The organism is Amycolatopsis sp. NPDC051903 (assembly GCF_044452505.1).
GTDB lineage: Bacteria > Actinomycetota > Actinomycetes > Mycobacteriales > Pseudonocardiaceae > Amycolatopsis.
On the sequence record NZ_JBITBT010000007.1, the window covers coordinates 142189 to 247663 of the forward strand.

Sequence of the window (105475 nt, forward strand, 5' to 3'; positions counted from 1 at the left end):
TCCTGGTCGAGTGCGCCGGCCAGCAGCTTCAACGTCGCCGGCGTCACGGCGGGCGGCACGTTGCCGTCGCGGTCCGTCGGCCCGCTGCCGGGGATGAGCAGCGCGGCCGGGAGCCGCCGGCCCGCGCGGTGGGCGGGCACGTGCAGCGTGCCGTACGCCGTGATGCCGTCCGAGACGAACTGCACGCCCCGGTCGGCCGCCGGCACCACCGCCGGCGCGGCGGCGGGAGCACTGGCGGCCAGCACGGCGGCGGTGAGGAACGCGGTCAAGTTCATGGGTTTGTTCTACAACTAATAGAACAGGTGGGCAAGTGCTGGCCGGCGCCGCGGGGCACATGGCCGAACGGCTTGCTCAAGAGAACCGAACTAGCGTCCGGCCTCTGGAACTGGCGTGCCGCACAGGGCCACGTCGCGATCGCGCACGCGCAGGGCGGGCCGCAGCGCCGAGCAGCCGACTGATGCCGCGCCAGCGACCGCAGTCGTTCAGCTCCGGTGCCGTCGGTGATCGGTTCCGCGAGCGGCGAGCGCTGGGTCCGCCCGGTTAGCGCGGCCTGGCCGCTGTGCCACCCGGCCGAAACGTCCCGCGCAGGTCGCAAATTCACGCCCAGTTCGGCGAAGTCACGAGAGCACGGACGATGTCACCGAACTGCGCGCCGGAGGGCTCCGCTCAGGCCGGAGTGCCGCGCAGCCAACTGATCTCGCGCCACTCACCAAGCGACTTCAGCGTCCACGCGCCAGGCGAGAGGGCCGTGAGCGGCGAACGGCTGCATCCGCTTGGGCAACCGGTTCCACGCCCGATGGACCACGGCCGGCGGGGCCTTCCGGGCAACGCCGGTCCTGCATCGAACCCCTGATCAGCGGCGTGAGAGGCTGGCCGCATGGCCAAGCCGACCCCGCTGCAAGTCCGGAACGCCCTCGCCGCCGTGCTCATGCTGGCGGGGTTCGTGTGGAACCTCGTGATCGGCGGGCCGTGGTGGCTGGGGGCGATCTTCGCGGTCGGCACCCTGCTGTCGTGCGCCTCGATCTACCTCAACCGGCCGGGCGCCAACTCCTAGGCGGTCGTCTCGGCGAACCTGGTGGTCACGGCCTCGCGGCCGCGTTTCGTCAGCTCGCCGTAGAGGCGCAGCCGGGCCATGCCGCCGTCGGGGTAGATGTCGAGCCTCGCCTCGGTGATCTGCGGCCCCTCCTCCAGCGCGAAGCGGTGCCGCGTGTCCGGTTGCAGCCGGGTGCGCGGCAGCAGCGGCTGCCAGTCACCGTCGTCGAGCCGGCCGGACACCGCCGCCCAGCCGGGCGAGTTGCCCTTGAGGTTGCTCGTGTCGAGCTCCGCGAACCGGACGATCCCGGCGCCGGCGAGGCGCACCGTCACCCAGTCGTTGCCGTCGTCGCGGCGGCGCGCGGTCTCCCAGCCCTCGGCCTGGTGCGCGGCGAGACCGGGCGAGAACAGGTTGTTCGGCGACGAGTAGAACATGTTGCTGCAACCCGTCACGACGCCGCCGTTGACCAGCGCGGCCAGGTCGAGCGAACGCGGGTCCAGCAGCCCGGGGTCCGGGACGGGCGAGCCGTGCACGCGCAAGCGGGCCACCCCGCCGTCGGGGTGCTGGGTGAGCCGCACGTGGGTGAACCGGCGCGGCGAGGAGACCTTGAAGAAGTTCTCGGCGTCGCCGACCGCCGGCTCGTGGTCCACGAGCACTTCCCAGTCCACTTCGGACAGTTCGGCCGCGCTCGGGTAACCGGGCACCGACACCGCTTCCACGGACACGAACGGCGGGTAATTGCCCTTGAAGAAGGCCGTATCCACCACGACGCCGGACACCACGCCGGCGGCGCCGAGGCGCAGCACGGCCTGGTCGTCACCCGGCTCGCGGTGCCGGCGCGTCTCCCACCCGTCGTAGACCTGCCCCTTCGGCCCGAACGTCTCCGCGCGGTGCGCCGGGCGCCAGGGGTTGACGAGGTTCTCCTTCTCCGCGAACAGCTCGTCGGTCGCCCACATCACCGTTCCGCCGAACGCACGGGAGGCGAGGTCCGGCTGGGCTGTCCACTCGGGACGGTCGTGCGACACGTGCTCCTCCATCTCTAGCAGGTCCCCCTCGTCAACAGCTCACCGCGCGGTTCCGCGCCGGTCACCGGTTCGCCGCGCAGCCAGGTACCGCGCACGACCCCGGCGAGCGGACGCTGGTCGTAGGCGCTCACCGGGTTGCGGTGCTTCAGCTTCGCGACGTCGACCACGAAGGCCTCATCGGGCGCGAAGACGGCGAAGTCCGCGTCGCAGCCCACCGCGAGCCGGCCCTTGCGGGTCATACCCACCTGCGCGGCCGGCCGTTCGGCCATCCACCGCACGACGTCGGCGAGCGTGAAGCCGCGCCGGCGCGCCTGCGTCCACACGGCGGGCAGGCCCAGCTGCAGACTCGCGATGCCGCCCCACGCGAGGCCGAAGTCGCCGGTGTCGAAGCGCTTGAGCTCCGGCGTGCACGGCGAGTGGTCGCTCACGATCGTGTCGATCACGCCGTCGGCGAGGCCCTGCCACAGCAGTTCGCGGTTCGCGGCCTCGCGGATGGGCGGGCAGCACTTGAACTGGGTGGCGCCGTCGAGGATCTCCTCCGCGACGAAGCTCAGGTAGTGCGGGCACGTTTCCACCGACAGCGCCACGCCTTCGCGGCGCGCGCTCGCGATGAGCGGCAGCGCGTCCGAAGAGGACAGGTGCAGCACGTGCGCGCGAACCCCGGTGCGCCGGGCGGATTCGATGACGTGCGTGATGGCCAGGTTCTCGGCGCCGCGCGGGCGGGAGCCGAGGAAGTCGGCGTACTTCTCACCGTGCGGGTCGGGTGCGGCGTCGATGGCCTCGGAGTCCTCGGCGTGCACGATCAGCTGCGCGTCGAACGTCGCCAGCTCGCGCATCGCGGTCTCGAGCCCTTCGGCGTCGAGCGGCGGGAACTCGTCGACGCCGGAGTGCAGCAGGAAGCACTTGAACCCGAAGACCCCGGCTTCGTGCAGCGGTCGCAGATCGGCGAGGTTGCCCGGGATCGCGCCGCCCCAGAAGCCGACGTCCACGTGGGTGCGTCCGGTCGCCGCTTTGCGCTTCACCTCGAGCGCGGCGACGTCGACCGTCGGCGGCAGGCTGTTGAGCGGCATGTCCACGATGGTCGTGACGCCACCGGCCGCGGCCGCGCGCGTGGCGGTTTCGAACCCCTCCCACTCGGCGCGACCGGGGTCGTTCACGTGGACGTGGGTGTCCACCAGCCCCGGCAGCAGCACCTCGTCGGCGGCGAGTTCGACGACGCGGTCGGCCGGCAGGTCGACGACCGATGGCTCCACGGCGACGATCCGGCCGCCGTCGACGCCCACCGTCGCCGGGCCGACCCCGGCCGCCGTCACCGCCCGGGCGGCGCGCACCACGAGATCCATCTGCGGGCACACTCCTCTCCCCACGAAAGCCGGCACAGCGCCGACCGCAGGTTGTTTCACAGTACGGAAAGTTCGTTTCGCGAACCGAGATTAACCACGCGGCTCTCGCCTCGTCAACGCCTCACCCTCCACGTTACGGTCACCGGGTGGAGCTAGAAGCCGAGTTCACGAGCGAACCGTTCCAGGGCGAGGGCGCCCCGCCGGAGCACGCCGTCCGCGCGCGCGACGCGGCTCGCGAAGCCGGGCTCGACACCGACTTCGGCCCGCTCGGCACGCTCGCCCGCGGTTCGGCCGACGACCTCGTGGCCGCGCTCCCCGCCATCGCGCGAGCGGCGCTCGAAGGCGGCGCCACGCGCGTGACGCTCCAGCTCCGGCGCACCGACGAACCCGCGCCGACCCCGCCCGTCGAGCTCAACAGCGCGCTGGCCCGGCTGATCGCCGACGTCGAGCGCGAGCTGGGCGCGAAACTCGGCGACCTCGACCGCCCCGCCAAGCAGCGGGCGGTGCGGCTCCTGCGCGAACGCGGGGCGTTCAGCCTGCGGAAATCGGTGTCCGCGGTGGCCGAGGCGCTGGGGGTCACGCGCTTCACCGTCTACAACTACCTCAACCGGGAACCCGACTGACCAGCGCTTTCAACAAAATGTTGACGGCCGGGCGAGGGCGCCGTACCGTCGGCAGGCACCAGCTCCCCCGCCGCGAGGAGATCCCGTGCCACTCGCACTCGCCGAGTTCAACTCCGCCGACGCCGCCGAGGTCCGGCCCGCGCTGACGGCGTGCCTGGCCGTGCCGCGCTGGGTCGACGCGCTGCTCGCCGGCCGCCCCTACGCCCACGTCGACGCGGTGCTCGCCGCATCCGAAGCGGCCACTCCCCTGCGCCGCGACGAGGTGCTCGCCGCCATCGCCGCCCACCCGCGGATCGGGGAAAAACCGAAGGGCACGGGCGTCGACGCGAGCTGGTCGAAGTCCGAACAGTCCGGTGTGGACAACGCGGCCGAGTTCGCCGCGGCCAACGCCGAGTACGAGCGGCGCTTCGGCCACGTGTTCCTCGTGTGCGCCGGTGGCCGCAGCGGCGCGGAGCTGCTGGCGAACCTGCGGTCACGGCTGGCCAACGACCCGGAGACCGAACTCGACGTGGCGGGCGCGGAACTGGCGAAGATCGCCGGGCTACGCCTGCGGAAAGCAGTGAGCGCATGAGCGAATCAGCCACCACGGCGCCCGTGGCGCCGAGCGCCGGCGAGGTGCGCGCATGAGCTTGGTGACCACCCACGTCCTCGACACGGCTGCGGGCAAACCCGCCGCCGGGATCGCGGTGCGGTTCGAGCGCGGGGACGGCACGCCGGTGGCCGAGGGCGTCACCGACGCCGACGGCCGCGTCCGGGACCTCGGCCCCGGCACGCTTGAGCCCGGCGTCTACCGGCTGGTCTTCGACACCGGCACCTACCTCGGGCCCGAAGCGTTCTTCCCCGACGTGACCATCACGTTCCGCATCACCGACGGCACCTCGCACCACCACGTGCCGGTGCTGCTGAGCCCGTTCGCCTACTCGACCTACCGGGGGAGCTGACGGTGGGAATCTCACTGGGCCCGAACCAGTACGGCAAGGCGGAGGTCCGCCTGGTCACCGTCCGCCGCGACGGGCCGGTGCACCACCTGCGCGACCTCACCGTGTCGACCGCGCTGCGCGGCGACCTCGAAGCCACGCACCTCACCGGCGACAACCACGCCGTGCTGGCCACCGACACGCAGAAGAACACCGTGTACGCGTTCGCCAAGCAGCAAGACGTCGGTGAGATCGAGGACTTCGCGCTGCGGCTGGGCCGGCACTTCGTGGCCACGCAGGAGAAGATCCACACCGCGCGCGTCACGATCGCCGAACACGCGTGGGACCGCATCCCCGTGGCCGGCTCGCCGCACGACCACGCGTTCAGCCGCTCCGGCGACGAGACCCGCACCACGACCGTGACGGTGCGCGAAGATCTCGTCCGCGTGGTGTCCGGTGTGGACGGTCTCGTGGTGCTGAAGTCCGGCGGTTCGGAGTTCCACGGCTTCCCGCGCGACGAGTACACGACCCTCGCCGAGACCGACGACCGGATCCTCGCCACCGCCCTCACGGCGCGCTGGCGCTACCAGGGCACCGGCATCGACTGGGCCAAGAGCCACCGGGAGATCAAGCGGACGATGCTCGAGACGTTCGCGACGAAACACAGCCTTTCGCTGCAGCAGACCCTGTACGCGATGGGTGAGGCCGTGCTGCTCGCGCAGCAGGAGGTCGCCGAGGTCCGGCTTTCCCTGCCGAACAAACACCACTTCCTCGTCGACCTCAGCCCGTTCGGCCTCGAGAACTCAGGCGAGGTGTTCTACGCGGCGGATCGCCCCTACGGCCTCATCGAAGGCACCGTGGTCCGCGACGACGCCGAAGAGCCCGGCCCGGCCTGGACCGACGCCGTGCTGTAACTCTGCGGTTGCCCATCCGGCCACAGCCACCGCGGAAACCGTTGCCACCCGTCGTGAAGTCCCGTTGGTGTCCACCTTCTTTCGGCCGGATCGGCAAGCCCCTCATCCCCCGATCGGGAGCTGCGCATGTCAGGCACGAGTACCACCGAAGATCCTCGTCACCCCGTCGATGCGCGGCCTCCCTGGCCGCAGCTGGCGCTCGGCGGCATCCAGCACGTGGCCGCGATGTACGCCGGGGTGGTCGCCCCGCCGCTCGTGATCGGCGCCGCCGTCGGCCTCTCCCCCGGGCAGCTGAGCCTGCTGATCAGCGCTTCGCTGTTCACCGCGGGGCTCGCCACGCTCCTGCAGACGCTGGGCGTGTGGCGCTTCGGCGCCCGGCTGCCCCTGGTCAACGGCGTCACCTTCGCCGCGGTGGCCCCGATCCTGTCCATCGCCCAGCAGCACGCCGGCAACGCGCTGGGTGTCGTTTACGGCGCGACGCTCGCCGGCGGCGTGTTCGTGGTGCTGTTCGCGCCGTTCTTCTCGAAGCTCACGCGCTTCTTCCCGCCAGTGGTGACGGGCACGGTGATCACGCTGATCGGCGTGTCCCTGCTGCCGGTGGCCGTGCAGTGGGTGTCGTCGCAGAAGCCGGCGGCGCGGCCGTCGGGCCTGCTGCTGGCGGGCGTCACGCTCGTCGCGGTGCTCGTGTTCACGCGGTTCCTGTCCGGGTTCTGGAGCCGGATCGCGCTGCTGCTGGGCCTCGTCACCGGCACGTTGCTCGCGTGGCCGCTGGGCGAAGTCGACACGTCGACACTGAAGCAGGCGCCGGTGTTCGGCATCGTCACGCCGTTCCACTTCGGGGCGCCGGTGTTCGACGTCGCCGCGATCGTGTCGATGCTCATCGTGATGCTCGTGGTGATGGCGGAGAGCACAGCGGACCTGCTGGCGCTGGGCGAGATCGTCGGACGCCCGACCACGAGCCGGACGCTGGCCGACGGCCTGCGCGCCGACGGGCTCGCGACGGCCGTCAGCACGATCTTCGGCGGCTTCGCGTGCACGGCGTTCGCGCAGAACATCGGGCTCGTCTCGCTCACGCGGATGGTCAGCCGGTACGTGGTCGCGGCCAGCGGCGTGGTGCTGGTGGTGCTCGGCGCGTTCCCGGTGACGGGCGGCGTCGTCGCGCTCGTGCCGCAGCCCGTGCTCGGCGGCGCCGGGCTGGTGCTGTTCGGCAGCGTCGCGGTGAGCGGCGTGCGGACGCTGGCGAAGGCGTCGTTCGACCACCCGGGCAACGTCGCGATCGTCGCCGCGTCGCTCGGCGTCGGGCTGATCCCGATCGCGGTGCCGGGTTTCTACTCGGGTTTCCCGGTGGCGCTGCAGGTGGTGCTGAACTCCGGCATCAGCGCGGGCTGCGTCACGGCCGTGGTGCTGAACCTGGTGTTCGGCGAACGGTTGATAGAACGCTCTACCGCGACGGAGCTAAGCTCGGTGCCGTGACAGGCACGAAGGACCGCATCCTGGCGGCGGGCGCGGAGCTCTTCCGCCGCGGTGGTTACACCGGTACGGGCGTGAAGCAGATCGTCGAGAAGGCCGGCGCGCCCTTCGGCTCGCTGTACCACTTCTTCCCCGGCGGCAAGGAGCAGCTCGGTGAAGAGGTCATCCGCACCTCGGGCATGGAGTACATCCAGCTGTTCGACCTCTTCATCGCGCCCGCGCCCGACGTCGTCAGCGGCATCGAGGCGTTCTTCGCGGCCGGGGTGACCACCCTGCTGGACACCGATTACGTCGAGGGCTGCCCCATCGCCACGGTGGCCCTCGAGGTGGCCACGACGAGCGAGCCGCTGCGCCAGGCGACGGCCGACGTGTTCACCGCCTGGATCGACGCGGCAACGGAGAAGTTCGGCGCGTTCGACCTGCCGCCGGAGCAGGCGCGGGTGCTGACGATCGCGCTCATCACGAGCCTGGAGGGTGCGTTCGTGCTGGCGCGGTCGATGCGTTCGCCGGAGCCGATGGCCGTGGCGGGCGCCGCGGTGGTCGACGTCGCCCGCCGGATTCTGGCCGAGCTCGGGCAGGACGGGAAGAAGCGCTAGCGGTAGTCCGGCGTCCAGCGGGCTTTCCTGACCGTCTCGGAAAGGTCGTCGTTCGCCGGCGCCACCCCGTCCCTGACGGCCTGTCCGGCGACGGCCGTGGCGATCCGGGTGGCGACCTCCGGCACGTCCTCCCAGGCCGGCAGCAGTGGTTCGGCCGGATCGGCCAGCGCGGGGGACGCGTCGCCGAGCGTTTTGGCGGCGACGCGCATCATCGCGTCGGTCACGCGGGTGGCGCGCGCGGCGGTGACGGCCAGGCCGATCGCCGGGAAGATGTACACGTTGTTGCACTGCGCGACGCGGCGCAGCCTCCCGTCGCGTTCGATGGGCGCGAACGGTGAGCCGGTGGCGACGAGGGCGCGGCCGTCGGTCCACTCGTCCAGCTCGTGCGGGTGCGCCTCCGCGCGGCTGGTGGGGTTGGACAGCGGGAAGATGATCGGCCGGTCGGTCTTGGCCGCGAGCTCCCGCACGATGCCCTCGGTGAACGCGCCGGCTGCCGTCGAAAGGCCCAGGAGCACGCCGACGTCGACGTGGTGGACGACGTCGGCCAGCTGCGTGCCGCTCCAGCCGTGGGCGCGCGCCGCCGGCTGAGCGAAGCGGCGCTGGCTCTCGGACAGGTCGCTGCGGTCGTCGGTGAGCAGGCCGTGGATGTCGACCACCCAGATGCGCTCGGCGGCCTCGGCGTCGGACAGGCCCTGCTCGACCATCTCCTGGCGGATCATCTCCAGCACGCCGATGCCCGCCGAGCCGGCGCCGAGCATCACCACGTTCGTCTGGGAGACCGGCCGTCCGGCCACCTTCGCCGCCCCGTGCAACGCCCCGAGCGCGACGGCCGCGGTGCCCTGGATGTCGTCGTTGAAGGTCAGCAGGCGATCGCGGTAGCGCGTGAGGATCGGCTCGGCGTGCGCGGTGGCGAAGTCCTCCCACTGCAGGAGGACCTCGGGCAGCTCCGCGTGCACGGCCGCGACGAAGTCGTCCACGAACGCGTAGTAGTCGTCGTCGCCGATGCGCCGGTGCCGCCATCCCAGGTACTGCGGATCCTCCAGCCGCTCGACGTTGTCGGTGCCCACGTCCAGCACGATCGGCAACGTGCGCGCCGGGTCGATCCCGCCGATCAGCGTGTACAGGGACAGCTTCCCGATGGGGATGCCCATGCCACCGATGCCCTGGTCACCCAGCCCGAGGATCCGCTGGCCGTCGGTGACCACGATGACGTCCACGTCGCGCCTCGGCCGGTTCCGCAGCACCTCACGCAGGTGCTCGCGGTCCGGGTAGGAGACGTACAGGCCGCGCGGGCGCCGGTAGATCTCGCTGAACCGCTGGCACGCCTCCCCGACGGTGGGCGTGTAGACGATCGGGAGCATCTCCTCGACGTGCTCGCTGAGAAGCCGGTAGAAGAGCGTTTCGTTGCGGTCCTGGAGCCCGCGGAGGAACACGTGCTTGTCCAGGTCCTCCCGCTGGCGCGACATCTCCCCGTAGGTGTGCGCGACCTGCTCCCCGATCGTCTTCTCCGCCAGCGGCAGCAACCCGAGCAGACCGAGTTCGCGCCGCTCGGCCCGGGTGAAGGCGGTGCCTTTGGTGGTGAGCGGGTTGAAAAGCCGGTCGTTTCCGCGTTCGGCCATGGTCTGCCCCCATCCGGGTCGGACGTCCGCCGCCCCGACTCAACCACGGTGTCCCGGCACCCGCCAGCTCGCCAGTCACCAACCGGCCACCACCGCGCACACGGCGCTCTCCGGATCGGCGCCAGCCACGGCCGCACCGAGCGCGGCCCGCAGAGCGGCCCCAGCCTGGGCGAACGCGGGAGCCGACGAGTACATCAGGTCGAACGCCGCCTGGTCGACCGTCAACGTGCCAGGTGGCAACGGAGGGCCGCCGGCCAAACCGGCGAGCGCGCCCGGCGCGAGATCGGCCGGAAGCCCGATGATGAGCGGCCGGGACACCAAAGCGCCCCGGAAGGTCGGCGCATCCCCGTGGTCCAGCGTGTCGAAACCGGAAACACCGACCTCGAACCGGGTCTCGGTCCCGTCGTCCGCCGTGAACCGGCCGCCGAGGAACGCGCGCGTGAGGTGGCCGCCGAGGCGGCGCAGCACCTCGACGTGCGCCCGGGCCCCGCCTGTTGCCGGCGGGCCCGCGGCGGTGGAAGAACGAGTCCAGCGGGCCACGGTGTGCGTCGCGACCGCCAAGCCATCGCCCAACGCGGCGGCGCCGTGGCGCGGGACATCGATGATCTTCACGTGCCCGTCAGGTGTTCGGGCCGGACCGGTACCCGGGCGAGGGCCAGGCCTGTGGCGGCGCGGATCGCGGCGACGATGGCGGGCGTGGACGAGATCGTCGGGGGTTCGCCGACGCCGCGGAGGCCGTACGGGGCGTGGGGATCGGGACGTTCCAGCACGTCGATGGACATCGGGGGCATGTCGAGGACCGTGGGGATGAGGTAGTCGGTGAAGGAGGGGTTGCGGACGCGGCCCTTTCCCACCTGGATCTCCTCCATCACGGCCAGGCCGAGGCCCTGCGCGGACCCGCCCTGGATCTGGCCGAGGACGGCCTGCGGGTTCAGGGCGCGCCCGACGTCCTGGGCGCAGTCCAGGGCCACGACCTTCACCAGGCCCAGCTCGACGTCCACGTCGACCACGGCGCGGTGGGCGGCGAAGCCGTACTGCACGTGGGCGGTGCCCTGACCCGAGTCGTCGAGGGGAAAGGTGGGGCGGTGGCGCCATTCGACCGTTTCGTCGAACGTGTCCGACGCCAGGACCGACACCAGGTCCGCGAGCACCACTCCGTCGGTCGCCACGAGTTTGCCGCCCACCACGCGGCTCGTGGGTGGCAGCCCGGCGTGCTCGACGAGCCGCGCGCGGACCGCGGCGCACGCGGCCTGCACGGAGCCCCCGGTCACGTAGCTCTGGCGCGAGGCCGACGTCGAACCGCCGTTGCCGATGGAGGTGTCCATGGGCAGCACGATCACCTGCTCGACCCCCAGCTCCGTGCGCACGATCTGCTGCATGATCGTCACGAGCCCCTGCCCGACCTCGCACGCCGCGGTGTGCACGGTGGCGGCGGGTTCGCCGCCGACGAGCTGCAGGCGCACGCGGGCCGTCGAGTAGTCGTCGAAGCCTTCGGAGAAGCAGATGTTCTTGATCCCCACGGCGTACCCGACACCGCGCACCACGCCTTCGCCGTGCGTGGTGTTGGACACGCCGCCCGGCAGGTGCCGCAGGTCGAACTCGCGGGCCGCGGGCAACGGCTTGGCGCGCAAGCGTTCCAGCAGCTCCGCGACGGGCGCGGCCGAGTCCACGACCTGCCCGGTCGGCATCACCGCGCCCTCGCTCATCGCGTTGCGGATCCGGAGCTCGACGGGGTCGAGCCCGCACGCCGCGGCCAGTTTGTCCATCTGCGACTCGTACCCGAACGCGGCTTGCACCGCGCCGAAACCGCGCATCGCGCCGCACGGCGGGTTGTTGGTGTAGGCGCCCCAGCAGTCGATGGCCACGCTGTCCACTGTGTACGGACCGACGCCGAGGGTCGCCGCGTTGGCCACCACCGCGCCGGTGGACGACGCGTACGCGCCGCCGTCGAGGAACAGCCGGGCGCGGACGTACACGAGCCGGCCGTCGGAAGTCGCGCCGTGCTCGTAGTACATCTTGGCCGGGTGGCGGTGCACGTGGCCGTAGAAGGATTCTTCGCGGTTGTAGACCATCTTCACCGGCTTGCCGGTGTGCAGCGCGAGAAGGCACGCGTGCACCTGCATCGACAGGTCCTCCCGCCCGCCGAACGCGCCGCCGACGCCCCCGAGCGTCAGCCGCACCTTCTCCAGGGGCAGGCCCAGCGCCGCGACGATCTGCTGCTGGTCCACGTGCAGCCACTGCGTCGCGACGTACAGGTCCACGCCGCCCTCGGTGTCCGGCACCGCGAGCCCCGACTCGGGGCCGAGGAAGGCCTGGTCCTGCATACCGACCTCGTAGACGCCCGTCACCACGACGTCGGCCGTAGCGTCCTGAGCGCCGCGCCGGATGCGCACGTGCCGCACGACGTTGCCGTCCGGGTGCAGCGCCGGGCCCGAACCGCGCACGGCCGCCTCGGAGCTGGTGACCGGCTCCAGCTCCTCGTAGGTGACCTTGATGCGCTTCATCGCGCGCCGCGCCGTCTCCGGGTGGTCCGCGGCGACGAGGGCGACCGGCTCGCCCTGGTACCGCACGACGTCGTCGGCGAGCACCGGCTGGTCGGCGTGCTCCAGCCCGTAGCGGTTGACACCGGGCACGTCCTCGTGCGTCAGCACGGCGTAGACCCCTGGCACCGCAAGGGCTTCGGCGATGTCGATGCTCGTGATCCGCGCGTACGGGTGCGGGCTGCGCAGCGTCGCGCCCCACAGCATGTCCTCGTGCCACAGGTCCGACGAGTACGCGAACTCGCCGCGGACCTTCACCGTGCCGTCCGGGCGCGGGGCGTCGGCGCCGACGCCGTTCGCGATGCCGGTGGCCTGCGTAGTCGTGGTGGTCATCGGTCCTCCCGCAGCCGCGCGCTCGCGGTGGCCAGGTCGCGGGCGATGACGGACTCGTCCTCTTCGCGCAGCACGCGGTTCTCGACGACCGTGCGGCCGCCGACGAGCAGCCGGGCCAACGGCGGCGTCGCGCCCAGCACCAGCGCGGCGACCGGGTCGGCGATGCCCGCGTGCGCGAGGCCCGTCAGGTCCCACACGGCGAGGTCACCGAGCTTGCCGATCTCCAGCGAGCCGAGCTCCCCGGCGCGACCGAGGCACTGGGCGCCGCCCATCGTGGCGAGCCACAGGGCTTCGCGGGTGGTCAGCGCGGTCGGGCCGCCACGCTGGCGCGCCTGCAGCAACGCCTGGTGCAGCTCCTCGCCCAGCCCGCCGGACTCGCTCGACGCGGCCCCGTCGACGCCGAGGCCCACGGGCGCGCCGGCGTCGAACAGGTCGCGCACCGGCGCGATGCCCGCGCCGAGCCGGCCGTTGGACGTCGGGCAGTGCGCCGAGCCCGTGCGGGTCGCGCCGAAGCGGCGGATCGCCTCGGGCGCGAGGTGGATCGTGTGCGCGAGCCAGACGTCGTCGGCGAGCCAGCCGAGTTTGTCCGCGTACTCGGCCGGGGTGCAGCCGACCTCGGCGAGGCACTGGCGTTCCTCGTCGAGCGTCTCGGCCAGGTGCGTGTGCAGGCGGACGCCCTTGCGCCGCGCCAGCTCGGCCGCGCCGGTCATGAGCCGTTCCGAAACGGAGAACGGCGAGCACGGGCCCACGGCGATCCGCAGGTGCGCGTCGGGCGACGAGTCGTGGAACCGGTCGATGGCGGCCTCGGTGCCGAGCAGGGCGTCTTCGGTGGTCTCGACGAGGTGGTCCGGTGGCAGCCCGCCGTCGGATTCGCCGCGGTCCATCGAGCCGCGCACGAGGTGCAGCCGCACGCCGATCCGCTGCCGCGCGGCGACGAGCGCCTCCACCTGGTCGCCGCCGTCGCGCGGGAAGACGTAGTGGTGGTCGGCCGCGGTCGTGCAGCCGGTGAGCGCCAGCCGCGCCAGTCCGGCGGTGCCGGCGGCGTGGGTGAGCTCCGCGTCGAGCCGGCCCCACACCGGGTAGAGCGCGACGAGCCACTGGAACAGCGTGTGGTCGGCGGCCATCCCGCGCGTGGCCCACTGGTAGAGGTGGTGGTGGGTGTTGACCAGACCGGGCGTGACGAGGCAGCCCGACGCGTCGACGTGCTCCTCGGCGTCGCCGGTGAACTCGCCCTCGCCGACCTCGGCGATGCGGCCGTTGTCCACGAGCACGTAGCCCGACGCGTACTCGGGCCCGGTCACGGTGGCGATGGCACCGCGCTCGACGACTGTCCTCACGCGACACCGCCCTTCGCCGCGGCGGCCGCGCGGACGGCGTCGAGGATCTTCTCGTACCCCGTGCAGCGGCACAGGTTCCCGGCCAGCGCCTCGCGGATCTCCTCGTCGCTGGGCTGCGCGACGCGGTTGAGCAGGTCGTGCGCCGCGACGACGAGCCCCGGTGTGCAGAAACCGCACTGCACGGCGCCGTGGTCCACGAAGGACTGCTGCACCGGGTCGAGCGTGCCTCCGTCGGCGAGGCCTTCGACGGTGCGCACCTCGCGGCCCTCGACCTGCCCGGCCGCGACGAGGCACGAGCACACCGGCACGCCCTCGAGGTACACGGTGCAGGAGCCGCATTCGCCCTGTTCACAAGCGTTCTTCGAGCCCGGCAGGCCGAGTCGCTCGCGCAGCACGTACAGCAGGCTCTCGCCCTCCCAGACGTCGTCGGCCTGGCGCGGTTCGCCGTTGACGGTCACGTTCACGCGCACGTGCGCTCACTCCCCCGGTGTTCGTCCCAGGCCCAGGTCAGCGTGCGCCGCGCGAGCACGGCCAGTGCGTGTCTGCGGTAGTCCGCGCTGCCGCGGACGTCGTCGATCGGTGCCGCGGCTGCCGCGACGAGCCCACCGAAGCGCCGCTTCAGCGAGTCGGCCAGCGGCGCGGGCTCGGCCCACGGCAGCTCGGTAGCGAGGAACTCCTCGGCTTCACGGGCCCGGCGCGGCGTCGGCGCGGCCGAGCCGACGGCGGCGCCCGCCGCCAGCCGGTCCGGGTGCAGGCTCAGGGCGAAGGAGCAGACGGCGATCACCATCGCGTTGCGCGTCCCGACCTTCGCGAACTGCTGCGGACCGGCGTTCGCCGGCAGGTGGACGGCGGTGATCAGCTCGTCGGGCTCCAGCGCGTGGCGCTTCACGCCGAGGTAGAACTCCTCCGCCGGCACCAGCCGGTTCCCCCGGACGGACGCGAGTTCCACGTCCGCACCGAGCGAAAGCAGCACCGGGTGCGTGTCGCCGGCGGGTGACGCGGCACCGAGGTTGCCGCCGACCGTGCCGCGGTTGCGGATCTGCGGCGAGCCGACGGTGCGCGAGGCCATCGCCAGCCCCGGCAACGTTTCACCCAGCTCGGTGATCACGCGGGAATAGGACACGGTCGCGCCGAGCCGGACGGTGCCGTCCGAAGTGGACCACCGCGCCAGCTCGGGGACCCCGGTGAGGTCGAGCAGCGCGGCCGGGCGCCGGTGGTCGAAGTTGAGCTCCACCATCACGTCGGTGCCACCGGCGATCGGGACCGCGTCGGGGCGTTCGGCCTTCACGGCCAGTGCCTCGGCGAGGCTCGCGGGTCGCAGGAAGTCCACGCTCGGGCTCCTCTTCTCGGGCGGATGCCCCAGTACACGCCGAACGCGCCCCGGTGGGCAACGGTGCCTCGCCATGAAAGCCGCGGCAGCGGAAGACCACCCGTTTGTGCTTTCCTACAAGCCTGATGACCACCGTGAAAACTCTGCTGGGCCTGCCCGGCCTGCGCCCGCACCCGAGCACGCGCGAGGAGCTGCTCGACCGTCCGGTCACGCGCATCTACGTGACCGAGCTGCCCGATCCCGGCCGCTACCTGACGGCGGGTGAGCTCGTGCTGTCCGGGCTGCTGTGGTGGCGCGCGCCGGGCGACGCGGAGGCGTTCGTGGCGGCGCTGGCCACGGGCGGGGCGGCCGCGCTGGCCGCTTCGGGCGCCGACGCCGGCGGGATCCCGGAGGACCTGGTCGACGCCTGCGCCCGGCACGGGGTCGCGTTGCTGGAAGTGCCGCCCGACCTGTCGTTCGCCGTGGTCACGGAGCGAGTGGTCCTCGCGCTGGCTGCGGCCGCGGACGGGGCGCGCAAACGCTTGCTCACCGCCGCCGCGGAGGACGCGCCGCTTTCCGAACTGCTGGCGCGGGCGGCCGGCGAGCTCGGCGCCGCGTGCTGGGTCGTCTCCGGGGTGCCGCGCGTCGTGGCCGGGACGGCGCCGCTGCCGGTGCCGGCCGCGGTGCCCGTGCGGCAGTTCGCCGCGGCCCGGGCCCGGCCGACGGCCGCGGGTGGGCTGACGGTGCTGCCGGTCGAGGGCCGCCACCCGGTGCCGTGGCTGCTCGCCGTGGACGGCCCGCTCAGCACGGCGCAGACGGAGCTGGCCGAAGAGCTGGCCGGGCTGGTGGGCCTGGCGCGCGCCCGGTCCCGGCCGGCCCCGGCACCGCTCGGCGGGGCCGTCCGCGCGGTCGCGCTGCGCACGCTCGACAGCGACGAAGCCGGCGACGTGCTGGCCGAACTCCTGGCCACCACGGAAAAACCGGTCACGCCGACGGCGAACCGGGACCCCTCGGTGGCGCTGGCCCTGGTCGCCGACGACGGTTCGTGGCCGGCCGGCTGGGCGGCCGACGCCGTGGCCGCGCTGTCCACAGTGGAGCCTTTGCTGCGGGCGACGCGGATCCTCGCCGGCGTCAGCGATGCCGTGCCCACGGCGGAGTCGCGCGGAGCGTTCGAGGTGGCGCGGCACGCGTTGTCGCTCGCCGCGGACCGGGACGGCGGTGTGGTGGTCGTGCCGGCCGCGGACGTGGGCGTGCACCAGCTGTTGCTCGCCGGGACGTCCACCGATCTGCGGGCCGCGTTGCGGCGACGGCTGCTCGGGCCGCTGCTCGACTACGACGCCGAGCAGCACTCGGATCTCGTGCACACCGTCCGCGTGTTCCTGGAGTGCTCCGGCTCGCCCACGCGCGCGGCGAAAGCGCTGCACATCCACGTGAACACGCTGCGCTACCGCATCGGGCGGGCCGCCGAGCTGCTGGGCGTGGACCTGGCGGACTTCGTGGCGCAGGTGGACGTGTACCTGGCGCTGGTCTCCGAGCCGTGACGCGCCGGGCGGGCCGCCCGGCGCGTCACGCGGTTCAGAGTGCCTTGGCGGCCCGGTCGGCGACCAGCTTGAGGAACCGGCCCGGGTCGGCCAGCTCGCCGCCCTCGGCCAGCAGGGCCATGCCGTGCAACAGCTCCGCGGTCTCGGCGAGCGAGGTGTCCGCCGGGTTCTTCGCGAACGCCTCGCGCAGGCCCGCGACGAGCGGGTGCTCCGGGTTGAGCTCCAGCACCCGCTTGATCTGCGGCAGCTCCTGGCCCATGGCGCGGTACATCTTCTCGAGCGTCGGCGTCATGTCGCCCGAATCGCCGACGATGCACGAGGGCGAGGTCGTCAGGCGCGAGGAGAGGCGGACCTCCTTGACGGTGTCCTCCAGCGTCGCCGACATCCACGTGAGCAGGTCGGCGTACTCGGACTTCTGCTCGTCGGTGGTCTCGTCGCCGAGGTCGACCTCACCCTTGGCCACGGACTGGAAGGTCTTGCCGTCGAAGCCGCTCACCGCGTCGACCCACATCTCGTCGACGGGGTCGGTCAGGATCAGGACCTCGTAACCCTTGGCGCGGAACGCTTCCAGGTGCGGCGAGTGCTCGATCGTGGTGCGCGATTCGCCGGTGAGGTAGTAGATGTGCTCCTGGCCGTCCTTCATGCGCTCGACGTACTCGCGCAGGCGGGTCGGCTTCTCGGCGTGGTTCGTGGACGCGAACGACGAGATCTCGAGGATCTGCTCGCGGTTCTCCGGGTCGTCGAGCAGGCCTTCCTTGACGGCGCGGCCGAATTCCCGCCAGAACGTGGCGTACTTGTCGGCGTCCATCGCCTTGATCGTGGCCAGGACCTTCTTCTCGAGACGGCGCCGGATGGCCCGGATCTGCCGGTCCTGCTGCAGGATCTCGCGCGACACGTTGAGCGAGAGGTCCTGCGCGTCGACGACACCCTTGATGAAGCGCAGGTAGTTCGGCATCAGCGCTTCGCAGTCGTCCATGATGAAGACGCGCTTGACGTACAGCTGCACGCCGCGCTTCGCGTCGCGCATGAACAGGTCCATCGGCGCGTGCGACGGGACGAACAGGAGCGCCTGGTACTCGAACGTGCCCTCCGCCTGCATGCGGACGGTTTCGAGCGCGTCGTTCCAGTCGTGGCTGAGGTGCTTGTAGAACTCCTGGTACTCCTCGTCGGAGACCTCGGAGGTGGGGCGGGCCCACAGCGCCTTCTGCGAGTTGACGGTCTCCTGCTCGCCGTCGGAGCCGGCCATGCGGACCGGCCAGGTGATGAAGTCGGAGTACTTCTTGACGATCTCGCGGACCTTCCACTCCGACGCGTAGTCGAAGAGGTTGTCCTCGTCGTCGGCCGGCTTGAGGTGCAGCGTGACGGCCGTGCCCTGCGGCGCGTCGGCCACCGGCTCGATCGTGTAAGTGCCCTCGCCCTCGGACTCCCAGCGCACGCCCTCGTCGGAGCCCGCCTTGCGCGTGGTCAGCGTGACCTTGTCGGCGACCATGAAGCTCGAGTAGAAGCCCACGCCGAACTGCCCGATGAGGTCCTGGCCCTCCTGGGATTCCTTCATCTTGCGCAGGAACTCGGCGGTCCCGGACTTCGCGATGGTGCCGATCAGGTTCACCACGTCGTCCCGGCTCATCCCGATGCCGTTGTCGGTGACCGTGATCGTGCGCGCGTCCTTGTCGATCGCGATCTCGACGTGGAGGTCGGAGGTGTCGGCTTCGAGGTCCTTGTCCCGGTAGGTCTCCAGGCGCAGCTTGTCGAGCGCGTCGGAGGCGTTGGAGACCAGCTCGCGCAGGAAGATGTCCTTGTTCGAGTAGATCGAGTGGATCATCAGCTGCAGTAGCTGGCGCGCCTCGGACTGGAACTCGAGCGTTTCGACCGGTGCCGCTTCTTGGGCCATGGTGTTGTGTTTCCTTCCCACCCCACACCAGAAAGACGGCGGCGAGTTTACCTGGGTGGAGTTGGGGTGTTGTGGGGCGTGGTGTGAGGGCGGTTCTGGGCGGGGGTGGGTGCGGTTGGTCTGTGGTGCTGATGCGGTCCTGCGCGGGGGCGTGTTGCGTGGCGTAGGCACCCCGAAGCTCGAGTGTGACTACGGCCGCTGACCCCGTGTCAAGGCGGGAAAGCGTGCCTTGACACGGGGTCGGCGGCCGTGTGGAAGCTTCGGATCGAGGTGCCGGGCAGGGGCTGGGCGCATCCTCAGTGGGGTGGTTGGGCGGCGGTTGCGTATGCGCGTGGTGCGACGCCGTTTGGGGTGCAGGGCAGGGGCTGGGCGCATCCTCAGTTGCATAATTCGGCGGCGGATTCGTATGCGTGGTGCGTCGCCGATCGGGATGCACGGCAGGGCTGGGTGCAGGACTTGCTGCGTAGTTTTGTTGCGCTGCGTAGGTGGACCTGCGTCGCCGGTCTAGGTGCTCGGTGGGGCTCCGCGATGGCGTGGGCGGGTCAGACCAGGCGGCGGGCGTAGCGGTCCAGGGTCGCCGGGTCGAAGGGGAGGTCGGAGGGTTCCAGGGCGCCGCAGTGGTAGCCGCCGAGGAGGTAGTGGGCGAGGGCTTCCGCGGTGGCCGGTTCGTCGAGGACGCCGGACGACGTGTGGGATGCGTAGTCGCGCAGGCGGGCGGCGGCGGTGGGGAAGCCTTCGCGGTAGAAGGCGTACGTGGCGGCGAAGCGGGTGGGCAGCTGGTGCGGGTGGAGGTCCCAGCCCTGGTAGAAGCCGTTCTCCAGGGAGCGCCGCACGAGGCGGAGGTGTTCGGCCCAGGCGCCGGGCAGGTCGTCGCCCACGGGGAGGCGGTTGGTGGAGCCGTCGGAGAGGCGGACGCCCGTGCCGGCGGCCGCGGCCTGCATGAGGTGCTTGGCGAAGTCGGCGGCGGGGTGGTCCATGCTCTGGTACGCCGCGCTGATGCCGAGGCCCGCGCTGTAGTCGTACGTGCCGTAGTGCAGGCCCGAGCACCGGCCCTGCGCGGCCTGGATGATGCGGGCGACCGCGACGGTGCCGTCGGCGGCCAGGATGGACTGCGCCGTCTCGATCTGGACCTCGAAGCGCAGCACGCCGTCGGCGAGGCCGTAGGCGACTTCCAGCTGCGCCAGCACGTCGGCCGCCACCGAGACCTGGTCGACGGCGGTCACCTTCGGCAGCGTCACCACGAAACCCGTGGGCAGCGGGCCGTTCTCCAGCAAGCCGGAGAGGAACAGGTCCAGCGTCCGAATCCCGCGGCGGCGCGTGGCGGCTTCGAAGCTCTTGAACCGGATCCCCACGAACGGGGTGCCGCCCGTGGTCGCCAGCACGCGGCCGGCGTCGAGCGCCGCCGCGTCTTCCTCGGCGTCGCCGGGATTGCCGTAGCCGTCTTCGAAGTCGATGCGCAGGTCTTCGATCGGCTCGGTCAGCAGTTTCGCGTGCACGCGCTCGGCGACGTCCGGGGAAAGGCCGAGCAGGTCGCCCCGCTCGACGAACACGCGCATGGCCTGCTTGCCCCAGTCGGCGACGAGGCGCGTGCGGTACTGGGACGCCGGCACGTACACGGTGTGCACGGGCCGGCGACCCGGCGGCTCACCGGGGTACGTCGCGGCGACGCGCGCGTCGGCCTCGGCGAGGCGCGCATCGGCGGCGGTGTAGACGTCCTCGGTGAGCCGGCCGTCGCCCATTACTTGATGTGCTCGTAGGCCGGGAGCGTGAGGAAGTCCGGGAACTCGTCGGCCAGCGCGACCTGCTCGAACAGCTCGGCGGCCAGCGCCAGCTGGTCTTCCTCGACCTCGGCCGACAACTCGGCGCGGACGTCGGCCAGCACCCCGCGCACGAGCTCCGCGGTCACCGTCTCGCCGTTGTCCAGCACAGTGCCGTTCTTGACCCACTGCCACACCTGCGACCGGGAGATCTCGGCCGTGGCCGCGTCTTCCATCAGGTTGTGGATCGCCGCCGCGCCATTGCCGCTCAGCCACGACGCGAGGTAGCGCAGGCCGACGTCGACCGCGGCGCGCAGGCCGGCCGCGGTGGCGCCGCCGGGGGTCGAGGCGACGTCGAGCAGCTGGTCGGCGGTCGCCGCGGGATCCCAGTCCTCGTCGCGCCTGCGCTCGAGCTGGTTCGGCTTGTCCCCGAGGACCTTGTCGAACTCCTCCTTGCACAGCGCGACCATGCCGGGGTGCGCGACCCAGGAACCGTCGAAGCCGTCGCCGGCCTCGCGCGCCTTGTCGGCGTGCACCTTCTCGAAGGCACCCTCGTTGACGGCGGGGTCCTTGCTCGGGATGAACGCCGCCATGCCGCCGATCGCGAACGCGCCGCGCTTGTGGCACGTACGCACCAGCAGCTCGGTGTACGCGCGCATGAACGGCGCCGTCATCGTCACCGAGTTGCGGTCCGGCAGCACGAACTTCTCACCCGCGTCGCGGAAGTACTTGATCACGCTGAACAGGTAGTCCCAGCGGCCCGCGTTGAGACCCGACGCGTGCTCACGCAGCTCGTAGAGGATCTCCTCCATCTCGAACGCGGCGGGAATCGTCTCGATCAGCACGGTCGCGCGGACGGTGCCGTGCTCGATGCCCAGCTCCTTCTCGGCGTGGGTGAACACGTCGTTCCACAGCCGCGCCTCGAGGTGGCTCTCCATCTTGGGCAGGTAGAAGTACGGGCCCTTGTCGCCGGCCAGCAGCGCGCGGACGTTGTGGAAGAAGTACAGGCCGAAGTCCACCAGCGCGCCGACGCCCTTGCGCCCGCCGAACGTGAGGTTGCGCTCGTCGAGGTGCCAGCCGCGCGGGCGGACCACGATGGTGGCGTGCTCGACGTCGTCCTTCAGCGCGTAGCTCTTGCCGCCGCTTTCCAGCGTGATGTCGCCGCGGACGGCGTCGCGCAAGTTGACCTGGCCGCCGACGACGTTGGTCCAGTGGGGCGTGTTGGCGTCCTCGAAGTCGGCGAGCCACACCTTGGCGCCGGAGTTGAGGGCGTTGATGGTCATCTTGCGGTCGGTGGGGCCGGTGATCTCCACGCGGCGGTCGCGCAGGGCCGGCGGCGCCTCGGCGACTTGCCACTCACCCTCGCGGATCTCCTTGGTCTCCGGCAGGAAGTCGAGCCGGCCGGTCGTGCGGGCCTCTTCGCGGCGTTTGCCGCGGGCCACGAGCAGCTCGTCCCGGCGCGCCGCGAAGGCGTCGTGGAGGCCCGCCAGGAAGGCGAGGGCTTCCGGCGTCAGGACCTCGTCGCCGCGGTCTACCGAGCCGCCGAGCACCTGGACTTCAGACATGCGAAACACCCCGAGTCGTTCTTTGGATAACGTCCCTACGGTTTTTACCTGACGGACTATAGTTTCTGCATGGCGGAAGCTCAAACGGGCCTGTGCAGGAGTTCTGTGAGGAGGACCACCGGTGGCGGCTGAGAAGAGCGGACGGGACGGCGGCGTCCAGTCCTTGCAGCGAGCGTTCGAGCTGCTGGAGCACCTCGCGGACACCGGCGGGGAGGCCAGCCTGTCGGAGCTCGCGACCCTGTCCGGCTTGCCGATGCCGACGATTCACCGGCTGATCCGCACGCTCGTGGACCTCGGGTACGTCCGGCAGAACACCAACCGCCGCTACGCGCTGGGCGCGCGACTGATCCGGCTCGGGGAGAACGCGAGCATGCAGTTCGGCGCGTGGGCGCGCCCGCTGCTCGTCGAGCTCGTCGAGGAGGTCGGCGAGACGGCCAACCTCGCCGTGCTGGAGCGCGACGAAGTCGTGTACGTGGCGCAGGTGCCGTCGAAGCACTCGATGCGCATGTTCACCGAGGTCGGCCGTCGGCTGCTGCCCCACGGCACCGGCGTCGGCAAGGCGATGCTCGCGCAGCTGCCGCCCGACGAGGTCGCCGGGCTGCTCGGGCGCACCGGCATGCCCGCCTACACCGAGCACACCTTCACCGACCCGGACGCGCTCGCGAGTGAGCTCGTGCGCATCTCGGAGCAGGGGTACGCGCTGGACGAGGCCGAGCAGGAGCTGGGCGTGCGCTGCATCGCCGTTGCGGTGCCCGGCATGCCGGTGCCCGCGGCGGTGTCGGTGTCCGGCCCGTCGGGGCGGCTGACCGCGGACGCGGTGGCGACCATCGCGCCCGTGGTGCAGAAGATCGCCGACCGGCTTTCGCACCAGCTGCCCGTCACCTGAGCTCGGTTTTCAGCAGGTCCATCAGCAGGCCGTCGTGGAAGGTGCCGTCGGCGCCGCGTTCGTACTGGCGCAGCACGCCGACGGGCCGGAAACCGAGCTTGGTGTACACGTGCACGGCGCGTTCGTTCGCGGCGGCGGGGTCGATGGTGAGCCGGTGGTGGCCGTGGGCGAACAGGTGCTGCGCGAGCACGCGGATCGCCTCCGGGCCGATGCCGCGGCCGTGGTGCGCCGGGTCGATCGCGATGTCGATGCCGGCGTGCCGGTACTGCGGTTCGAGTTCCTCGCAGCTCTGGATGAGCCCGACGGTTTCCCCGCCGATTTCGACGGCGTAGGCGGAAAACCCGGGCTCCTCGTCGAACAGCGAATCGGCTTCGTGGTCCGGCTCGCCCCACCAGCGGGCGACTTCGGGCGCGGACAGGATTTCGTGCACGCGCTGCGCGTCGGCCCTCGTGAGGGGGCGCAGGGTCACGCGCGGGCCTGAGATGATCATGACTGTCCTCTCGTCGTGTCCTGGTCGGGTTTCGACGAGAGCCCGGGGCGGAGCGCGCGAACGTCAAGCCATGGCAGGAGTGTGCGCCCGCGCGCGCCCGGGTGTCACTTCATTTGCCGCTGACGTGATCGTCGACCTGCACGGAGTAGCGGACGTCGCTGCCGTTGACGGTGGTGATGGTCGCCGCCCTCAGCCCCACGCCGGCCGCGGGATCAGTTCGAGCAGATCGCACCGCAGATCCAGCGCGGCGACGAGGGTGGCGGGGTCCCGGTGTTCGGTGACGCGGTCGAAGAAGTCGAGGTTGGCCCCGATCACCGTGAACCCGCGGAACGGACGCGGATCGGTCTTCAGGAAGTGGGTGACGGGCGGCACGAGCACCGCTCGCGCGAAACGGTCGTCGCCGGTGCGCACGTCGTAGCGCTCGTCGAACTCGGGATCGCCGACCCGCAGATCACCCCGCCCCACCGCATCGTTGACGCGACTCGCGAACTGCACCGCCGGGCTCACCTGCAGCGCCGGGCCCCAACCCGGGGTCCGCACCCACACCACCAGCTGTTCACCGCTCGGCCCGGAGTGGCGCACCTTGAACACCGCCGCGAGGAACGGGTGCCCCCGGTGCACCCCGCTCACGACTTCGTGCGCCTCCACCGCTTCGGGCGGTAAGTCGAACGGATCAGTCGGCGAGAGCAGCTCGTCGGCGATCGACCGCCGGATGCGCAGGTCGCCTTCGTTGTAGAAGCGGCAGTAGGAGTCGTTACGCTCCTCGTAGCGCCAGCCACGCCGCTGCGCCTCCTGCCGCAGGCGCGCCAGCACCCCGGCTTCGGCGCGTTCGACGTTTCGCTTGTTCCGCACCAGGAACCAGCCCACCGCGGCCGCGATCAGCGCCGTACCACCGATGACGATCACGAGGATGAGGGCGACGCTCACCGGGTCGGCTCCGCGTCGAAAACGGTGAAGTCGTCGAACCCGTCGAAGTCGAGCACGCGATGCAGCAACGCGGTATCACCCCAGCCGTTCCCGGTTCCGGGGCCAACCGTGGCAGAGATCAGCGGGCGTTATCGGCGGATTGCCCGATGATCACCCATCCGGGGTCAGCCGAGCAGGGCGTCGACGAAGGCGCCGGGTTCGAAGGGGGCCAGGTCGTCCGGGCCTTCGCCCAGGCCGACCAGCTTGACGGGCACGCCGAGTTCCTTCTGGACCTGGAAGACGATGCCGCCCTTGGCCGTGCCGTCGAGTTTCGTCAGGACGATGCCGGTGACGTCGATGACTTCGGCGAAGACGCGGGCCTGGGCGAGGCCGTTCTGGCCCGTGGTGGCGTCGAGCACGAGCAGCACCTCGTCGACCTTGGCCTGCTTTTCGACGACGCGCTTGACCTTGCCAAGCTCGTCCATCAGGCCCGTTTTGGTGTGCAGCCGGCCGGCGGTGTCGACGAGCACGGCGTCGGCGCCTTCGTCGATGCCGCGCTTGACCGCGTCGAACGCGACGGCCGCGGGGTCGGAGCCCTCCTTGCCGCGCACGACGGAGGCGCCGACGCGTTCGGCCCAGGTCTGGAGCTGGTCGGCGGCCGCGGCGCGGAACGTGTCGGCCGCGCCCAGCACGACGGTGGAGCCCTGCGAGACGAGCACGCGCGCGAGCTTGCCGGTGGTCGTGGTCTTGCCGGTGCCGTTGACGCCCGCGACGAGGACCACCGCGGGCTGCTTCTGGCCGTCCACGGAATGCGGCAGGGCGCGCACGGCGCGCACGCCGTCCGTGGACAGCGCGGCGGTCAGCACTTCGCGCAGCACGTCACGCGCATCCGCGGACGTGCGGACGGCGCGGCGCGTCAGCTCGTCGCGCAGGCGGTCGACGATCTGGGTCGTGGTGGCGGCACCGAGGTCGGCCACGAGCAGCGTGTCTTCCACGTCCTGCCAGGAGTCCTCGTCGAGGTCACCCGCGCCGAGCAGGCCGAGCAGGCTCTGGCCGAACATCGAGCGCGACTTGGACAGCCGGCCGCGCAGCCGCTCGAGCCGGCCGCTCGCGGGCTCGATCTCCTCGACGGGCACGACCGGTTCGATCGGCTCCACCGTGCCCTCGACGGGCGCCGCCGCGGGGCCTTCGGACACCTCGGGCTCGGGCAGCTTGACGTCGCGCATCGTCCGCTGGTCGGAATCGCGCGGCACGGCGGCGTCGTCGCCGACCGCGGGCTGGCCGTCGACCTCCGGGCGGTCCTCGACGGGGTGCTCCACCACTTCGTCGGGCGCAGGCGCCTCCTCGGCGGTACCCCCGGGCGCCAAGGTGATGCCGCCGGCCGCGGTGTACCCGCCGCCCTTCGGCTTCTCCTCGACCTTCCGGGTCTCCGGCAGGCTGATCCGGCGCCGACGTGCGATGAGCAGCCCGGACACCAGCACGGCGACCAGGACGACGACGGCGACGACAACGATCCAGAACCAGGTGCTCGACACGCCTCCATCCTGTCATCCGCTTCCGGGCTCCCCCGGACGCCCCACCACGCTGCAGCCTTCAGGCCAACGTCTCACCAGCCGAGTTCCGATTCGGCCAAGACTTCACCGCGTGGCTTGCGTCACCGCTTCACCCCCGCTAAACCACTCCGGATGACCACCCACGGCTTCCGCGTTCTCGGCCTGCTGTCCGGAACCTCGGTCGACGGCATCGACGTCGCCGTCGCCGAATTGCACGCCGAAGACGGCACCGTGGTGCTCACCCCGCTGGGCGAACTCGACGTGCCCTTCGCCGCCGACGTCCGCGAAGCCGTCCTCGATGCGCTGCCGCCGAACCCGAGCAGCGCCGAGCAGTTGACGGTCATCGACACCCGCGTCGGCCAGGCCTTCGCCGAAGCAGCGGCGCAGGGCATCGCCGCGTACGGGCCGGTCGACGTCATCGCTTCGCTCGGCCAGACCGTCTTCCACTGGGTCGAGGACGGTGTCGTGCGCGGCACGCTGCAACTCGGCCAGCCCGCGTGGATCGCCGAACGCACCGGCACCCCCGTCGTCGCCGACCTCCGCATCCGCGACGTCACCGCCGGCGGCCAGGGCGCGCCGCTCGCCAGCACGCTCGACGCGCTGTGGCTGCGCGGCCTCGCCGAGGAGAGCGGCCGGCCCGTCGCCGCGCTGAACCTGGGCGGCATCGCGAACATCACCGTCGTCGGCGACGGTGCCCTCCTCGCCTACGACACCGGTCCCGCCAACGCACTGCTCGACCTCGCCGCCGCACAGGCGACCGGTGGCGAGCAGCACGCCGACGTCGACGGGAAGCTCGCGCTGGCCGGCACCGTCCGCCGGGACCTGCTCGACCGCCTGCTCGCCGACCCGTACTTCGCCGCCGCACCACCGAAGTCCACGGGCAAGGAGCACTTCCACCGCGCCTACCTCGACGCAGCGCTCGCCGGCCTGCCGCCGCTGTCCCCCGAAGACCTCCTGGCCACTCTGACCGAATTGACGGCCACTACAGTCGCGGCGGAATGCCGTCGCCACGGCGTTGCCACCGTCGTGGGTTCGGGCGGTGGCATGCGCAACCCCGCCGTCGTGGCGGCACTGCGCGACAACCTGCCCGGCGTGGCGCTGCGCACGAGTGACGACCTCGGCCTGCCCAGCGCGGGCAAGGAGGCCTACCTCACGGCGTTGCTCGGCTGGCTGAGCTGGTGCGGCGTCCCGGCCACCGTGGCGTCCGCGACGGGTGCGCGCGGCCCGCGGCTGCTCGGCGCCCTGACGCCGGGCGCCGGGCCCCTGAACCTTCCGGCCCCGCTGGGGGGCACAGTGACCCGCTTGCGGGTCGCGGAAGTAGGTGCGAACAAGTAGGAGATCCCCATGAACCCAGTCGATCTGGTGATCGTCATCGTGTACCTGGTGGCGATGCCGGTCATCGGTGTGCTGGTCGGCCGCAGACAGAAGTCCGCGAACGACTACTTCGTCGGCGAACGCAGCATGCCGTGGTGGGCCGTCACGCTGTCGGTCGTGGCCACCGAGACCTCCACGCTCACGGTGATCTCGACGCCGGGGCTGGTCTTCGGCAGCGCGTTCCTGTTCCTCGAAGTGGCGTTCGGCTACATCGTCGGGCGCATCATCGCGGCGTTCGTGCTGCTCCCCCGCTACTTCCGCGGCAACTACGTGAGCGCGTACGAGTTCCTGGGACGCCGCTTCGGGCGCGGGCTGCAGGGCACCGCGTCGGTGACGTTCGTGGTCACGCGCCTGCTCGCCGAGGGCCTGCGGCTGTTCGCGGGGGCGATCCCGATCAAGGTGATCCTCGACCACTACGGCATCCACACCGCCTACTGGCACATCGTGGTGCTGCTCACCGCGCTCACGGTGATCTACGCGTTCGTCGGCGGCATCAAGTCCGTGATCTGGGTCGACGTGGTGCAGTGGTCGCTCTACGTCCTGGGCGCGATCGGCGCGGTCGTCTTCCTGTCGACGAAGCTGCCCGACGGCTGGACGTCGATCGCCGCGAGCCAGGGCCGCTTCAAGCTCACCGACTTCGCGTCGAACATCATCACCAGCCCGTACGCGTTCATCGGCGCCGTGGTCGGCGGCGCGTTCCTGTCGATGGCCTCGCACGGCGCGGACCAGCTGATCGTCGGGCGGCTGCTGTCCACGAAGAGCCTGCGCGACGGCCAGCGCGCGCTCATCGGCTCGTCGATCGTGGTGTTCGTGCAGTTCGCGCTGTTCCTGGTCGTCGGCGCGATGCTGTGGGTGTTCACCGGCGGCAAGACGGGCGCGACCGCCACCGCCGTCGCGGCCGGGAAGATGTCGCCGGACGACGTGTTCTCCAACTTCATCGTCAACGACCTGCCCGTCGGCCTCGCGGGCCTGCTCATCGCCGGCATCCTCGCGTCCACGATGGGCGCGCTGGCTTCGGCGCTCAACGCGCTGTCCACCTCGACCATCGCCGACCTCTACCAGCGGTTCACGCACCGGTCCGTCGAGGACTCGAAGCTGCTGCGCCACGGTCGCATGTGGACGCTGATCTGGGCCGTGGTGTTCGCGATCTTCGCGTCGCTGTTCACCAACTCGAAGGACCCCGTGATCCAGCAGGGGCTCGGGATCGTCGGCTACACCTACGGTGCACTGCTGGGAGCGTTCTTCCTGGGCCTGATCGTGAAGAAGGCCCGCCAGACCGACGCGATCATCGCGTTCGCGTGCTCGGTGGTGGTCATGGCGTTCCTGATCCTGTTCGTCAAGTTCGACAAGGCGACCACGGCGGTGCACATCCAGTTCGGCGCGGCGACGAAGACGCTCGTGCCGCTCGCGACGTACTGGTACACGTTCGTCGGCGTGGTGATCTCGCTGGTGGTCGGCGGTCTGCTGGCGCTGCGCCACACCACGGCGGACCCGCACGCCGCCGAGGTCGAACTGCCGAAGGAACCGAAGGAAGAAGTCTCCGCCTGAGCGGCGCACCAATTTCCCCGATCGGGTGAACCGCTTCGGGGCGGGGCTCGTGCACCAGACGAGCGCCCGCCCCGAGGTGGCGGGCCCGTGATCCAGGTGGGGACGATGAAGCGGATTTCTCTGGCGCTGGCGGCGGGTTCGATGATCCTGCTGGGGGGTGCCACGGCGTGCTCCTCGGCCGCCGCGGGTTCGGCCACCCCGGACGCGGTGGCGAAGGCGGCCGTCGGCGCGCAGACCGGCGCCCAGTCGGGAACGCAGCCGGGCACGCAGGACGGCACGCCCGAGGTCATCGCCGCGGCGGCGCAGGTCCAGGTGCCGCCGGGCGCCAAGCGCGTGGCCACCTTCCACGGCGAGGGCGTGCAGATCTACGGCTGCACCAACGGCGCGTGGACGCTGATCCAGCCCGCCGCCATCATGTCCGAGGGCGACAAGGCCGTGGCGCTGCACAGCAAGGGCCCGGTGTGGACGTCCACTGTGGACGGCAGCACCGTCGCCGCCACAGCGGTGCCGGGCAAGGCCGTGCAGCACGCCGACGCGATCCCGGAGCTGCTGCTCAAGGCCGACCAGACCACCGGCAAGGGTGTCTTCGGCGACGTCACGTACGTGCAGCGCCTGGCCACCAAGGGCGGCCTGGCACCCAAGGGCTCGTGCACCGCGGGCCAGCAGACTGCCACGCCGTACTCGGCCGAGTACGCGTTCTGGGCCGGCGGGAACTGAGGCACCGCGACGGAAGAGGGGCTCCCCGGGCAATCCGGGAAGCCCCTCTTCACACGTCCGGGCTCAGCTCGCCGGCACCGGCTCCTCTTCGGTGGCCCGCAGGCGCTGCGAGATCACCTTGGTGATGCCGTCGCCCTGCATGCTCACGCCGTAGAGCGCGTCGGCGATCTCCATGGTCGGCTTCTGGTGGGTGATGATGATCAGCTGCGAGGAGTCGCGAAGCTGCTCCAGCAGCCCGATCAGGCGGCGCATGTTGGTGTCGTCCAGCGCCGCCTCCACCTCGTCCATCACGTAGAAGGGTGAGGGGCGGGCGCGGAAGATGGCGACCAGCATGCCCACGGCCACCAGCGACTTCTCGCCACCGGACAGCAGCGAGAGCCGCTTGACCTTCTTGCCCGGCGGGCGCGCCTCGACGTCGACGCCGGTGGCGAGCAGGTCGTTGGGCTCGGTGAGGACCATCCGGCCCTCCCCGCCCGGGAACAGCACGCCGAACACGGTCTCGAACTCGCGAGCCACGTCGGCGTAGGCCGAGGCGAACACCTCGAGGATCTTCTCGTCGACCTGCCGGATCACGGCCTCGAGGTCCTTGCGCGTGTCCTTGAGGTCTTCGAGCTGGGTCGAGAGGAACTTGTAGCGCTCCTCCAGCGCCGCGAACTCCTCCAGCGCCAGCGGGTTCACCTTGCCCAGCAGCGACAGGTCCTTCTCGGCACGCCGGGCGCGGCGGGCCTGCGTGTCGCGGTCGTACGGCATCGGCGGCGGCGCCGTGACGTCCTCGCCGCGCTCCTTCGCCGCTTCGTACTCGGCCATCTCGCCGGCGCTCGGCGGCACCGGCACGTCCGGGCCGTACTCGCGGACGAGGTCCTCGAGGCCGATGCCGAAGTCCTCGGCGATCTTGCCCTCGAGGGTTTCCAGCCGCAGCCGCTGCTCGGCGCGCAGGACTTCGTCGCGGTGCACGGCGTCCGTGAGCTTCTCGAGCTCGCCGGACAGCTCGCGCACCTTGCCGCGCACCGCGGTGAGCGCGGTTTCGCGGGTCTGGCGCTGGGCTTGGGCCTCGTCGCGCTCGGCGGCCGCGCGCTGCACGGAGTGCTCGATGCGCTCCAGCGCGAACTCACCGGCGTTCACCACGGCGTTGGCGATCTCCGCACCGCGCTCCCGCGCCGCCCGGGCCTTGGCCGCGCGTTCACGGGCTTCCTGCTCCGCACGGGCCGCCCGGCGCAGCGAGTCGGCGCGCCCGGCGATGCTGCGCGCCCGCTCCTCGGCGGTGCGCTGCGCGAGCCGCGCCTCGACCTCCTCCTGGCGGACGCCGGTCAGCAGCTCCACGGCCTCGTCGCGCTCCGCCGTGTCGGGGTCGTCCTCCACCGGCTGCTCGGCGACGGCGGCGAGCCGCTCCTCCATCTCCGCCAGCTGCGCCAGCGCCTGTTCACGGCTCTGCTCGACCTTCGTGCGCTGCGCGGTGAGCCGCTCGACCTCCGCCTGCGCGGAGCGCGCGGCCTGCTGCAGCCGGTTCAGCCGCTCCGACGAACGCGCCTTGCGCACCTTCGCCTCACCGAGGGCGTCCTTGGCCTGGCCGACTTCCTCGCGCCGCGCCTGCTGTTCGGCGCGGGCTCCTTCCAGTTCGGCGGAGAAGCGCTCCAGGGCCCGTTCGGCCGTCCGCAGCCGTTCGGCCGCCTCTTCGACCGCGGCCTGGACCTCGATCACGCTCTCGCGCGCGGCGGACCCGCCGGCGACCCAGCGGGTACCGAAAACGTCGCCTTCGCGAGTAACCGCGCGGACGTCCGGGTGGCTCGCCACCAGCTGCCGGGCGGCGTCGAGGCCGTCGACCAGCGCCAGTTTGTCGAGCGCGTGCTCCACGGCGGGGCGCAGCTGCGCCGGTGCCGTCACGACCTCGCGGGCCCAGCGGGCGCCGTAGGGCAGCACCGGCCACGAGCTGGTGTCCACAGTGGACCCGGGGAACCCGTTCGCGCCGAGCAGGATCCCGGCGCGGCCGGAATCGGTGTCCTTCAAGTACTTCAGCGCGGTCAGCGCCTGCTCGCCGCCGGCCACGGCCACGGCGTCGGCCACCGGGCCGAGCGCGGCGGCCAGCGCCACCTCGTGCCCGGCCTCGACGGTGAGCAGCGCGGCGACCGAACCCAGCAGGCCCGGCAGCTCGTGCGACGCACCCAGCAGCGCGCCGGCGCCGTCCTTGCGCTTGAGGCCCATGGACAGCGCCTCGACCCGCGCCCGCTCCGACGCGATCTCCCGCTCGGCGGCGCGCTCGGCCTTGACGAGCTCCTCGACGCGCGCCTTGGCCGCGGTGTTGGCCTCGACCGCGCGGTCGTGGCGCTGCAGCAGCTCCGCGTCGTCGGACTCCTCGGCGCCGCCCTCGGCCTTGGCCTCTTCGAGCTCCTCCAGCGCGATCTCCGCGCGCTCGGCCGATTCCTGCAGCGACACGGAGATGCGGTCGATCTCCTCGGCCGTGGCGCCGGTCTTGCTGCGCAGCGCCTCGACCTGGCCGGTCAGCTTCGCCATGCCCTCGCGGCGGTCGGCGATGGCCCGCACGGCGGCCCAGTGCGCGCGTTCGGCGGCCTGCACGCGCTGTTCGAGCTCTTCGCGCCGCAGCACGGTCTCGGCCAGCAACTCGCGGGCCTCCATGACGGCTTCGTTGAGCTCCTCTTCGCGCTCGGCGACCTGCTCGGCCTCGGCCAGCAGCTCCTCCGGGTCACGGCCGCCCGTCGGGGCCGACACGTCGGCCGACAGGTGCCGCTGGCGCTCCACGGCCAGCCGCACGGTGCCGCGCAGCCGTTCGGCCAGCGCCGAGAGCTTGTACCAGGTCTCCTGCGCGGTCTGCAGCTTCGGCGCGTCCTCGGCCAGCGACGCCTCGAGCTCGGTCTCCTCCGCCGCCACGACCTCCAGCGCCTGCTCCACCTCGGCGCGGCGCTGGCGGGCGGTGCGCTCGTCGGCCTCCTCCTTGGCGATGGCCTCGCGCTGGGTGACCAGGTCGTCGGCGAGCAGGCGCAGGCGCGCGTCGCGCAGCTCGGACTGCACGGACTGCGCCTTGCGCGCGATCTCGGCCTGCTTGCCCAGCGGCTTGAGCTGGCGGCGCAGCTCGGTGGTGAGGTCGCCGAGGCGGTCGAGGTTGCCCTGCATGTTGTTGAGCTTGCGCAGGGTCTGTTCCTTGCGCTTGCGGTGCTTGAGGACGCCCGCGGCCTCCTCGATGAACGCGCGGCGCTCCTCGGGCTTCGACTCGAGGATCGCCGAGAGCTGCCCCTGCCCGACGATGACGTGCATCTCGCGGCCGATGCCGGAGTCCGACAGCAGCTCCTGCACGTCCATCAGACGGCAGCGGTCACCGTTGATCTCGTACTCGCTGGCGCCGTCGCGGAACATCCGGCGCGTGATGGAGACCTCGGTGTACTCGATGGGCAGCGCGCCGTCGGTGTTGTCGATGGTGAGCGTGACCTCGGCGCGGCCCAGTGGGGCGCGCCCCGCGGTGCCGGCGAAGATGACGTCCTCCATCTTGCCGCCGCGCAAGTCCTTCGCGCCCTGGGTGCCCATGACCCAGCGCAGGGCGTCGAGCACGTTGGACTTGCCCGAACCGTTCGGGCCGACCACGCACGTGATCCCGGGTTCGAACCGCAGCGTGGTGGCCGACGCGAAGGACTTGAAACCCTTCAGCGTCAAGCTTTTCAGGTGCACTTGGTGCTGACCCCTCCGGCCGCCGGTACTGGCTCTTCAATCGGCCAAGGCTACCTGGGCACCGGCCGTGACCGTGGGAGGCCGTCGCGTCCCGGCGCGCCTAGCACAGATCCACTCACCCCGGCAACCCCTCGTGTCCCAGTCATCACAGGAGCCACTCAGGTGGCCCAGTGCCGGCCCGGGGCCGCTCAGCGCTCCAGGAAGCCCGTCAGGCCGCCTTTGGCCGGGCTCCAGCGCTCGACGACGTGATCCACACTTCCGGGTGATTCTCCCGACCGCAGGGCGGCCAACAACCGCTCACAGTGGTCTCGACCACCCTCCGCTACCACCTCGACACGGCCGTCGGGCAAGTTGCGCGCGAAGCCGACCAGCCCGAGCTCCAGCGCGCGGCTCCGGGTCCACCAGCGGAAACCGACCCCCTGCACGCGCCCGTGCACCCACGCCGCCAACCGGATGTGTGTTTCTTCCTCACTCACGCGTCCATCCTGCCCCACGCCACCCGCTGCGGACAGTGACGGTACGAGGCCCGTACCTGCGCGAATGGGTCACTGGCGGTGATAACCTCCCCGCCGAGGTCCGCGTCCGGCACCTCGATCCCCCGCGCAGAACCCGGGGAGCCGGACCGAACCGCGACACGACTTCCGGGAACCGGTGATCGCCTGCGTCTCCCGGTGCCCGCGCAACCGCGTCCCCGACCAGCGTCGATCGGTCACCACCTCGATCGAGTCGAATTGCATGTGAGGAGCCTGCATGTCCCGTCCCGACGGGCCGGATCCGAGCGCACGCGTCTCCGTCGCTCCGCCCAAGGCCGCGAGCGGCATCATGAACCGGGCCGGCTACGCCATCCTCGGCGTGAGCGGCCTGGTCGTGGCCACGGCGTTCGCCGCGGTCGCCGAACTGGCGGGCCCGAGCACGGCCGCCGACTCCACCTCCGTCCCCGGCGGCGGCCAGGGCACCCTGCCGGGCAGCTCGCAGGTCGTGCCGGGCAACGCGGTGCCGGGCGCCCCGATGACCGTCTCGGGCCAGCCGACGCCCGGTGATGCCCCGTCGAGCTCGGCCACCCCGACGACGGTGGTCTCCACGGGCTCGGACGGGGTGCCGACGACGTCGGTGGTGGCGCCGCCGCCGAACAACCCGGGCCACAACCCGCCGCCGGGAGGGGGCAACACGGTGATGCCGACGACGACACCGCGGAGCGACCCGCCGCCGTCGACGACACCGACGAAGCCCACCTCGACGAAGCCGAGCGAACCGACGAGCCCGCCTTCGAGCCCGTCGGATCCGCCGAGCACCAGCACCAGCGGAGGCGGTGGCTCGAGCAGCAGCGGCGAGCCGCCGAGCACTCCGCCGACTCCGTCCTCTTCGGACGTTCGCACCACCGACCCCGCTGGTCCCACCAGCTGATCAGCACGACGAGGGCCGCCCCGACCGGGGCGGCCCTCGTCGCGTCTAGACCTCGAAGCGGTACCCCATGCCGGGTTCGGTCAGCAGGTGCCGCGGACGCGACGGCTCGGGTTCCAGCTTCCGCCGCAACTGCGCGAGGTACACGCGCAGGTAGTGCGACTCCGTCTCGTACGACGGGCCCCACACCTCGTGCAGCAACTGCTTCTGCGCCACCAGCCGGCCGCGGTTGCGCACGAGCAGCTCCAGCACACCCCACTCGGTTTTGGTCAGGTGCACCTCTTTGCCGTCGCGGCGGACCTTCTTCGCGGCCAGGTCGATCGTGAAGGAACCCGTGTCGACCACCGCTTCCGCGCCGTCGGCGCCGGCGACGGCCGAGCGCCGCACCGCGGCCCGCAGCCGGGCCAGCAGCTCGTCCATGCCGAAGGGCTTGGTCACGTAGTCGTCGGCGCCCGCGTCGAGGGCCTGGACCTTGTCGGCAGAGTCGCCGCGGGCGGACAGCACGATGATGGGCACCGTCGTCCAGCCGCGCAGGCCGGCGATGACCTCGGTGCCGTCGAGGTCGGGCAGGCCGAGGTCGAGCACGACCACGTCGGGCTTGGTCTCGGCGACGGCCTTGAGCGCGGCGGTGCCGTCGTGCGCGGTGATCACCTTGTACCCGCGGGCGTTGAGGTTGATCCGCAGTGCGCGCACGATCTGCGGCTCGTCGTCGACCACCAGCACAGTGGCCGCCTTGTCGGGACTCACGTTCCCACTCCCTCCTCGATGGCCCCGTCGATGGCCTCGTCGATCTTGAGGAGGTCCTTGTCCGGGTGCTGCCCGGTGTAGGCCGGCAGCGAGATCACGACGGTGAGGCCGCCTCCCGGCGTGTCCTCGGCCCGGATGGTGCCCCCCATCGCCTCGATGAAGCCCTTGGCGACCGACAGCCCGAGCCCGACGCCGGGCGTGGAGTCGCGGTCGCCGCCGAGCCGCTGGAACGGCGCGAACGCCGAGTCGGCGGTGCCCTTCTTCAGGCCCCGCCCGTGGTCCACGATACGCAGTTCCACGTGCTCCGAGTGCGCGCTCGCCCGCGCCGACACCTGGCCGCCGCCGTGGCGCAGCGCGTTGTCGAGCACGTTGGCGATCACGCGTTCCAGCAGGCCCGGGTCGGCCTGCACCGACGGCAGGCGCGCGTCCACGGCCACCTTGACGTCCTGGGAGTTGTCCACGTTGGACAGCGCGTGGGCCACCACCTCGTCGTAGCCCACGGGCCGCAAGTGCGGCGTCACGGCGCCGGTGGCCAGGCGCGAGGAGTCGAGCAGGTTGTCGATGAGCCCGGTGAGCCGGTCGGCCGAGAGCTCGATGGCCTCCAGCAGCTCCGCGGTGTCCTCATCGGACAGCGACAGGTCCGGCGCGCGCAGGCTGCCGATCGCGGCCTTGATCGACGTGAGCGGCGTCCGCAGGTCGTGGCCGACGGCCGAGAGCAGCGTGGTGCGCAGTTCCGTCGCCTCGGCCTTGCGCTCGGCGGCGGCCGCGGCGGCCGCCATCCGCTGCTGGCGCAGGGCGAGCAGCGCCTGTCCGGCCACGGCTTCGAGCACGCGCCGGTCGGCCGCGGGCAGCGTGCGCCCGCGCAGGGTGAGGTGGACGTCGGCGGTCACCGCGATGTCCACATCGGCCTCGTCCGGGTCGGCGCACGGGAACTGGCCGGCGAGCGCGACCTTCCGCCACTCGCCGTTCTTCTTCTCCAGCAACGTGACCGACGTCAGGCCGAAGTTCTCCCGCACCTTCTCCAGCAGCCGCTCGATCGGGTTCGGGTTCGTCAGCACCGTGCGCGCGTACGACGCCAGCAGCGCCGCTTCGGTCCGGGCCCGCGCGGCTTGCGTGGCCCGCCGCGCCGCCGCCGCGACGACCAGTGCCACCAGCACGGCGACCACGATCATCGCGACGAGCGTGACCACGTTCTGCGGGCTGTGCACGTTGAGCGTGTACAGCGGCGGGGTGAAGAAGAAGTTGAGCAGACCGGCACCGAACACCGCCGCGATCACCGCCGGGCCGAGCCCGCCCACGAGCGCGACGATCACCGTCGCGAGCACGTAGAGGATCACGTCGGTGGAGAACTCGACGGTGTCGCGCAGCAGCACGCCGAGCCCCGTCGCGAGGATCGGCAGCAGCAGGCTCAGCACCCAGCCGACCACCAGCCGCGAAGGCGCCAGCGGGCTCGCGCCCAGCCTGGCCCGCAGCCGTCCGCCGGCGTAGGAGTGCGTGACCATGTGCACGTCGATCGACCCGGACTGCTGGACCACGGCCGCGCCGATGCCTTCGTCGAACAGCCGCGCGACGCGTGAGCGCCGCGAAGTGCCGATCACGAGCTGCGTCGCGTTGACCCCGCGGGCGAAGTCCAGCAACGCGGTGGGCACGTCGTCGCCGACGACCGCGTGGAACGTCGCGCCGACCTCTTCGGCCAGCGTGCGGCTGCGCGCCATCGCGGTCGGGCCCAGGCCGGACAGGCCGTCGCCGCGCAGGATGTGCACGACCTGCAGCTCCGCACCCGCGCGCGTCGCGATGCGGCTCGCGCGCCGGATCAGCGTCTCGCTCTCCGGCCCGCCGGTGATGGCCACGACGACGCGTTCGCGCGCCTCCCAGGTGTCGGTGATCTTCTGCTCGGCGCGGTAGCGCTGCAGCGCGACGTCGACCTGGTCGGCGACCCACAGCAGCGCCAGCTCGCGCAGCGCGGTGAGGTTGCCGGGCCGGAAGTAGTTGCCGAGCGCGGCGTCGATGCGCTCGGCCGGGTAGACGTTGCCGTGCGCGAGCCGGCGCCGCAGCGCCTCCGGCGTGATGTCGACGAGCTCCAGCTGCTCGGCCCGGCGCACCACCTCGTCCGGCACGGTCTCCTGCTGCGTGACGCCCGTGATGCGCTCGACGACGTCGTTGAGGCTCTGCAGGTGCTGCACGTTGACCGTGGACAGCACGTCGATGCCCGCCTCGAGCAGCTCGTCGACGTCCTGCCAGCGCTTGTCGTGGCGCGCGCCGGGCACGTTGGTGTGCGCCAGCTCGTCGACCACGACGACCTCGGGCGCGCGCTTCAGGATGGCTTCGAGGTCCATCTCGGCGAACTCGTGCCCGCGGTGGGTGACCGTGCGCCGGGGCACGACCTCGAGGCCGTCCAGCAGATCGGCGGTCTTCTGCCGGCCGTGGGTCTCCACGAGGCCCACGACCACGTCGGTCCCGCGCTCCAGCCGTCGCCGGGCCTCGCCCAGCATCGCGAAGGTCTTGCCGACCCCCGGAGCCGCGCCGAGGTAGATCCGCAGTTCACCTCGACGCGGCTTCGGGGTCGTGCTCGGTGTGCTCACGCTGTCAGTGTGCTCCAGGCGCGGCCGAATGCACGGCCAAGTTGAGCGGCAGCACGTTCACCCCGGGGACACCGATCCCGGCGCCCGTGGTGTTCGCCTCGACGAGCTGGCGCACCTTGTCCTCCGACAGCCCCGTGTTGCGCGCGACCCGCGCGATCTGCAGGTCGGCGTAGGCGACGCTGATCGAGGGGTCGAGACCCGAACCGGAAGCGGTCACGGCGTCGGCCGGCACCTGGGCCGGGGACACGCCTTCCCGTTTCGCGATGAGGTCCTTGCGCTCGGTGATGGTCTTCACGAGGTCCTCGTTGAACGGACCCTTGTTCGACGCGCCCGAGGTCGACGGGTCACCAGGGCCGAGCGAATCCTTCGACCCGGCCGAGGGCCGGTTGTGGAACCACGGGTCGTGCGCGGGGTCGGCCGGTACCGGGTCGATGCCGATCAGGGACGACCCGACGGCCTGCCCGTTCTGCGTGACGACCGAGCCCTCGGCGTTGGACTGCAGGCCGGGGATCCGGGCGATCCCCCAGACTGCCAGCGGGTACACGACGCCGAGGATGATCGTCAGCGCGATCAGCACGCGCAGGCCCGCCCAGGACTGCTTGATGAAGGTGTTCATCAGATTCACCCGATTCCAGGGATGTGCCGCACGATCAGGTCGATGATCCAGATCCCGAGGAACGGGCTCACGATGCCACCGAGGCCGTAGATGAGCAGGTTCCGGCGCAGCAGCGCGGAAGCCGACGAGGGCTTGTAGCGCACGCCGCGCAGGGCGAGCGGGATCAGGAACACGATGATCAGCGCGTTGAAGATGACGGCCGAGAGGATGGCCGACTGCGGGGTCGCCAGGTGCATGATGTTCAGCGCGCCCAGCTGGGCGAAGATGGAGGTGAACATCGCGGGCAGGATGGCGAAGTACTTCGCGAGGTCGTTGGCGACGCTGAACGTGGTGAGCGCACCGCGCGTGATGAGCAGCTGCTTGCCGATCTCCACGATCTCGATGAGCTTCGTCGGGTCCGAGTCGAGGTCGACCATGTTGCCGGCCTCCTTCGCGGCCGACGTCCCCGTGTTCATCGCGACACCGACGTCCGACTGCGCCAGCGCGGGAGCGTCGTTCGTGCCGTCACCCGTCATCGCGACGAGCCGCCCGCCCTCCTGCTCCTTCTTGATGAGCGCCATCTTGTCCTCGGGCTTGGCCTCGGCGAGGTAGTCGTCGACGCCCGCGTCCTCGGCGATGGCCTTGGCGGTGAGCGGGTTGTCCCCCGTGATCATCACCGTCTTGATGCCCATCGAACGCAGTTCCTTGAAGCGTTCCTTCATGCCCGGCTTCACGACGTCGGAGAGCCGGATGACCCCGCGCACGAACGCACGCCCGCCTGCCGACTCCGCGACCACCAGCGGCGTGCCGCCCTGCTGGCTGATCTCGTCGACGATCCGCTCGGTCTCGTCGGGCATGTCGCCGCCGCGCTCGCGCACCCACGCGCGCACGGCCGAGGTGGCGCCCTTGCGGACCTCGCGGTCGCCGAGGTCGACACCGCTCATCCGGGTCTGCGCCGTGAAGGGCACGAACTCGGCGAGCTTCTCGTTCTCACCGGCCTTTTCGGGCAGCCCGTGGTTGTGGGCGATGAGCTCGATGATGCTGCGGCCTTCGGGGGTACGGTCGGCGAGACTGGACAACCGCGCCGCGCGGGCCAGGTCGTCCACAGTGGACCCGCCGACGGGGATCAGCTCGGTCGCCTTGCGGTTGCCGAAGGTGATCGTGCCCGTCTTGTCGAGCAGCAGCGTCGAAACGTCGCCCGCGGCTTCCACCGCGCGCCCGGACGTGGCGAGCACGTTGCGCTGCACCAGCCGGTCCATGCCCGCGATGCCGATGGCGCTCAGCAACGCGCCGATCGTGGTCGGGATGAGGCAGACCAGCAGCGCGGTCAGCACGATCACCGTCTGCTGCTTGCCCGAGTACCCGGCCATCGGCTGCAACGCCACCACGGCGAGCAGGAAGATGATCGTGAGCGTCGAGAGCAGGATCGTCAGCGCGATCTCGTTGGGCGTCTTCTGCCGGGAAGCGCCTTCCACCAACGCGATCATGCGGTCCACGAAGGACTCACCGGGTTTGGTGGTGATCTTCACGACGATCCGGTCCGACAGCACCGTGGTGCCCCCGGTCACGGCCGAGCGGTCGCCGCCGGACTCGCGGATGACCGGCGCCGACTCACCGGTGATGGCCGATTCGTCGACGGTCGCGATGCCTTCGACGACGTCGCCGTCGCCCGGGATGACCTGGCCGGCCTCGACGACCACCAGGTCGCCGACGCGCAGGTCGACACCGGGCACGCTCTCCTCGGAGCCGTCCTCGGTGAGCCGCCGCGCGACCGTCTCCTTCTTGGACTTGCGCAGCGATTCGGCCTGCGCCTTGCCGCGCCCTTCGGCGACGGCTTCGGCCAGGTTCGCGAACAGCACCGTGAGCCACAGCCAGATCGCGACGAGGATCGAGAACGTGCTCGGGTCGACGATCGCGAAGACCGTGGTGAGCGCCGAACCGACCCACACCACGAACATCACGGGGTTCTTCAGCTGGTGCTTGGGGTTGAGCTTGCGCAGCGCCTCCGGCATCGAGGACCACAGCTGACGCGTGTTGAACGCGCCCGCGCCGACGCGGCCGGTCTTCTCCGCGTGGTGGTGCTGGTCCTCCAGTGGACTGCGTGGGGTTTCGGTGACTGTCATGCCAACGCCTCCGCGATGGGCCCGAGCGCGAGCGCCGGGACGAACGTGAGGGCCGCGACGAGGACGATGGTGCCCGTGAGCATCGTGGCGAACAGCGGCCCGGTGGTGGGCAGGGTGCCCGCGGTCTCGGGGACCTTCTTCTGCGAGGCGAGCGAGCCCGCCAGGCACAGCACCGCGAGGATCGGGATGAACCGGCCGAGCAGCATGGCCACTCCGAAGGACGACTGGAACCAGTTGCTCGTCACGGTCAGGCCGCCGAACGCGCTGCCGTTGTTGTTGCCGGTCGAGGCGTAGGCGTAGAGGATCTCCGACAGGCCGTGTGCTCCGGGGTTACCCAGTGCACCTTGGGTGTCCGGCATCGCCAGCGCGATCCCGGCGCCGATGAGCACGACGGTCGGCATCGCGAGCATCGAGATCGCCGCGGTTGTAACCTCGCGCTTGCCGAGCTTCTTGCCCAGGTACTCCGGCGTCCGGCCGACCATCAGGCCGGCGAGGAACATCGCGATGATGGCCATCACGAGGATGCCGTAGAGCCCGGTACCGACGCCGCCGGGCGAGATTTCGCCGAACAGCATGTTGAGCAGCGGCCCGCCGCCGCCGAGACCCGAAAGGCTGTCGTGGGCGCCGTTGACCGCACCCGTCGAAGTGCCCGTGGTGGTGTCGGCGAAGATCGACGTCAAGCTCAGACCGAACCGCTGTTCCTTGCCCTCCATGTTCGCGCCCGCCGCCAATGCGGCCGGGCTGTTGGTGAGGACTTCGGAGCTCCAGATGAGCGCCAGCATCGCGCCCCACAGAACGCCCATCACCGACAGCAGGACGTAGCCTTGCTTCTTGTTGCCGACCAGCTGGCCGAACGTGCGGGTGAGGCTCACCGGGATCATGAGGATCAGGAAGATCTCGATGAGGTTGGTCCACGCGTTCGGGTTCTCGAACGGGTGCGCGGAGTTCGCGTTGAGGATGCCGCCACCGTTGGTGCCGAGCTCCTTGATCGCCTCCTGGCTCGCCGCCGGGGCCAGCGCGATGGTGCTCTGGCTGCCGTCCGGGTTCGTCACCGCGACACCCGAGTGCAGGCTCTGCACCACGCCGAGCCCCACGAGCACGATCGCGAAGACGAACGCGATCGGCAGCAGGATGCGGATCGAGCCGCGGATCAGGTCCACCCAGAAGTTGCCGAGCCGGTCGGTCTTCGAGCGGATGAACCCGCGCGTCACCGCGATCGCGACGGCCAGGCCCACGCCCGCCGACACGAAGTTCTGCACGGTGAGGCCGGCCATCTGCACGAAGTGGCCCATGGTCGTCTCGGGGACGTAGGACTGCCAGTTCGTGTTGGTCACGAAGCTCACGGCCGTGTTGAACGCCACCGACGGCGAAACCGCGCCGCGGCCGAAGTTCCACGGCAGCACCGGCTGCAGGCGCTGCAACAGGTACAGCAGGATCACGCCCGCGAAGGAGAACCCGAGCACGCCGGACGCGTACGTCTTCCAGTGCTGCTCGGCGTCCGGGTTGACGCGGACGATCTTGTAGAGGCCCTTTTCGATCTTCCAGTGCTTCTCGCTGGAGAAGACCCGGGCCATGTAGTCGCCCAGCGGTTTGTAGACCACCGCCAGGGCGAGCAGGAGCAGGCCGACCTGCACGAGGCCGGCGCCGACGTCACTCATCAGAACTTCTCCGGCCTCACCAGTGCGATGAACAGGTAGATGATCAGGCCCAGCGCCAGCAGACCGCCGACGACGTTGGCCACGGTGCCCGCGCCACTCACAGCTTCTCCAGGCCGCGAAGCGTCAGAGCGAGGACCACGAACACGCCGATGGTGAGCAAGGCGTACAACAAGTCGGCCACAAGGCACCTCTCAAGACGGGTCACCCGGGGCGGGTGACCGCTGGACGACCGCAACTGTGCGGTTGTCGCGCTCCGTGATCGAGTCCGTCTGACGTCTCCTTGACGCGGCCTCCTGGGCCATTTACGCGCTTTTGACGCCGGGTGACCCCCGCCACCGCCGTTCGCCTGGTACCTCGTGACGTTCGGTTGATCTTGGGTGATCACTGCAGGTAGTTGGTTAGTGACTCACAACACAATACGTAGTGGATCTACGACGGAGCGTGCAATTCGGGCAGACACCACCGGCCGACTGTGTTACACCGGTGTTGCCGATAGTTGTATTACCTAAGCAAAATCATGGAGGCGGACGGATGTGCGGAATCGCCGGCTGGGTGTCCTACGAAACTGACCTGTCGCAAAGGCAGGAGATCGTCGACGCGATGACGGAGACGATGGCCTGTCGCGGCCCGGACGACCGGGGCACCTGGGTGCGCCGGAACGTCGCGCTGGGACACCGCAGGCTCGCGATCATCGACCTGCCGGGCGGCCGGCAGCCGATGAGCGTCCACACGCCCAACGGCGACGTGGCCATGGTCTACAGCGGTGAGGCCTACAACTTCACCGAACTTCGTGAAGAACTCACGAAACTCGGGCACACGTGGGAGACCGACAGCGACACCGAGGTCGTGCTCCACGGGTACCTGCAGTGGGGCACCGAGGTGGTCGACCACCTCAACGGCATGTACGCCTTCGCGATCTGGGACGAGCGCGACCAGAAGCTCGTGATGATCCGCGACCGCATGGGGATCAAGCCGTTCTACTACTACCCGACGCGCGACGGCGTGCTGTTCGGCTCGGAGCCCAAGGCGATCCTGGCCAACCCGTCGGTGCCCCGGATCGTCGACACCGACGGATTGCGCGAGCTGATGGGCTTCACCAAGCGGCCCGGGTGGTCGCTGTGGAAGGGCATGAGCGAGGTCGAGCCGGGCACCGTCGTCACGGTGTCGAAGGACGGGATCAGCACCCGCACGTACTGGCAGCTCGACGCGAAGCAGCACACCGACGACCAGGAGACCACCGTCGCCCGCGTGCGGGAGCTGATGACGGACATCGTCAACCGGCAGCTGGTCGCCGACGTGCCGCGCTGCGTGCTGCTCTCGGGCGGGCTCGATTCGAGCGCCGTCACCGGGCTCGCGGCCGCACGGCTGGCCGAGCAGGGTGAGCAGCTGCGCACGTTCTCGGTCGACTTCCTCGGCCAGGAGGAGAACTTCAAGCCGGACGAGATGCGCGACACCCCGGACTCGCCCTACATCCGCGACGTCGCGAAGCTCGTCGGCTCGGCGCACCAGGACGTGGTGCTCAACCCGGCGGAGCTGTCCGACCCCGAAGTGCGCCGCACCGTGCTGCGTGCGCGCGACATCCCGGCCGGCCTCGGCGACATGGACACCTCGCTGTACCTGCTGTTCAAGGCGATCCGCGGCGAGTCCACCGTGGCGCTCTCGGGCGAGTCGGCCGACGAGGTGTTCGGTGGCTACCGCTGGTTCCACGACCAGTCGGTGCACGCCGACACGTTCCCCTGGCTGGCCTTCCGCAACAGCCTGATGTCACAGCGGGAAGCGTTGCTGCGCCCGGAGATCGGCGCGAAGCTGAACCTCGAGGAGTACGTCGCCGACCAGTACCGCACGGCGGTCGCGAAGGTCGAGCACCTCGACGGCGAGTCGGAGCAGGAAGCGCGCATGCGCACGATCTCGCACCTGCACCTGAGCCGGTTCGTGCGGATGCTGCTCGACCGCAAGGACCGCGCGTCGATGGCCGTGGGCCTCGAGGTGCGCGTGCCGTTCTGCGACCACCGGCTCGTGGAGTACGTCTACAACGCCCCGTGGTCGCTCAAGACCTTCGACGGCCGCGAGAAGAGCCTCCTGCGCCACGCCACGAAACACGTCCTGCCGGACTCGGTGCGCGACCGCGTGAAGAGCCCGTACCCGTCCACTCAGGACCCCGGTTACCCCGCCGCGCTCCAGCAGCAGGCCAAGGAGATCCTGACCGAGCGCGACAACCCGGTGTTCCAGCTCGTGGACCGCGAGTGGCTCGCCAGGGCGTCCGAAGCGGACCCGGCGACCATCGAGCCGACCTTGCGCACGGGCCTGGACCGCGCGCTGGACCTCTACCACTGGTTCGACCTGTACTCGCCGGAACTGCAGCTCGACTGAACTCCCCCCGACACGCCACGGCCCGCCTCCCCCGCGTCCGGGAGGCGGGCCGTGGCGGCGGGTGATCAGAGTTCGAGGCTCGCGTCCACTCCCTCGCCGCGCACGTCGAGGTCGGCGCCGGTGCCGCTGAGCAGGCGCCGCGCCGCGGTGTTGGCCACGGTCGTGGAGGCGATGAACCGGGCCGCACCACCGTCGCGGGCGGCTTCGAGCAGGACCTCGGTGACGCGCTTGCCGATGCCGCGGCCCCGCAGCGAACGGCACAGCCAGACGCCGGCTTCGACCGCCAATGCCGCGTTGCCGTGCACCGGCTGCAGCCGCGCCGCGCCGGCCGCGCGGCCGTCGACCTCGACGACCCAGGTGGTCTCGATCGCGGTGTCCGGGTCGAGCGAGCGCCGCCGGTGGAAGGCGAGGAACGCCTCGCGCCGCTCGGGCGTCCAGCCCGGCGGCCCGTCCACCGGAGGCATCACCTCGAGCGGGTCGGCGTCGGCGACCGCGGCCTCGAGCAGCCGGCGCAGGGCCGGCTCGTCGAGGGGGGTCAGCACGATCTCGGAATCGGGAGCTCCGGTCACGCGCGAAGCTTGACACGGGGCTCTTGCCCGCGCGACCCGGTAATGCGGCTTACCACCCTCCTGCCGATCGCGCGAAGCAAGCGGACGTACGGAGACCAGCGCACCGGGTGCTGGATTTCCCCCGTCAGCGCCAGTTCGGCGCCGTCGAGGACCTGTTCGAGCACCGCGTCGTGCATCGGGCGCCAGAACAGCGGCCACGTGATCCGCGCGGCGCCGTGGAGCCGGGCGGCGAGCACGTGCTCGAGCTCGCAGCCCCCGTCCGTCTCGCGCACGAGGAACTCGTGGAACCCGTCGATCCCTTGTGGCGCCGTGAATCGGCAACGAAGTGACTGTCCGGCGTGGAAGCTTTCCACCACGTACCGCACCGGCCCGTGCCCACCCGGCGTGCCGGGTGCCAGCGGCCCGGCGAACTCCATGGGCGGCCAGTCCTGCGCGGGCCAGAGGCGTTCGGTGACGTCGTCGAGCAGCTCCCCCGCTCCGGGGACGGGGAACCGGCGGGCGTGAACGTTGTACACGGGCATGGTCTCGCTCCGTTCTGGAGACTGTTCTGGAGACTTTCCTCCAGAACGTATTAGAGCATAGTCTCCACAACATGGGCAGGCCTCCGGCTTACACGACTTCGCAGTTCCTCGACGCCGCAGCCGAACTCTTCGCCGAAGGCGGCGCGCGCGCCGTGACGATGGCCGCCACCGCGAAGGCCGCGGGCGCCCCCAACGGCTCCATCTACCACCGCTTCGCCGACCGGCCCGCCCTCCTGGCCGCGCTGTGGACCACCACCCTGCGCGACTTCCAGAACGGCTTCATCGCGCTGCTGGGTTCGTCCCCGCACGTCGCCGAGGCCGCCGCCGCGGCGACCAGCGTGGTGCACTGGTGCCGCCGCCACCCGGCCGGCGCCCGCGTACTGGACGCGGGCAAGCAGGCCTTCTCCCCGGGCGAGTGGACCGCCGAGGCCGCCGCAGAGCTCTCGCGCGCGGAGGACGAACTGAAATCCGCCCTCAAGCGCGCCACCGCCACCCTGCCCCCGGCGACCGGCTGCACCGCGGAGGACGTCGTGCTGGCCCTGGTGGAAGTCCCCCGCGCGGTCGTGCACCGCTACCTGTCGGCGGGCCGCACTCCGCCGCCGAAAGCGGCCGAGCTGGTCACGCGCTCGGTGCGCAAACTCCTGCGGCCCTGACCGCACCCGCGAACCAGCAGCGCTCGACCGCAAGCCGGCCGCCGATCAGGCGTAGCTCAGGATCCTGAGTCCGGTTCAGGCGATTACTCCCCACTCGACGCCATAACGTCGTTTTGACTCACAGGGTTGACCCACATCGTGAGCCTGTGCCCATAATTCGGGCCAACTCGCCCGGGCAAACCGGGCAGACAGGGTGCAACGGCGCACGAGTGGACGGATGAAACTCCTATGTCGGACACGGCAATCCTGATCAACACGGCGGTCGCGATCATCGCGATCGCCGTGCTGATCGTCCGGTTCAAGCTGAACCCGCTGATCGCACTGGTGATCGGCTGCTGCTACCTGGGGCTGGCCGCCGGGCTCGGCGTCGGGAAGACGGTCGACGCCATCAGTTCGGGGTTCGGCGACATCATGGCCGAGATCGGCCTGTTGATCGCTTTCGGCGTGCTCATGGGCGCGATCCTGCGCGATCTCAGAGCGATCGAACGCCTGGTGGACCGCCTGATGAAAGCGGTCGGGCCGAAGCGGATCCCCTACGCGATGGCACTGACCATCGCCACCTTCCTGCAGTCGATCTACCTCGACGTGCTGCTCGTGATCGCCGCACCGCTGGCCAAGGGCATCGCGCCCCGGCTGGGCCGGTTCGGCACCGCGCGCATGGCCACCGCGCTGGCGATCGGCCTGGAGTGCGGCATCATCTTCACCGTTCCCGGCGTGGGCGCGCTCGCACTGGCCGGCCTGCTGCACGTGCCCCTGGGCACCTACCTCCTGTACGGCCTCGTCGTGGTCATCCCGACCGTCCTCGTCGCGATCTTCGTGACCACCTTCCTGCTCACGCGCGGCTGGTGGAAGCCGGCGGTGGACGAGCAGGACCTCACCGGCCAGGACACTCCGAAGGCCGAGGTCACCGACGACGACGCACCGGCCCCGGCCACGCGGGAAACGCCCGAACCCGTGGCGGGCGGTGGCGCCACGGCCACCCTCGTCGAGCCGCGGCAGCGGACCGAGCCCCGGCTGCTCGTGCTCCTGGCTCCGCTCGTCGTGGCGCTGCTGCTGGTCGCCACCGGCGCCATCGCCGAGATGGCGCACTGGTCGAACCCGGTCGTCGCGCTGCTGTCCACGCCGATGGTGGCCCTGCTGATCGGGCTCGTCGGGACGTGCCTCGTCGGCCGCTGGTACGCCGGCCAGCCCCGGGTCGAGAAGGCCCTCGCCGCCGGGCTGCGCCAGAGCGGGCAGATCCTGCTGCTGAGCGGGGTCGGCGGCTCGCTCGCGGCCGTCATCAAGGCCGTCGGCCTCGGCGACATCCTCGGCAAGTACCTGTCGGCCGGCGCGTGGGCCCCGCTGCTCGTGGTCTGGGCGATCGCCGCGGTGCTGCACATCGCGGTCGGCTCGGTGACGATCTCGGCGATCACCGCCGCGGGCCTGCTCGCCCCGGTGGCACCGGCGCTCGGGCTCGACCCGGTGCTCATCGCGCTGGCCGCCGGCGCCGGCTCGCTCTTCCTCGTGCACCTGACCAGCAACACGTTCTGGCTGCTGCAGGCGCTGATGGGCCAGACGACGCGGGGCACGTTGAAGACCTGCTCGGTGGGCGTCTCGATCGCGTCGGTCACCGCGCTGGGCCCGATCCTCGCACTGAGCCTGGTGCTGTGACCGAAGGAGACGAAGACCCCATGACCCAGCTGCCGCTTTCCGGGCTGCGCGTGCTCGAGCTCGGCAACTACATCGCCGGGCCGACCGCCGGGCGGCTGCTCGCGGACTTCGGCGCCGAGGTGATCAAGGTCGAGAGGCCCGGCCGCGGCGACGAACTGCGCAACTGGCGGCTGCACGCCGGCGACACCTCGATGCTGTTCCGCACGATCAACCGCAACAAGAAGTCCGTGGCGCTCGACCTGAAGACCGCCGACGGGCGCGCCGCCGTGCTCGACCTCGTCCGGCACTGCGACGTGGTGATCGAGAACTTCCGGCCGGGCACGCTCGAGGCGTGGGGCCTCGGCCCCGAAACGCTGGAGGAAGCGAACCCCGACGTCGTGCTCGCCCGCATCTCCGCGTTCGGCCAGACCGGCCCGCTCGCGCAGCGACCCGGGTTCGCGGCGGTCGCCGAGGCCTTCGGCGGGTTGCGGCAGCTCGTCGGAGAGGCGGACCGGCCGCCCTCGCGGGTCGGGGTTTCGATCGGCGACTCGATCGCCGGGTTGTACGCGGCGTTCGGCGTGCTGGTCGCCTTGCACGAGAACTCGGTGCGGGACAAGGGGAAACGCGGTCCGCTGCGGGACCGGGTGATCGACGTCGCGCTGCACGAAGCAGTGTTCTCCATGACGGAGTCGCTCGTGCCCGACCACCTCGCGCACGGCGTGGACCGGCAGCGGGTCGGCGGCCGGATGGAGGGCATCGCACCCAGCAACGCCTACCCCTGCGCCGACGGCACGAGCGTGGTGATCGCGGGCAACGGCGACTCGATCTTCGGCCGCTACATGCGCGCCATCGACCGGCCCGACCTGGCCGGCGACCCGGGGCTCGCGACCAACGCGGGCCGGTGGGCGCGGCGGGACGAACTCGACCACGCCATCACGGAGTGGACGACCGAGCGCACTCGCGAGGAGGTGCTGAAGGTGCTCGACGCGGCCGCGGTCCCGGCGGGTCCCATCTACACCGCCGCCGACATCTGCGCCGACGAGCAGTACCGCGCCCGCGCCATGATCCAGACGCTGCCGGTGGACGTCGGCGGGGACGAACCCGCCGACGTCGGGTTCCCCGGGATCGTGCCGGTGCTGGGCGCGCGGTCGCTGCCGGTGCGCTCGGTCGGGCCGGAGCTCGGGGAGCACACCCGCGAGGTGCTGCGCGACGTGCTCGGCCGGCGCGACGACGAGATCGAGACCATCGCGGGGGGACGGGCGTGACGCTCCGGGACGTGACACTGCGAGACGGGCTGCAGCTGACGGGCAAACCGCTCCCGACCGACCACAAGATCGCCCTCGTGCGCGAACTGCTCGCCCTCGGCGTGCCCGCCGTCGAGGTGGGCTCGATGGCGCGTCCTGACCTCGTGCCGGCGCTGGCCGACACGCCCGAAGTGCTCGCCGCGCTGACCCCGGCGGAGCTCGCGCGCTGCTGGGTGTGGGTCGCCACACCCCGGCACGTCGAGAAGGCGGCGGCCGCCGGGGCCGTCAACTTCCAGTACTGCCTGTCCGCGTCGGACGCGCACAACCGCGCCAACCTCGGCCGGTCCACAGAGGACAGTCTCGCGGCTGTGCCGGCCGCCGTGGAGAACGCGGCCGGCGGGCGGGTGCAGCTGTGCATAGCCACGGCGTTCACGTGCCCCTTCCGGGGCGAGGTGCACCCGGAGCGGGTGCTCGCGATCGCCGACGACCCGCGGACCGCGGGCGCGGTGGACGTCGTGGTGTGCGACACGCTCGGGCAGGCCGTGCCTGCGCAGGTCACGAGTCTGGTCAGCGCCGTGGCGCGGCGGGGCCGGCGCGTGGTCTACCACGGCCACGACACCTGGGGGCTCGGCGTCGCGAACTCGCTCGCGGCGCTGGCCGCGGGTGCCGACGAGGTCGACGGCGCGCTCGGCGGCCTCGGCGGCTGCCCGTTCGCGCCGGGCGCCAGTGGCAACGCCGCGACGGAGGACCTGCTGTTCGCCCTCCGCCCCGCCTGGCTCACGCCGGGCGTGTTCGCCCGCCTGGTGCGGCTCGCCGGGGATCTGCTCGACGAGCTGGGCGAACCCAACCGGTCCCGGGCCGGCCAGGGCGCCCGCACGAGTGCCATGGCCTTCCCGTGGGCGCTCTGACCGGCGTCAGTCCGGGATCCGGCCGCCGAGCGCGCGGGTGATGCGCTCGGCGTGCTCGACAACCAGGTCGACCCATTCGACGCACTTGTCGTAGGGCATCCGCAGGGTCGGCCCCTGCACGACGACCGCTCCGACGAGGTCGGCGGCGGAGTCGAACACGGGAGCCGCGACACCCGAGGCGCTGTCGACCCGCTCCCCCACGGTGATCGCGTAACGGTCCGCGGCGGTCTGCTTGATGAGCTTGCGCAGTTCGTCGCGGTCGGTGATCGTGCCGGCGGTCAGCTGCGGCAGCTCGTGACCCAGCACCCGTTCGGCCAGTTCCGGGTTCCAGGCCAGCAGGACGCGCCCCGGCGCGCCGACCGAGACGGGCGCGATCCGCCCGACCGACATCTCCCGGCGCAGCCCGTGGCGGGTCTCGGCGACGGCGATGCACACGCGGTGCTCGCCCTCGGCCCGGAAGAAGCACGCGGTCTCGCCGGTGAGGTCGCGCAGGTCCTTCAGCACCGGGTTGACCACCGCGAGGACGTCCACCTCGCGCGCGGCGGCCGCCGCCCAGTACGCCATCTTCACGCCGATCCGGAACCGGTCGCCGGCCCGGTCGAGGAACCCGTGCGCGACGAGGTTCGTCACCAGCCGCTGCACCGTCGAGGACGGAAGCCCGGTGGCCTGCTGGATGTCCCGCAACGTCAGCGCCGGCTCCCGCAGGGTGAACGCGTTGAGGATCTCGGTGATCTTCCCCAGCACGAGCAGCGGTGTGTGCCCGCCCGCGCCACCGGCGAGGCCGGCCTCGTTCCCGTCACGACCAAGCATGGTCCGAACATACGACACGGGTGGAGTGCCGTCCCGCCGATGGCCTGGGCTCAGAAGCCGCCCGGCACGTGCGGCGCGTACTGCTCCTCGAGCCGCTCCAGCTCCTTGTCGCTCAGTTCCAGGTCCACTGCGGCGACGGCGTCGGCGACGTGACCCGGTTTGGTGGCGCCGAAGATCGGGGCCGTGACCGCCGGCTTGTGCAGCGTCCACGCCAGCGCGACCTGCGCCCGCGAGACCCCGCGTTCGGTGGCGATCTCGGCGACCGCGGCCGACACGCGGCGATCGGAGTCCTCGGCCTGCTGGTACAGCGTCTGGCCGAAGAGGTCGGTTTCACTGCGCTTGGTCGCATCGTCCCAGTCGCGCGTGAGCTTGCCGCGGGCGAGCGGGCTCCACGGCAGCACACCGACACCCTGGTCGAGGCAGAACGGGTGCATCTCCCGTTCTTCCTCGCGCTGGATCAGGTTGTACTGGTCCTGCATGGACACGAACCGCGTCCAACCGCCGAGGTCGGCGACGTACTGCGCCTGCGCGAACTGCCACGCCCACATCGAAGAGGCGCCGAGGTAGCGGACCTTGCCGGAGCGCACGACGTCGTGCAGCGCTTCCATGGTCTCTTCGATCGGCGTGTTCACGTCGTAGCGGTGGATCTGGTACAGGTCCACGTAATCGGTGCCGAGGCGGCGCAGGCTCGCGTCGAGCTGCGTCATGATCGCGCCCCGCGACAGGCCGGAACCGTTGGGTCCCGGGCCCATCCGGTTGTAGACCTTGGTGGCGATCACCGTCTCCTCGCGCCGCGTGAACTCCTTCAGCAGCTTGCCGGTGATCTCCTCGCTCGACCCGTCGGAGTAGGCGTTGGCCGTGTCGAACGTGGTGATCCCGGCCTCCACCGCCTCCCGGAAGAACGGACGCGAGTCGTCGAGCCCCAGCGACCACTCGTGCCGGCCGCGGTCCGGATCGCCGTAGCTCATGCACCCGAGGATCACGCGGGAAACCTGCAGGCCGCTTGAGCCCAACCGGACGTACTCCATCGAAGGCCGCTCCTGTTCTCGTCGCCGGAAACCCTTCCGCCGCCGAGCCTAGTGGCGATCCCCGCCCCCGGCGCCCGCTCCGCGCGGGGCGCGGGCAACCTCACACGCTTGAGCGCCGCACCTCCGCCACGGCCACGGGCCGGCGTTCGCGGCGGGACAGTTCGCACGCTTCGGCCAGGTAGAACGCCTCGAGGGCGTCCTGGGCCGTGGCCGGGCTGGGGGTGCGGCGGGCGGCGACGTCGAGGAACGTCCGGAGTTCGGCGGTGTAGGCGGGGCGGAAGCGGGCCATGAAGCCGGGGTAGGCGGGGCCGGGCAGCGGGGCGACGCCGGGTTCCACGGAGCGGACGGGGGTGCGGTCGTCGAGGCCGACGGTGGCGTTGGCGAGCGAGCCGAAGGCTTCGAGGCGCACGTCGTAGCCCGCGCCGTTGTAGCGGGTCAGGTTCACCGTGGCGAGGGCGCCGTCGTCGAGGGTCAGGGTGGCGGCGGCGGTGTCGACGTCGCCGGCGGCGGCGAAGAACGGCGCGCCGCGGTTGGCGCCCAGTGCGTAGACCTCGGTGACCTCACGGCCGGTGACCCAGCGGATGACGTCGAAGTCGTGCACACCGCAGTCGCGGAAGATGCCGCCGGAGTGGGGCACGTACTCGGCGGGCGGCGGTTCGGCGTCGAAGGTCATGGCGCGGAGGGTGTGCAGCCAGCCGAGCTCACGGCTCGCGACGGCGGCGCGCGCGGCACGGTACCCGGCGTCGAAGCGGCGCTGGAAACCGATCTGCACGGGCACACCGGAGCCCTCGATGCGGTCGAGCACGGCGAGCGTGCCGTCGATGTCCGCGGCGACCGGCTTTTCGCAGAACACCGGGAGCCCCGCGTCCACCGCCTTGACGATGAGCTCCGGGTGCGCGTCGGTGGCGGCGGTGACGACGAGCGCGTCGAGGCCCGCCGCGAACAGCGCGTCGATCCCGGCGACGGCCTCGACGCCGAGCTTCGCCGCCACCGCTTCCGCCCGGGCCGGGTCGACGTCGGCGACGACCACCGAGCCGACCTCGGCGAACCCCTTGAGCGTCTCGGCGTGCGCGGTGCCGATCCGGCCCGTGCCGGCCAGTCCCAGCCTCATGGTCGTGCCTCTCCTCGGTGCTGTGCGGGCGCGGTGGTCGACCGCACCACGAGCGAAGGGTGCAGCAGGTGCCGCACGGGTTCGACGCGTTCGCCGCGCACGCGTTCCAGCAGCGCTTCGAGAGCCAGCCGGCCCAGCTCCGTGCGCGGCTGGTCCACTGTGGTCAGTGAAACGTGCCGCAGCGCGGCCAGGGAGGTGTTGTCGTAGCCGACCACGGACACGTCGGCCGGCACCCGCAGGCCGTGCTCCTCCAGCGCGGAGATCGCCCCCACCGCGTTGAAGTCGTTGCCCGCCACCAAAGCCGAGGGCAGCTCGCCCCGGTCGTACGCGTTCAGCAGCTCCAGCACGGCCTTCGCGCCGGCGGTGTCGGTGTGCTCGCTGGGCACCACGACGGGTTCGAGCCCGTGGGCGCGCATCGCCTGGCGGAACCCGCGCCGGCGCGCGGCGGCGCCGGCCGCTCCCCCGCCGTCGAGGTGCGCGATGCGGCGGTGGCCGAGGCTCACGAGGTGGCCGACGGCCAGCGCGGATCCCGCCTCGCCGTCGTCGTTCACCGTGTCCACTCCGGACGCTCGTGAAGTGCGGGACACGAGCACCACCGGGCACTGCCGCGCAGCCGCCTCGATCGCCGACGCCGGCACCACCGGTGAGAGCAGGATCAGCCCCGCCGGGCGGAAGGACAGCAGGCTGCGCAACGCGGCGCTCTCCCGCGAAGGCACGCGGCCACCCGTGTTGAGGATCAGGTCGAAACCCGCGGCCTGCGCCGCCGCGTCGAGGCCCTCCACGACGTCGGCGAAGAACGCGTTGCGCAGATCGTTGACCATCACGCCGAGCACGGTCGACGTACGGCTGGCCAGGGATCGCGCCATCACGTGCGGCGAGTAGCCGAGCTCCTCGGCGGCCCGCAGCACCGCCGCGCGCCGCTGCGCCGAGACCTTCGGCGAACCGCGCATCACCAGCGACACCAGCGCGCGCGACACCCCCGCCCGCGCGGCGACGTCCTCCATGGTGGGCTTCACGAACCGCCTGCCTCCCGGCCTTGACTCGATGTGGCCGACGCTACAAGCTTTAGAGCGCTCTAATCAAGAGACCGCCCCGACGCCCACCGAACGGGCCAACGCCGTTGGCCGGCACCGAACCGGAGAGGCCGCCATGACCGCGAAGATCCGCATCGCCGCCGCACCGATCTCCTGGGGGGTGTGCGAAGTGCCGGGCTGGGGCCGGGTCCTCGACGCGCCGACCGTCCTCGGGGAGATGGCGGAGCTGGGCGTCACCGCGACCGAACTCGGCCCGCCCGGGTACCTGCCCCGCGACCCGGCCGAGCTCAAGCAGCTGCTGAGCGGCTACGACCTGAAGCTCATCGGCGGGTTCCTCGCCGTGGTGCTGCACGAAAACCCGGAGGCCGCCGTCGCCCAGGCCGAGGACTCCGCGGCGCTGTTCGCCGCGTGCGGCGCCGAGGTGCTCGTGCTCGCCGCCGCGACCGGGCTCGACGGCTACGACGCCCGGCCCGCGCTCTCCGACGACGAATGGGCCACGCTCGTCGCCACCGCCGGCCGGATCCGCGACGTCGCCGCGCGCCACGGCCTGAAGACCGTGCTGCACCCCCACGTCGGCACCCACGTCGAAACGCGGCCGGAGGTCGAACGCTTCCTCGCCGACTCGGACCTCGACCTGTGCCTCGACACCGGTCACCTGCTGATCGGCGGCACCGATCCCGTCGAGCTGGCGCGGCAGCACCCCGGCCGCGTCGGGCACCTCCACCTGAAGGACGTGCGCGGTGAGCTGGCCCGCGCCGTGCAGCGCGGCGAGCTGTCCTACACCGCCGCCGTCGGGAAAGGTCTATACGTCCCGCTCGGCGAGGGTGACGTGGACACCGAAACCATGGTTCGCTTCGTGCACGAAGCGGGGTACACGGGGTGGTACGTCCTGGAGCAGGACACCGCGCTCGGCGAGCGCAGCCCCCTGGACCTCCCGAAGCGGGACGTGGCGACCAGCCTCGCCCGCCTCGAGGGAATCGTCGGCCGGCTGCCCGGCTGACCGGTAACGAGGGAAGAAGCGAGGAGAGACACCGATGTCCCATCGCTTGAGGCGCGGCGGGCCGAGGCCGCGCGCGAGGGCCGGCCGGCTCGCAGCGGGCCTGCTGGCCGTCGCCGGCCTGCTGGTGCTTTCGGCGTGCACCGGGCCCGCGGCCGAACCGAAGGCCACCGCGCCCGCCGCGGCGCCCGTGACCTCCGGGCCGCTCAAGGTCGCGGTGATCACGCACGGCACCGCGGGCGACGCGTTCTGGAACGTGGTCAAGAACGGGGCCGAGCAGGCGGGCAAAGACCTGGGCGTGCAAGTCGAATACGCCTCCGACGGCGACCCGGGCGCGCAGGCCAAGCTGATCGACAACGCCGTCGCGCAGCAGATCGGGGGCCTGGTCGTCTCGATGGCGAACCCGGAGGCGCTCAAACCGTCGATCGAGGCCGCGGTGCGCGCCGGCATCCCGGTGATCACCATCAACTCGGGCGAGGACAAGAGCGCCGAGTACGGCGCGCTCACCCACGTCGGCCAGAACGAGACCATCGCCGGGCAGGAAGCCGGGAAGAAGTTCAAGGAACTCGGCAAGAAGAAGCTGCTGTGCGTGATCCACGAGGCCGGCAACGTCGGGCAGGCGCAGCGTTGCGACGGCGCGAAGAGCGGCTTCGCGGGCGACGTCCAGACGCTGCAGGTGGACATCTCCAACCCCACCGACGTCGAGTCGCGCATCCGCGGCGCCGTGCAGACCGACCCGTCGATCGACGCCGTGCTGGCGCTGAACTCGCAGGTCGCGGCCCGCGCCGTGAGCGCGATCAAATCGGTGGGCTCGAAGGCGCAGGTCGGCACGTTCGACCTCAACGCCGACGTGGTGGCGGCGATCAAGGCGGGTGACGTGCTCTTCGCCGTCGACCAGCAGCAGTACGAGCAGGGCTACCTGCCGGTGGTGTACCTCAAGCTGTATCGGGACAACGGGAACGTCGTCGGCGGGGGGAAGCCGGTGCTCACCGGCCCCGACCTGGTCGACAAATCCACTGTGGACAAGGTCGGCCAGTACGTGCAAAGGGGCACCCGATGACGACCCTCGACGAGCGGCTCGTGAAGCCGCGGCTGCTGGACCGGCTCGTGGTCCGGCCGGAGATCGGCGCGCTGCTCGGCGCCGCCGTGGTGTTCCTGTTCTTCAGCCTGGTCACCGAGAAGTTCTTCAGCGCCAGCGGCGCCGCGACCTGGCTCGACGACGCGGCGACGCTCGGCATCGTGTCCGTCGCCGTGTCGCTGCTGATGATCGGCGGCGAGTTCGACCTCTCGGCCGGGGTGATGACGGCGTCGGCCTCGCTGGTCACGGCCATCCTCGCGACGCAGGCGGGCTGGAACGTCTGGCTCGCGCTGCTCGTGTCGCTGGTGTTCGCGCTGGTCGTGGGCGCGTTCAACGGCTGGCTCGTGATGAAGACGGGCCTGCCGAGCTTCATCGTCACGCTCGGCACCTTCCTGGCGTTGCAAGGCCTCAACCTCGGCGTGACGCGGCTGGTCACGGGCACCGTGCAGGTGTCGGGCATGCGCTCGACCGACGGCTACGCCTCGGCCGGGTTCGTGTTCGCGTCGACCTTCGACATCGGGGGCACGCCGTTCCAGATCTCCATCGTGTGGTGGATCGGCGTGGTCGCCGTGGCGGCGTGGCTGCTGGCGCGCACGAAGTTCGGCAACTGGATCTTCGCCGTCGGCGGCTCGGCGGCGAGCTCGCGCGCGGTCGGCGTGCCGGTGGTGCGCACGAAGATCCTGCTGTTCATGGGCACGGCGCTCGCGGCGTGGCTCGTCGGCACGATCAACATCCTGCGGTTCGCGAGCGTGCAGGCGAACCAGGGCATCGGGCTGGAGTTCCAGTACATCATCGCCGCGGTGATCGGTGGCTGCCTGCTCACGGGCGGCTTCGGCTCCGCGGTGGGCGCGGCGATCGGCGCGCTGATCTTCGGCATGGCGCGCCAGGGCATCGTGTTCGCCGGGTGGGACAGCGACTGGTTCATGCTGTTCCTCGGGATCATGCTGCTGGCCGCGGTCCTCGTCAACAACGCCTTCCGGCGGCGCGCGGAAAGGGTCCGGCGATGAACGCTCCCCTGATCGAAGTCCGGGACGTCGGCAAGCGCTACGGCAGCGTCGTGGCCCTGCGTGACGTGTCCACTGTGGTCAACGCCGGCGAGGTCACGTGCGTGCTCGGTGACAACGGGGCCGGCAAGTCCACGCTCATCAAGATCCTCGCCGGCGTGCACCAGCACGACCGCGGTGACTTCCTCGTCGAGGGCGAGCCCGTGCGGTTCACCTCACCGCGCGAGGCGCTCGACCGCGGCATCGCGACCGTGTACCAGGACCTCGCCGTGGTGCCGCTGATGAGCGTGTGGCGCAACTTCTTCCTCGGCTCCGAGCCGACGGTGGGGTTCGGCCCGTTCCGCATGCTCGACCGCCGCAAGGGCCGCGAGACGACCAAGAAGGCCCTCGCGGACATGGGCATCGACCTGCGTGACGTCGAACAGCCCGTGGGCACGCTGTCGGGTGGTGAACGGCAGTGCGTGGCCATCGCGCGGGCCGTCCACTTCGGTGCGAAGGTGCTGATCCTCGACGAACCCACGGCGGCGCTGGGTGTGAAGCAGGCCGGGGTGGTGCTCAAGTACGTGGCGCAGGCCCGCGACCGTGGCCTCGGGGTCGTGCTGATCACGCACAACCCGCACCACGCGTACCCGGTGGCGGACCGGTTCCTGCTGCTCAAACGGGGTGCCGCGCTGGGCTCGTACGAGAAGTCCGAGATCGGCATCGCGGAGCTCACGCGCCAGATGGCGGGCGGGGCGGAGCTCGAAGCACTCGAACACGAACTGCGGGCGGTGGAATCGTGAGTGCGCTGCACCGTCCACACGGGACGCTCACCGACGAGTCCGACCCGGTTCTCCTCACCCCGGAGGAGGCCGGCTGGACGTACACGGGCCTGCGCGTGCTCAAGATCGGCCGGCGCCTGCCGCGCACGATCGAGACCGGCGAGTTCGAGGCGTTCGTGCTCCCCCTGTCCGGCTCGCTCACCGTGCGCGTCGACGACGAGGAGTTCGAACTCGAGGGACGCGAGTCGGTCTTCACGCGCGTCACGGACTTCGCCTACGTGCCGCGCGACGCCGAGGTCGAGCTGACGTCGGCGACCGGCGCGGTCGTCGCGCTCCCGATGGCCCGCTGCACGCGCCGCCTCGAACCGGCGTACGGGCCCGCCGAAGACGTGCCGGTCGAGGTGCGCGGCGCGGGCCAGGCGACGCGGCAGGTCACGAACTTCGGCGTGCCCGGGGTGTGGGACCACGCCGACAAGCTCAACGCGTGCGAGCTGATCACCCCCGACGGCAACTGGTCCTCGTACCCGCCGCACAAGCACGACGAAGCGAGCGAGTGCGAGGTCGTGAACGAGGAGATCTACTACTTCCGCATCGCCGGCCGCGACGGCGTCACCCCCTCGCGCGAGGGCTTCGGCCTGCACCGCACCTACACGGCCGACGGCGAGCTGGACGAGGACGCGGCCGTGCGCGACGGCGACGTCTTCCTCATCCCGCGCGGGTACCACGGTCCGTGCGTCGCGGCGCCCGGCTACCCGATGTACTACCTCAACGTGCTGGCCGGGCCCGCCGAGGAGCGCTCCATGGCGTTCTGCGACGACCCGGCGCACGGCTGGGTCCGCGACACTTGGAAGGCGCAAGCGCAGGACCCGCGTTGCCCGGCGACGGACCACGAGGGGCGGCTCTCGCGATGAAGCTGACGACCGCGCAGGCCTTGGTGCGCTGGCTGCTCGCCCAGCGCTCCGAAACGCTCGACGGCCGGGAGGTGCCGCTGTTCCCCGGCGTGTTCGCGATCTTCGGGCACGGCAACGTCCTCGGCCTCGGCACGGCGCTCGAAGAGCACCGCGACGAGCTGCCCGTGTGGCGCGGGCACACCGAGCAGGGCATGGGCCTCGCGGCCGCCGGGTACGCGAAGGCGACGCAGCGGCGGCAGGTCGGGGTGGTGACGTCGTCGATCGGGCCGGGTGCGCTGAACCTCGTGACCGCCGCCGGCGTCGCGCACGCCAACCGGCTGCCCGTGCTGCTGCTGCCGGGTGACACGTTCGTCAACCGCGCCCCGGACCCGGTGCTGCAACAGGTGGAGCCGTTCCACGACGGTACGGCGACGGTGAACGACGCCTTCCGCGCCGTGAGCCGCTACTTCGACCGGATCACGCGGCCGGAGCAGCTGCTCGCGACGTTGCCGCAGGTCGCGCGGGTGCTCACCGATCCGGCCGACTGCGGACCGGTGACGCTCGCGCTGCCGCAGGACGTGCAAGCCGATGTGTTCGACTTCCCCGAGACCCTGTTCGAGCCGGTGACGCACCGCGTGCCGCGGCCGCGGCCGGACCGCCGGGCGGTGACGGAAGCGGCGGGGGTGCTGCGCGCCTCGCGGCGGCCGTTGCTGGTGCTGGGTGGCGGAGTGCGGTACTCGGGCGCGGGCCGGCGAGCGCTGGACTTCGCGGAGCAGCACGGGATTCCCGTCACGGAAACGACGGCGGGCCGGACGCTCGTGCCGCACGAGCACCCGCTGCACGCCGGGCCGCTGGGCATCACCGGGTCGGCGTCGGCGAACGCGCTGGCCGCCGCGGCGGACGTCGTGCTGGCCGTCGGCACGCGGCTGCAGGACTTCACCACGGCGTCGTGGACGGTGTTTTCGCCGGACCTACGGCTGGTCACGCTCAACGCGGCCGGGTTCGACGCGGTGAAGCACGGTGCGCTGGCCGTCGTCGGAGACGCGCTGGCCGGGCTGGACGACCTGACCGCGCAGCTGGAGAGCTGGCGCGTCGATCCACAGTGGACATCCCGGGCGGCCGAGGAGCGTGCCCGCTGGGACGCGCACGTCGATGCGCTGCGGGGCGCCGCGACGGAGATCCCGAGCTACGCCCAGGTCGTCGGCGTGGTGAACGACCTGTCGCGGCCGCACGACTACGTGCTGACCGCGTCGGGCGGCCTGCCCGGTGAGCTCATCGGCGGCTGGCGCGGCTCGGGCGAAGTGAGCATGGACGTGGAGTACGGCTTCTCGTGCATGGGCTACGAGCTCTCCGGTGCGTGGGGCGCGGCGATGGCCCACCCCGGGCTGGTGACCACGCTGCTCGGCGACGGCTCGTACCTGATGCTGAACTCCGATCTGTTCTCCGCGGCGTTCGCGGGCCACCCGTTCGTCGCGGTGGTCTGCGACAACGACGGGTACGCCGTGATCGCGCGCCTGCAGCAGGGCCAGGGTGGCAAGCCGTTCAACAACTTCTACGCCGATGTCCGCACCACGCACACGGCGGCGCCGCGGGTGGACTTCGCGCGGCACGCGGAAGCGTTGGGCTGCACGGCCTTCTCGGCGACCTCCGTTGCCGAGCTGCGGGACGCGTACGCCAAGGCGCGCGCGGCGGCCGTCGCGGAGAACCGGCCCGCGGTGGTCGTGGTCCGCACGCTGCCCGCGGCCTGGACGGAAGCGGGCGCGTGGTGGGAGGTCGGCGTGCCGGAGCACCTCGCGGGCCGGCCGGAGTTCGACGCCGGCAAGCGGGGACAGGTGCGGTACCTCGGCCGTTAGCGCAGGGCGGCGTCGAGCCAGGGCTTCAGGACCGGCAGCACGGCTTTCGCCTGCATGGCGCCCAGGTGGTCGAGGCCGTCGAGCAGCGCGACGGTCCAGCCGCCGGCTTCGAGGGCTTCGCGGTTGCGCACGAGCGGGCCGGCGAGGTCGACGGTGACGCCACCCCAGCGTTCGCCGTACTCGATGCGGTCCTCGGTGCCCGCGAAGCACAACCGCGGGACCTTCACCTGCGCCGGGTGATCGTCGAATCCGCGCAGGGCTTCGTACAGCGTGACGAACTGCCGGGTCTGCGCCGTGGACAGGGTGAAGTCGGCGGAGTCCCAGTCGCCCGGGGTGGCGGCGCCGCCTTCGGTGCGGGGCATCTCGTGGGTGGCTCGGGTGACCGCGAGCATTTCGGCGTACGGGCCGTCGAGCGGCGGGTAGCCGCCCATCGCCAGCGCCGTGAGGCGGTCGGTGCGCAGCGCCAGCTGCAGCCCGGAGAGCGCGAGCCAGGAGTAGCCGTAGTACGCGAACTCCCCGGCGCCGGCCGCCGTCGCGATCGCGAGCAGGTCTTCCGAGACGGCGTCGGGGGTGAGGGTGTCCGGGCGCGGGTGGGCGAGCGTGTGGCCTTCGTAGTCGAACGCGATGACGCGGAAGCCGGTGAGGCCGTCGACGAGGGAGCGGCCCAGTGCCGGGTCGGCGCCCCACTGGCGCATCGTCTCCGCCTGCTCGCCTTCGGCCTGGCGCGGGTTCACGGGCAGGAGCACTGCCGGTCCGTCGCCGTGGACCTCGACGTCGATCGTGGTGCCGCCGGGCAGCTCGACCATGTCGTCCCCCATCTCTTTACAGCGTAATGTGATGGCGGCGACGATACTTTACGCCTTACGGAGTTGTCGAGTCACTTGCCGAGGAGCCGGCGGATCTCCTGCACTGCCGCACGGCCGGCGCGGTTGGCGCCGACGGTGCTCGCCGACGGCCCGTAGCCCACGAGGTGCAGGCGCGGTTCGGCGACGACGCGCGTGCCGTCCATGCGGATGCCGCCGCCGGACGCGCGCAGGTGCAGCGGTGCGAGGTGATCGAGGGACGCGCGGAAGCCGGTGGCCCACAGGATCAGGTCCGCGGGCTCGAAGGTGCCGTCGGCCCACCCGACGCCGTCGGGCACGAGGTGGTCGAACATCGGCTTGCGGTCCAGGTAACCGGCGGCCTGCGCGGCGCGGACCTCCGGCGTCACGGCGAGGTCGGTGACGCTCACGACGCTCTGCGGGGGCAGGCCCTCGCGCACGCGCTCGTCGACCTTCGCGACGGCCTGGCGGCCCCAGTCCTCGCTGAAGTCCTGGTCGCGCCACACCGGCGGGCGGCGGGTGACCCACGTCGTCGACTTCGCGACGGGCCCGATCTCCATGAGCAGCTGCACGGCCGACGTGCCGCCGCCGACCACGACCACCCGGCGGCCGCGGAACTGCTCGGCGCCGGTGTAGTCGGCGGTGTGCAGCTGACGGCCGCGGAAGGTCTCCTGGCCCGGGTAGTGCGGCCAGAACGGCCGGTCCCACGTGCCCGTCGCGCTCACGACGGCGCGCGCGGCCCACGTCTCGGCGGGCGTTTCGACGAGCAGGCGCTCGCCTTCAGCGCGAACGGCCGTCACGTCCACGGGCCGGTGCACGGGCAGGTCGAAGGTCTTCTCGAAGCGCCCGAAGTACTCGGAAACGACCTCGCTGGCCGGGCGGCTGGTGTCGGGCGTGCCGAACGCCATCCCGGGCAGGTCGTGGATGCCGTGGACCTTGCCCACGACCAGCGACGGCCAGCGGTACTGCCACGCGCCGCCGGGCCGTTTGCCGTGGTCGAGCACGACGAAGCCGGTCTCGTTGGCGAACCCCGCGCGGCGCAGGTGGTACGCCGCCGACAGGCCCGCCTGCCCGGCCCCGATCACCACCACGTCGGTCTCGTGATCCGCAGTCATACAACGTTCAACGAAATCGGTGATCGCGTATTTCGAGCGGTGACTCACACGGCGACGCGGTTGCGCCCGGCGTCCTTGGCCCGGTAAAGCGCGGCGTCGGCGGAGCGCAGCACCTTTTCGAGGGTGTCGCCGGAGCCCGGGTAGCCCGCGACCCCGACCGAGACGGACAGCCCCGCGATCTCGCTCGCGCCGCCGACGACCAGGCGCAGCTCCCCCACCGCGACACGCACGCGTTCGGCGATGGCGAGCACGTGCGGCCCGGCGGTGTCGGGCAGCAGGACGACGAACTCCTCGCCGCCGAAGCGTCCGACGGTGTCGGTCTGGCGCACGGCGTCCTCGATCGCCACGGCGACGGCGGCCAGGACCTCGTCGCCGGTGAGGTGGCCGTAGGTGTCGTTGATGCGCTTGAAGTGGTCGAGGTCGATCATCAGCACGGCGAACTCACCGCCGCGGCGGGCGCGGGTGAACTCGCGCGAAGCGAGCACGTGCCAGCCGGCGGTGTTGAGCAGGCCCGTTTTTTCGTCCGTCACGGCGGCGACCTGGAGCTGCTGCTTGAGGAGCAGGTAGCGGTGCAGCAGCAGGAGGGGCGCGACGACGAACACCACCAGCACGGGCTGCGCGACGAGCGCGAGGGCGGCCAGGCCGCCGAGGCACAGCGTCGCGAACTCGAACGCGTTGTCCTCCCACGTTCCGATGAGGTCCGCGGACTGCCGGCTGCCGGTGTACAGGTAGATCCCCGCCGCGACGAGCGCCGTGTTCACCGCCTCGAACACGGCCGCCGCGATGCCCAGCGCGAGGACGCCGTGCCAGGTGTTGAGCGTGGCGTCGTTGAGGTGGTCGACGGTGAGGATCGCCGACGCGGCGAAGCAGCTGAGCATCGCCCACGCGGTGCTGGCGGCGAACCGGTGCGCGGGTCTCGTGCGGACGTTGCGCCACACCCGCAGCCACAGGTGCAGGTACAGCACCAGCGCGAGCACCGCCACCCACGCCGGCGGCAGCAGGAACGCACCGGCGAGGTACCAGACGGACGTGACGTTGATGTGCGTCTGGCCGCTCATCCACCGGCGCAACCGCTCGCTGCGGCGTGACATCTCCGCCTGGCCGACCCCGAGGACCACCAGCGCGGCGAACCAGCCGAACTGGACCGCACCACCGAAGTCGACGACCATCGCGGTGACGGTGGCGGCCACCGCGGCCACTTCGGTGACCAACGCGTACCCGATCCACCGCGTGCGGGCCACCGACCACATCGCCCACCGCGCCGGCCAGCCACGCCACGCCACGAGCGCACCCCGGACCCCTGGGGGGCCAGCACCCTGCATCGTGGACGCCCCCACACGAGTCAGCCGACGAGGTGGCCCAGGGTAGCCGCTCACCCCGACGTGGTGCCCGGACCGGGGGATTTCCCACACGGCCTCTGCCCGCCGGTCATGACGGGAGTAGAGCGGTGGGGCAGTTTTGTGAGGTAGTGGGGTGGATGCCGTCGTTCGGGTGTGCGCCTTTGCTGCCAGTCGTTGGCGACGAGCAGCGGCTGGGTGAGTTGGGCGGGTGAATGTGCGGCGGTCGCCGGGGTCGGCCGAGTTGGGCGGAGGTTGGAGGCGGCCGCTGGATCGGTCGCTGCGGGCGAGCGCGTTGGTCGCGGCGGCCGATGGCTGCGGGCATTCCGCGGCAGTCTCGATCCAGTGGGAGCCCGCCGCCGATCAACCCTTCACCGGCCCGCAACTCGACCCGCTCACCCGCGGATGCGTGGGGTTGTCCACAGGGTTGCCGAGTTGTGGATGAATCGGGCCTGTTGGCCTTGAGCACCGGGGTTTGTGGACTGGGCCGATTGAATCGAGATGGGCACGCCCCCAAGGGAGGGCGGGTTTCCGCGCCAGAATCGATTCGATCGAATGCCGCACGCCCCGCCGATGCCGCGGGTCCGGCACCATCGCCAGGTGTTTGCGCAGGTCACCCGCCCATCCAGGGCGCACCGTCCACCGCCATCAGCGAGGCACAACAGGGATCAGGCACGATGACGCAGCGGGCACGGCTCTCACACGATCATGGGACTTCGACGCTCGCATGATCAACAGAGACCATGACCGCCCTGCGTCCAGGGCCACCCGACTTTGCCGGAACCCTGTCTGGTGAGGGCGGGCCGGTCTTCCGGCGCGGCTGCTCGCAGCAGCTCAGACCGGTGTTCGAGCGTGGCGTTCCCTGGGTACAGCCGAGGGCTGGACACGGGCTGTGTTGTGGCGGCGCGGGCCAGTTTCATGCGCAGCTTTCCGGGACATGCGCCAAACGCACAGCGAGCCGGGCTCGAGCGCAGCGTCACCGGGCCGCGCCGCAACGAGTGGTCGTTGCCAACCGCAAGCAGAGTGCGCCGGGAGCAACCGCAGCGTGCCGGGGTGCGGAAGCGGGCGTTCCCAGCCGCAAGCGTGAGGCAGTGCGCGCCGGACGCAGGCGGGCATCGAGAGGCGGGCGTCAAAAGGCGAGAGGTCGTAGCCAGTCGCAGGCATGAAACAGTGCGCCGAGCTCAAGCGCAGCCGTGGGCCGCAGGTGCACAACCGCCGACGGGCGCCCGGTGGGGGCGGCCCGTCGGCGACTGGAAAGACCCTTCGAAGCGGTGCGCGTCAGCGTTTGCGGACCGCGCGGATGATCATGAGGATCACGAAGAGCACGGCGGCGCCGGCGGCGACGGGGATGAGGCGTTTGGCCACCGACTGCCCGGCGTAGTCCAGGAGGTCGATCGCTTCGGTTTCGCCCGTGGAGCCGCCCGCGGGGACGCTGCGGAGCTGCGGCTTGGGGGCGGTTTCGGTGGCGTCGGCGGCTGACTGTTCGGCCAGGTCGCCGGTTGCGGCGGCTTCTTCCGAGGCCGCGGCGGCGGAACCAGCAGCACCGGCAGCCGGGGCCGCGGGAGCCTCCGGGGCGGGCTTCAGGGAGTTCGCCAGGTTGTCGGCGAAGGTGTCCAGGATCTTGCCGCCCACCTCGGAGATCAGGCCGCGGCCGAACTGCGCCGGGCGGCCCGTGATGGCGATGTCGCTGGCCACGTCGCCGTGGGTGCCGCCGTCGTCGGTGGGGCGGAGGGTGACGGTGACGGTGGCGGCCGCGGTGCCGCCGCCGCGGGAGTCCTTGCCGGACGCCTTGATGACGACCTTGCGGGCCGCTTCGTCCTTTTCGAGGAACTCGCCGGAGCCCTTGTACAGCAGGGAAATCGGGCCGAGCTTGACCTTCACCGTGCCCGTGAAGGAGTCCCCCTCCACCTTCGTGAGCGTGGCCCCCGGCATGCACGGGGCGACGCGCTCCGGGTCGATGACGGCCTGCCAGACCTCCTCCAGCGGTGCCGGAACGGTGAATTCGTGGTCGAGCCGCACGGGCCGACCTCCTCTCCTGCGTCGAGCGGGCAAAACCGTTGAGGCCCACCTTACGGCTGTGGCAGCCGGAAGGTGGGCCTCGTGCCGGATCAGGCTCCGACGGCGGCCGCGAGAGCGCGGCCCGTCAGCACCCTCGCGAGGTGCTGGCGGTACTCGACGTCGGAGTTGCCGTCGGCGGCCGGACTGGTGCCGTCGGCGGCGTGGGCGGCGGCCGCGCGGATCACGTCCGCGCTGGCCGAAGCGCCGACCAGCGCCTGCTCCACGGCGGTGGCCCGCACCGGGGTGGAGCCCATGTTCGTCAGCGCGACGCGGGCCTCCTCGATCACGCCGCCTTCGGTGCGGACGGTGACGCCCACCGCGACCATCGACCAGGCCTGCGCGACCCGGTTGAACTTCTCGTAGTGCGCGCTCCAGCCCGTGTGCTTGGGCAGCCGCACCTCCACGAGCAGTTCGTCGGGCTCCAGCACCGTCGTGAAGAAGTCCTGGAAGAACTCCGCCGCCGGCACCGTGCGCCGTCCCTTCGGGCCCTCGATGACCAGGGTGCCGTCCAGCGCCAGCACCGTCGCCGGCAGGTCACCCGCCGGGTCGGCGTGCGCCAGCGAGCCGCCGAACGTGCCGACGTGGCGCACCTGCGGGTCCGCCACCGTGTCGGTCGCCTCCTTGACCAGGGCGGCGTGTTCGGCGACCAGCGCGTCGCGCTGCACGTCGTAGTGCGTGGTCATCGCGCCGATCACGAGGTCGTCGCCGTCCTCGCGCACACCGCGCATCTCCGCGACCTTGCGCAGGTCCACGATCGTGGTCGGCGCGGCCAGGCGCATCCGCAGCACCGGGAGCAGGCTCTGCCCGCCCGCCAGCACCTTGGCGTCCTCGCCCGCCGCCGCGAGCGCCTGCACTGCTTCGTCCACACTGGACGGAGCCACGTACTCGAACGGGGCCGGGATCACTGGGCACCTCCGGAGGTGTCGATCGAACCGAGGCCACCACCGGCCTCCGAGCCGGCTCCCCCGGCTGCCGTGGTTCCGTGCTGGATGGCGTGCCACACGCGCATCGGCGTCAACGGCATCTCGATGTCGTTCACCCCGAAGTGGCGCACGGCGTCGACCACCGCGTTGACCACCGCCGGCGTCGAGGCGATCGTGCCCGCCTCGCCGACGCCCTTGGCGCCCAGCGGGTTCGTCGTCGACGGCGTCTCGGTGCGCGCCGTGGTGAACGACGGCAGGTCGGCCGCCGACGGCAGCAGGTAGTCGGCGAACGTGCCCGTGGTGAGCGTGCCGCTCTCGTCGTGCACGGCTTCCTCGAACAGCGCCTGCGCGATGCCCTGCGCGAGCCCGCCGTGCACCTGGCCCTCCACGATCAGCGGGTTCACGACCACGCCGACGTCGTCCACGCAGACGTACGAGCGCAGTTTGATCCAGCCCGTCTCGGTGTCCACCTCGGCCGCGCACAGGTGCGTGCCGTGCGGGAACGAGAAGTTCTCCGGGTCGAACGTGGCGTCGGAATCGAGCGACGGCTCGACCCCGTCCGGCAGGTCGTGCGCGGCGAACACCGCGAGCGCGACGTCCTGCAACGTCGTCGACGAGTCGGTGCCCTTCACGGTGAACTTGCCACCCGCGAACTCGAGGTCGTCCTCGGCGCACTCGAGCATGTGCGCGGCGATCGGCTTGGCCTTCGCGATCACCTTCTCGGCGGCCTTGATGACGGCGATGCCGCCGACCACCAGTGAGCGCGAGCCGTAGGTGTCCATCCCCTTGTGCGAGGACTGCGTGTCGCCGTGCAGGATCTCGACGTCCTCGAACGGGACACCCAGCTGGTCGGCCACGATCTGGCTCCACGCCGTCTCGTGCCCCTGGCCGTGCGCGGAGGCACCGCTGGTGACCTCGACCTTGCCGGTCGGCAGCATGCGCATCGACGCGTACTCCCAGCCACCGGCTCCGTAGTCCAGCGAGCCGAGCACCCGCGACGGCGCGAGGCCGCACATCTCCGTGAACGTGGAGATGCCGATGCCGAGCTGTACCGGGTCACCCGAATCGCGCCGCTGCTGCTGCTCGCGCCGCAGGCCGTCGTAGTCGAAGAGTTCCTTGGCCTTCGCGGTGGCGGCTTCGTAGTTGCCCGAGTCGTAGGTCAGCCCGGCCACCGTGGTGAACGGGAACTCCTCGTGCTTGATCCAGTTCTTCTCGCGCACCTCCATCGGGTCCATGCCGAGCTCGTCGGCGAGCTCGTCCATGATCCGCTCGATGGCGAACGTCGCTTCCGGTCGCCCGGCGCCGCGGTAGGCGTCGGTGATCGTGGTGGTGGTGAACACGTTCGTGCACGCGAAGTGGTAGGCCGGGAACTTGTAGATGGCGTTGAACATGAACGCGCCGAGGATCGGTACCCCGGGACCGACGAGTCCGTTGTAGGCGCCCATGTCGGCGAGCAGCTCGACCTTGAGCCCGGTGACGGTGCCGTCGGCGTTGGCGGAGATCGTGATGTCCTGGATCTGGTCACGGCCGTGGTGCGCCGTGAGGATCGACTCGGACCGCGATTCGTTCCACTTCACCGGTTTCCCGAGCTTCTGCGCCACGAGGACGGTCATCATCTCCTCGGGCAGCACGCCGATCTTGCCGCCGAAGCCGCCGCCGACGTCGGGCGCGATCACGCGCACCTTGTGCTCCGGCAGACCCAGCGTCATCGACGTCATCACCCGCAGGATGTGCGGGATCTGCGTCGCCGACCACATCGTCAGCTGCGTGCTCGTCGGGTCGACCACGCACGCGCGCGGCTCCATGAACGCCGGGATCAGCCGCTGCTGGCGGAACCGGCGCTTGAGCACGATCTCCGACGACGAGATGGCGTCCTCGACGTTGCCGCCGGTGCCCGCCTCGCCCGAGTCGAACGCCCAGAACGCGTTCTTGTTGGTGCCCAGGTCCTCGTGCACGAGCGGCGCGCCCTCGGCGAGCGCGGCCTCCATGTCGAGAACCACGGGCAGCTCGTCGTAGTCGACCTCGATGGCTTCGAGCGCGTCGTGGGCCTCGCCCGCGCTGCGAGCGGCGACCACTGCGATGCCTTCACCGGCGAAGTTGACCTGGCCGTCGGCCAGCACTGGCCGGCGCGGGGACTTCATGTCCGGCGTGATCGGCCACGCGCACGGCATGCCGATCGAACCGTCCGGGTCCAGGTCCTTGGCGGTGAAGACGGCGACGACGCCGGGCGCCTGCTTGGCCGCCGTGGTGTCGATCGACGTGATCTTCGCGTGCGCCATCGGGCTGCGCAGCACCGCGAGGTGCAGCATGCCCGGGAGCACGATGTTGTCGGTCCAGCGGGTGCGGCCGGTGATGAGCCGCTCGTCTTCCTTGCGGCGACGGGACTTCCCGACTTCGGGTTCGATCGTGGCGGTCATCACTCACCACCCACGCCGACGTGCTTGATCTGTTCGGCCGCGGGTCCGGCGCCCGGGCTCATGTGCTTCGCGGCGTCGCGCACGGCGCGCACGATGTTCTGGTAACCCGTGCAGCGGCACAGGTTCCCCTCGAGTCCTTCGCGGACGGCGTGCTCGTCCGGGTCGGGGTTGTCGGCCAGCAGGTCGATGGCTTGCATGATCATGCCGGGCGTGCAGAACCCGCACTGCAGGGCGTGGTTGTCGTGGAACGCCTGCTGCACGGGGTGGAGCTGCCCGTCGCGCGCGAGCCCCTCGACCGTCGTGACCTCGCTGCCGTCAGCCTGGACGGCGAGCATGGAACAGGACTTCACGCTGTGCCCGTCGAGGTGAACGGTGCAGGCGCCGCAGTTGCTGGTGTCGCAACCGACAACAGTGCCTGTTTTGCCGACCCGTTCCCGTAGGTAGTGGACGAGCAGCGTACGGGGCTCCACTTCATCGGTGTACTTCGTGCCGTCGACAGTGACGGTGATGCGCATGAAAGGCCTCCAAGAGCAAATGCCCGCCTGACCCTGGTGGGGGCCGGCGGGCCGGTTCGGGAACGGCCAAGGCGCGATCGTGATCGGCCTCACAGGCGAGCCTGCTACTCCTTTCACGCGCGGACAAGTCCTGATGTCGCACATCCCGGCCTTGCTCCCGCATCTGCACGAATATTCACGAAGGATTTCCGCAGATGCGGACCTCCGTCCGGGTGATTTTTCAGCCCGGCGCGAAGATCGGCCGCGTCTCAGGTGGACGGTCGCGGCAAGGTCGTCTTCCGCCTGGACGTCGGGATTCCCGGCAATTCGTTCACTTCGGCGGTGATCGACGGCAGCTCCCGGGGTTTCGCAGCCGCAGATCCCGGTCCACTGTGGCCAGTACTCCGCACTTGCGCCACGAAGTGTGATTCTTTCCCGCAGTTACGAGTTCACGGCAAAGGTCCCGCACTCCTTCCGGAGCGCGGGACCTTTTCACGGCGGACTCAGCTGTGGATGCGCCCCGACAACGCGGCGAGCCGGCGGCCCGTGCCGCTCCAGCGCAGCGCGATGATCTCGGCCGCGATGGACACCGCGGTTTCCTCGGGCGTGCGGGCACCCAGGTCGAGGCCGATGGGCGACGAGAGGCGCTCCAGCTCCGCCTCCGTGAGCCCGGCCTCGCGCAGGCGCGCGAAGCGGTCGTCGTGCGTCTTGCGGGAGCCCATGGCGCCCACGTAGCCGACGTCGAGGCGCAGCGCGACCTCCAGCAGCGGCACGTCGAACTTCGGGTCGTGCGTGAGCACGGCGATCGCGGTGCGGCTGTCGATCCGGCCGGCCTCGGACTCCGCGGTGAGGTAGCGGTGCGGCCAGTCGACGACGACCTCGTGGGCGTCGGGGAACCGGCTGCTGGTGGCGAACACGGGCCGCGCGTCGCACACCGTGACCTGGTAACCGAGGTAGGAACCCATGCGCGCCATGGCGGCGGCGAAGTCGATGGCGCCGAACACGAGCAGCCGCGGCGGCGGCTCGAACGAGTTCACGAACACAGCCATGCCTTCGCCGCGGCGCTGGCCGTCCGGGCCGTAGTGCAGCGTGCCGGTGCGCCCGGACGCGAGCAGGCCGCGCGCGTCGTCGGCCACGGCGTCGTCCATCCGCGACGAACCGAGCGAACCCTCGGCGCGGTCGGGCCACACGACCATGCGCTCGCCGACCAGGCCGGGCGTCTCGTGCTCGATGATGGTCACGATGGCGACCGGTTCACCGCTGCGCACGGATGCCACGACCTTGTCCAGCTCCGGCATCGACTCGCGGTCCAGGTGCTCCACGTAGATGTCGATGATCCCGCCGCAGGTCAGGCCCACCGCGAACGCGTCGTCGTCGGTCACGCCGTAGCGCTGCAGCACGGGCTTGCGATCGGCGACCACTTCCTGCGCCAGCTCGTAGACGGCGCCCTCGACGCACCCGCCGGAGACGCTCCCGGCAACGGTTCCGTCCGGTGCCACCACCATCGACGCGCCCGGTGACCGCGGGGCCGACGAGAACGTGGCCACCACGGTGCCGAGGCCGACAGTCTCACCTGCCTGCCAGCGGCGGTACACGTCGTCCAGTACGTCACGCATCGGTCATCTCCCCGAGCAGTTGTTCCAACGTCGCCAGGCTGTGCCCTGCCAGCAACCGGTCGATGTGGGGCAGAGCGGCCACGATGCCGGACTGGACCGGTGCGTAGCCCTCCCGCCCCGCGTGCGGATTCACCCAGAATACGGCGTGCGCGAGCCGGCGTAACCGGCCGAGCTGTTCGGACAGCAGGCTGACGTCCCCGCGTTCCCAGCCGTCGGAGAACACCACGACCACCGAGCGCCGCGCGATCCCGCGCTGGCCCCAGCGGTCGAGGAACACCCGCAGCGTCTCGCCGAGCCGCGTCCCACCGGCGAAATCGGGCACGGCGCCGCCGGCGGCGAGCATCGCCTGTTCCGGATCGCGCTGCCGCAGCTGGCGCGACACGCGCGTCATGCGCGTGCCCAGCGTGAAGGTCTCGACGCTCGCCGGCGCGGACCTCGTGAGGACGTGGGCGAAGCGCAGGAGCGCGTCGGCGTACGGGCTCATCGAGCCGGAGACGTCGATCAGCAGCACCACGCGCCGCGGTCTGGTCCCACGGCGGCTGTGGACGAGGCGGACGGGCTCACCGCCGTCCGCGAGCATGGCGCGCAGCGTGCGCGAGGGGTCCAGCCGGCCCCGGCGAGCCGGTCTCCGGCGCGCCGCGCGGCGGGCCGGAGGCACGGGTTTCAGCGTGGCCAGGAGTTCGCGCAGGTGCTCGCGTTCGGCCTTGGTGAGCTCGGAGAGGTCGCGGTGGCGCAGCACTTCGTGGTCACTCGCGGCGACCCTGAGGGTGTCGGGGCTGTCCTCGCCCTCGGAGCTGCCCTCCGCGTTCGCGGAGAGCGGAGCGATGCGCGCGCGCTTTTGTGCCGGCGCGCCCGATTTGCCCCGGGGTGTGTCGTCGGCGTCGAACCAGCGTGCGAAGGCTTCCTCGTAGCGCGGCAGGTCGTCGGGATCGGAGCACAGCGTGAGCCGGCCGGCCCAGTAGAGCTGCGTGGACTCCGAGATGTCCACCTCCGCCACCGCCGCCAGGTACGCCTGCACGCGCCGCGCGTCACACGCGACCCCCGCCTCCCGCAGGGCCGCCGCGAACCCGGCGAACCCCGCCAGCGGATCGGCGACTTCGGTGTTCATACCCCCATTGTGCAACGAATCCGGCCCGGCCCGCTTCGCGATCACCGAGTGCGCACGCCGCCCCTCCCCTGCGGCGGCGCGCGCACTCGACGGCTCCACGCAGCGGCCGACCCAAGGTAGCGGGAGGGTGGGCGCGCGGAGGCTCTCGGAAAAGGCTGGTGGTGTGGGCGAAGTGCCCTGGCGCCTGGCGACCGGCGCTCAGGCGGTGCGTGACCGGGTCAGCGCACGGGGAAGACCGCGCCGGCACGGTCGGAATCGGTCATCCGCACGGTCTTCCTCCTCTCGGCTGCTGCTGTCTTGGTGACGCCGAAAGCATGACTCGCGAGGCGTGGTCCGGTCAACGCAATTACCTCGGGTGTCCACAGTGGACGGGTTCGGCCGGGAACCCCGGAGTTCCCGGGTACCGAGCGGGGGCGCACAGCCGAGCCGCGACGGCGAAACCCGCCGCGCCGACGGCGGACGGGAAGCTCGCTGCCGTCGGGAAGTGTGCGGCACGTCGCCCGGTCCGCCTGAGCGGCCGTGCCGACCGCGGCACTCGGGTGGGAGTGGCGTTCAGCACCCGAAGTTGCCCACGCCCGCGGTGCGGGTCAGGAGAAGAGCGTGTCCAGCTTCGCGCGGACGCGATCGAGGTCCTCGCTGTACTTCAGGACCGCGCCGAGGGTGCGGGCGGCGGTCGCGGCGTCCAGTTCGTCCCGGTTGAGGGCGAGCAGGGCGCGGGCCCAGTCGAGGGATTCGGCGACGCCCGGGGGTTTGAGCAGGTCCATCTCGCGGAGGCGGTGGACGGCGTCGGCGACCTGGCGGGCGAGCGTTTCGCCGATGCCGGGGATGCGGCGGCGCAGGATGGTGATCTCTCGGGCCAGGTCGGGGTGCTCGAGCCAGTGGTAGAGGCAGCGGCGCTTGAGGGCATCGTGGACTTCGCGGGTCCGGTTCGAAGTGAGGACCACGAGCGGCGGCTGGGTGGCGCGCACCTCCCCGTACTCGGGGATCGTGACGGTGTACTCGTCGAGCAGCTGGAGCAGGAAGGCTTCGAACTCGTCGTCGGCGCGGTCGATCTCGTCGACGAGCAGCACGCAGGGCGCGGTGGTCAGCGCCTGCAGCAGCGGGCGCGCGAGCAGGAACCGCTCGGTGTACAACGACCGCTCGGCCGTGTCGGCGTCGAGCCGGCCGCCCTCGGCGGCTTCCAGAGCGCGCAGGTGCAGGAGCTGGCGGGGGAAGTCCCACTCGTAGAGGGCCTGCGCGGCGTCGATGCCCTCGTGGCACTGCAGGCGCACGAGCGGCAGGTCGAGCGCGGCCGACAGCGCGAGCGCCAGCGAGGTCTTGCCGGTGCCCGGCTCGCCTTCGCAGAACAGGGGGCGGCGCAGCCGCAGGGCGAGGAAACCCGCCGTCGCCAAGCCCTCGTCGGCGAGGTACCCGGTGGCGTCGAGCGCGGCGGTGAGCTCTTCGGGCGAGGCGAGGGACTCGGTCACGCCCCTGATCGTAGAGCCCGACCGCGGTTTTTCGCCCGTCATCCCGGCGTTCCCGGGGTCCGGCCCAGGTCAGCGGGCCGATCGACGTCCCGGCCGCTGCCCAGGTCGCCGCACTCCACGAATTCGACCCCTTCACGGCCGCGCAACCAGTCGCGCGCCCCGCGGTCGCCCTGAGCCGACTCGGCGATCTCGGTCCACCAGCGCCGGCCGAACACCACCGGGTGCCCGGGCACGCCGTCGTAGGCCGCCCGCCGCACCGCCGTCGGGGACGCGCCGGCCGCCACGCGCGCGAGGGCCGCGGCCGGCACCCACGGCAGGTCGACGAGGTGCACCAGCACCGCGACGGTCTCCTCCGGCGCCGACCGGTCCAGCGCCATCAGCCCGGCCCGCAGCGACGCGCCCATGCCGCCTTCCCAGCCCTCGGCGTAGATCGCCTGGCCGGGATCGGGCAGCAACGCCCGCACGTCGTCGGCCGCCGCTCCCACGACCACGCGCACCGGCCCGCAGCCGGCGTCGGTGAGCGTGCGCAAGGCCCGCCGCACGAGGGGTTCGCCGTCCAGCTCGACCAGCGCCTTGGGCCCGCCGAAGCGCCGTCCCGCGCCGGCGGCCAGCAACAGCCCCGCGACCCCGTCAGCCACGAGCGACCTTCGAGACGGACACCGCGAGATCGGCCGCGATGGCGCCGGCGGTTTCGAGCAGCGGGGGCACGAGGTCGGTGCGGACCAGATCGATCGGCGTGCGGCTGGCGTGGGTGGAGATGTTGACGGCGGCCACCGCGCGGCCGAGGCGGTCGCGGATCGGCGCCGCGACGGAACGCAGGCCTTCTTCGAGTTCCTGGTCGACCATCGCCCAGCCCTGCTCGGCGACCTTGGCGAGCTCCGCCTGCAGCGCGGCGCGCTCGGTGAGCGTGTGGGTCGTGAGCCGGTCGAAGTCCGCGACCATCAGGTACGCCTCGAACTCCGCCGGGGACATGTCGGCGAGCAGCACGTGGCCCATCGACGTGGCGTAGGCCGGGAAGCGCGTGCCGACGTTGATGCTCACGGTCATGATCCGCGACACCGCGACGCGCGCGACGTACACGATGTCCGGCGGCTCCAGCACCGACACCGAGCTGGATTCGCGCACCTGCGCGGAAAGCCGCTCGAGGTGCGGCTGCGCGATCTCCGACAGCGACATGCTCGACAGGTACGCGTACCCGAGGTCGAGCACCCGTGCCGTCAGCGAGAAGTACTTGCCGTCCGTGCGGACGTAGCCCAAGTCCACGAGCGTGAGCAGGAACCGGCGAGCCGCGGCCCGGGTCAGCCCGGTGATCCGCGCGACGTCGCTGAGCGTCGGGTGCGGTGCCTCGGCACTGAACGCCTTGATCACCGCGAGCCCGCGCTCCAGCGACTGCACGTGGTGCGCGCCGCGTTCGACCGGATCGTCGGAGTCCATGACGCGAACCCTATCCGGCGTCGGGGACCTGCGCCGTCGGCTCGCCGAGTTCGGCCAGCGTGCGCTGGGCGATCGCCATCGCCGTGTTGGCCGCGGGCACTCCCGCGTAGACACCCGTGTGCATCAGCACCTCGCGGATCTCCGCGGCGGTGAGGCCGTTGCGGATCGCCGCGCGGACGTGCATCGCGAGCTCGTCGTGGCAGTGCAGCGCGGTGAGCGTGGCCAGGGTGATGCAGCTGCGGGTTTTGCGGTCCAGACCATCGCGGGTCCAGATCGAACCCCACGCCGTTTCCGTGATGTACTCCTGGAACGGCTTGCTGAACTCGGTGGTCCGGGCCGTCGCGCGGTCCACGTGCTCGTCGCCGAGGACTTCGCGGCGCACCTTCATGCCCGCTTCGTACCGTTCGCCGGTCACTGCGCTCCTTCCGTGATGTGCCGCAGGATCAGCCGCGTGAACTCCTCCGGCTGTTCGTAACTGCCCAGGTGCGCCGCCGAAGCGACGACTTCGAGCCGCGCGCCGGGCACGCCTTCGGCGATGAGCGTGCCGTGGGGGTCCGGCGGGGTCGCGGGATCGTCGGCACCCGCGATGACGAGCGTCGGCAGGCTGATCTTCGGCAGCTCGGCGAGCAGGTCCATCCGCTCGATCACGCCGCAGCAGGCGGCGTACCCCTCGTCCGGGCAGTCCTCCATCATCCGGCGCAGGAACGCGACCTGGTCGGGGTGCGCCTGCACGTACGCCGGCGTGACCCAGCGCCCGACGCCGGCCTCGGCGACGACCGCCGTGCCCTCGGCGCGCACCAGGCGCGCCCGGTCCGCCCACATCTCCGGCGGCCCGAGCTTCGCCGACGTGCAGCACAACGTGAGGCTCCGCAGCCGTTCGGGCGCGTGGATCCCGAGCCACATGCCGGTCATCCCGCCGAGCGAGAGCCCGACGAGGTGCGCCTGGTCGACACCCAGGTCGTCGAGCAGCGCCACGACGTCGCCGCCGAGGTCGCTCAGTTCGTACGGCCCGTCCGGCACCGGCGAGGCACCGTGGCCGCGCGTGTCGTACCGCACGACCCGGTAGCCGCGCTCGACGAGCGGCGCCACCTGCGGCTCCCACATGCGGTGATCGCTGCCGATCGAGTTGGAGAACACCACCACCGGGCCGTCGTCGCGACCTTCGACGACCCGGTGCACCCGCACACTCACTGCGCTACACCCTCCGAAATGGACACTGCGGACACCTGCCCCGCCGAACCGCGGTCAGAGCTGGAAGAACACCGTCTCGCCGTCACCCTGCAGCCGCACGTCGAAGCGGTAGCCGTCGTCGGTCTTCTTCGCCACCAGCGTGTCCCGGCGCTCGGCCGGCACGCTCGCCAGCACCGCGTCGCCCGAGTTGTCCTGGTCTTCGAAGTAGATCCGCGTGACCACCCGGTTGAGCAGACCGCGCGCGAAGACCGACACGTCGATGTGTCGCGCCTGCTCGCCCTGTTCACCGGGCAGCACACCCGGCAGCAGCGTGAGGATGCGGTATTCGCCGTTCTCGTCGGTGGGGCACCGGCCGAACGCGCGGAAACCCGACTCGCTGCGGCCCCGCGGGTCGTCCGGGTGGTCGAACCCGCCCTGCGGGTCGGCCTGCCAGGTCTCGATCATCGCGTCCGGCACCACCGCGCCGGCGCCGTCGGTCACCGTGCCGCGGATCCAGAACGCGCCCTCGGTGCCCTCAGGCACCACGAACGGCCCGTCTTCCCACGGCAGCCCGATCGACAGGTACGGCCCGACGGTCTGCGACGGCGTCGTGAGCAACTCGCTCATCAGTCCTCGTCCTCCTCGTCCTCGAACACCGACTGCTCGCGACCCCGCACGACGATGTCGAAGTCGAACGCCATCGCCCACTCCGGCACCGTGCGCTCCAGGTTGAAGCGGGAGATCATGCGCTCGCGGGCCTTCTCGTCGGGGATCGAATTGAAGATCGGGTCCTGCGAGAAGAGCGGGTCGTCCGGGAAGTACATCTGCGTGACCAGCCGCTGCGTGAACGCCGAGCCGAACACGGAGAAGTGGATGTGCGCGGGGCGCCAGGCGTTGTCGTGGTTCTTCCACGGGTACGCGCCGGGCTTGATGGTGGTGAACTCGTAGCGCCCGTCGTCGTCGGTCAGCGCGCGGCCGAGCCCGTCGAAGTTCGGGTCGATCGGCGACGGCCAGCGGTCGCCGGTGTGGCGGTAGCGCCCGCCGGCGTTGGCCTGCCAGATCTCGACGAGCGAGTTGCGGATCGGGCGCCCGTCACCGTCGAGGAGCCGGCCGCTGACGATGATGCGCTGGCCCTGCGGCTCGCCCTCGTGCTGGCGCGTGAGGTCGTTGTCGAGTTCGCCGAGCCGGCCGGGGCCGAGCAGCGGACCCGTGACCTCGGTCAGCATCTGCGGGAGCAGGACCAGCGGCTGCGAGGGGTGGCGCAGCTTCGTGGACCGGTAACCCTGGTAGTCCAGTGGAGCGTTCGTCTCCTCCGGCTCCCGCGGATAGCGGGGCAGGCGGAGATCGGTGGGTGAGGCCACGGTTCCTCCGTATTCGATCAGCGGTGTTCGATCACTGGCGTTCGATGACGACGGCGAGCCCCTGGCCCACGCCGATGCAGATCGCGGCGACGCCGTAGCGCCCGCCCGTCTGCTGCAGCCGGTAGGCGAGCGTGCCGAGGATCCGGCCGCCGGACGCGCCGAGCGGGTGCCCGATCGCGATGGCCCCGCCGTGGACGTTCACGAGCTCGGGGTCGAGCTCCTTCCAGTCCTTGAGGCACGCCAGCGACTGCGCGGCGAACGCCTCGTTGAGCTCGACGGCCGCCACGTCGTCCCAGCCGATGCCCGCGCGCTCCAGCGCGATCTCCGCCGCGCGCACCGGGCCGATGCCGAAGACGTTCGGGTCGACGCCCGCGGCCCCGCGGCCGGCGATGCGGGCCAGCGGCGCCTTGCCGAGCCGCTTGCCCGCGGCCTCGTCGCCGAGGAGCAGCGCCGACGCGCCGTCGTTGATCGGCGAGGAGTTGCCGGCCGTGACGGTGCCTCCGTCGCGCTTGAACGCCGGCTTCAGCTTGGCCAGCTTCTCCATGGTGGAGTCGGGCCGGATGCCCTCGTCGCGGGTGAGCTCGACCCCCTCGACGGGCACGACGTGGTTGTCGTAGAAGCCCTCGTCCCACGCGCGGGCCGCGTTGACGTGGCTGCGCACCGCGAACTCGTCCTGCTCCTCGCGGCTGATGCCGTAGCGCTGCGCGAGGTACTCGGTGGAGTCACCGTTGGAGATCACGTACTCCTCCGGCATGGCCGGGTTGACCATGCGCCAGCCGAGCGCGGAGTTGTACAGCGTCTGGTTGGCGGCCGGGAACGCCTTGTCCGGCTTGGCCATCACGAGCGGCGCGCGGCTCATGGACTCCACGCCGCCGGCGGCGATGAGCGACGCGTCGCCCACCTGGATCGTGCGGCTCGCCTGCATCACGGCGTCGAGCCCCGACCCGCACAGGCGGTTGAGCGTGCCACCCGGCACCGACGTCGGCCAGCCGGCGAGCAGCGTGGCCATGCGCGCCACGTTGCGGTTGTCCTCGCCGGCACCGTTGGCGTCGCCGAAGAGCACCTCGTCCACAGTGGACGGATCGAGGTCGTTGCGCGCGGCGAGCGAGCGCAGCACGGTCGCCGCGAGGTCGTCAGGTCGCACCTTCGACAGCGCGCCGCCGTGACGGCCGAACGGGGTGCGGATCGCGTCGAACAGGAAAACGTCGCTCATTCGCCGGCCTTCTTCAGTTCGCGGAGCAGGGTCAGTTCCTTCTCGGTGGGCGCCGGGGTCGTCTTGAGGTCCGCCGCCGCCTTCAGTTTCCACCCGGTGGCCGCCACGACCTGCTCCAGCTCCACCCCTGGGTGCAGCTCGGTGAGCGTGAGCTCGGAGGTCTCGGGGTCCGGCCGCATGATGCCGAGGTCGGTGATGACCAGCGTCGGGCCCGCGCCGCGCAGGCCGAGCTTCTCGCGGTCGCCCTTGCCCCTGCCGTGGCCGAACGAGGTGATGAAGTCGACCTTGTCCACGAACGCGCGCGGGCTCTGCCGCAGCACGACGAACACCTCCTTGCAGGAGGCGGCGATCTCCGGAGCGCCGCCCGCACCGGGGAGGCGGACCTTCGGGTCGTGGTAGTCGGTGCCGATGACCGTGGTGTTGATGTTGCCGAACTTGTCGAGCTGCGCGGCGCCGAGGAAACCGACGTCGATGCGGCCGGGCTGCAGCCAGTAGTTGAAGACCTCGGGCACGCTCACCACGGCGTCGGCGGTGTCGGCCAGCTCGCCGTCGCCGATCGACAGCGGCAGGCGGGTGGGCTTGGCGCCCAGGCAGCCCGATTCGTAGATCAGGGTGAGGTTCGGCGCGTGCGTGCGCCGCGCCAGGTTCGCCGCGGTGCTCGGCAGGCCGATGCCCACGAAGCACGACGTGCCCTCGTGCAGGGCGCGCGCCGCGGCGACGCTCATCATCTCGTCGGCGGTGTACTCGCTCATGCCTTCACCCCGGTCAGCTCGTTCAGCCACTTGGTGAACTCCTCGCGGTCACGCCCGATCGGGTCCCACGCCTGGTAGGCCGAGTTGTCGCGCTCGTAGTACCCCGCCGCGTACGACGGCTTCGCGCCACCGGGCGCCTCGGCCACGGCCGTGACGGCCCACGTCGGCAGCACGACCGCGCCCGGCCGCGGCTCCAGCTCGTCGACGACCTCCTCGACCGTGACCAGCGACCGCTTCGCCGCCAGCACCGCCTCCTTCTGCACGCCCGCGATGCCCCACAGCTGCACGTTGCCCGCGCGGTCGGCGCGCTGGGCGTGGATGATCGTGACGTCGGGGTTCAGCGCCGGCACGGCCGTGAGCTGCTCGCCGGTGAACGGGCAGGTGATCGGCTTGATCGTGTCCGTCTGCGCCGGCAGGTCCGTGCCCGTGTACCCGCGCAGCACCGCGAACGGCAGGCCGGACGCACCGGCGACGTAGCGGTTGGCCATGCCCGCGTGGCTGTGCTCCTCGATCTCCAGCGGCACCGGCCAGCCGTGCTGCACGGCGTCGCGGAACCGGTGCAGCGACCCGACACCCGGGTTGCCGCCCCACGAGAAGATCAGCTTGCTCGCGCAGCCCGCGCCGATCAGCTGGTCGTACACGATGTCGGGGGTCATCCGCACCAGCGTGAGGTTCTTGCGCCCCTGCCGGATGATCTCGTGCCCGGCCTCGACCGGGATGAGGTGCGTAAAACCCTCGAGCGCGACGGTGTCCCCGTCGTGGACCAGCTCGGCGACCGCCTCGCCGAGCGACAGCACCCTAGCCATCGCGAGCCTTTCCGTGTGGACCCCGTGGTCCCGGTCGTCTGACAAGTACTGGGAAGCACTGAACATGCGCTGAACGCGGATCGCAAGCCTCAAGTGTTCGGATCGCGCACACAAGTTCTTGATAAGAACATAGCACGAGCGGGGCCGGTGAGGCGAGAGCCGAGCCGACCCGGACGAACGAAAAGCCCCCTCCCCCGGGACGACCGGGAAAGGGGGCTTCGGAGGTGACCGCGGAGCTACTCCTTCATGCCGCTCGCCGCGATCCCGCGGACGATGAACCGCTGTGCCACCAGGAACATCGCCACCAGCGGCGCGATGGTCACGAGCGCGCCGGCGAAGAGCGCCGGCAGGTTGATCGTCTGCGCGGTGAGGAACGTCGAGAGCGCGATCTGGGCCGTCCACGACGACGGGTCCTGCCCGATGACCAGTGGCCACAGGAAGGAGTTCCAGCTCTCGATGAACATCAGCGCCCCGAGCGAGGCGATCATCGCGCCGGAGTTGGGCAGCACGAGCCGGCGGTACACGCCCAGGTAACCGAGCCCGTCGAGCCGGCCCGCCTCCTCGATCTCCGCCGGGAACCGCAGGTAGAAGTTGCGGAACAGGATCACGGTGAACGCGCTGAACAAGTTCGGCGCGATGATGCCCCACTCCGTGTTCACCCCGCCCATCGCGCCGACCACCACGAACGTCGGCACGAACGTCACCGACTGCGGGATCATCAACGTCACCAGCACGTAGGTGAACACCGCGCGCCGCCCCGGCACGTCGATCCGCGCGAGCGCGTACCCCGCCATCGAGCCGAACATCGTGCCCACCGGCGCCGTGACCACGGCGATCACCAGCGAGTTGAGCAGCGCGTGGCCCATCGGCACCGACGGGTCGGCGAACAGGTCGCCGAAGTTCACCCACGACAGCGGGTCCGGCAGCCAGGACCACTCGGGCGACGCGACCTGTGCCCGGGTCATCAGGGCGTTGCGCACCATGATGTAGAACGGCAGCAGGAAGATCAGCACCAGCACACCGGCGAGCAAGTACTTCGGGACCCGGCCCCAGCCGCCCGAGCGCTCGCGCACCTTCGCCGGCACCACCGGCGCGTTCCCGGTCAGCACGGCCATGTCAGTCCTTCTTCCCGAAGCCGACGAACTTCCCCTGCAGCAACGTGATCGCCACGATGATCACGGTGAGCAGGAAGGCGCCCGCGGAACCGACGCCGTAGTTCTGGTCGCCCAGCGCGGAGTCGTAGAGGTACACCAGCGGCGGTTTCACCGGCGCGGTCGCCGTGCCCGTGAGCCCGGTGCCGAACAGGTTGTAGAACTCGTCGAACGCCTGGAACGCCGCGATGAGGATGAGCAGCAGCACCGCCACCGACGTGTTCCGCAGCTGCGGCAACGTGATGTAGCGGAACGCCTGCCACTTCGACGTGCCGTCGAGCTCACCCGCTTCGTAGAGCGACGGCGAGATCGCCTGCAGCCCGGCGAGGAACAGGATCATGTACAGCCCGACCTGCAGCCACAGCCGCAACGTGACCACCGCGACCCAGTAGACCGGCGGGCTCGTCTGCGACAGCCACGGCACGGGGTCGGTGCCGAACAACCCGCCGAGCGCGTTCGCCACGCCGGAGGGCAGGCCGTTGAACAGCGCCATCTTCCACACCAGGGCGGCGACCACGTACGACACCGCGCCCGGGATGAGGAACACCGTGCGGAAGAACGCCTTGCCGCGCCGGATGCTGTTGACCAGCACGGCCAGCCCGAGCGACGCGGCGAACGTGACCGGCACGATGAAGACCGTGAACAGCGCGATGATCAGCAGCGAATCGCGGAAGGCGGAGTCGGACAACAGGAACGTGTAGTTGTCGAGGCCGATCCACTTGCCCAGCGAGATCGTGCCGCGCGCGTCGTTGAACGAAAGCAGGAAGCTCCACGCGATCGCGACGTACTTGAACACGCCGAGCCCGACCACCACCGGCGCGGTGAGCACCGTGAACGCGCCGATCGCGCGCCAGTCCACCCGCCGGCGGCGGCGCCTCGCGGGCGCCGCCGCACGGGAGGTCTTCGGCGACCGGACCACTGTGGACGAGACAGCCATGTCAGGCGAGCTGCTTGTCGACTTCGGACTGGGCCCTCTTCGCCGCGTCGCCGAGTTCGGCGGCGGGGTCGGCCTGGCCGTTGGCGATCTTCGTGGCCGCCTGCAGGAACAGCGTCGCCGACGCCTTGTTCCACAGGCCCGAGTACGACAGCCCGTTCTGCTGCGAGATCGTGACGGCGTCCTTGGCCGGGCCGCTGGAGAACTCGGTCGTCTGCGCCGCGACCTCCTTGCGCGCCGGGATGTGGAAGCCGTACTTGACGCACCAGTCCTTCTGCAGGTCCGCCTGCTGGATCCACAGCCAGTTGATGAACTTCTTGGCGGCGTCGAGGTTCTCGCTCTTCGCGTTGGCCAGCTGGTACCAGCCGCCGACGCGCGCGACCGACCGGCCCGAGTCGCCGAACTTCGGCCACGGCACGACGCCGAAGTCGTCGCCCACGGCCTTCTTGATGTCCGGCAGCGACCACAGGCCGCCCCACTGCATCGCGGTGGCGCTGTCGGCGAACGCGCCCGGGTCGGACCAGTCGGTGGGGTAGCCCTGCAGCAGGCCGCCGGTGTCGTGCAGCTGCTTGAGCCCGGCGATCGCGGCGATCGCCTCCGGCGTGGCGAACGAGACCTTCTTGCCGCTCGGGTCGAAGAAGTCGGCGCCCGACGACCACAGCAGCAGCGTCGCCGCTTCGCCCACCCCGTCGGTGCCGACGTAGAGGCCCTTCTGCTTGCCGGTGGTCAGTTTCCGCGTCGCGTCGAGGAGTTCGGCGAACGTGGTCGGCGGCTTCACGCCCGCGGCCTGCAGCACGCTCTTGCGGTAGTACAGCATCATGACGTCGTCGATCGTCTTGACGCCGTAGATCTTGCCGTCGACGGTCGCGGTGTCCAGCGCGGCCTTGGAGAAGTCGCCCTTGACCGGGTCGACGATGTCGTCGAGCGGTGCCAGCAAGCCGTTCTTGACGTTCTGGTACCGGAAATCGCCGATCTCGAACAGGTCGGGCGCGTCGGCGGTGAGCAGGGCCGAGTTGAGCTTCGTCTCGTAGTCACCGGCGATCCAGCTGACCTTGATCGCGATGTCCGGGTTGGCCTTGGTGAACTCCTGCGCGTAGCGCTGCACGGCCTGCTGCGTGCCCGATTCGCCGTACGCGTGGTACCACTGGTTGAGCGTGACCTTGGCCCCGCCCGCGGCGCCGGAGTTCTTGTTCAGCGGGTCGGAGGTGCAGCCCGCCAGGGCGGCTCCCCCGGCGAACAGCACGGAGCCGACGAGGAAGCTCCTGCGCGACAACGATGGGGACAGGGCCATGTGACTTCTCCTCACAAGCGGTCGGACACGAAAAGACTCTGAACGGCGACAGCGGCGGCGCCCCGTGCCCACTCCTCGAACGGCAGCGGCCGGATCACCAGGCCGCATCGCGAGGCACTGCCGAAGGCCTGCTCCGCGAACGTGCGGCGGATCTGTTCCTCGAAGAGGTCGTAGGTGGCCACACCCTCGCCCGAGACGACGATGCGTTCCGGGCCGAAGAGGTTGACCAGCGCGCCGAGACCGAGGCCGATCGCGTGGCCCGCGTTCGCGAACACGGCCCGCAGCGGCTCGTCCCCGGCCCGCGCCCGCGCGACGGCTTCGGCCAGCGTCAGCGCCGGGTCGTTCGCGGCCCGGCGTGCGCTCGCGACGATCGCTTCGGTCGACGCGATCGCCTCCACGCAGCCCGTGCCACCGCAGTGGCAGGCCGGGCCGTCGGCGCCCATGCCGGCGACCGGGACGTGCCCGATCTCGCCGGCCACCCCGTGCGCGCCGCCGACGAGCCGGCCGTCGAGCACGAGCGCGCTCCCTATGCCGGTGCCGACGGTGACCAGCGCGAACGACGCGGCACCGACGCCTTCGCCGAACCACTGCTCGGCGACGGTCAGCGCCTTCACGTCGTTCTCGAGCGTGGTCGCGAGCCCGGTGCTGTCCTCGAGCAGTTCGGCCAGCGGCACGTCGCGCCACCCGAGGAACGGTGAGTAGCGCACGAGACCGGAGTCGCGGTCGACGTCGCCGGATACGGCGACGCCCAGGCAGTAGGCCCGGTCGCGGAAGCTCGTCGCGCCGTCGGGCGCCGAGCCGGCCAGCAGCTCGGCGACGAGGTCGGTGAGCGCGCGCACGACGTGGTCCACGTCGTGGCTGGTCAGCGCGTGGTGCTTCGCGACGCGGATCTGCGCCTGCAGGTCGGTGACCACGCCGATGAGGTCGTCGCCGGTGATCTTGACGCCGATGAAGTACTCGCGGTCGGGCCGGATGGCGAGCGGGCTCGCGGGGCGGCCCGCGCCCGGCGCCGTGCGTTCGGCGGAGGCGAGCTCTTCGAGGTAACCGGCTTCGATGAACGGGCGCGCGGCCTTCGTGACGGCCGCGGACGACAGGCCCGTGCGGCGGGCGACGTCCACGCGGCTGACCGGACCCTGGGTCAGCACCGTGGTGAACACGGTGGCCGCGGCGGGACTCGTGATCGGCGCCCTTGCCGGTGCACTGCGTGGCATGCGCGGAACCGTACGACGGATAAATTAACTTCGTCAAGAATTTATTTTTCCGCTGGTCATCCCTACGCTCGGGAGTCATGTCCGTGGAATTCGACGTCGATCACCGGCTGTGGCTGCTTCGTACCCGAGACTCGGCGTACGCCTTCCGCCTCGACGAGGCCGACCGGCCGCGGCACGTGCACTGGGGCCCGCCTCTCACGCTCGAGCAGGCCACCCGGATCGCGCCGCGCCCCAACCCCGTCGCCTCGAGCTTCGACGAACCGCTCGACGACCGGCCGGAACTCGCAACGGAAGGCGGCGCGTTCTTCGGCGTCGCCGGCCTGTCCGTGCGGTTCGCCGACGGCACGCAGGCTCTGGAGTGGACGTACGCGGGACACGACACGCAGGACGGGCTCGTCGTGCGGCTGCGCGACCGGCACTACCCGCTGGAAGCCGAGCTGCACTACCGCGTCCGCGGCGAAGCCGTCGAACGCCACGCGGTCCTGCGCAACACCGGCAGCGAGCCGATCCGCTTGCTGCGCACGGATTCCGCGGCCTGGACGCTGCCCCGCCGCGACGGTTACCGGATCAGCCACACCACGGGCGCGTGGAGCGCGGAAGCCGGGCTGCTGCGCGAAAACCTGCCCACCGGCGAAACGACGCTGACGAGCCGGCGCGGGGTTTCCGGGCACCAGGCCAATCCGTGGGTGATGCTCGACGACGGCACGGCCACCGAGACCCGCGGCGAAGTCTGGAGCACCGCACTGGCGTGGAGCGGCAGCTGGCGCATCACGGTCGAGCGCTCGCACACCGGGCGCGTCACGTGGACCGGCGGGTTCGGCCACGAAGGCGTGCAGTGGCGGCTCGAACCCGGCGAAACGTGGGAGACGCCCGTGTTCGCCGGGCTCTACACGGCGGGCGGATTCGGTGGTGCGAGCCGGAAGTGGCACGCCTACGTGCGCGATTTCGTGCTGCCGCACCCGGAAGAGCTGCGGCCCGTCGTCTACAACTCGTGGGAGGCCACCGGCTGGGACGTCGACGAACCCGGCCAGCTGCGGCTCGCCGCGATCGCCGCCGGAGCGGGCGCGGAGCTGTTCGTGGTGGACGACGGCTGGTTCGGCGCGCGCACCGGTGACACCGCGGGTCTCGGCGACTGGACCGTGAACCGCGACCGCTTCCCCGCCGGGCTCGGCCCGCTCGTGGCCGAGGTGCACCGGCTCGGGATGGGGTTCGGGCTGTGGGTCGAGCCGGAGATGGTGAACCCCGACAGCGACCTCTACCGCGAGCACCCGGACTGGGTGCTGGCCATGGCGCACCGCGGCCGGACGACGCTGCGCAACCAGCTCGTGCTCGACTTCGGCCGTCCCGAGGTCGCGGACTGGGCGTACAAGTGGCTGCACCGGCTCGTCGCCGAGCACGGCATCGACTACCTCAAGTGGGACATGAACCGCGCGTTCACCGAGGCCGGCCGCCCCGGCGACGGCGATCCGGGGCGCGTGTGGGTCGAGCACGTGCGCGCGGTCCACGGCGTGCTCGACCGGCTGCGCGCCGACCACCCGGGGCTGCGGATCCAGGCGTGCGCGGGCGGCGGCGGGCGCACGGACCTCGGGATCCTGGCGCGCACCGACGAGATCTGGGCCTCGGACAACACCGACGCCTTCGACCGCGTGAAGATCCAGCACGGGTTTTCGCAGGTGCTGCCCGCCGGCGTGATGGCCGCGTGGGTCACCGACAGCCCGAACCCCCTGACCGGCCGCGAGGCGCCGCTGGAGTTCCGGTTCCACGTCGCGATGGCCGGTGTGCTCGGGCTCGGTGGCGATCTCACCAAGTGGACCGCGGACGAACTGCGCCGCACGGCTGAGCTCGTGGCTCTGTACAAGGAGATCCGGCCCGTCGTGCAGCACGGCACGGCCTACCGGCTGGCCGATCCGGCCGTTTCCCCGCTGACCGCGGTGCAGTACGTGCTCGGCGAAGACGTGGTGGTGCTCTTCGCGCGACGGCCGCACGACCACGGCCGGCCGATCGTCACGCCCGTGCTGCAAGGGCTCGACGCGGCCGCTGTTTACCACGATGTGGGAACCGGCGCGGTGCACCACGGCGCGGTGCTGCTGACCCACGGCCTGCCGATCACGCTGACCGGCAGCGGAGCCGCGAGCGCCCTCGTGCGGCTGCGGCGGGAACCTCGCTAACGGGGCCCGTTCCCCACTAGGCTTCGCGCATGTCCGATCGCCCTCTCATCGTTGTGACGCGCTGGATTCCCGACGACGCGGTGAAGGTGCTCGCCGAAGCCGGCGAAGTGCGCGTGTCCGAACTCGACCGTCCGCTCACGCCCGGAGAACTGCGGTCCTTCGTGGCCGGCGCGACGGCGATCGTTTCGATGCTGCACGACCGGATCGACGCGTCGGTGGCCGAAGCCGCCGGGCCGCGGCTGGCCGTGGTGGCGAACGTCGCCGTGGGCTACGACAACGTCGACGTGCCCGCGCTGGCCTCCCGCGGGGTCACGGTCACCAACACCCCGGGCGTGCTGACGGACGCGACGGCGGACCTCGCGTTCGGCCTGCTGCTGGCCGTCACGCGCCGGCTCGGCGAAGGCGAGCGGTTGCTGCGGGCCCGCGAGCCGTGGTCGTTCCACCTCGGGTTCCTGCTCGGGTCCGGCTTGCAGGGCAAGACGCTCGGGGTCGTCGGGCTCGGCCAGATCGGCCGTGCCGTAGCCGACCGCGCGGCGGCGTTCGGGCTGCGGATCGTCTACTCGGGACGGTCAGCGAAGCCGGATTTCGCCGGTGAGTTCGTGTCTTTCGAGGACCTGCTGCGCCGATCGGACTTCGTGTCGCTGCACTGCCCGCTCACGCCGGAGACGCGCCACCTGATCGGCGCGGAAGCGCTGCGGGCCATGAAACCCACCGCGTACCTCGTGAACACCACGCGCGGGCCGGTCGTCGACGAGGCCGCGCTGGCCGACGCGCTCGAAGCCGGCGAGATCGCGGGCGCCGCGCTGGACGTGTTCGAGCACGAGCCCGACGTCGAACCGCGGCTGCTGGCGCGCGACGACGTCGTGGTCACGCCCCACCTCGGCTCGGCGACAGTCGAGACGCGCACCGCGATGGCCGTGCTGGCCGCCCGAAACGTGACCTCGGTACTCGCCGGGGCCGCTCCGCTGACGGAGGTAGCACCGTGACCCGTGTCGTCATCGCCCCCGACAAGTTCAAGGGCAGCCTCACCGCGGTCGAGGCCGCCGAGGCGATCGCCCTCGGCGTGCGCGACGCACTGCCCGACGCCGAGGTCTCCGCCTGCCCGGTCGCCGACGGCGGCGAGGGCACGCTCGAGGTGCTCGAGAACGCGGGCGGCGAGCTGATCCGCGTGCGCGTGCGCGGCCCGCTCGACGAACAGGTCGACGCCCGGTACGTGGTGCTCGACGGCACGGCCTACATCGAGTCGGCGCGCGCGTGCGGCATCGAGTTCGTGACGCCGACTCCGGAGACCTCGCTGGCCGCCCACACGTGGGGCGTCGGCGAGCTCCTGGCCGACGCGCTCGCGCGCGGGGCGACGCGGCTCGTGCTGACCGTCGGCGGCACCGCGAGCACCGACGGCGGTGCCGGGATGCTGGCCGCGCTCGACGCCGGGGTGTTCGACGCGTTCGACGCCCCCATCGGACTCGGCGGCGGCACGCTGGCGCGCGTCGCGAAGGTCGAGCTGGAGCCGGCGCACGAACGGCTGGGCGCGGTCCCCGTGACGGTCGCGACGGACGTGACCAACCCGCTCGTCGGCCCCCAGGGCGCGGCGGCGGTGTTCGGACCGCAGAAGGGCGCCCGCCTGGAAGAGGTGACCGAACTCGACGCGGCGCTCGGGCGCTGGGCTCAGGTTCTGGTGAACGCCGGCGCACCGGACGTCTCGGCGGTCCCCGGCGCGGGCGCCGGCGGCGGCGTCGCGGGCGGCGCCATCGCGGGCCTCGGCGCGACGGTCGCGTCGGGCTTCGACCTCATCGCCGGTCTCACCGGCGTCGACGGTGCACTGCAGGGTGCGGACCTCGTCATCACCGGCGAAGGGTCCCTCGACTCCCAGAGCCTGTCCGGCAAGGCCCCGGCCGGCATCGCCGCCAGGGCGAGCCGCGCGGGCGTGCCCCTGATGGTCCTGGCCGGGCGCATCCAGCTCGACGCCGCCGAGCTCGCCGGCCTGGGCGTGGTGGGCAGCAGCGCGCTCATCGACCACGCACCGTCGCTGGACCACGCGCGCACCCACGCGGCCGAACTCCTGCGCGCCCGCGCGGGCGACCTCGTCCGGACCTGGGCCGGCAGCCGCACCGCGGCCCAGTGAAGACCCAGTGAAGTCCCGGTGAGTCCGGGTCACGGGCGCACCGCGGATCGGCGGGACCCACGCGACCCCGCCGGCCGCCGGGTCAGCACACGTGGACCTGCCCCGCCCCGGGGAACCCGGAGCGGGGCGCGAAGGGACGAGGCGTCCGGCAGCACGACGGTGGTCTGCCGGCGCCCTCGGGCGACCGCGCGGTCAGTCGGTCTTCTGCGGCAGCACCGCGAAGGCGACGTCGCCGGTTTCGTCCTGCTGGACGTCGAGGACCTTGTCGTCGAGGAGGGCAGCGGCCTGGGGCTCGAGGAAGACCTTCGCGCCGCCGTCGGTACCCACGACGCGGTCGCCGTCCTGCGGAGCCGGAGCGACGGACAGCGCGAGCTGCGCGCCCTCCTCCTCCATGCTCTGCAGCGCGAACCGCAGCCCGCTGTCCTCGGCGCCCTGTTGAGCCGTCAGCGCGGAGATCGCCTCGGCAGCGGCTTCGGTCACGGTCAGCATCGTTCGGCCTTCCCTTCGTCGCGGTCGGTTGCGATGGTTTTTCACGCTAAGGGCGGTGCTCCGACAGCGCAGCGTGAGCGGGGCACCTGGGGGAAAGCCGTGGGACCGGTCACAAACACGTTTGAAATCCGGGCGATCTGCCCATAGGCGAGCGCCGGTGGGGAATAGACCACCTCACCGCCGAGGTTGCAGCTGTCGGCGGGATCACAGATCTTCAGCTGGTTCAACAGGTTCACAAGTTTGTGAAGCCAAGGTAGCGTGAGGATCATGACCACCACCAGGTGGACGCCCCGGCAGCCGCTCTTCAACCACGACCCGCGACAGCCCGCGCACCACGACCACGAACTCGGCGGACACGCCGCGTGGTACCTCGTCGCAGGCGCCGTCACGACCGGCGTGCAGGCCGTGCTCTTCCTCGCCCTTCGCTCCGAGCTCGGTTCGCAGTGGGCGAACCTGGTGGCCATCGCGCTCACGACCGTCGGCAACACGGAGTTCCACCGCCGCGTCACCTTCGCCGGCCGCGCCAGCAAGGCCGGTCAGCGCCACCTCCAGGACCTCCTGACGTTCGCCTTCTACGCCGGCTACGGCTCGCTCGTGCTCGCCGGCCTCGGCGCCGTGGTCAGCCACCCGACGGCCGGAGAGGAGACGGTGAGCCTGCTGGCCGCCAGCTTCTTCGGCGGGCTGGTCCGGTTCGTCGTGCTGCGCTGGTGGGTCTTCGCGCACCGCAAGGGCGCCGAGCGCGACTAATCTCCGATTCGTGTCGGACGAGAAGATCGGGCCGCATGACGGCGGTAGTGAGCCCGACTACCGGTTCACCCTGGCCAACGAGCGCACCTTCCTCGCGTGGCTGCGCACCGCACTGGGCCTGCTCGCGGGCGGCGTCGCGGTCCACCAGCTCGTGCCGCGGCCCGTCGCGGCGAGCTCCGTGCTCGCCGGGCTCTGCGTGCTGCTCGCGGCGATCCTCGCGGCCGCCGCGTACCCGCGCTGGCGCCGCGTGCAGGTCGCCATGCGCGCCGGGGAACCGCTGCCGCGCAGCGCGATGATCGTGGTCCTGACCGGAGGCGTGTTCGGGCTCATGGCGGCCGCCGTGGTGCTCGTGGTCCTGTCGTGAACGGCGCCCAGGCCGAGCGCACGGGCCTCGCGTGGCGCCGTACGACACTCTCCGCGACCGCGTGCACCGTGTTCCTCCTGGGCGCCGCGGTGCGCAACGAAGGCGCGTGGGACTTCGTCCCGGTGGGGCTCGCGGCGCTCACCGCACTGGCCCTCGCGGTGGTCGGCCGGCACCGGGAACGATCACTCCGAACCGATCCCGAACCGACCGCGCTGAAACCTGTTCTACCCGCGATGGTGGCCACCCTCTGTTGCGCTACAGCGGTGTCACTCTTCGTGACGTACTGAGTGGACAGTCCGCACATTCTGCGAGCCGGGATTCGTACTGTGCGTTGGCTGGTCTCGTTTTCATCAAGACCATTGCTGCGTACGGGGTATTCGTAGTTGAAATCTGGACTGTCAGCCCGTGACCTGCTTAAGGTTACGGAGCGTCGCATCGGGAGCGGCGACTACCCGATCAATCGGAGTAGCTGCGACCGCAAGATCACAGATTGTTGACCCCAAGACCGCGACGGTCGCAGGGTCGCCGGGGAGACGACCATGACAGCACCGTCGAAGCCAGCTCGCTCCGAAACCGCCGCGGATGAAGGCGACGTCCCGGGTTACGTGGCACCCGAGACGCTGCCGCGGCCGAGCGGACGGCTGACCAAGGAAGACCTCGACCCGCTCGTGCTGGCCGCCGGGCGGGGCGACGAGCGCGCGATCACCGAACTGCTGCACGTGTTGCGTCCCGTGGTCGCCCGCTACTGCCGGGCCCGCATGGGCGGGCGCGACCTGTCCTACCTGTCGGCCGACGACGTGGCCCAGGACGTGAGCATGGCCGTGCTGAAGGCCCTGCCCGACTACCAGGACCGCGGCGGCTCGTTCCTCTACCTCGTGCACGCCATCGCGGCGAACAAGGTCGCCGACGCGTACCGCGCCGTGGCGCGGGACCGCTCCGAGCCGGTGCCCGAACTGCCGGAGCGGCCGCTGGTGGGCAACGAGCCCGAGTCGTATGCGCTGCGGCTCGACCTCGGCTCCCGCCTGCAGGAGATGCTCACGCGGCTCGCACCTCTGCAGCAGGAAATCCTGACCCTGCGGATCATCGTGGGCCTGTCGGCGAACGAGACGGCCGAGACGCTGGGCATCTCCGCGGGCAACGTCCGCGTGACGCAGCACCGCGCGCTGACCAAACTGCGCGAGATGATCCGGGGCCAGGAGTTCTAGCCAGGCCGGCTAACCACCCAGTCCGTACACGCGCTTCGCCGTGTGCTCGAAGACGTCGAGCCGCTCCGGGTCCGTCAGCGGGCCCGTGAGGGACACCGCCGCGTCCAGCACGACCTCGTAGGCCGCCGCCAGCTCGCACACGGGCCAGTCGGTGCCGAAGAGCACTCGGTCCGCGCCGAACGACGCGATGACGTGGTCGGCGTAGCGGTGCAGGTGCCCGACCTGCCACTGCGCCCAGTCGGCCTCCGTGACGAGCCCGGAAAGCTTGCACGCCACGTTGTCGCGCGCGGCGAGCGACGCGATCCCGTCGGCCCACGGCTGCCACTCCCCCGCCGCGATGGGCGGCTTCGCGGCGTGGTCCAGCACCAGGCGCAGCTCGGGCAGCTGCTCGGCCACCTTGCGCGCCGAAGCCACTTGCGCGGGCGCCACCAGCAGGTCGTAGACCAATCCCGCGGCGCCGACCGCCGCCAGCCCGCGCAGCACGTCCGGGCGCAGCAGCCACTCCGGGTCCGCCTCGTCCTCGACCTGGTGGCGGATGCCGACGAGCGGCCCCAGCTCCGCCAGCCGCGCCAGCCGGTCCGCGACGTCGGGCGCCGTGAGGTCGACCCAGCCCACCACCCCGGCGATCACGTCTTCGCCCGCCGCGGTGGCGAGGAACTCTTCCGTTTCGCCCTGGTCCGGGACGGTCTGGACGAGCACCGTCGCGTGGACGCCCGCCGCGTGCGTCACCGCGCGCAGATCGTCCACTGTGTACGGACGGCGGATCGGGGCCAGCGCCTCACCGGCGAGCCACGGGTAGTCCCGGCGGGCCGGATCCCACAGGTGGTGGTGCGCGTCGATCACTGCGGTCCTCCAGAGGTCACGGGCCGGCCGGCGACGGCGTCCGCGCGCAGCAGGCCGGCGTCGACGAGATCGGTCCACAGTACGGCGGGGACGGCGGCGGCCGCGCGCCGCACGTTCAACGCCACCTGGCCCGCGTCGTGCGCGCCGACGACCACGGACACCACGGCCGGGTGCGCGGCGGGCAGCGCGAGCGCGGCCTCCGGCAGCTCGACGCCGTGGCGCCGGCAGATCTCCGCGATCCGCCGCGCCTTCGCCACCAGCTCCGCCGGGGCGGCCGCGTAGTCGTAGGTCCCGCCGGGTTCGGCGGTGGCCAGGATGCCCGCGTTGAAAACCCCGCCCGCGACCACCCCGACACCGCGGTCGAGGCACTGCGGCAGCAGGTCGTCGAGCGCCGGCTGGTTGAGCAGCGTGTAGCGCCCGGCCATGAGCACGTGGTCGAGGTCGAACCGGCGGACGAACTCGGTGAGCATCGGCGTCTGGTTCATCCCGGCGCCGATCGCGCCGACCACCCCCTGCTCGCGCAGCTCCAGCAGCGCCGGGAACGCGCCGGTCACGGCTTCCTCGAAGTGGTCGTCCGGATCGTGCACGTACGCGATGTCGATGCGGTCGAGCCCGAGCCGCGTGAGGCTGTCCTCGAGCGAGCGCAGCACGCCGTCGCGGCTGAAGTCCCACCGGCGCCGGTAGGTGGCCGGCACGTCGAAACCCTGGTCGTCGCGCTCGCCCGGCGCGGCCGCGCGCGGTTCCAGCACCCGCCCGACCTTGGTGGAGAGCACGTACTCCGCGCGCGGGTAGGCCGCGAGCGCCTTGCCGAGCCGCCGTTCCGAAAGCCCGAGGCCGTAGTGCGGCGCGGTGTCGAAGTAGCGGATTCCTTCGGCCCAGGCGCACCGCACGGTCGCTTCCGCGGTCTCGTCGTCGATGGCGTGGTACAGGTTGCCCAGCTGCGCGCCTCCGAGCCCCAGCGGGGAAAGCTCCACGGTCACTCCTTCCCCGGCAGTTCCCACACGAGCCCGAGGGCCGTGGAGGTGCTGCCGCGGTCGTCGTCGGTGTCGAGCAGCTGGTTGATGCGCGCTTGCCAGGCGAGGTCGGCCGGGTCACCGGCCAGCGCGGCTTTCATGGCCTCGAAGTCGTCGACTTCGACGAAGTGGAACAGGTCGAGGCCGCTGCGCCAGATCCGCCAGGTGCGCACGCCGGCGCGGCGCAACGCGGCGTCGAGCTCGTCCGGGATCACGGCGTGCACGGACTCGTAGGTGGCCTCCTGACCCGGTTTGAGGCGAGTACGCAGAGCGACACTGCGGGGTGTCCGGCCGTGGGTCATGGTTCCTCCTGGCGAGTTACGTGGCACGCTGTCCTCAGCACACCAAACATCCGAGGTCTCTTGAGGGAGGGCGGTCTCGATGCCCGTCACCGATGTCGCGATCGACAAGATCAAGGACATGATCATCTCGGGGGAGCTCGCGCCGGGCGACCGGCTGCCCAAGGAAGCCGAGCTCGCCCAGCGGCTCGGCCTCTCGCGCAGCTCCCTGCGCGAGGCCGTGAAGGCGTTGTGCCTGATCAGGGTGCTCGACGTGCGCCAGGGCGACGGCACCTACGTGACGAGCCTCGAGCCGAACCTGCTGCTCGACGCCATGACGTTCGTGGTCGACTTCCACCGCGACGACACCGTGCTCGACTTCCTGGCCGTGCGCCGGATCCTCGAGCCCGCCGCCACGGCGCTGGCCGCGCTGCACATGAGCCAGGACGACATCGCCGAACTCGGCACGCTGCTCGACGAGCTGGCCGACGCGCCGACGGTGGAGGCCCTCGTGGCCAACGACCTGCAGTTCCACCGCAAGATCGCCGACGGCTCGGGCAACCCCGTGCTGTGCTCGCTGCTCGACAGCCTGTCCGGGCCCACCGCGCGGGCGCGGATCTGGCGCGGCCTCACGCAGGAGGGCGCGGTCGCGCGCACGCGCGAACAGCACACCGCCATCTACGAGGCCATCGCCGCCCGCGAGCCGGAGCTCGCGCGGTCGTGGGCGACGGTCCACGTCGCGGGCGTGGAGCAGTGGCTGCGCAGCACGCTGACGCCGGCCGGGGGCGACGGGGACGGAGCCGACACCACCGACAGCCGGGACAGCCCGGACAGCCCCGAGCCCGCCACAGCGGCGTCCTGAGCTCGGCGGGGCGCCCCCGGAAACCCCCGGGGGCGCCTTCACCGCCCGGCGAGAAGGTCGGATGATCACGACCCCTGGGCCGATCAGGTCTGCGGCTTTCCACCGGCGTAGCGACTGATGATCAGGGCGATCAGGATGATGCCGCCGTAGATCGCCTTCAGCCACTCCGCGGGCACCTGCGCGATGCGCAGCAGGCTGTCCACCGACTGCAGGAGCAGCACGCCGGTGAGCGCGCCGACGAGCGTGCCCTTGCCGCCGTCGAGCGAGACGCCGCCGATCACCGCGGCCGCGAAGACCTGCAGGATCAGGCCGTCACCCTGGTCGGCGCCGAGCGCGCCCACGTAGCCGGTGTAGGCCAGGCCACCGATCGCGGCGAGCACCCCGGCCACGATGAACACGGCCCAGGAGATCCGGTCCACCCGGATGCCCGCGGCGCGCGCCGCCTCCCGGTTGCCGCCGATCGCGTAGAGCGACCGGCCGACGCGGTGGTAGCGCAGGCCGAGGCCGAACAGCAGGAACAGCACCGCGGCCAGCCACACCGACATCGGCAGCCCGGCGAACGTCGTGGTCGCCAGAGCCGTGAACGCGTCGAGCTTGTCGAACAGCGTTTTGCCGTTGGTGGAGCCGATCTGCGTGCCGCGCAGCACCGTGAGCATCGCCAGCGTGACGATGAACGCGTTGAGCTTCAGCTTCACGATCAGGAAGCCGTTCACGAGCCCGACCACCGCACCCACGACCGGGATCGCGAGCAGGCCCAGCGCCGCCGGCCACTCCGTGCCGAACCCGGACGAAGCCGCCGGGATCACGAGCATCACGCCGATCGCGGGCGCGATGCCCATCGTCGATTCGAGCGACAGGTCGAACTTGCCGGTGAGCAGCACCAGCGATTCGCCCAGCACCACCAGCGACAGCGCGGCGGCGGCCGAGAGGATGCTGATCACGTTGTCGAACGTGAGGAACGAATCGCTGATCAGCCCGCCGATCACGAACACGACCACGAGAGCGGGCAACAGCGCCAGCTCGCGCAGCCACAGCGAGTTCCGCCGCTTCGCGGGCGCCGCGGGCAGCGCCGTCTGCGGGTCGGTCATCAGCTCAGTCATGGAGCCCGACTCCTTCGATGTCGGCCACGAGGTCTCCGTCGGACCAGCCGGCCTGGTGTTCGGCGACGACGGCACCGGCGCGCAGCACCAGCACCCGGTCGGCCAGGCGCAGGTCGTCGAGCTCGTCGCTCACGATCAGCACCGCCTTGCCTTCGGCCCGCACCCGGTCGACCACCGCGAGCAGGGCCTCTTTCGACTTCACGTCCACGCCGGCCGTGGGGTTGATCAGCACGACCAGCCGCGGGTCGCTCTCGAGCGCACGGGCGAGCACCACCTTCTGCTGGTTGCCGCCCGACAGGTCGGACACGGGCTGCGCCGGCCCGGCAGCGACGATGTCGTACGCGGTGAGCGCGCGGGCTCCGCGTTCGTGGCGCGCCTTGGGCGGTGCGAACCCGCCCGGGCCCATGCGGTCAAGCACGGACAGCGTGGTGTTGTCCATGATCGAGTGCTCCAGCACGAGGCCCTGCTGGTGGCGGTCACGCGGCACGCAGCCAACACCGGCGTGCAGCGCGGCCGCGATGTCACCGGGCGGCAGCGGCTCCCCGGCCACGAGCACGCGGCCCGCCGACGGCGTCCGCAACCCGTACACGGTTTCGGCGACCTGGTGCTTGCCGCTCGCGTTGCTGCCGGCCATCCCGACGACCTCACCGCGGTGCACCCGCAGCGACACGTCGCGGAAGCCGTCGCCGGACAGGCCTTCGACGCTCAGCACCTCGTCCGCGTCCGCCTCGAGCGGGTCGCGGGTGGCCGCGTCGCGCACGGCGAGCCCGCCCTGTTCGCCGGTCATGGCGTCGACCAGCTGCGAGCGGGTGATGTCGGCGACCGGCCCGGTGAGCACGTGCTTCGCGTCGCGCAGGACCGTGACGGCCTGGCACACCTCGTACACCTCGTGGAGGTGGTGGGAGATGAACAGGAACGTCACGCCGCCCCGTTGCATTTGGCGCATCCGCTCGAAGAGCCGCTCGATGGCCTGGCTGTCGAGCTGGGCCGTCGGCTCGTCGAGCACGATGAACCGCGCGCCGTAGCTCAGTGCCCGGGCGATCTCCACGAACTGGCGGTCCTCCACCGAAAGCTCGCCCGCGGGCGCGTCGACGTCCACATGGACGTCCCACGAGCCGAGCAGCTCGCGGGCCTGGCGCCGCAGCTTGCGCCAGCCGATGGCGAACCCCTCGCCCGACTGGCGGTTGAGGAACAGGTTCTCGGCCACCGACAGCTGCGGCACCACCATGGCGTGCTGGTACACGCACGCCACGCGGGCCTTCCACTCGTCCTGCTTGGCCAGCGGCGGCGCGGGCTCACCACCGAACTCGACGCTTCCGGTGTCCATTTTGGACAGTCCGGTGAGGATGGACACGAGCGTGGACTTGCCCGCCCCGTTGCGGCCGACGAGCGCGTGCGACTCGCCGGCCCGCACGGTGAGGCTCACGTCGTGCAGGGCCACGGTGGGCCCGTAGCGCTTGCCGACGCCGTGGGCGCTCACCACGGGTGCGGCTTGCTCCGGGGCGGGCGCGCTCACAGGTTGTTCCCCCACAAGGCCTTGTCGTCCACGTTGTCCTTGGTGACGACCGGCGCCGGCAGCTGGTCCTCGAGGATGCCGGGGCTGATCTCCACGATCTGCGAACCGTGGTCGGTCGGGCCGGGCTTGAACGTCTCGCCCGCCATCGCCTTCTTGAGCCAGTACATGCCGTACTTGGCGTAGGCGTCGGCCGGCTGCGACACGGTCGCGTCGAGCTCACCGCTGCGGATCGCGGCCAGCTCCTGCGGGATGCCGTCGTTGCTCACGAGCACGACGTGGCGCGGGTCGCCGGCCGGGAAGAACATGTTCTTGCGCTTGAGGGCCTGCTCGGTCGGCGCGAGGTAGGTGCCCCCGGCCTGCATGTAGACGCCCTTGATGTCGGGGTTCGCGGTGAGCAGGGAATCGAGACCCGAGGAAGCCTTGTCGGCCTTCCACTCCGCCGCGATCTCCAGCACCTTGATGTCCGGGTACTTCTGCTTCATGCAGTCGCGGAACGCAGCCGAGCGGTCGCGGCCGTTGACCGAGGCGAGGTCACCCATCACCTGCACGACCTTGCCGCTCTTCACGCGCTTGCCGATCTCGTCGCACGCCTTGGTGCCGTAGGCCTTGTTGTCGGCCCGCACGACCATCGCGACCTTGCCGCCCTCGGGCGCCACGTCGACCGCGACCACCGGCACGCCCTTGTTCTCGGCCTGCTTGAGCCCGGCCACGATCGCGGCGGAGTCGATCGGCGTCACGACCAGGCCCTTCACGCCCTGGTTGAGCAGCGTGCCGATGTCGGTGATGAGCTTCGCCGGATCGTTGTCCGCGTTTACCGTCGGCAGCGCGTCGAGGCCCGCCTGCTTGGCCATCTGCGGCACGTAGTTGTTGTAGGCCTGCCAGAACGGCGACGTCAGCAGCGGCAGCGTGGCCCCCACCTTGCCGCCGGTGTCCCCGCCGCCGCTCGCGGCAGCGGGTTTGTCCTTGGTGGACCCGCACGCGGTCAGGACCAAACCACACGCGGCTGCCGCGGCAGCCAGCCGGATCACCTTCGTACGCACCGCATCCTCCTCGATGAGAGCGTTGTTACCGCACTAGTTGTGCACTGGTCCCCGCGGGCGCAGGCCGTACATGCCGCCGTCCACCGCGAGCGCGGTGCCGGTGGTCGACGCGGACAGCGGGCTGGCGAGGTAGGTGATGGCGCCCGCGACCTCGTCGGCGGTCACGAGCCGGCCCATCGGCTGGCGCGCGGCCAGCGCCGCACGCTCGGCCGCCGGGTCGTCGGCGGCGTCGAGCAGCCGGCCGACCCACGGCGTGTCCGCGGTGCCGGGGCACACGCAGTTCACGCGGATCCGGTCAGGCAGGTGGTCGGTGGCCATCGCGAGCGTCAGCGACAGCACCGCACCCTTCGTCGCGGAGTACAGCGCGCGCTGCGGCAGGCCGGCCCACGCGGCGATGGAGCACGTGTTCACCACGACCGCCGACGGCGATGCCTTGAGGTGGGGCAGCGCCGCGCGCGTGGTGCGGACCATGCCGACGACGTTCACGTCGTAGACGCGGTGCCACTCGTCGTCGCCGTTGGCCGTGACGTCACCCGCCGCGCCGATGCCGGCGTTGTTCACCAGCACGTCGATCCGCCCGAAGCGCTCGGCGACGGCGTCGATCGCGGCGGTGACCTCCGCGTCGGCCGTGACGTCGCAGCGGAACCCGGCCAGGGGCTCGGGCACGTCGTCGGTCTTGAGGTCCAGCACGGCCACCTGCGCGCCGCGCTCGGCCAGCAGCTGCGCCGTCGCCAGGCCGATCCCCGACGCGCCGCCGGTGACCACGGCCACCAGGCCGCCGAACTCGCTCACTGGGCATCCTCCGTCCACTCTGGACCGTCCGGGAAGCGGAAGCGGCGCAGGGTCGCGTCGTGCATCCGCGCGGAGAACCCGGGTGCGGCCGGGGCCAGGTACCGGCCGTCGCGCACGACGGCCGGGTCGGTGAAGTGCTCGTGCAGGTGGTCGACCCACTCGATGGTGCGGTCGGTGTCGCTGCCGGACACGGCCACGAAGTCGAACATCGACAGGTGCCGCACCAGCTCGCAGAGGCCGACACCACCGGCGTGCGGGCACACCGGCACGCCGAACTTGGCTGCCAGCAACAGGATCGCGAGGTTCTCGTTGACCCCGCCGACCCGCGCGGCGTCGAGCTGCAGCACGTCGATCGCGCCGGCCTGCAGCAGCTGCTTGAACACCACGCGGTTCTGCACGTGCTCACCGGTCGCGACCTTGATCGGCGCGAGCGCCTTCGCGATGGCCGCGTGGCCCAGCACGTCGTCGGGCGAGGTCGGTTCCTCGATCCAGTACGGGTCGAACGGCGCGAGCTCGGTCATCCAGGACACGGCCGTGGCCACGTCCCAGCGCTGGTTCGCGTCGACGGCGATGCGGATCTCCGCGCCGACCGTCTCGCGCGCCAGCTTCATGCGGCGCACATCGTCTTCGAGGCTGCCGCCGACCTTCAGCTTGACCATCTCGAAGCCGTCGGCCACGGCCTGTTCGGCCAGGCGCACCAGCTTCGCGTCGGAGTACCCGAGCCAGCCGGGCGAAGTGCTGTACGCACGGTAGCCCTCGGCTTCGAGCTTCGCCGTGCGCTCCGCCCGCCCGGGTTCGGCGGCGCGCAGGATATCCAGCGCCTCGGCCTCGGTGAGCGCGTCGGAGAGGTAGCGGAAGTCGACGAGCGACACCAGCTCCTCCGGCGTCATGCGCGAGGCGAACTTCCACAGCGGCAGGTCCGCCCGGCGCGCGGCGAGATCCCACGCGGCGTTCACGACCGCGCCGATCGCCATGTGCGCCACGCCCTTCTCCGGGCCCAGCCAGCGGAACTGCGAGTCGCCGACGAGCTCGCGCGACAGGTCGCCCAGCGCCTGCGCGTCTTCGGGCACTTCGCGGCCGACGACGTGCGGGGCGAGCGCGCGGATGGCGGCGGCCTGCACGTCGTTGCCGCGGCCGATGGTGAAGGCCAGGCCGTAGCCGTCCGGGCCGCCGTCGGTGTGCAGTTCGACGTAGGCCGCCGAATAGTCGGGGTCGGGGTTCATGGCGTCCGACCCGTCCAGCTCCCGCGAGGTGGGGAACCGGACGTCGAGCACCTCCATGCCGATGATCTTCGCCATGTCAGGCCTGCCTCATCGTCTGGCGCTGGCGGCCGAGGCCGTCGATCTCCAGCTCGACGACATCGCCTTCGCGCAGGTACGGCTTCGGCTCCGGCTGCCCCAGCGCGACGCCCTCGGGCGTGCCGGTGTTGATCAGGTCGCCGGGGCGCAGGACCATGAACTGGCTCAGGTAGTGGATGATCTCGGCAACGGTGAAGACCATGTCCTTGGTCGAGGAGTCCTGCACCCTCTTGCCGTTGACCCAAGTGCGCAGCCCGAGGTCCTGCGGGTCGGGCACCTCGTCGGCGGTCACGAGCGCCGGGCCGAGCGGGTTGAACCTCTCGCAGTTCTTGCCCTTGTCCCACTGGCCGCCGCGGTGCAGCTGGAATTCGCGCTCGGAGACGTCGTTGGACACGACGTAGCCGGCCACGTGCGCCAGCGCGTCGTCGACGCTGTCGAGGTAGCGAGCCTCCGTGCCGATCACGACGCCGAGCTCCACCTCCCAGTCGGTGCTGCTGCTGCGGCGCGGGATGAGCACGTCGTCGGCCGGGCCGACCACCACGTCGGGCGCCTTCATGAACAGCACGGGCTCTTCGGGCACGGCGGCGCCGGTCTCCTCGGCGTGGCGCCGGTAGTTCATGCCGATGCAGAGGATCTTGCCGGGCGCGGCCAGCGGCGGGCCGACCCGCAGGCTCGCGGCCTCCGGACCAGCGGCGGGCAGCTCGCCGGCTTCGAGCGCGGCGGCGGCGCGGGCGATCCCGCCGGACGCGAGGAAGGCACCGTCGACGTCGGAGGTCAGGCCCGAGAGGTCGTACAGGGTGCCGTCTCCGACACGAACGAACGGTCGCTCTTCTCCCGCGGCTCCGAGACGCACAAGCTGCACGGACGTTCCCCTCTCACCACAACCACATCAAGACATCCGATGTATAGCGCATCAGCTGCGAACGATCCAGAGTCCGGCGGGATTTGCTCGCAAAATTGATCGGATCTCCCTGGTGGGGACCAGCGGGGAGGGGCACGAACACCGGCCCGATCGTGCTCCTGCCACCGGCCGGCCGCACACCGGTTTTCATCCGATCTTTCGACGCGCCGGCGGCGACCGCGGGGAGCACCGGTGAACGACACGCGTTTTCCTTGCCACACCTCGGGTTCGGTACCGATTCCGCCGAACCCGTTGAAACACCGCCGGGTCCTGACTTGAATGGCCTGGACCCATCGACCGGCGAACGAGGTGCGGATGCCCAAGCGGATCGTGATCTGCTGCGACGGGACGTGGGACACGGCGGACCTGGCGGACGGCGCCACACCGGCGCCGAGCAACGTCACGCGGCTCGCGCTGGGCGTCGCGCCGGCCGACGAAGCCGGGACGGAGCAGCGGGTCTTCTACCAGTCGGGCGTCGGCACGAAGCGGTTCCGCTTCACCGGCGGCGCGTTCGGCCGGGGGCTCTCGCGCGACGTCCAGGCCGCCTACCGGTTCCTCGTGCGCACCTACGAACCCGGCGACGAGATCTTCTTCGTGGGCTTCAGCCGCGGCGCGTACACCGTGCGCAGCACGGCGGGGTTCATCCGCAACTGCGGGCTGCTGCGCCGCGAACACGAGCACCGCGTGCCGCAGGCGTACGGCCTCTACCGCGACCGCAGCGACAAGTGGCACCCGCGCAAGACCGAAGCGACGCTGTTCCGCCGGACGTATTCGCACGAGCCGCGGATCCGGTTCATCGGCGTGTGGGACACCGTCGGCGCGCTGGGCGTACCGCTCACGGGTTTCTGGCCGATCGACGTGTTCAACCGTCGTTTCCAGTTCCACGACACGGCTTTGAGCTCGATCGTCGACGTGGCGTTCCAGGCGCTGTCGATCGACGAGCGCCGCAAGCCGTTCCTGCCCTCGATCTGGGCGCCCGCCGTGGAGGGCGGCACCCAGCAGGTCGAGCAGGTCTGGTTCGCCGGGTACCACGCCGACGTCGGCGGGGGCGGCAAGACGCAGCACAGTCTCGCCGACATCCCGTTGCGCTGGCTGGCGAACCACGCGCGGGCCAACGGCCTCGCCCTGCGCGACGACTTCACCTGCGAAGGCGACCCGCTCGGCCCGATGTTCCCGTCCCGCACGGGTTTCTTCCGCCTGCTGCCGTCGGTGACGCGCGGGATCGGGACCACGGACCCGAAACACGAGTACGTCGCGTCCAGCGCCGTCACCCGGCACAAGCAGGCGGCCGACTACGCACCGCCGAACCTCGTGGGGTACCTGGCGCTGGACGGACCCGTGCTCCCGGTCGAAACCTGAGTCAGCGCGAGGAAGAAACTCAGCCGAGGTCGGCGAGCGCGCCCGACTTCAGGTCCTCGTCGCCCACCTTCGCGCGGCCGTCGACGAGGCGCTGCAAGGCATCGCCGTCGTCCCACTGGTTGACGTTCATGGCGGCGTGGACCTCTCCCCCTTCGCCGACCCAGAACGCGGTGAAGTCCCGCGCCGTCAAGTCGCCACGGACCACGAGCCGGTCGCGGTCGAGGTCCGCGAGCCCGCGGTACTCCATGCCGAGGTCGTACTGGTCGGAGAAGAAGTACGGGCTGTCGAGGTAGGGCTCGTGCTCGCCGAGCAAGTTGCCGGCGACGTGGGCGCCCTGAGTGCGCGCGGTGGCCCAGTGCTCGACGCGCACGCGGTGGCCGTAGCGCGGGTGGAAGTGCGACGCGATGTCGCCGACGGCGTACACGTCCGGGGCGGCCGTGCGCAGGCCCGCGTCGACCGCGAGGCCACCGTCGTCGGCCAGTTCCAGGCCCGCCGCGTGGGCCAATTCGACGCGGGGCGCGGCCCCGACGGCCACCAGGACCACGTCGGCGAGCAGCTCTTCGCCGCTGTGCAGCCGGACACCGCGCACGCCGCCCGCGTCCCCGGTGACTTCGGCGACGCGTTCGCCGAGGCGCCAGTGCACACCGTGTTCCTCGTGCAGCGCGTGGAAAACGCCGGCGACCTCGTCGCCGAGGACCTTCACCAGCGGCAGGCGGCCCGGCGCCACCACGGTCACCTCCGCGTCGTGCGAGCGCGCCGCCGCGGCGGCCTCGGTGCCGATCCAGCCGCCGCCGATGATCACGACGCGCCGCGCGTCCGTGAAGGCGCTGCGCAGGCTCAGCGCGTCGTCGAGCGTCCGGAGGGTGTAGAGGCCGGGAAAGTTCCCGCCGGGCGTGGGCAGCGGGCGCGGGCGCGAACCCGTCGCGAGCACGAGGCGGTCGAACTTGTGCTCGCCGCCGGCGTCGTCGAGCACCAGCCGCGCGCCGAGTTCCAGGCGCGTCGCGGTGAGACCGGACGACAGGCGAATGTCGTGGCCGGCGTAGTAGCTCTCCTCGTGGACCCAGTCGGGTTCGTCCGCGGTGCCCAGCAGCACGCCCTTCGACAGCGGCGGCAGCTCGTACGGCCGGTGCGGATCGGACCCCATCAGCAGCACGTCGCCGCCGAACCCCTGCTCCCGCACCGCGGCGGCGGCCGACGCTCCCGCGAGCCCCGCCCCGACGATGACGATTTTCCGAGGCTCCGACATCCCGACCTCCCGTGTCCCCACGACAACGACCCCACGACTGGTGATTCCGCGACAACGACCCCTGCGACCGGGTCGCGGCGATCTGCCGCGTGGACGCTACTCCCGTTGCGCGAACGGCACATCCTGTCCCCCGACCGTGCGACAGCGTTGAAAACCCGGTCGTAGGCAATTCGGGTGAACCCGCGTAAGAGCCCCGTGAGGTCGCGGTCCCACCCGCGCACGATGCACGAGGACGACCGCGAATCGGAGGGCGAGTGCCGTGACGGATCGGGACGAGTGGTCGATCGGCTGCCGGGATCTGGCCGGCAGGCGCAGGGACGTGACGGTGTTCGTGAGCAGCGACGACAAGATCGTGCTCGTGGCACCGCCGGGTGAAGCGGCCGTGCTCGGGCCGCTCGACGTCGGACGCTTGCGGGCCGCGTTGCGCGACGCCATCGTGGCCGTGGCACAGCACCCGGAGTGAGGTATTGCTCTGTTATCGGCCTCGCTGTGTTTTCGGCCTCGGCTTCGCCGAGGCGGCGAGATCGCCTGTGAGCCGGTGCTGGGATCAGGCGGTCTGATCGGCCGGGGCCGATCGCACCGCCTGATCCCAGCACCGGCGCGATCTCGCGCTGTGGTCGCCTGCAGAGCTGGGGCCGGGCAGGTGCACCGTGTGTCGTCGAGCGCTGTGGTGGGTGACTACGCCGGGCGCTGCACCGAGCCCGATTTCGGCCTGGGCCAGACCTTCAGCTCTCCCTATCGCGCAACGAAGTCCGAGGTCCAGGAGCTGGTGGGCGAACAGGCGCGCACGCCGCCCGCGTGTCCCGGCCCTCAGCCATCTCCCCTGACCTCGCCCCCAACGCAACCACAACGCGAGATCGCGCCGGGGGGTGGTGGGGGGGGGGGGGGGGGGGCCCCGCGGGCCGGCGCGCCCCGGGGCACCAGAC

97 protein-coding genes (1 of these 97 cut by a window edge) are annotated in these 105475 nt (G+C 71.4%); 33 read left to right on the top strand and 64 right to left on the bottom strand.

What is annotated here, in order from left to right; all coding sequences use genetic code 11:
* On the bottom strand, positions 1 to 275 hold the beginning of the coding sequence (locus tag ACIA77_RS18870; RefSeq protein ID WP_395887171.1) for an alpha/beta hydrolase family protein. It extends 682 nt beyond the left edge of the window; the window shows 275 of its 957 coding nt (coding positions 1-275); it begins with the start codon at positions 273 to 275; its stop codon lies off the left edge, out of view.
* A gap of 602 nt (positions 276 to 877) precedes the next feature.
* Between ACIA77_RS18870 and ACIA77_RS18875 the strand changes: the two genes are divergently transcribed.
* Positions 878 to 1054 (top strand): hypothetical protein, encoded by a 177-nt coding sequence (locus tag ACIA77_RS18875; protein ID WP_204090689.1) that lies wholly within the window; start codon positions 878 to 880, stop codon positions 1052 to 1054.
* On the opposite strand, the gene alc is transcribed toward ACIA77_RS18875, so the two are convergent.
* Together alc and allB are read right to left on the bottom strand one after the other, a co-directional pair.
* On the bottom strand, positions 1051 to 2070 hold the full coding sequence (alc, locus tag ACIA77_RS18880; protein ID WP_395887172.1) for an allantoicase: 1020 nt from the start codon (positions 2068 to 2070) through the stop codon (positions 1051 to 1053). The genes ACIA77_RS18875 and alc overlap by 4 nt on opposite strands.
* A gap of 2 nt (positions 2071 to 2072) precedes the next feature.
* Positions 2073 to 3401 carry an allantoinase AllB gene (gene allB / locus ACIA77_RS18885; RefSeq protein WP_395887173.1) on the bottom strand — a complete coding sequence of 443 codons (1329 nt, stop codon included), beginning with the start codon at positions 3399 to 3401 and terminating at the stop codon, positions 2073 to 2075.
* Between the two features lie 146 nt (positions 3402 to 3547).
* Between allB and ACIA77_RS18890 the strand changes: the two genes are divergently transcribed.
* From ACIA77_RS18890 to ACIA77_RS18915, 6 genes are all read left to right on the top strand, one after another.
* Positions 3548 to 4024, top strand: coding sequence for a helix-turn-helix domain-containing protein (locus tag ACIA77_RS18890; protein WP_395887174.1), 477 nt, complete (start codon positions 3548 to 3550; stop codon positions 4022 to 4024).
* An 85-nt stretch (positions 4025 to 4109) separates the two neighbouring features.
* The gene (uraD, locus tag ACIA77_RS18895; RefSeq protein WP_395887175.1) at positions 4110 to 4595 is read left to right on the top strand and encodes a 2-oxo-4-hydroxy-4-carboxy-5-ureidoimidazoline decarboxylase; all 486 of its coding nucleotides are present in this window, start codon (positions 4110 to 4112) and stop codon (positions 4593 to 4595) included.
* A gap of 52 nt (positions 4596 to 4647) precedes the next feature.
* On the top strand, positions 4648 to 4965 hold the full coding sequence (gene uraH / locus ACIA77_RS18900; protein WP_395887176.1) for a hydroxyisourate hydrolase: 318 nt from the start codon (positions 4648 to 4650) through the stop codon (positions 4963 to 4965).
* 2 nt (positions 4966 to 4967) lie between these two features.
* Positions 4968 to 5855: a factor-independent urate hydroxylase gene (pucL, locus tag ACIA77_RS18905; RefSeq protein WP_395887177.1), complete on the top strand. Its 888-nt coding sequence runs from the start codon at positions 4968 to 4970 to the stop codon at positions 5853 to 5855.
* Positions 5856 to 5981: 126 nt separating this feature from the next.
* Complete coding sequence (locus ACIA77_RS18910) at positions 5982 to 7328, top strand: nucleobase:cation symporter-2 family protein (RefSeq protein WP_395887178.1); 1347 nt, start codon at positions 5982 to 5984, stop codon at positions 7326 to 7328.
* Positions 7325 to 7921, top strand: a complete 597-nt coding sequence (locus ACIA77_RS18915; protein ID WP_395887179.1) for a TetR/AcrR family transcriptional regulator — start codon at positions 7325 to 7327, stop codon at positions 7919 to 7921. Before ACIA77_RS18910 ends, ACIA77_RS18915 begins: the two co-directional genes overlap by 4 nt.
* Here ACIA77_RS18915 and ACIA77_RS18920 read toward each other — a convergent pair.
* From ACIA77_RS18920 to ACIA77_RS18945, 6 genes are all read right to left on the bottom strand, one after another.
* Positions 7918 to 9540, bottom strand: coding sequence for an NAD-dependent malic enzyme (locus ACIA77_RS18920; protein WP_395887180.1), 1623 nt, complete (start codon positions 9538 to 9540; stop codon positions 7918 to 7920). The two genes, ACIA77_RS18915 and ACIA77_RS18920, sit on opposite strands and share 4 nt — an antisense overlap.
* Before the next feature lie 75 nt (positions 9541 to 9615).
* Positions 9616 to 10152 (bottom strand): hypothetical protein, encoded by a 537-nt coding sequence (locus ACIA77_RS18925; protein WP_395887181.1) that lies wholly within the window; start codon positions 10150 to 10152, stop codon positions 9616 to 9618.
* A complete protein-coding gene (gene pucD, locus ACIA77_RS18930) occupies positions 10149 to 12413 on the bottom strand; it encodes a xanthine dehydrogenase subunit D (RefSeq protein ID WP_395887182.1) in 2265 nt (754 codons plus the stop codon). Before pucD ends, ACIA77_RS18925 begins: the two co-directional genes overlap by 4 nt.
* Complete coding sequence (locus tag ACIA77_RS18935; protein WP_395887183.1) at positions 12410 to 13750, bottom strand: 8-oxoguanine deaminase; 1341 nt, start codon at positions 13748 to 13750, stop codon at positions 12410 to 12412. Before ACIA77_RS18935 ends, pucD begins: the two co-directional genes overlap by 4 nt.
* Positions 13747 to 14220 carry a (2Fe-2S)-binding protein gene (locus tag ACIA77_RS18940; RefSeq protein WP_395887184.1) on the bottom strand — a complete coding sequence of 158 codons (474 nt, stop codon included), beginning with the start codon at positions 14218 to 14220 and terminating at the stop codon, positions 13747 to 13749. The genes ACIA77_RS18935 and ACIA77_RS18940 overlap by 4 nt, the downstream gene beginning before the upstream one ends.
* Positions 14211 to 15080: an FAD binding domain-containing protein gene (locus tag ACIA77_RS18945; RefSeq protein ID WP_395887185.1), complete on the bottom strand. Its 870-nt coding sequence runs from the start codon at positions 15078 to 15080 to the stop codon at positions 14211 to 14213. The genes ACIA77_RS18940 and ACIA77_RS18945 overlap by 10 nt, the downstream gene beginning before the upstream one ends.
* A gap of 125 nt (positions 15081 to 15205) precedes the next feature.
* Between ACIA77_RS18945 and ACIA77_RS18950 the strand changes: the two genes are divergently transcribed.
* On the top strand, positions 15206 to 16600 hold the full coding sequence (locus ACIA77_RS18950) for a helix-turn-helix domain-containing protein (protein ID WP_395887186.1): 1395 nt from the start codon (positions 15206 to 15208) through the stop codon (positions 16598 to 16600).
* Between the two features lie 34 nt (positions 16601 to 16634).
* On the opposite strand, the gene htpG is transcribed toward ACIA77_RS18950, so the two are convergent.
* From htpG to aceB, 3 genes are all read right to left on the bottom strand, one after another.
* Positions 16635 to 18491, bottom strand: a complete 1857-nt coding sequence (htpG, locus tag ACIA77_RS18955; RefSeq protein WP_395887187.1) for a molecular chaperone HtpG — start codon at positions 18489 to 18491, stop codon at positions 16635 to 16637.
* A 542-nt stretch (positions 18492 to 19033) separates the two neighbouring features.
* Positions 19034 to 20230 carry a DUF6986 family protein gene (locus tag ACIA77_RS18960; protein WP_395887188.1) on the bottom strand — a complete coding sequence of 399 codons (1197 nt, stop codon included), beginning with the start codon at positions 20228 to 20230 and terminating at the stop codon, positions 19034 to 19036.
* Positions 20230 to 21813 (bottom strand): malate synthase A, encoded by a 1584-nt coding sequence (gene aceB / locus ACIA77_RS18965; protein WP_395887189.1) that lies wholly within the window; start codon positions 21811 to 21813, stop codon positions 20230 to 20232. The genes ACIA77_RS18960 and aceB overlap by 1 nt, the downstream gene beginning before the upstream one ends.
* A gap of 121 nt (positions 21814 to 21934) precedes the next feature.
* Between aceB and ACIA77_RS18970 the strand changes: the two genes are divergently transcribed.
* Entirely contained in the window at positions 21935 to 22699 is a 765-nt protein-coding gene (locus tag ACIA77_RS18970) for an IclR family transcriptional regulator (protein WP_395887190.1), read from the top strand.
* Here ACIA77_RS18970 and ACIA77_RS18975 read toward each other — a convergent pair.
* The 3 genes from ACIA77_RS18975 to ftsY all read right to left on the bottom strand — a co-directional run bounded on the left by ACIA77_RS18975 (position 22692) and on the right by ftsY (position 25630).
* Entirely contained in the window at positions 22692 to 23189 is a 498-nt protein-coding gene (locus tag ACIA77_RS18975) for a GNAT family N-acetyltransferase (RefSeq protein ID WP_395887191.1), read from the bottom strand. The two genes, ACIA77_RS18970 and ACIA77_RS18975, sit on opposite strands and share 8 nt — an antisense overlap.
* 189 nt (positions 23190 to 23378) lie before the next feature.
* Positions 23379 to 24116, bottom strand: coding sequence for a hypothetical protein (locus ACIA77_RS18980; protein WP_395887192.1), 738 nt, complete (start codon positions 24114 to 24116; stop codon positions 23379 to 23381).
* 164 nt (positions 24117 to 24280) lie between these two features.
* Positions 24281 to 25630: a signal recognition particle-docking protein FtsY gene (gene ftsY, locus ACIA77_RS18985; RefSeq protein WP_395887193.1), complete on the bottom strand. Its 1350-nt coding sequence runs from the start codon at positions 25628 to 25630 to the stop codon at positions 24281 to 24283.
* 150 nt (positions 25631 to 25780) lie between these two features.
* On the opposite strand from ftsY, the gene ACIA77_RS18990 reads away from it, so the two are divergent.
* From ACIA77_RS18990 to ACIA77_RS19000, 3 genes are all read left to right on the top strand, one after another.
* Positions 25781 to 26983: an anhydro-N-acetylmuramic acid kinase gene (locus tag ACIA77_RS18990; RefSeq protein ID WP_395887194.1), complete on the top strand. Its 1203-nt coding sequence runs from the start codon at positions 25781 to 25783 to the stop codon at positions 26981 to 26983.
* Between the two features lie 9 nt (positions 26984 to 26992).
* Positions 26993 to 28570: a sodium:solute symporter gene (locus ACIA77_RS18995; RefSeq protein ID WP_395887195.1), complete on the top strand. Its 1578-nt coding sequence runs from the start codon at positions 26993 to 26995 to the stop codon at positions 28568 to 28570.
* Between the two features lie 105 nt (positions 28571 to 28675).
* Positions 28676 to 29287 carry a DUF3455 domain-containing protein gene (locus ACIA77_RS19000; protein ID WP_395887196.1) on the top strand — a complete coding sequence of 204 codons (612 nt, stop codon included), beginning with the start codon at positions 28676 to 28678 and terminating at the stop codon, positions 29285 to 29287.
* 63 nt (positions 29288 to 29350) lie between these two features.
* Here ACIA77_RS19000 and smc read toward each other — a convergent pair whose 3' ends face one another.
* The 9 genes from smc to kdpF form a co-directional block, all read right to left on the bottom strand.
* Entirely contained in the window at positions 29351 to 32962 is a 3612-nt protein-coding gene (smc, locus tag ACIA77_RS19005) for a chromosome segregation protein SMC (protein ID WP_395887197.1), read from the bottom strand.
* 188 nt (positions 32963 to 33150) lie between these two features.
* The gene (locus ACIA77_RS19010; RefSeq protein WP_395887198.1) at positions 33151 to 33438 is read right to left on the bottom strand and encodes an acylphosphatase; all 288 of its coding nucleotides are present in this window, start codon (positions 33436 to 33438) and stop codon (positions 33151 to 33153) included.
* 360 nt (positions 33439 to 33798) lie between these two features.
* Entirely contained in the window at positions 33799 to 34338 is a 540-nt protein-coding gene (locus ACIA77_RS19015) for a hypothetical protein (RefSeq protein ID WP_395887199.1), read from the bottom strand.
* Between the two features lie 73 nt (positions 34339 to 34411).
* Positions 34412 to 35110, bottom strand: coding sequence for a response regulator (locus tag ACIA77_RS19020; protein ID WP_395887200.1), 699 nt, complete (start codon positions 35108 to 35110; stop codon positions 34412 to 34414).
* Positions 35107 to 37692, bottom strand: a complete 2586-nt coding sequence (locus tag ACIA77_RS19025) for a DUF4118 domain-containing protein (protein WP_395887201.1) — start codon at positions 37690 to 37692, stop codon at positions 35107 to 35109. Before ACIA77_RS19025 ends, ACIA77_RS19020 begins: the two co-directional genes overlap by 4 nt.
* 4 nt (positions 37693 to 37696) lie before the next feature.
* The gene (locus ACIA77_RS19030; RefSeq protein ID WP_395887202.1) at positions 37697 to 38308 is read right to left on the bottom strand and encodes a potassium-transporting ATPase subunit C; all 612 of its coding nucleotides are present in this window, start codon (positions 38306 to 38308) and stop codon (positions 37697 to 37699) included.
* Between the two features lie 5 nt (positions 38309 to 38313).
* The gene (gene kdpB, locus ACIA77_RS19035; RefSeq protein WP_395887203.1) at positions 38314 to 40410 is read right to left on the bottom strand and encodes a potassium-transporting ATPase subunit KdpB; all 2097 of its coding nucleotides are present in this window, start codon (positions 40408 to 40410) and stop codon (positions 38314 to 38316) included.
* Positions 40407 to 42068 carry a potassium-transporting ATPase subunit KdpA gene (gene kdpA / locus ACIA77_RS19040; protein WP_395887204.1) on the bottom strand — a complete coding sequence of 554 codons (1662 nt, stop codon included), beginning with the start codon at positions 42066 to 42068 and terminating at the stop codon, positions 40407 to 40409. The genes kdpB and kdpA overlap by 4 nt, the downstream gene beginning before the upstream one ends.
* Positions 42068 to 42169 carry a K(+)-transporting ATPase subunit F gene (kdpF, locus tag ACIA77_RS19045; protein ID WP_204090722.1) on the bottom strand — a complete coding sequence of 34 codons (102 nt, stop codon included), beginning with the start codon at positions 42167 to 42169 and terminating at the stop codon, positions 42068 to 42070. The genes kdpA and kdpF overlap by 1 nt, the downstream gene beginning before the upstream one ends.
* A 430-nt stretch (positions 42170 to 42599) precedes the next feature.
* Here kdpF and asnB point away from each other — a divergent pair, with 430 nt between their 5' ends.
* Complete coding sequence (gene asnB, locus ACIA77_RS19050) at positions 42600 to 44438, top strand: asparagine synthase (glutamine-hydrolyzing) (protein ID WP_395887205.1); 1839 nt, start codon at positions 42600 to 42602, stop codon at positions 44436 to 44438.
* Positions 44439 to 44503: 65 nt separating this feature from the next.
* Here the strand turns inward: asnB and ACIA77_RS19055 are convergent, their stop codons facing one another.
* Together ACIA77_RS19055 and ACIA77_RS19060 are read right to left on the bottom strand one after the other, a co-directional pair.
* Positions 44504 to 45007, bottom strand: coding sequence for a GNAT family N-acetyltransferase (locus tag ACIA77_RS19055; RefSeq protein ID WP_395887206.1), 504 nt, complete (start codon positions 45005 to 45007; stop codon positions 44504 to 44506).
* Positions 45004 to 45528, bottom strand: a complete 525-nt coding sequence (locus ACIA77_RS19060) for an SRPBCC family protein (RefSeq protein ID WP_395887207.1) — start codon at positions 45526 to 45528, stop codon at positions 45004 to 45006. The genes ACIA77_RS19055 and ACIA77_RS19060 overlap by 4 nt, the downstream gene beginning before the upstream one ends.
* A 71-nt stretch (positions 45529 to 45599) precedes the next feature.
* Between ACIA77_RS19060 and ACIA77_RS19065 the strand changes: the two genes are divergently transcribed.
* The 4 genes from ACIA77_RS19065 to ACIA77_RS19080 all read left to right on the top strand — a co-directional run bounded on the left by ACIA77_RS19065 (position 45600) and on the right by ACIA77_RS19080 (position 49962).
* A complete protein-coding gene (locus ACIA77_RS19065; RefSeq protein ID WP_395887208.1) occupies positions 45600 to 46181 on the top strand; it encodes a TetR/AcrR family transcriptional regulator in 582 nt (193 codons plus the stop codon).
* Between the two features lie 228 nt (positions 46182 to 46409).
* Complete coding sequence (locus tag ACIA77_RS19070) at positions 46410 to 47831, top strand: GntP family permease (protein WP_395887209.1); 1422 nt, start codon at positions 46410 to 46412, stop codon at positions 47829 to 47831.
* A 20-nt stretch (positions 47832 to 47851) separates the two neighbouring features.
* Positions 47852 to 49075, top strand: a complete 1224-nt coding sequence (locus ACIA77_RS19075; protein WP_395887210.1) for a CaiB/BaiF CoA transferase family protein — start codon at positions 47852 to 47854, stop codon at positions 49073 to 49075.
* Positions 49076 to 49086: 11 nt separating this feature from the next.
* Positions 49087 to 49962 carry a hydroxymethylglutaryl-CoA lyase gene (locus ACIA77_RS19080; RefSeq protein ID WP_395887211.1) on the top strand — a complete coding sequence of 292 codons (876 nt, stop codon included), beginning with the start codon at positions 49087 to 49089 and terminating at the stop codon, positions 49960 to 49962.
* Positions 49963 to 49968: 6 nt separating this feature from the next.
* Here the strand turns inward: ACIA77_RS19080 and ACIA77_RS19085 are convergent, their stop codons facing one another.
* The 4 genes from ACIA77_RS19085 to ACIA77_RS19100 all read right to left on the bottom strand — a co-directional run bounded on the left by ACIA77_RS19085 (position 49969) and on the right by ACIA77_RS19100 (position 53915).
* Positions 49969 to 50772, bottom strand: coding sequence for an IclR family transcriptional regulator (locus ACIA77_RS19085; RefSeq protein ID WP_395887212.1), 804 nt, complete (start codon positions 50770 to 50772; stop codon positions 49969 to 49971).
* A gap of 50 nt (positions 50773 to 50822) precedes the next feature.
* Complete coding sequence (locus ACIA77_RS19090) at positions 50823 to 51800, bottom strand: aldo/keto reductase (protein WP_395887213.1); 978 nt, start codon at positions 51798 to 51800, stop codon at positions 50823 to 50825.
* A gap of 100 nt (positions 51801 to 51900) precedes the next feature.
* The gene (locus ACIA77_RS19095; protein ID WP_395887214.1) at positions 51901 to 52911 is read right to left on the bottom strand and encodes a Gfo/Idh/MocA family oxidoreductase; all 1011 of its coding nucleotides are present in this window, start codon (positions 52909 to 52911) and stop codon (positions 51901 to 51903) included.
* Positions 52908 to 53915, bottom strand: coding sequence for a LacI family DNA-binding transcriptional regulator (locus ACIA77_RS19100; RefSeq protein ID WP_395887334.1), 1008 nt, complete (start codon positions 53913 to 53915; stop codon positions 52908 to 52910). The genes ACIA77_RS19095 and ACIA77_RS19100 overlap by 4 nt, the downstream gene beginning before the upstream one ends.
* Before the next feature lie 145 nt (positions 53916 to 54060).
* Between ACIA77_RS19100 and ACIA77_RS19105 the strand changes: the two genes are divergently transcribed.
* Genes ACIA77_RS19105 through iolD form a run of 6 tightly spaced genes read left to right on the top strand, consistent with a single transcriptional unit; the run spans position 54061 to position 60528 of the window.
* Complete coding sequence (locus ACIA77_RS19105) at positions 54061 to 54945, top strand: sugar phosphate isomerase/epimerase family protein (protein ID WP_395887215.1); 885 nt, start codon at positions 54061 to 54063, stop codon at positions 54943 to 54945.
* Positions 54946 to 54979: 34 nt separating this feature from the next.
* Positions 54980 to 56002 (top strand): substrate-binding domain-containing protein, encoded by a 1023-nt coding sequence (locus ACIA77_RS19110; protein WP_395887216.1) that lies wholly within the window; start codon positions 54980 to 54982, stop codon positions 56000 to 56002.
* Complete coding sequence (locus tag ACIA77_RS19115) at positions 55999 to 57027, top strand: ABC transporter permease (protein ID WP_395887217.1); 1029 nt, start codon at positions 55999 to 56001, stop codon at positions 57025 to 57027. The genes ACIA77_RS19110 and ACIA77_RS19115 overlap by 4 nt, the downstream gene beginning before the upstream one ends.
* Complete coding sequence (locus ACIA77_RS19120) at positions 57024 to 57806, top strand: ATP-binding cassette domain-containing protein (protein WP_395887218.1); 783 nt, start codon at positions 57024 to 57026, stop codon at positions 57804 to 57806. Before ACIA77_RS19115 ends, ACIA77_RS19120 begins: the two co-directional genes overlap by 4 nt.
* Entirely contained in the window at positions 57803 to 58696 is an 894-nt protein-coding gene (iolB, locus tag ACIA77_RS19125) for a 5-deoxy-glucuronate isomerase (protein WP_395887219.1), read from the top strand. Before ACIA77_RS19120 ends, iolB begins: the two co-directional genes overlap by 4 nt.
* Positions 58693 to 60528 carry a 3D-(3,5/4)-trihydroxycyclohexane-1,2-dione acylhydrolase (decyclizing) gene (iolD, locus tag ACIA77_RS19130; RefSeq protein WP_395887220.1) on the top strand — a complete coding sequence of 612 codons (1836 nt, stop codon included), beginning with the start codon at positions 58693 to 58695 and terminating at the stop codon, positions 60526 to 60528. Before iolB ends, iolD begins: the two co-directional genes overlap by 4 nt.
* Here iolD and ACIA77_RS19135 read toward each other — a convergent pair.
* The 23 genes from ACIA77_RS19135 to ACIA77_RS19245 form a co-directional block, all read right to left on the bottom strand.
* Positions 60525 to 61346 carry an alpha/beta fold hydrolase gene (locus ACIA77_RS19135; RefSeq protein WP_395887221.1) on the bottom strand — a complete coding sequence of 274 codons (822 nt, stop codon included), beginning with the start codon at positions 61344 to 61346 and terminating at the stop codon, positions 60525 to 60527. The two genes, iolD and ACIA77_RS19135, sit on opposite strands and share 4 nt — an antisense overlap.
* 59 nt (positions 61347 to 61405) lie before the next feature.
* Positions 61406 to 62464 (bottom strand): NAD(P)-binding domain-containing protein, encoded by a 1059-nt coding sequence (locus ACIA77_RS19140; protein WP_395887222.1) that lies wholly within the window; start codon positions 62462 to 62464, stop codon positions 61406 to 61408.
* A 44-nt stretch (positions 62465 to 62508) separates the two neighbouring features.
* Positions 62509 to 63714 (bottom strand): diguanylate cyclase, encoded by a 1206-nt coding sequence (locus ACIA77_RS19145; RefSeq protein WP_395887335.1) that lies wholly within the window; start codon positions 63712 to 63714, stop codon positions 62509 to 62511.
* A 1365-nt stretch (positions 63715 to 65079) separates the two neighbouring features.
* A complete protein-coding gene (locus ACIA77_RS19150) occupies positions 65080 to 65820 on the bottom strand; it encodes an SRPBCC family protein (protein WP_395887223.1) in 741 nt (246 codons plus the stop codon).
* Between the two features lie 89 nt (positions 65821 to 65909).
* Positions 65910 to 66764 carry an FAD binding domain-containing protein gene (locus ACIA77_RS19155; RefSeq protein ID WP_395887224.1) on the bottom strand — a complete coding sequence of 285 codons (855 nt, stop codon included), beginning with the start codon at positions 66762 to 66764 and terminating at the stop codon, positions 65910 to 65912.
* The gene (locus ACIA77_RS19160) at positions 66761 to 69199 is read right to left on the bottom strand and encodes a xanthine dehydrogenase family protein molybdopterin-binding subunit (RefSeq protein WP_395887225.1); all 2439 of its coding nucleotides are present in this window, start codon (positions 69197 to 69199) and stop codon (positions 66761 to 66763) included. The genes ACIA77_RS19155 and ACIA77_RS19160 overlap by 4 nt, the downstream gene beginning before the upstream one ends.
* The gene (locus tag ACIA77_RS19165; RefSeq protein WP_395887226.1) at positions 69199 to 69714 is read right to left on the bottom strand and encodes a (2Fe-2S)-binding protein; all 516 of its coding nucleotides are present in this window, start codon (positions 69712 to 69714) and stop codon (positions 69199 to 69201) included. Before ACIA77_RS19165 ends, ACIA77_RS19160 begins: the two co-directional genes overlap by 1 nt.
* Positions 69715 to 70196: 482 nt before the next feature.
* A complete protein-coding gene (locus tag ACIA77_RS19170; protein WP_395887227.1) occupies positions 70197 to 71309 on the bottom strand; it encodes an XdhC family protein in 1113 nt (370 codons plus the stop codon).
* Positions 71302 to 72417, bottom strand: coding sequence for a VWA domain-containing protein (locus tag ACIA77_RS19175; RefSeq protein WP_395887228.1), 1116 nt, complete (start codon positions 72415 to 72417; stop codon positions 71302 to 71304). The genes ACIA77_RS19170 and ACIA77_RS19175 overlap by 8 nt, the downstream gene beginning before the upstream one ends.
* Before the next feature lie 587 nt (positions 72418 to 73004).
* Complete coding sequence (locus ACIA77_RS19180; RefSeq protein ID WP_395887229.1) at positions 73005 to 73925, bottom strand: AAA family ATPase; 921 nt, start codon at positions 73923 to 73925, stop codon at positions 73005 to 73007.
* Positions 73922 to 74521 carry an NTP transferase domain-containing protein gene (locus ACIA77_RS19185; RefSeq protein WP_395887230.1) on the bottom strand — a complete coding sequence of 200 codons (600 nt, stop codon included), beginning with the start codon at positions 74519 to 74521 and terminating at the stop codon, positions 73922 to 73924. The genes ACIA77_RS19180 and ACIA77_RS19185 overlap by 4 nt, the downstream gene beginning before the upstream one ends.
* A complete protein-coding gene (locus tag ACIA77_RS19190; RefSeq protein WP_395887231.1) occupies positions 74514 to 75317 on the bottom strand; it encodes an IclR family transcriptional regulator C-terminal domain-containing protein in 804 nt (267 codons plus the stop codon). Before ACIA77_RS19190 ends, ACIA77_RS19185 begins: the two co-directional genes overlap by 8 nt.
* A gap of 10 nt (positions 75318 to 75327) precedes the next feature.
* Positions 75328 to 75732 carry a 4-carboxymuconolactone decarboxylase gene (gene pcaC / locus ACIA77_RS19195; RefSeq protein WP_395887232.1) on the bottom strand — a complete coding sequence of 135 codons (405 nt, stop codon included), beginning with the start codon at positions 75730 to 75732 and terminating at the stop codon, positions 75328 to 75330.
* The gene (pcaD, locus tag ACIA77_RS19200) at positions 75729 to 76502 is read right to left on the bottom strand and encodes a 3-oxoadipate enol-lactonase (RefSeq protein ID WP_395887336.1); all 774 of its coding nucleotides are present in this window, start codon (positions 76500 to 76502) and stop codon (positions 75729 to 75731) included. The genes pcaC and pcaD overlap by 4 nt, the downstream gene beginning before the upstream one ends.
* 60 nt (positions 76503 to 76562) lie before the next feature.
* Entirely contained in the window at positions 76563 to 77114 is a 552-nt protein-coding gene (pcaG, locus tag ACIA77_RS19205) for a protocatechuate 3,4-dioxygenase subunit alpha (RefSeq protein ID WP_395887233.1), read from the bottom strand.
* Positions 77114 to 77848, bottom strand: a complete 735-nt coding sequence (gene pcaH / locus ACIA77_RS19210; RefSeq protein WP_395887234.1) for a protocatechuate 3,4-dioxygenase subunit beta — start codon at positions 77846 to 77848, stop codon at positions 77114 to 77116. Before pcaH ends, pcaG begins: the two co-directional genes overlap by 1 nt.
* A gap of 31 nt (positions 77849 to 77879) precedes the next feature.
* Positions 77880 to 79061 (bottom strand): thiolase family protein, encoded by a 1182-nt coding sequence (locus ACIA77_RS19215; protein ID WP_395887235.1) that lies wholly within the window; start codon positions 79059 to 79061, stop codon positions 77880 to 77882.
* A complete protein-coding gene (locus ACIA77_RS19220) occupies positions 79058 to 79813 on the bottom strand; it encodes a CoA-transferase subunit beta (protein ID WP_395887236.1) in 756 nt (251 codons plus the stop codon). The genes ACIA77_RS19215 and ACIA77_RS19220 overlap by 4 nt, the downstream gene beginning before the upstream one ends.
* Positions 79810 to 80619, bottom strand: a complete 810-nt coding sequence (locus tag ACIA77_RS19225; RefSeq protein ID WP_395887237.1) for a CoA transferase subunit A — start codon at positions 80617 to 80619, stop codon at positions 79810 to 79812. Before ACIA77_RS19225 ends, ACIA77_RS19220 begins: the two co-directional genes overlap by 4 nt.
* Positions 80620 to 80855: 236 nt before the next feature.
* Positions 80856 to 81734, bottom strand: coding sequence for a carbohydrate ABC transporter permease (locus ACIA77_RS19230; protein WP_395887238.1), 879 nt, complete (start codon positions 81732 to 81734; stop codon positions 80856 to 80858).
* 1 nt (position 81735) lies between these two features.
* A complete protein-coding gene (locus tag ACIA77_RS19235; RefSeq protein WP_395887239.1) occupies positions 81736 to 82707 on the bottom strand; it encodes a carbohydrate ABC transporter permease in 972 nt (323 codons plus the stop codon).
* A 1-nt stretch (position 82708) separates the two neighbouring features.
* Positions 82709 to 83995 carry an ABC transporter substrate-binding protein gene (locus ACIA77_RS19240; RefSeq protein ID WP_395887240.1) on the bottom strand — a complete coding sequence of 429 codons (1287 nt, stop codon included), beginning with the start codon at positions 83993 to 83995 and terminating at the stop codon, positions 82709 to 82711.
* An 11-nt stretch (positions 83996 to 84006) separates the two neighbouring features.
* A complete protein-coding gene (locus ACIA77_RS19245; RefSeq protein WP_395887241.1) occupies positions 84007 to 85206 on the bottom strand; it encodes an ROK family protein in 1200 nt (399 codons plus the stop codon).
* Between the two features lie 77 nt (positions 85207 to 85283).
* Here ACIA77_RS19245 and ACIA77_RS19250 point away from each other — a divergent pair, with 77 nt between their 5' ends.
* From ACIA77_RS19250 to ACIA77_RS19260, 3 genes are read left to right on the top strand one after another with little or no spacing between them, the layout of a single operon-like run.
* Positions 85284 to 87374, top strand: a complete 2091-nt coding sequence (locus ACIA77_RS19250; RefSeq protein ID WP_395887242.1) for an alpha-galactosidase — start codon at positions 85284 to 85286, stop codon at positions 87372 to 87374.
* Positions 87375 to 87403: 29 nt separating this feature from the next.
* Complete coding sequence (locus ACIA77_RS19255) at positions 87404 to 88360, top strand: 2-hydroxyacid dehydrogenase (protein ID WP_395887243.1); 957 nt, start codon at positions 87404 to 87406, stop codon at positions 88358 to 88360.
* Complete coding sequence (locus ACIA77_RS19260; RefSeq protein ID WP_395887244.1) at positions 88357 to 89496, top strand: glycerate kinase; 1140 nt, start codon at positions 88357 to 88359, stop codon at positions 89494 to 89496. Before ACIA77_RS19255 ends, ACIA77_RS19260 begins: the two co-directional genes overlap by 4 nt.
* 192 nt (positions 89497 to 89688) lie before the next feature.
* Here ACIA77_RS19260 and ACIA77_RS19265 read toward each other — a convergent pair whose 3' ends face one another.
* Positions 89689 to 89985: an iron-sulfur cluster assembly accessory protein gene (locus ACIA77_RS19265; RefSeq protein WP_204090759.1), complete on the bottom strand. Its 297-nt coding sequence runs from the start codon at positions 89983 to 89985 to the stop codon at positions 89689 to 89691.
* A 267-nt stretch (positions 89986 to 90252) separates the two neighbouring features.
* On the opposite strand from ACIA77_RS19265, the gene ACIA77_RS19270 reads away from it, so the two are divergent.
* From ACIA77_RS19270 to shbA, 4 genes are all read left to right on the top strand, one after another.
* Positions 90253 to 90732, top strand: coding sequence for a GtrA family protein (locus ACIA77_RS19270; protein WP_395887245.1), 480 nt, complete (start codon positions 90253 to 90255; stop codon positions 90730 to 90732).
* Between the two features lie 10 nt (positions 90733 to 90742).
* Positions 90743 to 91096, top strand: a complete 354-nt coding sequence (locus ACIA77_RS19275) for a YidH family protein (protein WP_395887246.1) — start codon at positions 90743 to 90745, stop codon at positions 91094 to 91096.
* Positions 91093 to 91383, top strand: a complete 291-nt coding sequence (locus ACIA77_RS19280; protein ID WP_395887247.1) for a DUF202 domain-containing protein — start codon at positions 91093 to 91095, stop codon at positions 91381 to 91383. The genes ACIA77_RS19275 and ACIA77_RS19280 overlap by 4 nt, the downstream gene beginning before the upstream one ends.
* Before the next feature lie 252 nt (positions 91384 to 91635).
* Positions 91636 to 92301: an RNA polymerase sigma factor ShbA gene (shbA, locus tag ACIA77_RS19285; protein WP_395887248.1), complete on the top strand. Its 666-nt coding sequence runs from the start codon at positions 91636 to 91638 to the stop codon at positions 92299 to 92301.
* Between the two features lie 9 nt (positions 92302 to 92310).
* Here shbA and ACIA77_RS19290 read toward each other — a convergent pair whose 3' ends face one another.
* The 3 genes from ACIA77_RS19290 to ACIA77_RS19300 are packed head-to-tail and all read right to left on the bottom strand — an operon-like array spanning position 92311 to position 94459.
* On the bottom strand, positions 92311 to 93144 hold the full coding sequence (locus tag ACIA77_RS19290) for an amidohydrolase family protein (RefSeq protein ID WP_395887249.1): 834 nt from the start codon (positions 93142 to 93144) through the stop codon (positions 92311 to 92313).
* On the bottom strand, positions 93141 to 94124 hold the full coding sequence (locus ACIA77_RS19295; RefSeq protein WP_395887250.1) for an aldo/keto reductase: 984 nt from the start codon (positions 94122 to 94124) through the stop codon (positions 93141 to 93143). Before ACIA77_RS19295 ends, ACIA77_RS19290 begins: the two co-directional genes overlap by 4 nt.
* Entirely contained in the window at positions 94121 to 94459 is a 339-nt protein-coding gene (locus tag ACIA77_RS19300) for an L-rhamnose mutarotase (RefSeq protein ID WP_395887251.1), read from the bottom strand. The genes ACIA77_RS19295 and ACIA77_RS19300 overlap by 4 nt, the downstream gene beginning before the upstream one ends.
* A gap of 79 nt (positions 94460 to 94538) precedes the next feature.
* On the opposite strand from ACIA77_RS19300, the gene ACIA77_RS19305 reads away from it, so the two are divergent.
* Positions 94539 to 95297, top strand: coding sequence for a FadR/GntR family transcriptional regulator (locus ACIA77_RS19305; protein ID WP_395887252.1), 759 nt, complete (start codon positions 94539 to 94541; stop codon positions 95295 to 95297).
* A gap of 83 nt (positions 95298 to 95380) precedes the next feature.
* On the opposite strand, the gene ACIA77_RS19310 is transcribed toward ACIA77_RS19305, so the two are convergent.
* From ACIA77_RS19310 to ACIA77_RS19335, 6 genes are read right to left on the bottom strand one after another with little or no spacing between them, the layout of a single operon-like run.
* Positions 95381 to 96397 (bottom strand): ABC transporter permease, encoded by a 1017-nt coding sequence (locus ACIA77_RS19310; protein ID WP_395887253.1) that lies wholly within the window; start codon positions 96395 to 96397, stop codon positions 95381 to 95383.
* Positions 96390 to 97913 (bottom strand): sugar ABC transporter ATP-binding protein, encoded by a 1524-nt coding sequence (locus tag ACIA77_RS19315; protein ID WP_395887254.1) that lies wholly within the window; start codon positions 97911 to 97913, stop codon positions 96390 to 96392. Before ACIA77_RS19315 ends, ACIA77_RS19310 begins: the two co-directional genes overlap by 8 nt.
* Positions 97910 to 98953 (bottom strand): sugar ABC transporter substrate-binding protein, encoded by a 1044-nt coding sequence (locus tag ACIA77_RS19320; RefSeq protein ID WP_395887255.1) that lies wholly within the window; start codon positions 98951 to 98953, stop codon positions 97910 to 97912. The genes ACIA77_RS19315 and ACIA77_RS19320 overlap by 4 nt, the downstream gene beginning before the upstream one ends.
* Positions 98954 to 98986: 33 nt before the next feature.
* Positions 98987 to 99745 carry an SDR family NAD(P)-dependent oxidoreductase gene (locus tag ACIA77_RS19325; protein ID WP_395887256.1) on the bottom strand — a complete coding sequence of 253 codons (759 nt, stop codon included), beginning with the start codon at positions 99743 to 99745 and terminating at the stop codon, positions 98987 to 98989.
* The gene (locus ACIA77_RS19330) at positions 99742 to 101043 is read right to left on the bottom strand and encodes an enolase C-terminal domain-like protein (RefSeq protein ID WP_395887257.1); all 1302 of its coding nucleotides are present in this window, start codon (positions 101041 to 101043) and stop codon (positions 99742 to 99744) included. Before ACIA77_RS19330 ends, ACIA77_RS19325 begins: the two co-directional genes overlap by 4 nt.
* Before the next feature lies 1 nt (position 101044).
* Positions 101045 to 101905: a fumarylacetoacetate hydrolase family protein gene (locus ACIA77_RS19335; RefSeq protein WP_395887258.1), complete on the bottom strand. Its 861-nt coding sequence runs from the start codon at positions 101903 to 101905 to the stop codon at positions 101045 to 101047.
* A gap of 354 nt (positions 101906 to 102259) precedes the next feature.
* On the opposite strand from ACIA77_RS19335, the gene ACIA77_RS19340 reads away from it, so the two are divergent.
* A complete protein-coding gene (locus ACIA77_RS19340) occupies positions 102260 to 103303 on the top strand; it encodes a DUF2235 domain-containing protein (RefSeq protein ID WP_395887259.1) in 1044 nt (347 codons plus the stop codon).
* 19 nt (positions 103304 to 103322) lie between these two features.
* Here the strand turns inward: ACIA77_RS19340 and ACIA77_RS19345 are convergent, their stop codons facing one another.
* On the bottom strand, positions 103323 to 104549 hold the full coding sequence (locus ACIA77_RS19345; protein ID WP_395887260.1) for an NAD(P)/FAD-dependent oxidoreductase: 1227 nt from the start codon (positions 104547 to 104549) through the stop codon (positions 103323 to 103325).
* A 259-nt stretch (positions 104550 to 104808) separates the two neighbouring features.
* Between ACIA77_RS19345 and ACIA77_RS19350 the strand changes: the two genes are divergently transcribed.
* Positions 104809 to 105012 (top strand): hypothetical protein, encoded by a 204-nt coding sequence (locus ACIA77_RS19350; protein WP_204090775.1) that lies wholly within the window; start codon positions 104809 to 104811, stop codon positions 105010 to 105012.
* Positions 105013 to 105475 lie beyond the last annotated feature (463 nt).

Excerpts from the sequence above, each read along its gene's own strand:
- shbA (WP_395887248.1), top strand. The coding sequence starts at position 91,636 with ATGACAGCACCGTCGAAGCCAGCTCGCTCCGAAACCGCCGCGGATGAA.
- ACIA77_RS19310 (WP_395887253.1), bottom strand. The coding sequence starts at position 96,397 with ATGACTGAGCTGATGACCGACCCGCAGACGGCGCTGCCCGCGGCGCCC.
- ACIA77_RS19110 (WP_395887216.1), top strand. The coding sequence starts at position 54,980 with ATGTCCCATCGCTTGAGGCGCGGCGGGCCGAGGCCGCGCGCGAGGGCC.
- alc (WP_395887172.1), bottom strand. The coding sequence starts at position 2,070 with ATGGAGGAGCACGTGTCGCACGACCGTCCCGAGTGGACAGCCCAGCCG.
- ACIA77_RS19090 (WP_395887213.1), bottom strand. The coding sequence starts at position 51,800 with ATGGAGTACGTCCGGTTGGGCTCAAGCGGCCTGCAGGTTTCCCGCGTG.
- uraH (WP_395887176.1), top strand. The coding sequence starts at position 4,648 with ATGAGCTTGGTGACCACCCACGTCCTCGACACGGCTGCGGGCAAACCC.
- ACIA77_RS19240 (WP_395887240.1), bottom strand. The coding sequence starts at position 83,995 with ATGGCCCTGTCCCCATCGTTGTCGCGCAGGAGCTTCCTCGTCGGCTCC.
- ACIA77_RS19330 (WP_395887257.1), bottom strand. The coding sequence starts at position 101,043 with ATGGCGAAGATCATCGGCATGGAGGTGCTCGACGTCCGGTTCCCCACC.
- htpG (WP_395887187.1), bottom strand. The coding sequence starts at position 18,491 with ATGGCCCAAGAAGCGGCACCGGTCGAAACGCTCGAGTTCCAGTCCGAG.
- ACIA77_RS19120 (WP_395887218.1), top strand. The coding sequence starts at position 57,024 with ATGAACGCTCCCCTGATCGAAGTCCGGGACGTCGGCAAGCGCTACGGC.
- ACIA77_RS19175 (WP_395887228.1), bottom strand. The coding sequence starts at position 72,417 with ATGAACACCGAAGTCGCCGATCCGCTGGCGGGGTTCGCCGGGTTCGCG.
- ACIA77_RS19000 (WP_395887196.1), top strand. The coding sequence starts at position 28,676 with ATGAAGCGGATTTCTCTGGCGCTGGCGGCGGGTTCGATGATCCTGCTG.
- ACIA77_RS18990 (WP_395887194.1), top strand. The coding sequence starts at position 25,781 with ATGACCACCCACGGCTTCCGCGTTCTCGGCCTGCTGTCCGGAACCTCG.
- ACIA77_RS19165 (WP_395887226.1), bottom strand. The coding sequence starts at position 69,714 with ATGCGCATCACCGTCACTGTCGACGGCACGAAGTACACCGATGAAGTG.
- ACIA77_RS19245 (WP_395887241.1), bottom strand. The coding sequence starts at position 85,206 with ATGCCACGCAGTGCACCGGCAAGGGCGCCGATCACGAGTCCCGCCGCG.
- ACIA77_RS19105 (WP_395887215.1), top strand. The coding sequence starts at position 54,061 with ATGACCGCGAAGATCCGCATCGCCGCCGCACCGATCTCCTGGGGGGTG.
- ACIA77_RS19095 (WP_395887214.1), bottom strand. The coding sequence starts at position 52,911 with ATGAGGCTGGGACTGGCCGGCACGGGCCGGATCGGCACCGCGCACGCC.
- ACIA77_RS19300 (WP_395887251.1), bottom strand. The coding sequence starts at position 94,459 with ATGACCCACGGCCGGACACCCCGCAGTGTCGCTCTGCGTACTCGCCTC.
- ACIA77_RS18920 (WP_395887180.1), bottom strand. The coding sequence starts at position 9,540 with ATGGCCGAACGCGGAAACGACCGGCTTTTCAACCCGCTCACCACCAAA.
- ACIA77_RS19340 (WP_395887259.1), top strand. The coding sequence starts at position 102,260 with ATGCCCAAGCGGATCGTGATCTGCTGCGACGGGACGTGGGACACGGCG.
- ACIA77_RS19265 (WP_204090759.1), bottom strand. The coding sequence starts at position 89,985 with ATGCTGACCGTGACCGAAGCCGCTGCCGAGGCGATCTCCGCGCTGACG.
- ACIA77_RS19135 (WP_395887221.1), bottom strand. The coding sequence starts at position 61,346 with ATGGGGGACGACATGGTCGAGCTGCCCGGCGGCACCACGATCGACGTC.
- ACIA77_RS18960 (WP_395887188.1), bottom strand. The coding sequence starts at position 20,230 with ATGGGCGACGGCCGGCTCACCGAGGACGTCTACACCGCCGCCGATGCG.
- pcaG (WP_395887233.1), bottom strand. The coding sequence starts at position 77,114 with ATGAGCGAGTTGCTCACGACGCCGTCGCAGACCGTCGGGCCGTACCTG.
- iolD (WP_395887220.1), top strand. The coding sequence starts at position 58,693 with ATGAAGCTGACGACCGCGCAGGCCTTGGTGCGCTGGCTGCTCGCCCAG.
- ACIA77_RS19190 (WP_395887231.1), bottom strand. The coding sequence starts at position 75,317 with ATGGACTCCGACGATCCGGTCGAACGCGGCGCGCACCACGTGCAGTCG.
- asnB (WP_395887205.1), top strand. The coding sequence starts at position 42,600 with ATGTGCGGAATCGCCGGCTGGGTGTCCTACGAAACTGACCTGTCGCAA.
- aceB (WP_395887189.1), bottom strand. The coding sequence starts at position 21,813 with ATGTCTGAAGTCCAGGTGCTCGGCGGCTCGGTAGACCGCGGCGACGAG.
- pucD (WP_395887182.1), bottom strand. The coding sequence starts at position 12,413 with ATGACCACCACGACTACGCAGGCCACCGGCATCGCGAACGGCGTCGGC.
- ACIA77_RS19225 (WP_395887237.1), bottom strand. The coding sequence starts at position 80,619 with ATGGCTAGGGTGCTGTCGCTCGGCGAGGCGGTCGCCGAGCTGGTCCAC.
- kdpA (WP_395887204.1), bottom strand. The coding sequence starts at position 42,068 with ATGAGTGACGTCGGCGCCGGCCTCGTGCAGGTCGGCCTGCTCCTGCTC.
- ACIA77_RS19085 (WP_395887212.1), bottom strand. The coding sequence starts at position 50,772 with ATGCTTGGTCGTGACGGGAACGAGGCCGGCCTCGCCGGTGGCGCGGGC.
- ACIA77_RS18995 (WP_395887195.1), top strand. The coding sequence starts at position 26,993 with ATGAACCCAGTCGATCTGGTGATCGTCATCGTGTACCTGGTGGCGATG.
- ACIA77_RS19030 (WP_395887202.1), bottom strand. The coding sequence starts at position 38,308 with ATGAACACCTTCATCAAGCAGTCCTGGGCGGGCCTGCGCGTGCTGATC.
- ACIA77_RS19230 (WP_395887238.1), bottom strand. The coding sequence starts at position 81,734 with ATGGCCGTGCTGACCGGGAACGCGCCGGTGGTGCCGGCGAAGGTGCGC.
- ACIA77_RS19065 (WP_395887208.1), top strand. The coding sequence starts at position 45,600 with ATGGGCAGGCCTCCGGCTTACACGACTTCGCAGTTCCTCGACGCCGCA.
- ACIA77_RS19180 (WP_395887229.1), bottom strand. The coding sequence starts at position 73,925 with ATGACGGGCGAAAAACCGCGGTCGGGCTCTACGATCAGGGGCGTGACC.
- ACIA77_RS19215 (WP_395887235.1), bottom strand. The coding sequence starts at position 79,061 with ATGAGCGACGTTTTCCTGTTCGACGCGATCCGCACCCCGTTCGGCCGT.
- ACIA77_RS19250 (WP_395887242.1), top strand. The coding sequence starts at position 85,284 with ATGTCCGTGGAATTCGACGTCGATCACCGGCTGTGGCTGCTTCGTACC.
- ACIA77_RS19220 (WP_395887236.1), bottom strand. The coding sequence starts at position 79,813 with ATGAGCGAGTACACCGCCGACGAGATGATGAGCGTCGCCGCGGCGCGC.
- ACIA77_RS19270 (WP_395887245.1), top strand. The coding sequence starts at position 90,253 with ATGACCACCACCAGGTGGACGCCCCGGCAGCCGCTCTTCAACCACGAC.
- ACIA77_RS19170 (WP_395887227.1), bottom strand. The coding sequence starts at position 71,309 with ATGCGTGACGTACTGGACGACGTGTACCGCCGCTGGCAGGCAGGTGAG.
- ACIA77_RS19305 (WP_395887252.1), top strand. The coding sequence starts at position 94,539 with ATGCCCGTCACCGATGTCGCGATCGACAAGATCAAGGACATGATCATC.
- ACIA77_RS19100 (WP_395887334.1), bottom strand. The coding sequence starts at position 53,915 with ATGGAGGACGTCGCCGCGCGGGCGGGGGTGTCGCGCGCGCTGGTGTCG.
- ACIA77_RS19140 (WP_395887222.1), bottom strand. The coding sequence starts at position 62,464 with ATGACTGCGGATCACGAGACCGACGTGGTGGTGATCGGGGCCGGGCAG.
- ACIA77_RS18975 (WP_395887191.1), bottom strand. The coding sequence starts at position 23,189 with ATGATCATCTCAGGCCCGCGCGTGACCCTGCGCCCCCTCACGAGGGCC.
- ACIA77_RS19235 (WP_395887239.1), bottom strand. The coding sequence starts at position 82,707 with ATGGCTGTCTCGTCCACAGTGGTCCGGTCGCCGAAGACCTCCCGTGCG.
- allB (WP_395887173.1), bottom strand. The coding sequence starts at position 3,401 with ATGGATCTCGTGGTGCGCGCCGCCCGGGCGGTGACGGCGGCCGGGGTC.
- ACIA77_RS18910 (WP_395887178.1), top strand. The coding sequence starts at position 5,982 with ATGTCAGGCACGAGTACCACCGAAGATCCTCGTCACCCCGTCGATGCG.
- ACIA77_RS19115 (WP_395887217.1), top strand. The coding sequence starts at position 55,999 with ATGACGACCCTCGACGAGCGGCTCGTGAAGCCGCGGCTGCTGGACCGG.
- ACIA77_RS19075 (WP_395887210.1), top strand. The coding sequence starts at position 47,852 with ATGACCCAGCTGCCGCTTTCCGGGCTGCGCGTGCTCGAGCTCGGCAAC.
- ACIA77_RS19060 (WP_395887207.1), bottom strand. The coding sequence starts at position 45,528 with ATGCCCGTGTACAACGTTCACGCCCGCCGGTTCCCCGTCCCCGGAGCG.
- ACIA77_RS18875 (WP_204090689.1), top strand. The coding sequence starts at position 878 with ATGGCCAAGCCGACCCCGCTGCAAGTCCGGAACGCCCTCGCCGCCGTG.
- ACIA77_RS18950 (WP_395887186.1), top strand. The coding sequence starts at position 15,206 with ATGACCACCGTGAAAACTCTGCTGGGCCTGCCCGGCCTGCGCCCGCAC.
- ACIA77_RS19160 (WP_395887225.1), bottom strand. The coding sequence starts at position 69,199 with ATGACCGCCACGATCGAACCCGAAGTCGGGAAGTCCCGTCGCCGCAAG.
- ACIA77_RS19255 (WP_395887243.1), top strand. The coding sequence starts at position 87,404 with ATGTCCGATCGCCCTCTCATCGTTGTGACGCGCTGGATTCCCGACGAC.
- ACIA77_RS19345 (WP_395887260.1), bottom strand. The coding sequence starts at position 104,549 with ATGTCGGAGCCTCGGAAAATCGTCATCGTCGGGGCGGGGCTCGCGGGA.
- kdpB (WP_395887203.1), bottom strand. The coding sequence starts at position 40,410 with ATGACAGTCACCGAAACCCCACGCAGTCCACTGGAGGACCAGCACCAC.
- ACIA77_RS19070 (WP_395887209.1), top strand. The coding sequence starts at position 46,410 with ATGTCGGACACGGCAATCCTGATCAACACGGCGGTCGCGATCATCGCG.
- ACIA77_RS19145 (WP_395887335.1), bottom strand. The coding sequence starts at position 63,714 with ATGTGGTCGGTGGCCCGCACGCGGTGGATCGGGTACGCGTTGGTCACC.